Source organism: Vibrio sp. JPW-9-11-11, assembly GCF_013369335.1.
Taxonomy (GTDB): Bacteria; Pseudomonadota; Gammaproteobacteria; order Enterobacterales; family Vibrionaceae; genus Vibrio.
In genome coordinates, this window is the sequence record NZ_SZQJ01000007.1 from 57,672 (window position 1) to 173,014 (window position 115,343).

The following is a 115,343-nucleotide window of genomic DNA, read 5'->3' on the forward strand; positions in this document are numbered from 1 at the left end:
ACGCAGGGTTAAGCGCCATGGCTTGTTGTTCTAATAACCCGACTTCAACCTCGATGCCAGCGTCGCGCAACATTTGTATTCCGCGTCCTGCAACTTGCGGATTCGGGTCTTGCATCGCACAAATCACTTTGGCCACTTTGGCTTTAATCAAGCCTTCAGCGCACGGCGGAGTGCGACCATAATGGGAGCACGGCTCCAGTGTCACATAAGCGGTAGCACCCACAGACTGCTCTCCTGCCATACGCAATGCATGAACTTCAGCGTGAGGCTCACCAGCTCGATAATGAAAACCTTCACCGACGACTTCGCCATTTTGGGTAATCACGCAGCCGACATTCGGGTTAGGGGCGGTCGTATAGATACCGCGCTGCGCTAACTCGATCGCGCGCGACATCATTTGATAATCTGTAACGCTAAAAGTAGCCATAGACAGGTCCAATTAGTCTTCGAGCCTTGCAATCTCTTCGCCAAATTCACGGATATCTTCAAAACTGCGATAAACCGAGGCAAAGCGAATATAGGCGACTTTATCCAGCTCTTTAAGTTGATCCATCACTAAGTTGCCGATCATTTCGCTCGGCACTTCTCGCTCACCAGTCGCACGCAATTGTGATTTAATTAAACTGATCGCGACGTCAACCGCATCAGCACTCACCGGCCGTTTCTCTAGTGCTCTTTGCAGACCACCTACCATTTTATCTTCATTAAACGGTTCGCGATTACCGTTCGATTTTATGACTCGCGGCATGACCAACTCAGCGGTTTCGAATGTCGTAAAGCGTTCACTGCACGCAAGGCATTGACGACGACGACGCACCTGATGACCATCAGCGACTAAACGCGAATCAATGACTTTGGTGTCGTTCTCGGCACAAAAAGGACAATGCATATCACCTCCAAAATTATCCTCACAGTGTACCGGAATAACTAAAGCTAAGAAAAGCAAAAGGGGCCAGTTAGCCCCTTTTTCAATCGATGTTGCGCGAGAACTGTTAACTGCGCGGCAAGTAGTTTGCTTTGCCTACCCACTTATAGCTGGTCAACTCTTCCAAGCCCATAGGACCGCGTGCATGAAGCTTTTGAGTTGAAACGGCCACTTCTGCGCCTAAGCCAAACTGAGCACCGTCGGTAAAGCGGGTTGACGCGTTCACATACACCGCCGCTGAACCCACCGAATTAATAAACCGTTCTGAGTTTTCTAAGCTGTTGGTCATAATCGCATCAGAGTGGCTCGCGTTATGTACGCGCATGTGCTCAATGGCTTCATCAACGTCAGCAACCACTTTAACGCCTAGCGTATAGCTCAACCATTCTGTGTCAAAGTCACCTTCACCAGCATCACGCAGCTCTTTTGCTGTGCTAAGCAATGCTTTCGCTTTTGGTTCAGCAACCAATGTCACTTTATCCGCTAAACGTTCTGCCAGCATAGCCAAGAACTCTGCGGCTACTTTTTCATGAACTAATAACGTATCCAATGAGTTACATGCCGAGGGACGTTGTACTTTGGCATTTTCGACGACATCTAATGATTTATCTAGATTCGCACTTTCATCCACAAAGATATGGCTAATGCCAAACCCACCAATAATCACAGGGATAGTGCTGTTTTCTTTGCACATTTTATGCAGGCCAGCCCCACCACGTGGAATGATCATATCCACGTAGTCATCAAGCTTAAGGAGTTGTGAGACAAGCTCACGATCGGGCTTTTCAATGTACTGAACAGAGGCAGCAGGCAGACCCGCTTTCGCCAGCGCAGACTGAATCACTTTCACCAGTTCCATGTTAGAAAAGAATGTCTCTTTGCCACCACGAAGAATGCTTGCGTTACCTGTCTTTAAACAAAGAGCTGCGATGTCGATGGTAACATTGGGGCGAGCTTCATAAATCACGCCAACCACACCAAGCGGTACACGACGACGTGAAAGCGACATCCCATTTTCTAGTACTTTACTGTCGAGTTCGCTCCCCACAGGATCGTTAAGACTGATGACATTACGCACGTCGTTGGCAATACCAGTGAGGCGCTCTGAGTTTAACAACAGGCGATCAAGCAACGCCTCAGTTAAACCAGCTTCGCGCCCCTGTTCGATATCTTTCGCATTCGCCGCTAAGATAGCGTCAGCGTTTGCTTCAAGCTCGTCGGCAATAATCGCCAATGCTTGGTTTTTTTGTGCTGTTGATGCTGTTGCTAGTTGGAAAGCCGCTTCTTTAGCCGCTTTACCCATAGAAATGAGTTCCATACTTGTTGTCCTTATTCTTGGATTACGACCATGTCATCGCGGTGCAATACTTCATTGCCGTAGTCATAACCTAAAATTCCGATGATATCTTTACTATGTTTGCCGACAATCTTAGCCATGTCTTGGCTTGAGTAACTCGCGATACCACGGGCAACCAACTTGCCCTTGTTGTCGGTGACACGCACGACATCACCACGGGCAAACTCGCCACCGACGTGAATTAAGCCTTTGGCCAGTAAGCTGCTGCCCGTTCCGACAACCGCATTGACCGCGCCATCATCGATCATGATATCGCCCGAGGCGCTCGGCCCGGCGAGAATCCAACGCTTACGGTTTTCCAATGCCTCTTCACATGGCAAAAAGCGTGTACCTTGCGGGTTTTCACCCAGAGAATCGAACACCACATTCGGCGCGCTGCCCGCGGCAATGATCACTTCGATACCTGCGCGGCGAGCTATATCTGCTGCTTGAAGTTTAGTGGCCATGCCCCCGGTGCCCAAGGTGGTACCGCTACCTCCGGCAATTTTCCGTAGAGTATCGTCTATGGTTTTGACTTCTTTGATCAACTCAGCGTTAGGATCTTTGCGAGGGTCAGCGGTAAATAACCCTTTTTGGTCAGTCAGCAGTAACAACTTATCCGCGCCACATAAAATACCAACCAGAGCCGAAAGGTTGTCGTTGTCACCGACTTTAATTTCACTGGTCGCCACCGCATCGTTTTCATTCACAATCGGAATAATGTCGTTATCAACCAAGGCATTAATGGTATCGCGGGCATTGAGAAAACGCTCGCGATCCTCAAGGTCAGCGCGAGTAAGCAACATCTGGCCAATTTTCAAACCATAGATGGCAAACAGCGACTCCCAAGTTTGGATTAACTGGCTTTGTCCTACCGCAGCCAACAGTTGTTTACTCGCCATAGAGTTGGGCAGTGCGGGGTAGCCTAGGTGCTCGCGTCCAGCCGCGATTGCGCCAGACGAAACCATCACGACAGAGTGACCTTGCTTTTTCAGTTCAGCACACTGACGAACCAACTCAACCATATGAGCTCGGTCTAACGCCAAAGTGCCACCAGTCAGAACGCTGGTTCCTAGTTTAACGACCACGGTTTGAGACTGTGGTGCTTGTCCGCTTTCTTGATTCATTGCCTTTCTACTATGAAAAATAAAACAATTGTCTTAACCACTGATAACGCAATCAATGCGAAAGATTGATTAGACCTGATGTTGTAGCAATCAACCGTTAATTTAACAAGTAGAAAAGGCGCTAAAAAGCGCCTTTTTGGGTAATGACAGTGATAAGTGAGGAAAACTAGACGAATTCTACCGATTCTTTATGCATAACGACCGCTATCTCGAACTCCTTTTGCAAAGTGTCCACCAGTTTTTGATGAAACGCTTCTTGGGTTCGAGTGACATCGGCTAACGATTTCTTGGGGAGCGCTTTGCCTTGCCATTCACCAGTAATATCGTATAGCCCTGAGCGGTAACGCGCTTCGAATCCCTCTTTGCTGGCCACCAACTCAAGCCACCAGCCCCAAAACTCACGTTGTTCTGGGGATTTTTTATCATTAACACACACAGACAGACAATCGAACAGGTAATAGCCTTCGTTACTTTGAGACTCTCTTAGGTAGGGACCTATCGCTCTTAGGGTGGACAGCAAACGGTAATGAGTTGGATTCTTGATCTGCTCAGACATAATGAATCTCCATATTCATTTAGGGTCTGTTGGCCCTAGTTATTGTTATTACGCACCCAGGACTCGATAGTTTGGGTAGCACATAAAATAAGTGTTATCTAAATTAGGAGAAATGTCATCTAATTAGCTCGTCCTCCAACCACTTTATCGCTAAATCGAGGGATTGCTCATACCCTTGTGTAATTGTTTTGGCACTGATTTTCTTCGCTTTACCATAGTCACTAAACGTGGCAACCAGCTGATTATCACTCAATGGAGAGACTGGATCGTTTTCCAAACTCATAGCGAGAATCGGCACCCGTGTTTTACGGCCAGATAGAATCCCTTGAACCTTTAACGACCAAGCCATTAACTGCCCTGCAAGACTGTTGATATCGACCACAGTTTTACCCAAGCGAGAGGCGAGAACATCAAGGTACATCTTAGGCATCTGTTTGAGTTTTTCTGGCGACGAGAGCACGTCATGAATAGGCGCCCCTAAAGACACACACGCTTTGATCTTGTCCTGCTCCATAAAAGAGAGTCGCACCATAGCGTTGCCACCAAAACGAAAACCAATCAAGCCAACTTTATGGTGGTCAACCCAAGGGATGTTGTACAGCTCTTTCAATACAACCTGATGCAAAACGGACGTATCTTCCGTTAGGTTCCAGTGGGTATTGTGACCGATGGACGGCATATCAACGGTGAGCATGGCAATGTCTCGCTTCGCCAAATGATCTCGAAACAGGTTCCATAAATCGGTTTGCAAGCTATCCAGCCCCGCGGTAACGATCACAACAGGTTGTGGTTTATCGGTTTTGGTTAGGTGTAAGTGTGCAACAATCTGCTTGTTTTGATAGGGAATTTCGAGGCGTTTGATCGTGTACTGAGTCTTTTTAGCCGCCTCAGTGTAAGCCGTACTGGCCAGCACTTGCGCTTGAATGGCTAGGTTGTCATTTTTTAAATGCGGGTAGCCGGCGATACTAAAACAGAGTGAAGCATTAAACATCTCATCTGCGGCTTGCTCTCCTTTAAGATCTGCACTGCGCTTTTGATGTAACATGCCTAACTTGGTCCACTCATATGTCCAATTACCACTGTGGTAACCCATAACTGTGTCTAACCAGTCATCATGGGTGCGGGAGTGTTTCGAGGCCGCGACTTTTGCCAGTACAGACTCGATCTCGATCGGATCAAGCCCTTGCCAGGCCCATTGCAATCGACGCAAGTTGCGATACCACTTATAGCCATCTTGTTGCTGCTTTTGCTCTAAAAACGTTTGACTGGATGGCATATATTGAGTCAAAGCTGAGGTCTCTTTCGCTTGTTTGTGTTTGACAAACAGGGTTTCTGAGAGATTTTTACTGACTTCCTCGGGCATGAATTCGACCTACTTAATGGGTTTTGTAAATAGTAATAAAAAAAATGACCCAATAAAGGGTCATTTATCAAGAAATTGTCGCTATGAGCGAATTCGATTACTTTTGCTTGCGGTTAATCGGCTCAACGTATTGGATTGACATATCCCATGGCTGTTCAATCCAAGTCTCCTGAGCAATGTCAACCACATAATCATCGAGTAACTCAGCACCTGATGGCTTAGCACACACGGCGATGAGCTTTGCTTTCGGGTATAGTTCGCGTAGTTTACGTGCGGTGTCACCACTGTCTACTAAGTCTTCTACGATTAAATATCCTTCACCATCACCTTGTGGCGCTTTTAATACGCTCATATCACGTTGATGATCGTGGTCGTAGCTAGAAATACAAATGGTATCAACGTAACGAATGCCTAACTCACGAGCTAAGATCGCGCCTGGAACCAAACCACCACGGCTTACAGCCCAAATCCCTTTCCATTGCTCGGCTGGCATCTGCTTTTCAGCCAGTTCACGGCAGTATGAATGCATTTGGTCCCAAGTGATGATGAATTTTTTACTCATTGTAATAACCTAATAATTTTAAAAGTCTGCATCCCCAAACACGCCGATTAACAACCAGCGCCTGCCTTGCGCTATTGAGGGGAAAAGCTACGCAAACGATTATTTTAACGCAGCTACCGCTCAATACCAATGGTCAATACTATTGTTCGAAAAAAATCGCCATTGCCGTCACACGGCAATGGCGATTCTGAGAACCTAAGGTTGCAATTGACTTGGTGCTTAAGCAACTAAGTATTTGATGATAAATACAGCCGATAGAACCCATACGCTGATCGAGACATCGCGACCTTTACCGCTAAGCAGTTTAATCGCCGCGTAAGAGATAAAGCCAAGCGCGATGCCCTCTGCAATTGAATAAGTCAATGGCATCAATAGACAGGTCACCACCACTGGCGCAGCTTCTGTTAGGTCACGCCAATCGACACTGACCAAGCCAGACATCATCAAAATCGCGACATAGAACAAAGCGCCTGCCGTTGCGTACGCTGGAATCATGCCCGCAAGTGGCGAGAAGAATAGTGCCAATAGGAACAAAACCCCGACCACCACGGCAGTCAGGCCTGTTCGACCGCCTGCAGCAACACCCGCCGTCGACTCTACATATGAAGTCGTGCTCGATGTACCGAGGACGGCACCGACTGAGGTGGCTGTTGAGTCAGCCAATAGTGCCTTGCTAAGACGAGGTAACTTACCATCTTCTTTGATCAAATCCGCTTTAGTCGCGACCCCAACCAGGGTACCTGCTGTGTCAAACAGATCGACAAACAGGAAAGCAAACACCACTGAAATCATGCCGACTTCAAATACATCAGCGATGTTCATTTCCATTAAGGTTGGTGCAATACTTGGTGGTGTCGACATCACACCGCCCCACTGCACATCACCTACAACCAGACCCAATGCTGTAATAATCAAGATAGCGATCATGACCGCACCACGAACCCCACGGTAGACCAAACCAATGGTTAGGAAGAAACCAAGTGCTGCAAGCGCTGGCTGAAGGCCAGTGATGTGACCCAGTCCGACGAGGGTCGCTGGGTTATCGACGACAATACCAGAGTTTTGTAGGCCAATGAACGCCAAGAACAGACCGATACCAGCAGAGATACCGGTACGTAAAGACATTGGAATTGAGTTAATGATCCATTCACGAACCTTAAACACACTCAATGCCATGAAGATGACCCCAGAGACAAACACCGCTCCAAGAGCGACTTGCCATGTGTGTCCCATGCCCAAAACCACACCATAGGTAAAGAAGGCATTCAGCCCCATACCAGGTGCCAATGCGATTGGGTAATTGGCAACAAAGCCCATAATAAAACAGCCAATGGCCGCGGCTAAACAGGTAGCAACGAACACGGCGCCTTTATCCATCCCCGCATCAGCAAGCATCGCTGGATTGACAAAGATAATGTAAGCCATCGTCAGGAAAGTAGTCATACCTGCGATGATCTCAGTTTTTACGGTCGTACCGTGTTCACTGAGTTTGAACAGTTTTTCGAACATGATCGAATCCTAAAGGGTAAAAGTAAACGGTTGCGTAATCGATTGGCCCGAATTATAAAGTCATCAAATAGTAAATTCCAGATAGAATTATGACTCTAATCAATATTTCTATTTATAACTGAACAATTCAAACAAGAAGCAATGTGACGCCAGTCCATTTTTTGTTTGTATATCATTAACTAAAGAATGGCTAATACCTTTAATTCAAAAGGTGTTTTTTTATACTTTGTCTTAAACTTTCAGGATCGTGTTAGCTTAGATCCGACAGTTCAATAGGTGAATATACGCATAGGATTCAAGCTGGCGGGTTAAAGCGATAAAACAATAAAAGAAGTGAGGCTTTTTATCGATAGATAAAAAAACGCCACTCAAATTGAGTGGCGGTTGAATCATGTCAGCAATAAAAGCTGTAAAAAAATTCCAATAATAGGGGTGAACAAACTGTTCGAGAGTCAAGCTTGTGGTTAGTAACCGAAGCTTGTTGGGTAAGTAAAGCTACCGGTATAAACAGAGCTGTTTAGCCAGAACGCTGCACTTGGTAAACCTTTCATAACTATCACCTTCTAAATCAATTAAACACATTACAACTATTGATTTCTCGGTTCCCTGGAGGCGACAAATCGGACTCATCCTTTGAGCATTTTCTCTTCGCTTTGGAAGTTGGTTATTAATATACCCCAAGGAAAATTAATTACAACCCCAAGAGTGACAAAAGTCACAAAAAGTTTATAAATTGATTTAGATCATGCCTTTTGTGTAATTAAATTACAGAATCATCAACCAAAAACTTGGTTATATTACAAATTATACTCACCAAGGCACTTATTGGTGTCGAAGTGTGATTATTGGATATGTGACCATAACGATACAATTACTCACTCTAGCCACTACACCCTGAATGACGGTAGTGCTATTCTTTGGCTCTCTACTCAATAGGCCATTTCTAGTTATTTGTTCTGAACTAATTCGGTTCAAACACAATATGATCTGGCATTATTTCTTTTAAGGAGTCATCCGTGTCTGAATTCCATTCTGAAATCAGTAGCTTATCGCCAGCCCCTCTTTGGCAATTTTTTGATAAGATCTGCTCTATCCCGCATCCTTCCAAGCACGAAGAAGCTTTAGCTCAATACATAGTCACTTGGGCCACAGAACAAGGACTGGATGTACGCCGCGATCCTACCGGCAACGTATTCATCAAAAAGCCGGCGACGGCGGGAATGGAAAACAAGAAAGGAGTGGTTCTTCAAGCTCACATCGACATGGTGCCGCAAAAAAATGAAGATACCGCGCATGACTTTACCCAAGATCCCATTCAACCCTTCATTGATGGAGAATGGGTAACCGCCAAAGGCACAACCTTAGGCGCAGACAACGGCATTGGCATGGCCTCTTGCCTCGCCGTGCTAGCCTCGAATGAGATCAAACATGGCCCTCTTGAAGTACTGCTGACGATTGATGAAGAAGCGGGCATGACGGGGGCATTCGGCTTAGAAGCTGGCTGGTTAGAAGGGGAGATTCTTCTCAACACAGATTCAGAACAAGAAGGCGAAGTTTACATGGGTTGCGCTGGTGGTATCGACGGTGAAATGACGTTCGATATCAAGCGTGAAGAGATCCCGGCAGGTTATGTCACTCGTCAGTTGATTTTGAAAGGTTTGAAAGGCGGTCACTCTGGCTGTGATATTCATACTGGTCGTGGCAACGCCAACAAACTGTTAGCTCGATTCCTCGCAGGTCATGCGCAAGAACTCGACCTTCGTCTTATTGAGTTTCGTGGTGGAAGCCTACGCAATGCCATTCCTCGAGAAGCATTCGTTACGGTCGCCGTTCCAACAGAGAACCAAGCGAAACTTGCCCAACTGTTTGACTACTACACTAACCTGATAAAAACTGAACTTGGCAAAGTAGAAACCGATATTGTTTCTTTCAACGAAGCCGCCGACACAAAGGCCCAAGCGCTAATCGTTGCCGATCAACAGCGCTTTATCGCTGCGCTCAACGCGTGTCCAAATGGCGTGATTCGTATGAGCGATGACATCGAAGGTGTCGTTGAGACCTCTCTTAACGTTGGTGTGATCACAACTGACAATAACCAAATTCAAGTGCTGTGTCTGGTACGTTCGCTTATTGACTCTGGTCGCCAGCAAGTCGAAGGTATGCTGGCCTCCGTCGCTGAGCTTGCGGGTGCACAGATCGAGTTTTCTGGGGCTTACCCAGGTTGGAAACCCGATGCTGATTCTGAAATCATGGCGATCTTCCGTGATATGTATGAAGGGATCTACGGCCACAAACCAAATATCATGGTCATCCACGCAGGCCTTGAGTGTGGTCTATTTAAGGAGCCTTACCCGAACATGGATATGGTCTCTTTCGGCCCAACCATCAAGTTCCCTCATTCACCCGACGAAAAAGTAAAAATCGATACCGTCGCTCTTTTCTGGGAACAGATGGTGGCACTGCTGGAAGCCATTCCAGAAAAAGCGGCATAACCAGTCAGTTTTGACTTAGAAAATCTTATCAATAAAGCCAGCGCAACGTCGCTGGCTTTCTCTTTACTTATCTTCTTTTACGATAAATGTTGTTTGTCGTTACGGTGATTTATTTTCGTTGGTCAGCCCAACTCATCGCTGCTACATTCGCCGACCTTGAAGCACCTTAGGATAAACCACATTATCCTCTTCAAGACAAATTTGCGGTGTATTCCAATCGCTTAGTGTAAAGAGTGCTATAGTCTTTTAGTGCTTTGATGAACTTCCCTAACTGATGTTGTTACTGTGATGAAAGAAAAACTCATTGTTGGCTGGCGTGAAACCGTTAGCCTACCTGAACTTGGCATTCATAAAATTAATGCAAAGATAGATACTGGTGCGCGCACTTCATGTCTACACGCATTCCAAGTCGAGTCATTTAAAAAACAGGACGCCCTGTGGGTTCGCTTCTGGCTTCATCCGATGCAGAACAACACTGAGCAAGAAGTAGTTTGTGAGGCTCCGGTCATCGATGAGCGCATCGTACGCGATTCTGGCGGTCACGAAGAGTCTCGATATGTTATCAAGTCCTTGTTTTCCATTGGCGGTGAGAGTTGGCCCATCGAGCTAACCCTTACTAACCGTGAAAACATGGCGTTTCGCATGCTATTAGGTCGTACCGCCATGCATCATCGTATTGTTGTCGACCCTGTTGAATCTTTTTTAATCCCGTTCGAGGAAAAAAAATAATGAAAATTGGTATTCTGTCTCGTAACGCTAAACTCTACTCGACCCGACGCCTGATCGAAGCCGCTAAAGAGCGCGGACATGAAGTAAAAGTGATCGATGCGCTGCGTTGTTACATGAACATCAACTCTGATAAGCCACAGATCCACTTTAAAGGTGAAGAGCTGTCGGGCTTTGATGCCATTGTCCCTCGAATTGGTGCATCAGTCACTTTCTATGGTACCGCGGTCCTGCGTCAGTTTGAGATGATGGGTGTTTATCCGGTCAATGAATCTGTCGCGATTACTCGCTCTCGAGATAAGTTACGCTCCATGCAGCTACTATCGCGCAAAGGGGTTGGTATGCCAGTGACCGGTTTCGCCAGTAAACCTGACGATGTAAAAGACTTGCTGGATATGGTTGGTGGTGCACCGGTCGTGATCAAACTGCTTGAAGGCACACAAGGTATTGGGGTCGTGCTGGCAGAAACCCGTAAAGCGGCAGAAAGTGTTGTCGAGGCTTTTATGGGGCTTAAAGCCAACATTATGGTCCAAGAGTACATTAAAGAAGCGGGTGGCGCCGACATTCGCTGCTTCGTTATCGGTGATAAGGTTATCGCAGCCATGAAACGCCAAGGGGCTGAAGGTGAATTCCGTTCTAACTTGCACCGCGGCGGCAGCGCTTCACTGGTCAAAATTACACCGCAAGAGCGCCGTACAGCGGTCGACGCGGCAAAAATCATGGGGCTCAACGTGGCTGGAGTCGACCTACTTCGCTCCTCACGTGGTCCATTAGTGATGGAAGTAAACTCATCTCCAGGTCTGGAAGGTATTGAGGCCGCTACTGGTAAAGATATTGCTGGGATGATTGTCGAATTTATAGAGAAAAATGCGGCAAGCAAAAGGACTAAAACGCGTGGCAAAGGCTAAACAGAATAGCGCATTTGAGTTTCTCGGCGAGTCTATCTCGCCGGGAGAGAGAAAAGTCGTCGAGTTAGAAGCAGCGAAACTCTATACGCACTCCCCTCTTTCCATACCGGTTGAAATTATCAATGGTAAGCAAGCAGGCCCAGTACTTATGGTCAACGCCGCTATCCACGGAGACGAGCTCAACGGGGTGGAAGTTGTCCGTCAGTTAATCGACACGATAGATGTGAGCAAACTGAAAGGCACTTTAATTGCGGTGCCTATTGTCAACGTATTTGGCTTCATTCATAAGTCTCGCTATCTCCCTGACCGACGCGACCTCAATCGCTGTTTTCCAGGCAGTGATAAAGGGTCACTCGCTTCACGCATGGCGCATACCTTCTTTTCACAGGTTGCCCAGCGTTGTGACTACATTATCGATTTGCACACTGGTGCAATTCATCGCACGAATTTGCCACAAATTCGAGCCGACTTGAGCAACCCAGAAACGCTGCGTATCGCTCAAGCATTTGCAACGCCTGTGGTGATCGACTCGCCGTTAAGAGAAGGATCTTTACGCAGTGAAGCCGAAAGGCTCAACATTCCAGTTCTCACTTATGAGGCAGGAGAAGCGCTACGTTTTGAACCCATCTGCATCAACGCTGGCTACTTAGGCGTCAAGCGTGTCATGCAAGCGATCGGTATGCTACGAAAGAGTCGCAAACGCTTACCGACATCGGTCATCGCAAAATCAACCAGTTGGCTACGAGCCGAGAGTGATGGCATTTTGCGTACTGTGGTGACCTTAGGTGAAAAAGTGACGCGTGGACAGGTGCTGGCCTATATTAGCGCGCCTTTAGGTCATAGTGAAATCGAGCTCAAGGCTCGCAAAGGGGGAATTGTCATCGGCCAACAGACGTTGCCTTTGGTCAACGAGGGGGATGCCATTTTCCACCTCGCCTACTTTGAAGAAGACGATCAAGAAGTTGAGCAAGTGGTTGGTGAGTTCATTGACGAAGTCTCTGACGCTGACCTTGAACCACTCACCACGGGGCAGATTAACACCCCATCATAAGTTCAAGCCCGCATAATGCGGGCTTGATTGTTATACCAACCTTGATAAGTCGGTGAGTATTATCCAAATGACGCCCAAATAACCGTCGCGACGAGCACAGGGCAAACAAACTTCACGTACAGAGGCCAAACCTTTCCGAACCAGCCTTGTGAAAATTCAGGATAACCCTGTTGCAGCTCTTTAACTTTCGAGTGACGGCTCCACACCCAGCCTCCAAAGAGACAAAACAGTAAAGCGGCCAAAGGTTGCAGATATTGAGTGGCGACGGTGGCAACAAGACCAAACAGAGCGCCAAAGTTGTAAACAATAACCAAGCTCAACAAAGCAATAAGCCCGCCTAGCGCCCAACTGGTTACGCCACGCTGAGTACCCAATCTCTCACTCACCAGCGCCACCGGACACTCTAACATCGAAATCGATGAGGTGAGCGCCGCAATAGTTAACAATAGGAAAAAGACGATGGCGAACAGTTGTCCTAGCCAGCCTAAGCTATCAAACATCAGTGGTAATACGGTGAAGACTAATGTATCTGAACTGAGCAAAGAACCATCTTCGGCATAGATCTCAACCCCTTTCTGCATCGCGACAAACATCGCAGGCATCACCACTAAGCCTGCAATAAACGCCACGGCCGTATCCACTAGAGTGACATTCATCGCCATCTTAGGCAGGTTCTCTTTCTTGCTCAAATAAGAGCCATAAATCAACATAGAGCAACCGCCAATAGTGAGCGAGAAAAACCCCTGTCCCATCGCAGCAAGAATCAACTTACGATCCATCACTTTGCTAAAATCGGGAATTAGGTAGTGTTTGAGCCCCTCTAACGCGCCTTGCTGGGTCATAATGTAGATAAATAGTGCAGCGAAAAGCACAAACAGCGCGGGCATTAAGCGTGTCGACCACTTTTCAATCCCCTGCTTTACCCCACCCTGAACAATCAGAATAGTCAAAACATAAAAGGTGATGGTACCAAACAAATTTCGCTCAACACTAAACCCTTTGAACCAAGCGGTCAGCGTGCTCAACCCCATCAACTCAGTGATCGCGCCAAGCAAAAAACAGATTAACCAACCACCGACGATGCTGTAAAACGCCAGCACCGCACTCGGTACACTCAGGCCAATCCAACCTACGGCGGCACCAATATGTTTTCCGGTTGGATGCTTTGTTAGAGCACGCATACTATCTACTGGGTTCGCCTGTCCATGACGACCAATCGCCATTTCGACCACCAGCATAGGAAAAGCGACGACCAGAATCATCACCAGATAGACAAAAAGAAAGGCACCACCGCCATTGCTCGCGGCTTGAGTCGGAAATCCCCAAATATTACCTAAACCAACGGCCGCCCCAGCTGCCGCTAAAATAAAACCTAACCGCGAACCAAAATGTTCACGACTTTGCCCAATATCACCTTGTGCCATACCACTTAAACCGCACTTACAAACTAGTTGACTAGTACGTTAATATAAAACGCCATCGTTAGCAATGGAATTGAAACGTTCTATCAGCCTAATAGTAAATAAGCAAAATTATTGACCTGTAAACACTGACTGACACTATTGATAACACTCTACTTCAACACAGTTTCGTCCCAACTGCTTTGAGCGATAAAGCGCTTGATCGGCGACTCGCAATATGTCTTGTTGCTCGACCAGGGTTTCATTACGCATATCTGCCACCCCCACCGATACTGTGATGACACCACCAATTGGCGAGTAATGGTGCACAAGCTGCATCTGTTCAATCGCTTGCCTCAAACATTCGCCTTCTGCTTTAGCGTCTATTGGCGAGTCACAATTCAGCACCACACAAAACTCTTCCCCTCCAAAACGAGCCACACACTTCTCACATTCACTCGGGGCCTGTTTGAGCGCTTTGGCAACTTGACGTAAAACTTGATCGCCTTGCACATGACCATAATGGTCGTTAAAAGGCTTAAAATAATCCACATCGACTAAGATCACGCAAGCATAACCGTGATCCGCTTGATCTAATAAGTCTTGCCAGTACTTGTGTAAGCTACGACGGTTTCCTACCAAAGTCAGTGGGTCGTGCTCTGTCAACCATTCTAACTCTCTCTGATTGCTTTTCAGTTGGCTGATCACCGCATCGACTCGACAAACAAAATCACGCACTTCAAACGAAATAAAGTGCTGCTCAGTCGCCAGTGCAGCGCTTTCTTGTTCTGAGTTTTCCAACGCCTGACGTGCGCGTTTCAGAGGCTGAACCATCAGGTGTGCAACGGCCAAGTTAAACACGAACATAAACAGAGCAAAGGCAATAACAGCGGAGAGTTCACTCCAAGTAATAAAAGGGGGAATCTTTATCCTATGTTGGATAGTAATACAGACGGTCGGTTTGTTCTGAAAATCGAGCTTCTCCAGAATAGACACATTTTCTGGCGTCAATGAGGGCTGTACTCCGCCAACCGGCTTCGCTATCACGTCCACTTTTAATCCCGTCGCTTGGCGCAAACTGGTAATAACATCTGTCCCTATGGTTTTGATAAACATCATATAACCTTGGGTACAATCATAACCTTCACTATTGCAAACTCGACTGGTCGCCACCAATGCAGGGCGACCGTTGAGTACGATAAACGTAACGTATGGGGTAATAAAATCGGTCCGCGAACGCATACTATCCGCCAAAAGTGGACCAAACTGGTAGCGAATCTGATCGTAAGAGAGCGTCTTGCGTGTCACGTAGTCATATAACTCGCCCCATACCAAACTGACATTAGAGTCGAAAATGAACGCACCACTTAATTGATTAGACAAAAAGGTATGGGCGTTAAGGCTATCTTGCAGAAAGCGCTCATCTCGATTGCGAATAAAGTCACCGACATCATCCCAAGAAGCGTAGTCCATAAGTACACTGGCAAGCTCAGACTTTTCTAGATTAAGCACGGTTTTAACGCGTTGCACTTCTTCTTGTTGGTGGGCAATCGCACTGTCTACTTCGTTGTCATACACCCAGAAATAGCGAAAGAGTAGGTAGCATGCAACAAACACGCTGGCCATAAAAAGGGAAGCGACTATAGTCAGGTGTTTAAGAGAGAGATGAGGAATAGGCATCTAAACAAGGTGTGTGCGAATTGAGCGTGAATTAAACACAATCGCACAATCATTGTCTAGATGAAGAGCGCCATTGGCGCTCTTTGGTTACTAAAAACTCAGCAATGACTAGGCTTAAGCTCGCGTAATCTTAGATTGTAAAAATCTGATACTCTTGCAACTGAGGGATCTTTTGATGTAATTGTTGCTCTTGCTCTGCCATTTGATCTAACGAATCACAAAACTCAGCACTCTGTTTCTCGATCTGCTGAGAATGTTCAGTTAAACGCTGAGCGATACGCTCTTTGAGTTCACTCATTGAGTTGGCCATTTCAGTCAAGTTGAGACCACCTTCCAGCTTCATTTTTTCTGACATTGCATCAAACGCACTGGTAATAAACTCTTCGTTAAACAACGCTTTGGCCTTATCAAAATCTTCCGTCCAGACTTGGTTCAAGGAGCCAAAACTATCAGCGGGTAAAACCAGGTCGCCATTTTTATAGTAGCGAGCCTCTATCTCATCGTAAAAGTTCTGCATCGCTTGCTTTACACCGGCAAAAGCCTCTGGCGCGTCAAAACTTTGAGCGACATCGTCGACAATCTCGTTGGCCAATGCGAGGCCCTCACGCGCGATCTGTTTCGCACGTGGCAAATAATCGCTGAGGCTTTGGCGATAATCGGCAATAGCTTGTTGCTGGTCGGCACTTAACTCAATTCTCTCGCCATGAATCGTTAGGTTATTATTTTCATCAACCACCGCTGTTTCACCGCTAGTTTGATGAATTTCCAGACGTTCATCATTAAGGCGAATATCGTTTTTTAAATCAATATTGCACTGAGCGGCAAACACCTGACTCGACAATAGCAGGGGCAGTACAGCTAATCTTATCTTCATTATTCTATCCTTCGTATCTCCAACAACCATAACAAAGCCGTTAGTATCGATTGTCAGCAAATGGTTTCTATTTGGTAACAATGATTGCGCTCACCAATACGATAGCTGACTTCATCACCCACTTGCTTACCTTTCAACGCAGCGCCTAAAGGAGAGTCAAAAGTCACTAACATCACGAATGAGTCTGCAAATGGTATTTTTAATCCACCACAGCACGGTGCGATAAAAAACCAAAGAGGGTTATCATCCAAGTCAAGCAGTAACACCGCACACCCCAAACGGATGTATTCACTGGCCTCAACCAATGACAACTGTTTGAATTGCTCAATTTCTTGTTCACACTCTTGTACCCTCATCGCCTGACCATGAGCTAAATAGGACGCCTCAAGTGCTAAAGTGTCGTATTTATGCTCAGGAACCGTTTCATCATCCGTAGCAGATTCCATCGCGCGCTGAGCGGAACGCTGGGCAACAACCCGCTTTTGTTGTAAACAGGCCAAGATAGTTTGACGCAGTTCCGACTTATTCATACTAAAAACATATTCCAATACTACTGTTGCCTTTAGAATACCTTCACTAGCGAATAAAAACAGCACAAAGGTAGACGATGAACGACGCTTCCACCACTGATTTAATCAACGACACTCTTAACGCTCGCTTTGGATTTGAGCGTTTGCGTACAGGGCAGCGACCAGTCATTGAAGCCGTACTCGCTGGCCATTCTTGCGCCGCTATTTTTCCGACTGGTTCCGGAAAGTCATTGTGCTACCAACTCCCAGCACTTATGCTGCCTCACCTCACGCTAGTCATCTCGCCGCTGCTCGCCTTGATGAAAGATCAATTAGCTTTTCTTAAGCAGCACAACATCTGCGCAGCCTCTATCGATTCCAGTCAGAGCCGCGAAGAAATTCAAACAGTGATGGAACAAGCACGTAGCGGTGAGCTGAAAATACTCATGATCTCGGTCGAAAGACTCAAAAACGAGCGTTTTCGCCACTTCATCAAACAGATTCCCATCTCACTACTTGTGGTTGACGAAGCGCACTGTATCTCTGAATGGGGGCATAACTTTCGCCCCGACTATCTAAAACTCCCTCACTACCAAAAAGAGTTTGCTATTCCACAATGTTTGCTGCTCACTGCAACTGCTACCGACGCAGTCATCGAAGATATGCAAAGCAAGTTTGCCATTGACGCACAAGACGTCGTGACCACGGGGTTTTATCGCAACAACTTAGATTTAACCGTGATTCCTTGTGCTGATGAAGCGAAAAATGACCAGTTACTAACGATTCTCTCTGAGCATTCGAACCAATCCACCATCGTCTACGTGACCCTACAAAGTACCTCAGAGTCTGTCACTAAGTTGCTGTCCGACTCTGGGCTCAATTGCCGAGCCTATCATGCGGGACTCGATAATGAAGTACGCCAGCATATCCAGCAGCAATTTATGTCGGGGGAAATTTCTATCATCGTCGCCACTATCGCGTTTGGTATGGGAGTCGACAAGGCAGATATTCGCTGCGTTGTTCATTACGATATGCCGAAGTCGATAGAAAACTACGCCCAAGAGATAGGCCGCGCGGGCCGAGATGGCCAGCTTTCTCACTGCATTTTACTTGGCAACAAAAGTGGCATCTCTACATTGGAGAATTTCGTCTATGGTGATACGCCAGAGCGCGACGAGATCGAGGCTCTACTCAACCACGCCTTAAGCCAGGGCGAGAACTGGGAAGTCGTGATTTCTCGCTTATCCAATGACACCAATATTCGTCAACTGCCGTTAAAAACGTTATTGGTTTATATGGAAATGTTCGCACTCATAGCGAGTCAATACAGCTACTTCGCCGACTATCGCTTTAAGTTCATTCAAGACAAAACCTCTATCATCAGTCAGTTTGACCCACAGCGACAAGCATTTGTTCGCGCTCTGTTTGATTGCTCAACTCAAGCTAAAGTATGGTGCCAAGTTGATTTTGAGGCACTATGGCAACACTTTGCTGGAGAGCGGCAACGTGCCATCGCCGCACTTGATTACTTCCATCAAAAAGGCTGGATTGAGCTAGAAAGCAAACTGATGACCGAAGTCTATCGTGTTCATACTCTATCAGAGCCTGTAACCAACCTAACAGACAAATTGTGGCAGCTGTTTGCTGAAAAAGAGCGAAGTGATGTTGAGCGTATCCATAGCCTTTTAAGGTTGTTTGAGTCTCAATCTTGTTTGAGTCATGCTCTGGCCAGTTACTTTGGCGACACACAAGCCCCAACACAATGTGGCCATTGTAGTGTATGTCGCGGTCAGGGGGCACAATTACCAGACAGCCCGATTGTAAATGTTGATGATCAGCAGTTAGCACTGTGGATAGAGCAACTTAACCAACGCGCGGAACGCCCGCTGTCAAACACACTCAAAGCCAAGTTTCTCTGCGGTATTTCAACACCACGACTGAGTAAGCTAAAAGCGCGCAGCCTTGAGGGCTTTGCCAAGATGGAAAGCGTCCGGTTTACTCAAGTTATTGAGCGAATCACTGCCAATGAACGCCTCTAATTCTTAGGCCACTAGAAAAAACTGAGCTGCTTGGTGAGTTCTTCCGGCTTGAGCATCACGCTTAAGCCGAGCAAGCGAATTTCTCGCCCCTGCTGTCGTTTTAACACATCGCGGAGTAGTTGCTTAAAGTCATCCAGCTCGAGATAAGGGTGCGCATGTTCAATCGTGGTTAATTGAAAATCGGCAAACTTGACCTTAATCCCTTGTTTAATGATTGCTCTATCCGCTGAGAATTTCAGCAAACGACGCTCAAGTTCTGGGTAGAGTTTATTTTCAATGATCTGCCAACACTCCTCATAACTAGAAATATTGTGCGAAAACGTACGTTCGACGCCTACGGACTTTCGCTCTCTTTCCACTACGACTTCTCGGTTGTCTATGCCGTGACTCTTGTTCCATAGCGATACCCCTAGGCGGCCAAACTGCAACAATATACTGCGGTAGTCGCTGTTCTTGATATCAGCACAGAGGTAATAACCAGCTTGGTGAAGCTTCTCCAAACTGACTTTTCCGACCCCAGGAATACGCTCTAATGGCAGCTTATCCACTTCTTGCTGAACTTTATCTGGAGGAATCACATATTGCCCATTGGGCTTATTCATATCGGACGCGACTTTGGCCAAAAACTTCACCGGGGCAACCCCTGCCGAAGCAGTAAGATTTAACTCATTAAAAATATCACGCCGAATAGCGTCAGCAATCAAGGTGGCCGAGCCATGACATTGCAGGGAGTCTGTGACATCGAGGTAGGCTTCATCGAGCGATAGCGGTTCAATTAATTGGGTGTAACGGGCAAAAATCGCGCGAATTTGTGCAGAGACCTGTTTGTACACATCCATTCTTCCCGGTACCACGAGTAAGTGTGGACAGAGTTGCAAGGCTCTCGCGGTAGGCATCGCACTTCGGATACCGAACTTTCGAGCCTCATAGTTACAAGTACTCAATACCCCTCGCTGCTTCTCATGCCCACCAACCGCTAGCGGTCGGCCGCGATAGCTATGGTTATCGCGCATTTCGACGGCAGCATAGAAGCAATCCATATCGACATGAATGATTTTGCGAATCTTGTCACTCATAATAATGCGCCAAACCACTTTAACTGTATATAAAAACAGTATAACTAAATGCGAGCTAGGTGAAAACTCTCTTCGCAGCCCTACACCACGCAACACGACTGAATCAAAGTTAAATCTGAGATTCATTCACATTTATCACATTATTGTTTTACATATTCAACAAATTGATGGAAAACTATGCGCGCTATCTAGCATCAAATAACAATGTCAGCTCATAGGAAAAAATAATGACACTCAAGACTTCATCCGCTTTTATGATCGTTGCATCTGCGGCACTACTTTCTGCTTGCAGCACTCCCGTCAAAGACACAACACCTATTAACCCCACCACCGTGGTGAAAGCTAAGTACTCAATGTCGGGGCTCTATCTGCCCGACGGTCAAGGATCTCAAACCTCCTACACGCGCCCTTCCATGCGCCATATCCAGTCAGAATTCGAAGCGGATAGTTTCATGAGTAGTCTCGCTAACTTTAACCGTAGCGATGTGTACAGATTTGAGCGTAACCTTTTGTGGGAAATCGATCACGATTCAGAAACTTATCGTGAGTGTCCATTAGAGGGTTGTACGACGTTTAGTTTCACTGAGGAGTTTGAAGAAGAGGAAGAAGAGTCACCGTCATATGAGGAGATGAGTTGCTCGGTGGCACTAAAGAAAAACGAGTTTGAGGTTAAGCCTACAGGTAAAACACGCACCATTTCTGGCATGCAAACGAACGAGTACTCTGTCACTTGGCATGTCGTATTTGAAGATGACACGCAAAAAACCGATCAGAATTTGTTACGTTTTAGCGTTTGGACAGCTAAACCAGATTCAAACCTTAAACAAGCATGGAAAACTCACCAGCAAGCCACTGACAATTATCTTAACGCAGTGGGTGACAACCACCCTCTTGTAAGAATTTTGGGCCGAGATGGCTACAAAGCCATTAGCGCATTTGCTGGTGATATAGAAAGCACTGACCCTAATGCTATCAACCCAGTATTCGACAAACTCCAGGTCATCAAAGGCTATCCACTCAGTTTGAAAATGGAGTTTTTCCAACAATCTAACGCTTGTCAGGAAGAGAAAATAAAGGCGTCAACCGCAAAGCTAGACTTCAGCAATGGTGTCGATGGATTGACCGAATCAGCGACAGACTTAGTCGGCGATCTGTTTAGTAAAAAAGTGGACGAGAAAGTCCGTGAATGGCAAAAAGATGCGCTGATCCGCTACGTCTACGAAGTCACTTCAGTGAAAGAAGAAGGGGTTCGTGATAGCACATTTGAAGTGCCTGCAAACTACCGTTTGTCAGACCGCCAGTAAGCGGTATTAGCAAAGCGGCCATCGGCCGCTTTTCTGGTTATCGTCTTAACATCACATCCAACTGATCGACTAATTCTGACCAATCCGCATCTTCTTCAATGGCTTGTTTAAGAAAGGTCGCTTGTGCTGCGCTCCAAAAGCTCGCCTCGTGCAGCAATTCGGTATCTCGATGTTGACGATGATCTAGGACGAACTGTTTGATCTCAGCGTCGGTACTTCCCAACCCTAGTTGTTGAAACAGTTCCACCATAGTGTGTTGATGTAACTCCATAAAGCCTCTCTGTCTTGCGTGATATCCAGAGAGTATAGTCAAGGCTTCACGCGCTACCACTCGATGAGACTCCACGTTGTCTTCTATCATCATTGAACTATAAAAAACAACCCGGCCTAAGCCGGGTTGTTACATCAGGGTCTATGAACAAGATTATGCAATACGATCTTTTTCCCAAGCGGCGAGTTTCTCTGCGCGGGCCGCCTCACGCGCTTCTCGTTTTTTGCGCGCATCACAAGGTTCAGGACAGTTACACACCTTCTCAATGCCAACCGCTCCCAAACCACCACAACTGCCTTTAACGACTTTCTTTTGAAATATGTAGCCAACCGCCATAGCGGCAATGACTGCCATGAATACGGCAAAAGTAATAATAAATGTACTCATAATGGCATACCCATTCGTTGGTTATTATTTGATATACGGTTTATAAGCGTCAGAGGTCAGTTCGGTAAAACCAGTTTCGGCCTTAACAATCATCAGCACAGGTATATTGTGTTGATTCGCCACCTGCATGCCCTTCTCCTCGCCAAGAACCATTAAACCTGTGGCTAAACCATCAGCGGTCATCGATGATGGGTCTAACACGGTCACAGATACGACTTTATGTTCAATCGGTCTACCTGTTTCTGGATTGATAATATGCGAGTAACGAACACCATCGTGTTCAAAGTAATTACGATAATCGCCAGACGTCGCAACGGCCATATCGCCAGGTTCGATGATCTCTTGGATAGCACGCTCTTCCACCGATGGTTTTTCGATCGCGATACGCCAAGGCACGCCTTCACGATTTAGGCCTTTAACACGCATCTCACCGCCTACTTCAACCATATAGTTCATGACACCTTGAGATTGGATGTAATCGGCCACGACGTCAACTCCCCAACCTTTTGCGATCGTAGATAAGTCTACGTATAGGTTTGGAATGTCTTTTCTCAGTGTATTACCTGCTACTTCAAGGTGCTCGATACCTATGTTGGCACGACGTTCAGCCAGTTCTTCATCACTTGGCACGACGTCTGGTCGACCTTCAGGACCAAAGCCCCACAAGTTAACCAGAGGGCCAACAGTCACATCCAATGCGCCTAGTGTAAGACCGTTAAGGCGAATCGCCTCATTCACAACGTGAGCCGTTTGAGGAGAGACCGAAAAAGGTTCTAAAGATTGACTTTGATTGAAGCGACTCAGCTCTGAGTCTTTTCGATAGGTCGACATTTGGTCATTGACCTGCTCAAGCAAGCGATCAACTTCGGCTTGAATTTGTTCAGGGGCGGGAACGCCTTCCGCTACGATGTATTTAACATTGTAGCTAGTTCCCATTGTAGGACCAGTAAGATGAACTTGCTCCGCAGGCTGCTCACAACCGGCAAGAACTAAAAGAGAAGCGAAAGCAACAAGCCACTTTTTCACTTGTTTAACTCCTATGAAAATTGAAATGGATATAGAGAATAAGTTGAGTCGATATGAACCGATTTTCTATATCAATTGATATTCAAAAAAAAACAATGGCTGACCCGCAAGAGTCAGCCATAAATTTCAATCACTTAGATGGATTAACCACCGAAGTCATCTAGAAGGATGTTTTCATCCTCGACACCAAGATCTTTGAGCATGCCGATAACAGCAGCGTTCATCATCGGTGGACCACACATGTAGTACTCACAGTCTTCAGGCGCTTCATGATCCTTCAGATAGTTTTCGTACAATACGTTGTGGATGAAGCCTGTGTAACCATCCCAGTTATCTTCTGGCATAGGGTCAGACAGAGCACAGTGCCATACGAAGTTGTCGTTTTCAGCTTGTAGGCCGTCAAAGTCTTCAACGTAGAACATTTCGCGCTTAGAACGTGCACCGTACCAGAAAGACATCTTACGTGTAGACTTCAGACGCTTAAGTTGATCGAAGATATGTGAACGCATTGGCGCCATACCTGCACCACCACCAACGAAGACCATTTCGTTGTCAGTGTCTTTCGCGAAGAACTCACCAAATGGACCAGAGATCGTACACTTATCGCCCTCTTTAAGAGACCAAATGTATGAAGACATGATACCCGGTGGAACGTCTGGATTATTAGGCGGCGGCGTAGCAATACGCACGTTCAGCATAATAATACCTTCTTCTTCAGGGTAGTTGGCCATAGAGTAAGCGCGGATAGTCTCTTCGTTTACTTTTGACTCATAACGGAACAGGTTAAATTTGTCCCAGTCTTCGCGGTACTCTTCAGGTACATCGAAGTCAGCGTATTTCACATGGTGAGCTGGGGCTTCAATCTGGATGTAACCACCAGCACGGAAAGGTACTGACTCGCCATCAGGAATTTGTAGCTTAAGCTCTTTGATGAATGTCGCTTTGTTATCGTTAGAGATAACAGAACATTCCCACTTCTTAACGCCGAAGATCTCTTCAGGAAGTTCGATGTCCATGTCAGTTTTCATTGCAACTTGACATGCTAGACGCTCACCTTCACGCGCTTCACCTTTAGTAATATGGTCAAGCTCGGTTGGTAGGATATCACCACCACCTGATTTAACTTTTACGCGACACTGACCACAAGAGCCACCGCCACCACAAGCAGAAGATACGAATACGCCAGCACCAGCTAGAGCACTCAGAAGCTTACCGCCTGGTTGTGTAACGATCGCCAAATTCGGGTCATCGTTTACAGAAATTGTAATGTCACCTGTTGGTACAAGCTTAGACTTAGCGAAAAGAATCACTAGTACTAGCGCGAGTACGATCAGAGTAAACATCACTACACCAAGAATAATGTCCATTGACTATTCCTTAATTGTTGCGGTTTACCCGACTTACAGTTGAACACCAGAGAAAGACATAAAGCCCAACGCCATAAGACCTACAGTGATAAACGTGATACCAAGACCACGTAGACCAGGAGGTACGTCAGAGTACTTCATCTTCTCTCGGATACCTGCAAGAGCCACGATAGCGAGCATCCAGCCCACACCAGAACCGAAACCGTAAACAACAGATTCAGCAAAGTTGTAGTCACGTTGTACCATGAAAGATACACCACCGAAGATCGCACAGTTTACAGTGATCAGCGGTAGGAAGATGCCTAGCGCGTTGTACAGAGGTGGGAAGAAACGATCGAGAACCATCTCTAGGATCTGTACAAGGGCGGCGATTACACCGATAAAGGTGATGAAGTTTAGGAAGCTAAGATCGACACCTTCAACTAAAGCGTTTTCTCTTAAAACTAGATTGTAAACAAGGTTGTTTACTGGAACCGCGATAGTCAGCACGACTACAACCGCAACACCTAAACCAAAAGAGGTCTTAACTTTCTTAGATACCGCAAGAAACGTACACATACCCAAGAAGAAAGACAGGGCCATGTTTTCGATGAAAATCGATTTAACTAATAAGCTAATGTAATGTTCCATGACGTCCTTACTCCTTCGCTTCTACTTGTTCTGGTTTCAGAATACGGATTACCCAGATTAGGAAGCCGATTAGGAAGAATGCAGATGGTGCTAGCAGCATCAGGCCGTTTGGCTGGTACCAACCTCCATTGCTCACTAGAGGCAGTACTTCCAGACCAAATAGTTTGCCTGAGCCAAATAGCTCACGGAAGAAGCCTACAGTGATAAGAACGAAACCGTAACCTAGACCGTTACCGATACCGTCAATAAGAGAAGGTACTGGCGCAGACTTCATTGCGAATGCTTCAGCACGACCCATTACGATACAGTTGGTGATGATAAGACCTACGAATACCGATAGCTGCTTAGAGATATCGTACAGGTAAGCTTTTAGCACTTGGTCTACCACGATTACTAGCGAAGCGATGATCGCCATCTGAACGATGATACGTACGCTGTTAGGAATGTGGTTACGGATTAAAGATACCGAGAAGTTAGACAAAGCAGTTACAAATGTTACCGCTAGCGTCATAACAAACGCAGTCTCTAGCTTAGTGGTTACTGCAAGCGCAGAACAAACACCAAGAACTTGAAGCGCGATTGGGTTGTTGTCCAATACAGGCGCTAGAATGCTCTTTTTAACATTTTGTGCACTAGACATTAGTTCAGACCTCCGTCACGAACTTTTGCTAGGAATGGACCAAAGCCCATATCGCCTAACCAGAAGTCAAATGTGTGTTGAACACCGTTACTAGTTAGTGTCGCACCTGACAGGCCATCAACACCATGCTCAGAACCTTGCGGTGCGCCGCCTTTCACGACCTTAATCGCTGGCTGATGATCGTCATTGTACAATTTTTTGCCAATGAATTGATCGCGCCATGAAGGGTTCTCTACTTCACCACCAAGTCCAGGAGTTTCACCTTGCTCGTAGTAAGTAATAGCAGACACAGTGTTACCGTCAGTTTCAACGGCGACAAACGCATACATCATCGACCACAGTCCTTTACCGTGCACAGGCAAGATAACTTTTTGGACTTCATCTTGGTCTTTTACTAAGTACACCACTGCTGTATTCGCACGACGACGGATATCAGCGACGTCGTCTTCTGGTGTCAATGCGATTGAACGTTCTGCATCTTTTGATGCTTCACGCTGATCGTACGTAGATGCATTACCTTCAGTAAAATTACCTGTTTCAAGGTCTACCAGACGAGGTTCGATGTACTCAGCAAATAGCTCTGGTACTTTCTTACCATTAGCGTCAATGCCTGCAACTTCAACGATCTTTGATTGCTTATCTAGGACAGCGTTAGCTTTTTGCTTATCACGCAGACCTACAGCTGCTGTTGATACGATGATTGAACAAACAAGGCTCAACCCGATAACAACACCCAGCGTCTTTTTAATGCTGTCGTTATTACTTGCCATAGCGTGCTTGTCTCCGCTTGATGTTCTTCTCGATAACTAAGTGGTCGAACAGAGGTGCAAACAGGTTCGCGAATAGAATCGCCAGCATCATACCTTCTGGGTACGCTGGGTTAACTACACGGATCAGAACACACATTGCACCGATTAGCGCGCCGTACCACCACTTACCTTTGTTGGTAAATGAAGCGGATACAGGGTCTGTCGCCATAAAGAACATACCGAATGCAAAACCACCCAGAACTAGGTGCCAGTGCCATGGCATGTTGAACATTGGATTCGTATCAGAACCGATCACATTGAACAGCGTTGCCGTTGCGATCATACCGATCATGACACCGGCAATGATGCGCCATGACGCGATTCGCATGTAAACGATCATCGCTGCACCGATCATCAGTGCCAGAGTCGAAACTTCACCAATAGAGCCTGGGATGTTACCGATAAAGGCATCCATCCAAGTGATCGGAGCGCCAGTTACAGTGTTAACTAGAGCACCGTTACCACCTTGAGCCCATTGGCTTAGCGCCGTCGCACCAGAGAAACCGTCAGCGGCAGTCCACACTACGTCACCCGAGATTTGCGCTGGGTAAGCGAAGAAGAGAAATGCACGACCTGCTAGTGCTGGGTTTAGGAAGTTACGCCCCGTACCACCGAAGATTTCTTTCGCTACAACCACACCAAAGGTAATACCTAGTGCTGCTTGCCATAGAGGTAGAGTTGGTGGAACGATAAGTGCGAATAGGATAGAAGTTACAAAGAAACCTTCGTTAACTTCATGCTTGCGCACCATACAGAACAGCACTTCCCAGAAACCACCGACAATAAATACTGTGGCATAAATAGGTAGGAAGTAAGTTGCACCGAGCAGCATCTTGCTACCAACCCCTGCATCTGCGGCGATGGTACCGCCTAGCATTTCGGTTAGCCAGTAGTGCCAATTGCCTGCGACTACTGCTGCTAGTTGGTCACCAGCGTGCATGTGGGTCAGTGCAGCGATAGCTTGGCCACCCGCGTTGTACATACCCCAGAACATTGCTGGGAATACCGCGAACCAAACCATGATCATGATGCGTTTTAAGTCAACGCTATCACGAACGTGCGAGCTTTTCTTTGTAATTAGACCCGGCGTGTAGAAAACTGTTGCTACAGCTTCGTACAGAGCAAACCATTTCTCATGTTTACCGCCTGGTTCAAAGTGATGCTCGATGTCTTCAAGAAACTTTTTAAGAGCCATGAAAATTACCCTTCCTTCTCGATCTTATCTAGGCATTCACGAAGTAGCTCACCGTACTCGTACTTACCAGGACAAACAAAGGTACACAATGCTAAATCTTCTTCATCCAGCTCAAGTGCACCGAGCGCTTGAGCGCTATCGGTATCACCGGCACAGAGGTCACGAAGCAGCAGTGTCGGTTCCATATCTAATGGCAACACACGTTCGTAATTGCCAATTGGAACCATCGAACGGTCACTACCATTAGTGGTCGTTGTCATGTTGAACAACTGCCCTTTAAAGATATGACCAAGGAATGAGCGAGTGACAGAGAACTTATTCTTGCCAGGCATTGCCCAACCGAATAGCTCCTTCTCACGGCCTTCACGTAATACAGAAACCTGTACGTGGTAACGACCTAGGTAAGCGTGAGGACCAGTTGCATGAGTACCAGAGAGTACTGAACCAGAAATCACACGAACTTCACCTGGCATTAGTTCGCTATCTGTTACATCGTCAAGGCTAGCACCAAGCGTTGTACGGATAAGACGAGGGTTATTAACCACTGGGCCAGCCAATGAAATAACACGGTCAGTGTAAAGTTCACCAGTTAGGAACAACTTACCAAACGCAATCACGTCTTGGTAGTTGATGCTCCACGCCACATTTTCTGCATTGACTGGAGATAGAAAATGCATGTGGGTGCCAGCAAGACCTGCTGGGTGAGGGCCATCAAAAACGTGCTCTTCAACATTTGATTGAGAAGAACGAGGAAGACTGGTGCCAGACTTACATACGTAAACCTTGCCGTCAGTCAAAGTTGAAAGTAGGTCCAAACCAGCGACGAACGCTTCTTGCTGTTCATTGATGATCAACTCAGGCTGAGCCGCTAGTGGATTGGTATCCATAGCTGTAACGAAAATAGCCTTAGTAGAAGATTCGATTGCTGGAACCTTGCTGAACGGACGAGTACGTAAAGCGGTCCAAAGACCTGATTCAACTAACTGAGTTTTTACCGCTTCACGGTCTAAACCTGCTAGTTGACCAGCTTCGAACTTGTCGAACGTTACCTGCTCTTCACCTGCCACTTCAATCACAACAGATTGAAGGACACGCTTAGCGCCACGGTTAACTTCGATCACTTTACCAGCTGCGGGTGAAGTGAACTTAACACCCGGGTTCTTTTTATCTTCAAAAAGAACTTGAGCTTTTTTCACTTCATCGCCTACGCGAACATGCATGGTTGGACGCATGCCGACGTACTCTTCGCCAAGCAAGGCGACTTTTTTGATGGTCTTACCATCATTAATCACCTGGGTAGGAGTTCCTGCAATAGGAAGGTCCAAACCCTTCTTTATTGTAATCATACGCACTTGCACTACTTTTATCGGGAAAAAGATTCTTTAATTGCGTAACTTTTAGACACGACACTAGTGTCCGGTTTTGGCGCTGTTTAAAACACCAAAATCGCAACATCCTATTAAAAATCCCGCTACAGGAAGTCAGCGAGATTTATCAGGTGCGATAGTCTATCATCTTTTTTGATTTGGATGCCATGATGAATGACAGGATAAACCGTGATATTTCGAAGGAATTGCGTTCAAAAGGCTAAAGAATAGTCATAACTTTGAGCCACCGCACAAACAGAGATATTAGTGTAATTTCGTATTAAAACATCCATTCATACCCTGAAATATTTCGTTTTAAAATCAATCATTGTGTCAATTTGTTTCTAGCATGTTAATACCTACTCTAAGCAGGGACAAACAAAAGGGCAGTCACACTGCCCTAGAGAAACCACGTCTATTTTGTTCCACCTAAACACATTGGGCTGTCAGGGGCGGTGCCTTGCTGATCCTGCCACTCTTTAGGCGTATATGTGTGAATAGACAGTGCATGAATGTGGTTGGCGAGTTCGTCAGCAAGAGTTTGGTTAACCTGCCGGTGGCGTGCAATCAAACGCTGGTCTAAGAAGGCATCGCTGACGATAACGACTTTGAAATGGCTCTCTGAACCCGGTGGAACATTATGCATATAGCTCTCATTCACCACCTCTAAATGGGCTGGGTTAAAACTTTGCTGTAATTTATTTTCGATCTCTTGCTGCACCATTGTGCTTCCCCATTAGAGTCAACAACTTTGTGTTAAATAATAAACTCGATACCAGTAAAGCTAAAGGTTTTAGTTTTCACGACCTCACGCTTTTGCGACAATCTCACCATTATGGATCACACTGTGCCACAACGACATGAAAACTGAGTTAGCGCTGCACGAGCGCACTTTATCCCTTTATCGATATCCCAAGCGTCCCAACGAAACTCTTCAAGCATGGGATGCTGGCGATGAGTACCTTATCAATCACGTCGAGGCTATGCAGCTGAATCCTGGTCAGCACATCGTTATCCTCAATGACAACTTTGGCGCCTTAAGTAGTTGGTTTAGTCATCAACACCGTATCACTATGATGAGTGACTCATTCATCGCTCAGCGCGCGACCCGGGAAAACCTTCTGCTCAACCACTGTCCCGACATTACATTTGCGTCCACTATGGACCCGATCCCCTCTGATGCCGATTTGGTTTTAGTCCAACTCCCTAAAAGCAACCGCCACTTAGTGTGGCAGCTCAGTCAGCTGCGCAACACCTTGACTGATGCCGTACCCGTTATCGCTGTCAATAAAGCTAAAGAGATCCATAGTTCAACCCTAAAGCTGTTTGAGCAATACCTTGGGGAAACCAAAACATCTTTAGCGTGGAAAAAACACCGCCTAGTGTTCAGCCAAGCCAACAGTCAAACGCCTCGCTCGGCAAGCCGAGATACCTGCTGGTCGGTGGATGGTGAAAACATCAAGCTCAACAATTTACCCAATGTATATTCAGGGGAAAGTCTCGACCTTGGTGCGCGATTTATGTTGCAGCACCTTCCGCAAGATGAGCGCCTTAATCATGCACTCGATTTAGGCTGTGGTAATGGCGTATTGTCAATCAAGTTGGGACAACTCAACCCACAACTTGAGCTGACCTGCATCGACGAAAGCTTTATGGCTGTCGAATCGGCACAGCAAAACCTCAACATCAATCTGGGCAGCGAACGACGCTTTCGTTGTATCGCCAACAACTGCCTGGATGATATTAACGATATCGACGTTGACCTGATTGTGTGCAACCCTCCATTTCATCAGCAACACGCCATCACAGATCACATCGCTTGGCAGATGTTCTGTGATGCAAAGCAAATTCTCACCTCTGGTGGGCAATTATTAGTTATCGGCAATCGTCACCTCGGCTACGATGGAAAGTTAGCGCGATTGTTTGGCAAGTCGAAAGTAAAGGTCATTGCCTCGAACAAGAAATTTGTTATTTTACAAGCGACTAAATAGTCCACTATTATCTTTCTGAGCATTTATAGCTCTCAGAAATACCAAAAAAGGAAATTGCAATGAGAAAACTGGTTATAGCCGCTTCAATGGCACTACTCGCTGCTTGTTCAGCTCCTCAGCAAGAGCAAATCAACTTTATGCCAAAAGCTGTTCTGAGCAATAGCGATTTAGTTCAAGATGCAACCTTCACCCTGACCAGTAAAGATGTACGTTCGGCACAATATGTCGCACTTATTGATAGTGGTCGTTCAAACATCGAACCCATTCATTCTAAGCAAAATGTTCGTATTTCAATCGAAAACGCACTCCTTGAACAGTTCCAATCTCAAGGTTTCCGCAGCACGGTGAACAGCGTCAACTCACTCGAAGTAGAAGTGCAACAAGCGCTGGTTTCGGTCAAGCATTCAGTGATGGAAAACCAGATGGACGGCCAAGTAGTACTTGAAGTTACAGCAGAAACGCCGCAAGGAAAGTTGGTTAAAACTTACACGGGAACAGCCAAGCGTACTGGCGCTCTGAGCGCTTCAAATGATGAAATCGAAGACGTTCTCAACGACGTCATTAACCTAGTGATGCAAGAGATCGCCAATGACCGTGAGCTGCAAAACTACATGCAGGAGCGTTTCTAATGTGGAAAACCGCAGTCGCCTCATTGGCACTGGTCAGCAGCATGGCGCTGGCCGGGCCTAAAGTCGAGTTTGAAACAAGCTTGGGGCAGTTTACGGTGGAGCTCAATCAAGAAAAAGCTCCAGTGACCGTCGCCAACTTTATCAAATATGTTGAAGATGGCAGTTACGTCGGCTCGCAGTTCCACCGCGTGATCCCAGGCTTTATGGCCCAGGGAGGCGGCTTTGATCAAAACATGCAATCATTGCCGACTTATCCACCGATTAAGAACGAAGCCTCCAACGGGTTGAAAAACAGCAGTGCTACGATTGCCATGGCTAGAACCAACAACCCGAATTCCGCTACTCGTCAGTTCTTTGTCAACTTGGTAGATAATCACTTTCTTGACTATGACCAACGGCCACCAGGTTATGCCGTGTTTGGTAAAGTCACACAAGGTTTCGACGTCATTCAGAAGATGGGGCAACAACCGACGCATTCAGTTGGACGCTACCGCGATGTCCCTGTCAAACCAATTATCATCACCAAAGCAACGCTTCTTAAATAATCACTAAGGCTCAAGCTCTAATGCTAGAGCCTTATTTTTCTTGCTGACCTCAAACTGAACAAGGATTAGTGTATGTCTTCTGACTCCACTTCGATGACCTGGCTAGAGACGATTCGCAGTTATATGGATAGACGCCTTATGTGGGTGTTTATGCTCGGGTGTTCAAGTGGTTTTCCATGGGTACTGATCGGTTCCAACATGTCAGGCTGGTTGAAAGACGCTGGACTCACCCGCGCGGCCATTGGCTACTTTGGCAGCGTTTTCGCCGTCTATGCCATCAACTTTTTATGGGCGCCTCTCGTTGACCGCGTAAAACTGCCGCTACTCCATGCGCTACTTGGACAGCGCCGAAGTTGGATACTACTGTGCCAATCGGTTGTACTGGTCTGCACACTTTTCATTGCAGGTGTCGATCCGGCTACGAATCTGATGTTCACGTCCATGTTGGCACTGGGCATCGCAATCGCCTCCGCGACGCAAGATATCGCAATTGATGCCTACCGTATTGATACTTTTCCGAAATCCGAGTCATCTAAGCTGCCGCAAGCCTCAGCAATGGCGGTGATCGGTTGGTGGACTGGATACTCGGTCCCAGGCTACTTGGCATTCATCAATGCTGATGCGATTGGTTGGAATGGGGTCTACTATGGGATGGCGGCAATTGTCGGCGTACTGATGCTGTTCACTCTGTTAGTCGGAGAACCTAAGACCCAGCGCGATGCACTGCAAGATGCCGCTGAGCGTCGCCACACTCAAGTGGTGGGCAATCCAGCCATCGCTTGGTTGACGGTGACGGTTGTTGAGCCCTTTTTGGAATTTTTCAAGCGAAACGGATTTCGTGTTGCCCTGACCTTATTGCTGTTTGTGTTTTTGTTTAAAATTGGCGAAGCCTTCTTAGGTCGAATGTCGATCACTTTTTATAAGGAGATCGGCTTTTCCAACGAACAAATTGGCTACTACTCGAAACTGATTGGTTGGGGGTTAACGATACTCTTCACCCTCATCGGCAGTATGGTCAACGTAAAATTTGGTATTGTCCGAGGCTTAATGATCGGTGGTGTCGCGATGGCATCTAGCAATCTTATGTTTTCTTGGATTGCTACCGTCGGGCCCAATGAGCAACTCTTTCTTGCTACCTTAGTGGTGGATAACTTTACCTCCGCATTTTCAACGGTGGCCTTTGTTTCCTTCTTAACCGTGGTGACCGGACAGGCGTTCTCTGCCACCCAATATGCCCTACTCGCATCGCTGGGTAACTTCGGACGAACGACCTTAGCGTCATTCTCGGGTGAGTTGGTCGATTACCTCAATGACTGGTCGACTTTCTTTATCCTCACCGCGGTCATGGTCATCCCTAGCTTGATTATGCTTTACTCGCTACGCCATTACTTTGCCGATATGCTCGACAAAGCTCGGCAGCGGGATATCGACCAAGAACGGCAAGCCACATCTGCCGAATAAAAAGCAAAAGGCTTGGTGAAGAACCAAGCCTTTTTTCTCTCGGTATTAAGATATTAAAATATTATGGGTACATCCCTTTACCGAAAAGGTTAAACACACGCGCAACGCCCTGAGTAAATATCATCGGCTCGGTCAATACCGTCAAACATAGGCAGTCTTCGCCTTGTTTGGTCATGGGGCTGTGTTTCACTGAAGCGTCTTTAAGCAAGAAATCCCCCGCTTCGTAATGTCCTTCCTCGTCACTGAAACCGCCATGTAAGACCAATGTTGATTCCAAGCCTTTATGGGTATGTTGCGGTATCGACACATTTTCGGCGATATACATCAAGCTGACCCGCGCATCGCTGGAGATATCGACCGACGCACTGAAGACTTTGCCACCATAACTTCTCCATTCACCGACGCGATCACGAAACCGAGAAAGTGAAAGCGGCAGACGAAATGATTTGCCGTTCACCTCAATATAGGTGGGCTGTCGCTGAGGACGAAATGGCTCGTCGTTTTGTTCCAGCGATACGATTTGGTCGAACATCGCTTGCATGGTGTCTTGACTTTCCACCTCTGCCGCACACAATGCATCGCCGTGCTTTGCCTCTAGCAGTGCCACACTGCGCTGACACTGTGGGCAACCCTCAATGTGGGTGGCAACCGTAAAGGCACTGACATCATCCAGCGTACCCTGAGCGTAAGCTTGGAGAAGTTCGTCTTGTGGATGGTAGCTCATAATTTCTCTGCCTCTATGGTATTGCGTAATTTCTCAACCGCCAGCCGTAATCGCGACTTAACCGTTCCGAGCGGAATATCAAACATATCTGCGACCTGTTGATGGGGTAGTTCCTCCAGATAGACGGCTTTGACCACCTTGCGCTGAGCATCAGGTAGAATGTCCAGATACTTGACGATCTGTTGCTTGAGCATTTCTGTTTCTGGCGAGTAATGCTCGACCATGTCTGGCGGGCAGTAATCGTTGGGCCAGATATCTTCAGAATGGATGTGAGCTTCACGCCCTTTCTGCTTACGAAGCGTGTCAAAGCACAAGTTGCGTGCAATCGTGTATATCCAAGTCGATAATGAACTTTTCTCACCGTCAAACAGAGCGCTTTTTTGCCAAACCGTAGCCAAAGCATCTTGAACAATTTCCAACGCCACCTGCTCATTGCCCATATGGCGATAAGCAAACTGTTTTAATCGTGGCGAGAAATGAGTGAACACCAAAGCAAACGCCTGTTTGTCTTTCTGTTTCACTTTCTCCATACACGATGCCCAGTCTGCTTTCTTAAAAGCTTGGGTATCTATCTCAGCCATGTCGATATCCTTAATGAGAGCTCTCTGTCCAGTGTATACGATATAGTTCGCTCAGCGATCACTGCACATAACTATTATCTAGCGTACGTTTTAAAAACTCGATCGCGTCGTAGCAATCTGTCTGCTGTGCCAGAGTGTCGAACTGCTGGTTTGTGATTGGTAAAATCTCCAGCCAGCGCTGACTCACCCAACTGGCGTCATCGAAAAACCTCTGTTGGTATAGTTCGCCTAAGTCGGGAAACTGACGATAGATATCACCAAGGTGCTGACTAAGCGACTCCGATTGGTGGTCAAGATTGGCCACCTCCCAGTTAGGGAGCCACTCCACCCTCGCCAAACGCAAACCGTCGAACTCTACCCGTACTCGCTTAATTCGAAACTTCTTAAGCCCTGTGACAGAGATCCCCAACAAACCATCTTCTAGCGATTCAAAATCGGTTATTTTGGCGAGAGTGCCTACTGTAGAGAGCTCTTGTCCAGACGGAGCTAAAGAGCCATCGAACAAGCAAAGGCCAAACGTACCATCCCCCTTAAGCGCTTGAGAGACTAAGCGCTTATACCTAGGTTCAAAGATTCTCAAGCGCATTTTCCCCTCAGGTAACACCACAGAACTGAGTGGAAATAACATAATCTCAGGCATAAATAATGACTCCTAAACTTCCTGTTAACAGTTACGTTACCTACCTTTATTGGGATCATTAACCAAAGCTGTTGGTTATTCGATAAACACCAAAACAAAACCAATCGCTTGCGCAATCGCTACCTGTTTCATTTTTTGTGCAACAAAATGAAAGTTCCGTTTCAGATGATTTTTTTACCTGTTAATGAGATATAGATCACCTGTTTTAGTTTTTTTTACACCTGTTGCACATGGCTTTTGAGATTTTTATCGATAATATTCGCATCAACAAAGCGCAACGGAGAGTGCGCCAGAGACTATATGTCCAATCAATATTTAAGTTAACAAACATAGAGAGTTTCCATTATGCGTAAATCACTTCTAGCTCTAGGTGTTGTAGCAGCGATGTCTGCTCCTGCAATGGCTGCCGATTATTCTGACGGCGACATTCACAAAAACGACTACAAATGGCTTCAGTTCAACCTGATGGCTGCAGTTGATGAGAAAGGTCCTGGTGAAGAATCTACTCACGACTACTTAGAAATGGAATTTGGCGGTCGTTCAGGTATCTTTGACCTATACGGCTATGTTGATTACTTCAACATTACTGGCGACTCAAGCAGCGACAAATCTGGTTCAGACAAGCTATTCATGAAGTTTGCTCCTCGTATGTCTCTAGATGCTGTAACGGGTAAAGATCTCTCTTTCGGTCCAGTTCAAGAAGTTTACGTAGCTTCTGAAATGATCTTCTACGGCGGTTCTAGCGAAGGTCAATACAAAATCGGTCTAGGTTCTGATGTAAACGCACCATGGTTAGGCAAAATGGGCCTAAACCTATACGGCAACTACGACAATGGCCTGAAAGATTGGAACGGTTACCAGCTATCGACTAACTGGTTCAAACCATTCTACTTCTTCGAAAACGGCTCATTCATCTCTTACCAAGGTTACCTAGATTTCCAATTTGGTATGAAAGACGAGTACTCTCAGTCAAGCACTGGTACTGCAATGTTTAATGGTATCTACTGGCACTCTGACCGCTTTGCGGTTGGTTACGGTCTAAAACTGTTTAACGACGTTTACGGCTTCGAAGACGGCGCTGCTGTTCCTTGGAATCCAGCTCAAACTAACGACTCTTCAGGCGTAGCTCACTATTTCGCAGTCACTTACAAGTTCTAAGAGAACTCATAAGTAAAAGCATTCGAAATGGCACCTTAGGGTGCCATTTTTATTTGCTTTCTTTCTATATAGTTTTATCCTCTCTGCCAAACCCATCGATTTGCGAACAGATGAATATTGTAGTTCTCGGCCCCGGCGCTATTGGCTCTCTTTGGGCATCTCATTTGCACACTGCCGGACACTCGGTCTCAGTTTGGTCTCGACAAACCAGTCCAATGGTATCGATCCAATTAGAACAGAACCAACCGGTCAGCTTTGACAATAACTCCCACGACTGTCTTGATAAAGCAGACCTTATTTTAGTGACCCTCAAGGCTCCGCAAGTCGCATCAAGCCTTCAAACTCTGGTTGATAACATCTGCAGTGAAACCATGATTGTACTGATGCACAACGGCATGGGTACCGCTGAACAGGTTGTTAAGTTAATGCCGAACAATCCACTTATGGTCGCGACAACCACGCATGGTGCATTGAGAGAATCCGCCGTAAAGGTGTGCCATACAGGCCAGGGGATGACTGAGATAGGCGGATACAATGACGCGGGTAAACGCTGTTCATTTGTCGCAGAAGTGTTTCAGCACAGCTTGCCGCAAGTAAAGTGGAATCCGGATATTGTTAGCGCCTTGTGGAACAAGCTCGCCATTAACTGCGCAATCAACCCGCTTACAGCAATCCACCAAATACCAAATGGCGCTCTGACCCAAACCCAATATGCGGCCACCATTCAATCTGTGATCGACGAGGTAACGCAGGTGATGCATGCAGAAGGGGTTAACGCTAATAGCAGACAACTGGCGAACTCCGTTGCACAAGTCATTGAGGCAACGGCGAACAACTTATCGTCCATGAATCAGGACATTGCCCATCAGCGCCAAAGCGAGATAGACTTTATCACTGGGTACCTGATCGAACGCGCGCAAAGCCACGATATCGCAACCCCGGTCAATCGTACTCTCTATCAAACCGTCACAAACATCGAACAAGGTTGGAATCAATAATGACAAAGAAAGTCCTCGTCCCTATCGCGCCTGGTACAGAAGAGATGGAAGCCGTCACTATTATCGATATGATGGTCAGAGCTGGCTACCAAACCGTTGTCGCCAGTGCCGATTTCGATGGTCAGCTGACGATGAAAGCCTCTCGCGGAGTGACTCTGACTGCCGACTGTAAACTGGTTGATATTGCTGATGATGAGTTTGATGCCGTTATTCTGCCCGGTGGTATTCAGGGCTCTGAGACTTTCCGTGACAGCACTGTACTGGTCGAAATCGTTCGTCAGCAAATGTATGAAGGCAAACTCGTTGCTGCTATCTGTGCAGCGCCCGCTTTAGTGCTCGCTCATCACGGCCTTTACCCAGAAGCGCTAATGACTTGTCACCCAAGTTTTGAAAGCCATATCCCGGCAAAAAACTGGCGTGTTAAACGTGTGACTTATGACGTCAACCATAACCTGTTGACCAGCCAGGGACCGGGTACGGCTCTTGAATTTGCCATGGAAATTATTATCAATCTCTCTGGCAAAGCTCATGCGTGGACGGTAGCGGAGCCTATGGTGACTATTCCTACCCTGCAGTACCATAAACTCGGTGATGAATGATGTTTGATGCCCAGCATACCGCTGCCCAGTTTCCGGCACTGACACAGCAAGTCAACGGCCAGAGGTTGGTCTATCTAGATAGCGCGGCAACGACACAGAAGCCCCAATGTGTTATCGACGCCATTAGCCACTACTACGGTCAGCAAAATGCTAATGTTCACCGTGGTAGCCATAGCCTGACAGCGAAAGCCACCAGCGAGTTTGAACGCGCGCGCGAAACCGTGACGCAATTTATCGGCGCTCACTCTAGCAAAGAGATCATCTGGACACGCGGGGCAACAGAAGCACTTAACCTGATCGCACAGACCTATGCCCGAAACACCTTGCAGCCTGGCGATGAAATTTTGGTGAGTGAAATGGAACACCACGCCAATATTGTTCCCTGGCAAATTGTCGCGCAGCAGACGGGCGCGAAAGTGGTAAAAGTACCGATGAGCGAACAGTGCGAGTTTGATCTCTCTGCCTTTGAAAGCTTACTCACAGACAAGTGCAAAATCGTCGCTCTTGCGCATATCACCAATGTAACGGGCACTCGTCAGCCAATTGAACAAGTGATCACGCGCGCTCATCAAACTGGGGCGATTGTGATCGTCGATGGCGCACAAGGGATCGTCCATGAGCCTGTCGATGTGGCTAAGTTGGGGGCCGATTTCTACGTCTTCTCAGGTCACAAGATCTACGCACCAGCAGGCATTGGCGTGCTTTATGGCAAACAAGCACTGCTTGAAGCCATGCCGCCCTGGCATGGTGGCGGCAAAATGGTAGAGAAAGTCTCATTTGATGGCACTACCTTTAGTGAGCTTCCGGGAAAATTCGAAGCAGGGACTCCGAATGTCGCCGGGGCGATTGCCCTCTCGACGGCACTTCAATGGTATCAAGAGTTGGATCACCCAGCCCTCGAGGCGCACATTCACCGTTTGGTAGAGAAGGCTAAAGCAGGCTTAGAACAACTTGAAGACGTTCGTATCCTTGGGTATCAAGCAAACGCGTCGGTGCTCTCGTTTGTGATTGAAGGTGTTCACCATCAAGATATTGCCACGCTCCTCGATCAACAAGGTGTCGCGGTTAGGGCGGGCAACCACTGTGCGCATCCGTTAATGGATGCGCTCGGAGTGAAAGGGACGATTCGCGCTTCATTCGCCGCTTACAACACAATGGAAGATGTGCAAAGGTTAGTGGCCGCAGTCGAGAAAGCCGTGGATATGTTGTAGCGAATAACGAGAAGCGACAAATCAAACAGGGTTGCACTAAGTGTCAACCCTGTTTAATCTCAGTCATCCCCTAGAGGGATGGGCGACCGAGTGGGGTTCTCTTCAAGCAAGTAGCTATTTTTTTGCAGATTCCCTACTCACTCCTTCGTCGCTTTAAGAACTGACAACTTAACCGCATCTTGAAGGACGAAGTCCGGTCTCTATACTCGGTACGCAGCGCTCTCGCCTCTAATCGCTGTTACAGCTCGTCAAACGCTTCAATCGCTTCACTTAGCTTCTTGACGCCATGGATCTGCATACCCGCGATCCCGCCTTTGGGCATATTGGCGGCTGGCACAATCGCTTTCTTAAAACCGTGTTTAAACGCTTCGTTGAGACGCTCTTGGCCGCTGGGCACCGGACGAATTTCACCGGCTAAGCCCACCTCACCAAATACCACCACATCTTTTGGTAATGGCCGGTCTCTAAAACTCGATAACAAAGCCATCACCAGGGCTAAATCCGCACTGGTTTCGGTCACTTTGACTCCACCAACCACGTTGACGAAGACATCTTGATCGGCCATCTGTAAGCCACCATGCTTATGCAATACGGCCAGCAATAGCGAGAGGCGGTTTTGCTCAAGACCGACCGCAACGCGACGTGGGTTGGCGAGCTGAGAGTAATCAACCAACGCCTGAATCTCGACCAATAGAGGACGGGTCCCTTCCCAAACCACCATGACCGAACTACCCGATGTTTCCTCTTCGCCCCGAGAAAGGAAAATAGCCGACGGGTTGTTGACCTCTTTCAATCCCTGACCTGTCATCGCAAATACGCCAAGCTCATTCACTGCACCAAAACGGTTTTTATGGCTACGCAAAGTACGGAAACGACTATCAGTACCACCATCAAGCAGCACAGAACAGTCAATAATGTGTTCCAGAACTTTAGGCCCGGCTAGGGTGCCATCTTTGGTCACGTGGCCCACAATAAAGACCGCTACGTTGTTCTGTTTAGCATAACGCGTTAACGCCGTTGCAGACTCACGCACTTGAGCCACGCTCCCAGGAGAGGATTGGACGTCAGCAACATGCATTACTTGAATAGAGTCAATCACCATAATACGCGGTTGCTCTTTCTCAGCAATTTGGCAAATACGGTCAACATTGGTTTCTGACAACATTTTTAGATTGTCTTTTGGTAACCCCAACCGTGACGCTCGCATGGCGACCTGCTGCAGCGACTCTTCACCCGTAACGTAGAGCGTCGGCATCTGGGCGGCTAAGTAACACATGGTCTGCAGCAGCAAAGTCGATTTGCCCGCCCCAGGGTTACCACCAATCAAAATGGCGGCGCCCGGCACCACACCGCCGCCTAATACCCGATCAAGCTCTTTAAAACCGCTAGTAAAGCGTGGCACCTCTTGCAGATCGATATCTGACAATACTTGGACCTGCGTTTCGTTGGTCGTGCCCGCATAACCAGATAATCGTTCATTGCGCGCGACCGTTGGCGACGCAGCGAGACGCACTTCACTGATTGTGTTCCACGCCCCACAGGCGTTGCACTGCCCTTGCCAACGGGGGAAATCTGCACCGCAGTCATTACATACGTAGGCTCGTTTCGCTTTTGCCATGTCACCTCAGACTTATAAATTGTTTAATTGTGAGCCAAACTACACCTTAGTGCGTTTATGCCACTCTAGAGACTTGATTCGCAGTAACATATCATTAAAGATCTTTATATCAAGGTCGATATGCTGAGTAATGGACACTCTAACAAAAAATATGCAGCAAGCAGAAATACTCTCACTGGCCGAGCGGTTAATCCCCGCTTACCACGCACAAGATTTTGAGTTTCTCCTCGGTCAAATGACAGAGGGCGAACCACCGTCGGTTAAGATATTGGTTAAGATGGAACTCAACCGCATCATGGCGCCATGCACTAAACCAATCGACCTGCGTGGCCGCGTCAAAGGCGAGTGTCGCGAGTATGAACTAGACGGTATCAAGCATTGGTTAGATGATGTCGCCTTTAATGCTTATCACAAGAACACTCGCAAATTTGGCGGTTATACAGAAGGGGTTTGGGAAGCCCTGTGTAACACTCACAACAACTTCCGCGTTATGCAAAAACGTGGCAAACCACTCGGCTCTGAAGTTAACCCCAATAGCTCGGGTGGACTCGATGTCGAAGCGATCAATTTGGGCTATGACCTCAAGCGACGTGAAAACCGCCTCAAACTCTGTTCCCAAATCGAACTCCAACTCGCCAACGGCCAAGTCATTCATGGTGTTACGGTCGACCTCTCACCGTCAGGCGCTAAAATTAAAGTCCCGTCGTCATTTAACTATAAGTTAGGTGAAATCATTGAAGTCAAATTGGTCGAGCTTAAAAAAACCGTCGAGATAGACGGCATTCAAGACTCGATCCCTTATCGCATTGTTGGAATCGATGAATCTTATGAAAATGACGCGGTTAAATTTCTACGCTTGTTAAAGCTCGGTGCCAGCAATGTGATTGAGTTGGTCATTGCGCATGTATTAAACAACGATAACCAAAAAGCACGCCACGACAATCAGGATAAGATCATTCGCGCCCGTTCGAGGGGATTTGAACATACCTACCTCAAGCATACCTGTAACCTACCGGTTTTTTTTAGTGGTAACGAACTTAAACTAGCGTTGATGACAGAAAACAACTTGCCCATCTGGCAATACTGGCACGACGAACGTAACCAACAAGCCCTAAGTAGCCTATTTCATTCCCAGCGCATGGCGCAACTCACCGCTCCTGGCATGCGCGGTAGTAATAATGTGATCTACTCGTTCACTCACGAGCATAAAGATAAAACGCTATTTTTCTCGATGATGATGCCCGAGGCGACTCGAGAGCAGCGACAGCTGTTTTGGCATATCGGCGCCAAAAAAGAGAGTTGGAAGGCATTTCGCCTATCGGTGTTTGAGTTATCTGACGGGGAGCGCCAAGCATTGGCCGAGCACGCCAATGAGTTAAACCTCAAAACCGATAGCTTAACGCATTGCGGAATACTGCAAGAAATCGCAGACGTTTCTAGCCGCCAAGATTATCTTTTGACCGATAAACCGCGCTTGGCAAGCAGCGAGCTCAACCGCTTTCGTCACGCGCGCAACCCAGACAGCAACCCCGCCTGTATCTATTTTGATGCCCAGTCAAGACGTAAAGAACCCCGCTATCAGTTTAAATCGCCAGTGGATTTATTGCAGAGCAATGGCGTGGTATTAGAGGGGTTTAGTCTCGATATATCTAAACACGGTATTAGCCTCGCTCTCAACTCGCCGTGTTCTTTGAAAGCAGGAGAGAGTTGCACGCTCAATTTCAAAGAGCTCCAGCTCTACGACAAAAAGCTGCCGCTCAATGAAGTGCCCTATACGGTTGTACGAATTAGTCCTAGTGGTAAACAGCTACAACTGGCGATTGTCGAAGAGAGCCAGATCATGCGCACCATTGCATTCTTCGGCAAATTAATCGAACACAACCAAGATAAACTCATCGCCAAACAAGAGTTACTCCCTAGCAACGAACTACTAGAAGGGTTGCATGACATTTTGCTGGATAAAATGGTTAGCTCGCCGCTTTACGTCGAGAAAAAAGCGGGTGGCCTGAGGCCCAAAGCGATTGGAGTCAACTACCCACTCAAACCGTATCTCGCGATTCTAGCCAAGCTAGGCGATGAAAAAAGCTTCTCACTGGCCCCTATTTATAAAGGGCGAACCAACACTCTGCTTGCGCAGCCAATGAAACGCATCCAAGGAGCGGTTCCTCAATACCATGAGCTCTATTTAACCGCGGTCAAGTTTGGTACCCGTATACAATCAGTTGAAACCAAACTCAGTAGTGATTTTGAGAGCCTCAAAGAACGTCTGTTGTTCGTTAAAAAGGCACAAGCTATGGGTGAGTTTTACGCCATTCGTATCTGCAGCGCGCCCGTTTTTGACCCAATAACCGCACTGGTTCGAAAAGATCTTAACGAGTTAACTCAGATCAGCATGCATCAAGCACGTAGCCTCGAAAAAGAGATGATGAGTATCGTCGGATATGGAGAACTGACCGACATTACAGAAGAGGTATTAATACGTTTAGAGCTTACCCGGTAGCACTAAAGTAAAAGCGAGGCTTGCGCCTCGCTTTTTCATTATGCTTTGGGTTTGAGGCTGACTCGTTTCTGTTTGACTAACAGCGCAGACAAAATACAAATGATTCCGCCCAGCCCTGCATAGCGAACCGCACTTTGCGCCGCTTGCTCGACTTTAGGCTTGGCATGATACGCAATACCTAAGCCGGCTGCTTTCATCATCACCAAGTCATTCGCACCATCGCCCACGGCAATGGTATTGTGAGGTTCAATCTCAAACTGCTCAGCAAGCTGTACCAAAATATCCGCTTTGGCTTGTGCACAAACCACATCACCAATCACTTGACCGGTCAGTTTACCCTCTACGATCTCTAACTGATTTGATTGAGCATGATCTAAGCCGAGTAACTGTTGCAGATGATCAGAAAAGTAGGTAAAACCACCCGAGGCAATTGCCGTTTTCCAACCGAATAACTTGAGTGTAGCTATTAGCTCAGGTAAATCTGGCATGAGGGGCAAGGCATTTCGGACTTGCTGCAAAATAGACTCATCCGCCCCTGCTAACTGACTCACTCGCTGGCGCAAGCTTTGTTCGAAGTCGAGCTCGCCCTGCATTGCCCGCTCCGTGACTTCAGCCACCTCATCCCCTACACCTGCAAGCTTAGCAAGCTCATCGATACATTCGATTTGAATCGCGGTAGAGTCCATATCAAGCACAATGAGGCCCGGCTTTGAAAGCTCTGGAACATCATTCAAGGCCGAATAATCAAGTTCAAGCGCTTGGAGAATTTCTTCATGTTGCTCGGTGAGTTCACCCGCCATCAGCGCCACTTCATAGTCGCCGACTTTCCAAACATCCACGATGGCGTTGTAGCCACCCACATAAAAGTCGATATCTTCAAATTGGCTTGGGCAAAGGTAGCGGCCAAACACGACCCAGCCCGCGGCAGATTTATCGAATTGTGTGGCTAAACGTGTTTCTGGTAAGCGGTTATTTAGGGGAATGTGTTTGCGTATTGAAAGAGTCTTTAACGTGTCCATGTTGTGCATTTCCTATGAAATCTCTCAACACGTTAACCTATTGCAATTTATCTGCGCAAGTCTCAATATGCACTAAGGCATAATTAAACTCTCTATTAGGTGGGAAAATGGACTCATCGCTGTTTTCATTTCGTATCGCCATGAAGGTATTGGGCACGCTTTGCTTGGTGGCAATGGTCGCAACGATTGCAATCAATAGCGTCAAAATCACCAAAGGCAATGAAGAGATCCAAGCTAACCAGTTAGAAACCCTCACCGACATTCTGATTTCGCAAGCTTCCCTTTCAGCGAGTGATCTCATCGTGGCACAGGATCAAGAGCAGTTACTCAAGCTCGCCAATCAGTTAGCGCAAGATGGCTTAGTCGTCGATGCGACCATCTATGATGCCGAAGGGGTTAAACTGGCAGGCAGTGACAACGCCAAATCCGTACGCGAGATGCTCGGCTTAGACACGCCACTCCAAACCGCCCGTATTGGCAAGCAGCAGTTGGTCGAGCCTGTCGTTCGCGACAATGCCGTGATCGGTTTTGTTCGCGTAACGTTTGAAACAGGTAAACTCACCGCCTTCTCTGACCACTACTACCGGAAAAGTGACCGATATATGTATACCATGGTTGGGCTCAGTTTTATTGCTGGGGTGTTGATTGCGCTAATCTTCAGGCGTAAACCGACGCAGCGAAAAGGCGAGAACTTATTGCTCAAAGATGTATAGCGAGAGGCAAGATGATGTAAGGGTTGGCAAGTGCGCAACCCTTTTCTTTTCGAATCAATGAACGCTTATGGCCAATAAACTGGCCAACAACGCCACCGCAATGGTCTCTCAACGCTACGATGAAGGGTTGATAGTGTTACTCTTCATCGCCAAGCAAAACGGAATCGAGAGCGATGATCATCATATCGTTGAAGGTAGTTTGGCGCTCATCTGAGGTCGTTTGTTCACCCGTTTTAATGTGATCTGATACCGTACAGATGGTTAGCGCTTTGGCGCCGTACTCAGCACAAACGCCGTAAATGCCTGCAGCTTCCATTTCAACGCCAACAATACCGTATTTGTCCATCACCTCGAACATCTCTGGATCTGGCGTATAGAAAAGCTCTGCTGAGAACAAGTTGCCGACTTTCACTTCGATGCCTCGTGCTTTTGCGGCCTCTTCTGCTGCACGCACCATTTTGTAATCAGCGATGGCGGCAAAGTCATGACCTTTAAAGCGGATACGGTTCACTTTGGAGTCTGTACACGCGCCCATGCCAATCACAACGTCGCGCACTTTAATGTCTTCGCTAACGGCACCGCAGCTCCCCACACGGATGATCTTTTTCACGCCAAAATCTTTGATGAGCTCTGTGGCGTAAATGGAACATGATGGGATACCCATACCGTGGCCCATTACAGATACCTGACGGCCTTTGTAAGTCCCCGTGAAACCGTACATGTTACGTACGTCACATACCTGTACAACATCTTCTAGGAACGTTTCCGCAATGTATTTTGCACGTAGTGGGTCACCCGGCATTAAAACAACATCTGCGAATGCACCCATTTCTGCGTTGATATGTGGAGTTGCCATGATTTCTTTCCTTTTCTTAATCGGATAAAAGTGAGCGGTAAACAAAAGAATAGAGGGACATGCCCTCTATTCAACGTGTTCAATTCGGATTATAGGAAGTTTTTACCGTAATCCATTGGCGAGGTACCAAAATAGCTTGCTAGCGTTTGACCAATATCGGCAAAACTTTGGCGAAGACCCAGTGAGCCCGCGGGTACCTTATTGCCGTACACAATGACGGGGATATGTTCACGAGTATGGTCTGTACCAGGCCAAGTTGGGTCACAGCCATGGTCTGCAGTTAGGATAAGCACGTCATCCTCTTGCATCATCTCCATCACCTCATGGATACGGCCATCGAAGTACTCTAACGCAGCTGCGTAGCCCGCGACGTCACGACGGTGTCCATAAGCGGAATCGAAGTCTACAAAGTTGGTGAACACAATCGTGTTGTCACCCGCCTGTTCAATCGCCTCCTTGGTGGCTTCAAATAGCGCAGGAATTCCGGTCGCTTTAGTCTTCTTGGTAATACCACAACCAGCGTAGATATCAGAGATCTTGCCAATCGAGTGTACCTGTCCGCCTTTTTCATCGACAAGCTTCTGTAGCACTGTCGCTGAAGGTGGTTCAACCGAGAGATCGCGACGGTTACCGGTACGCTCAAACTGGCCTTTACCTGGACCAACAAATGGGCGTGCGATAACACGGCCGATATTGTAATCTTCTAGCTCTTCACGTGCGATTTGACATAGGTCTAGCAAGTTTTGTAGACCAAAGGTCTCTTCGTGACAAGCAATTTGGAATACCGAGTCTGCAGAGGTGTAGAAGATTGGCATTCCCGTCTTCATATGCTCTTCGCCTAAATCATCGAGGACTTGAGTACCCGACGCGTGGCAGTTACCGAGGAAACCATCAAGGCCAGCACGCTCTAGAATGCGGTCTGTCAGCTCTTTCGGGAAGCTGTTAGTTTTATCTGTGAAGTATCCCCAATCAAACAGTACCGGAACACCCGCAATCTCCCAGTGGCCAGACGGAGTATCTTTACCTGAAGAAAGCTCAGCAGCGTGACCGTATGCACCAATGATTTCAGCGTCGGCATCAAGGCCTGGAGCAAAACGGCCTGTAGACTCTTTGTGCGCCATCGCCAAACCCAGTTTAGAGAGGTTTGGCAGACGAAGTGGACCACTACGCTCTGCGTTATCGGCCAAGCCTTGGTCACACTGTTCGGCAATGTGACCTAAGGTATCAGAACCAACGTCACCAAACTTATCGGCATCCGCACTGGCGCCAATCCCAAATGAGTCTAGTACTAAAATAAATGCTCTTTTCATTGCTTTCTTCCTTTAACTGGCCGAGAACAAATGCTCAATCGACCAATTTAATTACCATTACTTAACTCAAAGCGGTTGAGCAAACAGCGAAGAATGCCGCCGCCCAACTGTATTGAGTACCCATCAGGTATGATGGGATTAAATATCTTCGGCGCGAATCTGACGATAAACCTCAGGAGTTGGTGTGTACTCACCACCTACGCTGATCGCCTTTTTAAGTGCATCTGCCGCTTCTTGCCACTGCTCTTCACTGCGAGCATGGATAACCGCCAGTGGCTTGTCATTAGACGCTTGCTCACCTAAGCGGATGAACTGATCAAAACCAACCGCATAGTCAATTGGGTCTGACGCGACACGGCGACCACCACCCATAGCAACGACAGCCATACCAATTGCTCGAGTATCCATCGCAGAAACAACGCCAGTTTCATCGGCATAAACCGGTTTAACGATTTCTGCTTTCTCAAGGTAGTTGTCGTAGTTTTCAACGAAGTCTGCTGGGCCACCGAGGCCTGCCACCATCTTACCGAAACACTCAGCGGCTTTACCATTGTCCAGAACTTCCATCAGCTTCGCACGCGCCTCTTCCGTACTGTCTGCCAGCTTACCCAGAACCAACATTTCCGCGCACGACGCAAGTGTCACTTCAAGAAGGCGAGGATTACGGTATTCACCAGTCAAGAACTGAACCGCTTCACGCACCTCAACCGCGTTACCCGCAGATGAAGCGAGAACTTGGTTCATATCGGTCAGAATGGCCGTAGTTTTCGTCCCCGCACCATTGGCAACGGCAACGATAGACTTAGCCAGCTCTTCAGACGCTTCGTAAGTTGGCATGAATGCGCCAGAGCCGACTTTTACATCCATAACCAGTGACTCAAGACCAGCAGCCAGTTTCTTTGACAGAATCGATGCGGTGATCAGTGAGATGTTATCGACTGTCGCTGTAATATCACGAGTTGCGTAAACACGCTTATCCGCAGGGGCAAGATCGCCAGTTTGACCAATAATGGCAACACCTGCGTCTTTAGTCACATCACCAAACACCTCATTGGTTGGGGTGATGTTGTAGCCTGGAATGGACTCCAGCTTGTCGAGTGTACCGCCCGTATGTCCAAGACCACGGCCAGAGATCATCGGCACAAAGCCACCGCATGCCGCGACCATAGGGCCAAGCATGAGTGAAGTGACGTCACCGACACCACCGGTTGAATGCTTATCCACGATTGGGCCGCCAAACTCTTTGTGGCTCCAGTCAATCACCATACCGGAATCACGCATAGCACACGTCAATGCAATACGTTCTGGCATGGTCATTTCATTGAAAAAGATCGCCATGGCAAAGGCTGCAATTTGACCTTCAGAGACAGTGTTATCAGCAACACCTTGGATAAAAAAGTTAATTTCTTCGGCTGTTAGGACTTCGCCGTCACGTTTTTTACGAATAATTTCTTGGGGTAAGTACATTAGATCCTCCCATGCTTTGAATAGCAAGGTTGTAAGGTAAAGAGGTAATGTGGAGCAGCGAATCACTGCCCCACCAAACAGACTTTTCTTTTATCTACTCTCAAACGAGAGAATTAGTATGCTGCTGGATCAGCAGTCTCGTCTGTCACTTCTAATGTATTGAGTAAGTTCGTCAGCAAGCTTGATGCGCCGAAACGGTAGTGACGAGCATCAACCCAGTTATCACCGAGAATTTCATCAGCCATTGCCAAGTACGCTTGCGCATCTTCAGCGGTGCGCACGCCACCCGCAGGTTTGAAACCAACTGTTTCTGCAACGCCCATATCGCGAATCACTTCTAGCATCATGCGCGCGTATTCTGGCGTGGCGTTTACTGGCACTTTACCCGTTGAAGTTTTGATGAAGTCAGCGCCTGCTTTGATACAAATTTCAGATGCTTTCTTGATTAGCGCTTCTTCTTTTAGCTCACCCGTTTCGATGATCACTTTAAGAAGAATGTCACCACATGCTTCTTTACATTGCTTAACAAGCTCGAAACCCACCTCTTCGTTACCGGCCATTAGCGCACGGTAAGGGAACACCACGTCGACTTCATCTGCGCCATAAGCCACAGCAGCTTTAGTTTCAGCAACAGCGATGTCGATGTCGTCGTTTCCGTGTGGGAAGTTAGTAACAGTCGCAATGCGAATGTCTGGTGTACCTTGCTCACGAAGTGTCTTCTTAGCAATAGGAATAAAGCGAGGGTAAATACAGATGGCAGCTGTGTTACCTACCGCTGATTTTGCGTCATGACATAGTGAAATAACTTTCGCGTCAGTGTCGTCATCATTCAGCGTAGTTAGGTCCATAAGTTTTAGTGCACGTAGTGCTGCTGCTTTTAAATCGCTCATTTCTATCTCCGATCAATATTCAAAAAAGTTACGGCTCTGAACCCATGTTCAGAACGGCAGTCATTTATGAACGGACTTGGTTCCTTGAAGACTCGGCATATACAGCGAAAATATGCCAATTGCTATCCCTGTCACCGCACAGTACCAGTTTGGTCTATGGCACAACAATCTGCGATTGCGGTGTCTAACGTATATGGACAAAAGCCCAAGCAACTCAACGTTGCAGCCAACGACAATAATACTCCTTGTATTCACTATCGCTAGCTAAAAAACTTTTCAATAATCCATTGATAAGTTATGCCACCTAAGTAAACGCCAACAATGCCCATAATGCCTGATAAAACGGGCGGGGCAGGGATTGGCAACTTAATGGCGGAAAACAGGACTCCAACGACAAAACCCGCAAGGGTGGCGAGGATAACTTCATTCATGAGTTTTACCCTACTTTCTATACTTATATACAGTATAGATATTTGTCGCAGAACTGTAGTGGCTCATAAAGCGCAAACGGTTTGTATCTCAAAAAAGATTCTGTTCAACGTTTGCGCGGATTCACCCATTGCAAACGCTATGTGTTTGGTTGTCTGAACCGAGTACAGACATTGTTTGAGTACTTAACTCAATCAAAGCCAAGTCATTCCCGTTTTCAAAATAATTAATGCGAGAGTAAGGCAACAAGGATTCGAATCACCGGGGGACTTAGCTCGCTAAGTGACTGGGGTGAGAAACCTAGGTTAACGCAGCTGTCGCGCTAAATACGCAGAAAACGAAAAAGCCCCGTAGCACACAACGTGTGACTACGGGGCTTTATAAAACGGCGTCTATATAATCTTTCGCTTAATCAATTAGAAAGATAGGAAGAAGCCAGCGATTGTCGCTGCCATTAGGTTAGATAGCGTACCCGCACAAACCGCTTTAACACCCATACGAGCGATGTCGTGACGACGGTTTGGAGCTAGACCACCTAGACCACCTAGTAGAATCGCGATAGAAGAAAGGTTCGCGAAACCACATAGAGCAAATGCGATGATAGCTTGAGTCTTCTCAGACATTACCGCACCTGTTGCTGGTACAACTTGTGCTGCATCACCAACGTAAGGTACGAAGTTTAAGTAGGCAACGAATTCGTTCACTACCAGTTTCTGACCAATGAATGAACCTGCAAACGTAGCTTCTTCCCATGGCACGCCAATTAGGAATGCTAGAGGCGAGAATAAGTAACCTAGGATTAGCTCTAGAGTGAGCTCTGGCATACCAATGAAACCACCAAGACCACCCAAGATACCGTTGATTAGCGCAATTAGGCCAACAAATGCAAGTAGCATTGCACCTACGTTTAGCGCTAGTTGTAGACCAACAGACGCACCGCCAGCAGCTGCGTCGATAACGTTAGCTGGCTTGTCGTCGCCGCCGTCGATATCTGCACCTAGATCTTCATTTGGAGTATCTGTTTCAGGCTTGATGATTTTAGCGAACAATAGACCACCTGGCGCGGCCATGAATGATGCTGCTACAAGGTACTCTAGAGGTACACCCATAGATGCGTAACCCGCTAGTACACCACCAGCAACAGACGCAAGACCACCACACATTACTGCAAATAGCTCAGACTGAGTCATTTTAGGAACAAACGGACGAACCACTAGAGGCGCTTCTGTTTGACCTACGAAAATGTTAGCTGCTGCAGACATTGACTCGGCACGTGAAGTGCCTAGTGCTTTTTGTAGACCGCCACCAAGAATCTTGATCACCCACTGCATCACACCGATGTAGTAAAGTACCGAAATTAGCGCAGAGAAGAAGATTAGCGTTGGTAGTACTTGGAAAGCAAAGATGAAACCGATACCGTCAACTGAGAAGTTAACTAGGCTGCCGAATAGGAAACCGGTACCGTCTTTACCGTAATCGATAACGTTCTGTACACCAGCTGAGAAACCAGCTAGAAGGTCGCGACCCCATGGTACGTAAAGAACGAAACCACCGATGATGAATTGGATAGCAAAAGCGCCACCCACGGTTCTTAGATTGATAGCTTTGCGGTTATCAGACAGTAGTAATGCAATTCCTAGCAATACTGCCATACCGACTAGGCTCATAAACAGGCTCATAGTTTATGACTTCCTTATATGTTGTTTGTTGGCGTGTTACAAAATGGAGCTCAAAAGCAGGCGCAATTATACTCATCCGTCCATTGATAAAGTAATGCCGTCCTCACAGTTTCTAATAAGATTCATCATGCGTTCACTCATTTACGTGAACAAGATCACCTTTAATGCGGTTAGTAATCATCAAATGAACAATTTCTTTAGGAATTATTCACAAATACCGAACGCCAGATTGCTATTTTTCCAAACGATTTCAGCAACCGTTTGCTTAGGCATCTGCTTTAGCTCTGCAAGAGTGGTCAATATTTCAACAATTCTCTTAGGGTGATTTGGGGTACCTTGATACCCATTGAGTGGCATGTCTGGAGCGTCTGTTTCCAGAACAAGGTTTTCGAGCGCCAACTGGGTAATAGCCTGGCGAGTTTTATTGGCCCTTGGGTACGTAATCACCCCTCCAACACCAATGTAAAAACCGCGTTCAACAAACTGCATGGCTTGCTGATAACTCCCGGAAAAACCATGCAACACACCACCATATTTAAACTGCTTGTGCTTAAGAATCTGCAGCAAACGGTGATGCGTCTTGCGGCTATGTAAGATCAGAGGCAGTTTAAACTCATTGGCAATATCGACCTGCTGAACGAATATCTGTTCTTGCCGCTCCATATCAACCTCTATCATGGCGTCTAAACCACACTCACCTACCGCAACACACAAACCGTCTTGCCGTTCTAATAGTAGACGTAATTCGGTAAAGCTGTGGGGATTTAGTTGCTCTAAAAACAGCGGATGCATCCCCAACGCATAATAAAGCCCGGGCGATTGCTGAGACAGGGAGCGAAGGTGCTGCCAATTTGACGGGCCTATTGCGGGCAAGACCATACGTTCTACCCCACATTGTCGAGCGCTCTCGACATGTTGCATCACATCCGCAGAGAAACAGTCGAAATCAAGATGACAATGGGTATCAAAAAGGCGCATCATCGCTGCGCCTTTTTACTGCTCTCGATTGTAAGGGAAGCAGGGTCACTTCGGTAGGGAACACAGCTTCGTTTATTTTCCGGCGTCAAACCTAAAGACAAACACCACTGATCATACTTCGCGATCCAGCCCTTAAACCAAGCGAACATGCCCTACTCCCTCGATTACTGCTCTTCGCGTTTAAAAACAAGCTCGGTCGGCGTCGACTCTTCTTCGACAAAGTAGTACCCAGCGGTATCAAACTTGGTCAAGTCAGCCACACTTTCAATCCGATTTTCGATAATGTAACGCGCCATCATGCCGCGAGCTTTCTTGGCATAAAAGCTGATAACTTTGTACTGACCGTTCTTACAGTCTTTGAATACGGGCGTAATCACTTGAGCATCCAGCGATTTGGGCTTAACGGCTTTAAAATACTCATTAGACGCTAAGTTAATCAGCACATTGTCACCTTGCGCAGCAATCGCTTGATTCAACTTATCAGTAATGATATTGCCCCAAAACTGATAGAGGTTGGTGCCTTTGTCATTGGCCAGTTTAGTGCCCATCTCTAGGCGATAAGGTTGTATTAGATCAAGAGGTTTAAGCAGCCCATACAAACCAGACAGCATACGCAAGTGGTCCTGCGCATAATCAAAATCAGCGTCGCTTAGAGACTCCGCATCCAAACCAGTATAGACATCGCCTTTAAATGCGAGGATCGCTTGGCGAGCATTGTCCGGTGTAAAGGTTTCACTCCACTCCTGAAAGCGCCCTACGTTGAGATCGGCGATTTTATCACTCACTTTCATTAAGCGAGCCACATCGGCTGGTGTGAGCTGACGGCATACATATATCAACTGCTTTGAGTACTCGATCAACTCAGGCTGAGTATGCTTTTCGGTAGCCAGTGGCGATTCATAATCTAAGGTTTTCGCTGGGGATACGACAACTAACATGACTTTACTCTATCTATTGGATTTATAACTTATAGGTTACAAAAAAAGCCGTGCAATGTCTGCACGGCTTTTTGAATCGTTGTAATAGCGAAAAACAATCAGTTCTTGTTGTTTTGATCCCAGATACCTTCTTCCAACTGAGATTTTAGCTCAGGGAAGTCATTGGAATCAAAGGTGGGGACTTTACCCTCATCAAGCTGACGGTTGTAGTCTTTAGCCAGTTTAATCACAATGCCAGACAATAGAAGAATCGCCACCAAGTTGACAATCGCCATCAATCCCATAGACACGTCAGCCAACGCCCATACCACAGGAAGAGAAGCAACCGCGCCAAACATGACCATACCGAGCACAATAACGCGGAACAAACTCAAACCAGCTTTGTGGTTATGCTCAAGGAAAATGAGGTTTGTTTCAGCGTAGGAGTAGTTGGCAATAATCGAGGTGAAAGCGAAGAAGAAGATCGCCACAGCAACAAAGATACCGCCCCAGTCACCCACTTGCGAACTTAGCGCCGCTTGCGTCAACTCAATACCAGTCACTTCACCATGAGGAACGTATTCGCCCGACATCAAAATAATCGCTACGGTGGCCGAACAGATAACAATGGTATCCATAAATACGCCTAGCATTTGTACGTAACCTTGCGACGCAGGGTGCGGCGGATAAGGTGTTGCCGATGCTGCTGCATTCGGCGCTGAACCCATACCCGCTTCATTCGAGAATAGGCCACGCTTAATGCCGTTGATCATCGCCTGTGCAATCGCATAACCTAAGCCACCGGCTGCAGCTTCTTGCAATCCGAACGCACTCTTAATGATGAGTGTCAGTATTGCGGGAAGTTTCTCAAGATTTGAGAACATGACAAAGAGCGCGAGAAGCAAGTAAGCCAGTGCCATGATTGGAACAATAAGTTCAGCCACTTTCGCAATGCGCTTAATACCACCGAAAATTACTACTGATGAAAGCAGCACTACCGCAATGCCAACGTAGGTTGAGTCCCAACCAAATGCATTATTCATCGCATTCGCGATTGAGTTCGCCTGTACTGCGTTGAATACCAGCCCAAATGCGATGATGAGAAAGACAGAGAAAAGCACGCCCATCCAGCGCATTCCAAGGCCTTTTTCCATGTAATAGGCAGGGCCACCACGGTAGTTACCATCATCATCTTTCGTTTTGTATAGCTGAGCCAAAGTACTCTCAGCGAACGATGTAGCCATACCCAGCATAGCGATGAGCCACATCCAGAAGATGGCACCAGGTCCACCTGCAGTTAACGCAACAGCCACACCGGCCATATTGCCTGTGCCTACACGTGCAGCAAGGCTGGTACAAAGCGCTTGAAAAGAAGAGATACCCGCGTTGTCTGCTTTACGGCTGTTCTTCAAAACGGAGAACATATGGCCAAAGTGACGGAACTGGATAAAGCCCAAACGGACCGTAAAGTAAATCCCAACACCAACTAGTAGATAAACAAGAATCGACCCCCAAAGTAGGTCATTCATTAAGTTAATTAAATCTGTCATAGCTTCCTCGTAGTGAGTGTTCGCTGACCTTTGCTTCCCAGCCATCCATCTAACTGCCCAACAAGTGTCAATCGTTCATGTCATGTTGGTATTGTGATGCTTGCAGTTTAGACCTGTGAAATTCGCTTCATGCTTCCATTTCACGTGCCAGCGTTTTTTGACGGGCGGATAATGCAGCGAAGAAGAGCAAAAATCAATATGCACTCGCATGCTTATTTTTGTTATTTTTCACTGAATACTCACCACCAATTAACACAAACCAGAACACCAAACCAACCACCCCACAACATTCAAACAATAAATCCACAACATTTGACATTAAAGGAAACATAACATCGCAAGATCTTACATTCGCGCTTGATACCTTAAGCCTCAAGGCACGGTGACGTACGGTAAAAGTAGCCATGCCCCATTCAATGCGAAAATGCATTACCCAATACAAAGCCAGATGCATATTAACTTAGTTACTCAACACACACTTAGGCTCTTAACAATTCATGTCGCCACATTTAATCGTTTTCCTTAAGCTAAACGGACAAATTAGCACCAGTCTTGAATCTGATATTTGTGAACCTTACGCACACTCTGCGTAAAAACTTCATTGAAACGTAACAAATGAGAAACGAATCAAGGTTACTTTTCTTCTACCTATGGTATTAAAAAAATGCCTTGTAAGAGGTATAAAAATCATAAAGAGGTAGCTTATGGAAGGCTTAAACTTTGAAGAAATTTTTGAACAGGACTTTCCTAAAGGAAGAGGAAATCGCTCAAAACCCGTCAAGCGTAAATGGCGTGAAATAGAGGCAATAAAAGACCGTCAGCGGTTACAAAAAGAGCTGATGGATATGGACATCGGCTTTAATGACTTAGATAAAGTAGAGTATTAAAAAAAGAGGCAGCGATGCCTCTTTTTTGTTGTCTTTTGTATATTAGTTGCACTCGTGCTCGGTTTGATGCACTCGCTGCGCAAGTTGTTGGTACTGCTCTGCAATGGTGCTACCAAACACAGGATCATCTTCACAAACACTCCACTGCTCTTCGACCGCCTGCCAATCTTTAACGGTAAACTTTTCAATCAAATGCGGGAAGATGTTTCGCTCTTCTGTTTCAAGGTGCTTCTTCTGAGCGTCAAGAAAAGACTGCAGCTGTTCGATAAACATGTCTTGAGGAATGACCGCATCTTGTAGAACCATGTCGACAATATCTAAAAAGGCATGGGTCTGCTCTGATAATGTCTTATGTTCTAACTCAAGATTGTCGATTTCATGATTATGACCATAGTGCTCAAGGTAGTACCGGTAAAGGATATCTTCTTTTGGGTGGTGTACCTTTTCTGCATGATTTGCTAAATAATCGACCAGCTCACGCAATACCCCATAATTTACCGGACGCTCACTTTTCAATAAGTTGAGTTTATGTCGCAGTAAAGCGAGTAACCGCACCATATAACCGTGCTCTCGGTGGATCCGTTCAATCATCATAGTGCTTCTCCTTAACACCCATTTTTTATCAGTGTATAAGAGAACGGCATGCTGCGCTTTGATATTGTTCGAAAAACCGACAAACTTCTTTACTGACAATTACACCGTTATCGGCAATCGCCATTCAATCGGTGTTTTCTGTTGTTCGAGCAAATACTGATTGGTCTTTGAAAAATGACCGCAACCAAAAAAGCCGCGATGCGCCGAAAGCGGTGAAGGGTGAGGCCCGGTTAATACATGGTGTTTGCTTCTATCAATAAAGCGCCCCTTTTTCTGCGCGTGCGCGCCCCATAAGAGGAACACGACCCCACTTAGCTGCTGGTTGATCGCTTCTATAACCTTATCAGTAAAAGTTTCCCAGCCAGTTTTCGCGTGCGAGTGAGCTTTGCCTTGTTCCACGGTTAAAACCGTATTGAGCAACAGTACGCCCTGCTCTGCCCAACTCTGCAAATACCCATGCTGAGGGATTTCAAATCCGGGGATATCTTGCGCTAACTCTTTATATATGTTGACCAACGAAGGGGGCGTTTTAACGCCAGGCAGAACTGAAAAGCACAAGCCGTGAGCTTGGCCGGGTCCGTGGTAAGGGTCTTGCCCGAGAATCACAACCTTAACGTCAGCAAATTCTGTCGTTTCAAACGCATTGAACACCTCTTTGGCGGGTGGAAAAACCACTTTACCGGCAGCCCGTTCAGCTTCGACGAATGTCAGTGTTTGCTGGAAATACTCTTGCTGCTTTTCAGCGTCAATCACATCGTGCCAAGTCAGTTGAGATTGCATCACGATTCCTTCTACCTATATAAATGCGGCTTGATTGTCGCAAAATAAGTAGAAGGAACAAAGAGAAGATTAGTGCTTCTGTGGCGTGCGGTGGTGGCCTTGTCCAGAAATGTGACGGTTTGGTGTAGGAAAACGCACCGGACGAACGGAAGCATAAGAATAAGAGAAAGGCATAATGGCACCCTCATAATATTGAACACAAACTATTCTATGAAAAATTAGTGCCAGTTTTTCTCCTTATGCTATTTCACTCGCCGCCTGACGATAAAACTCCCTCAACTGTGCGATCTCTTGCGGCCAAACGTCAGGGTTTATTGTTTCAAGAATCAATGGGATACCATCGAATCTGGCATCTTTAGCAATATACTCAAAACAGTCCCAGCCTATCTCCCCTTGACCTAACGAATGATGTCTATCCACTTTGCCGCCTAATGCGATCTTTGAATCATTAATGTGCATTGCCTTCAAATAGCGCATGCCAACGATACGATCGAACTCAGCAAAGGTGGCATCACATGCGGCAAAATTACCCAGATCGTAGCCAGCGGCAAAAGTGTGGCAAGTGTCGATACACACACCCACTCGCGATTTATCTTCGACCTGTTCAATGATTTCGGCCAGGTGTTCAAAGCGCCAACCTAAGTTAGTACCTTGCCCTGCGGTGTTCTCTATTACTGCAATCACTTCAGGAACCGCCTGATGCGCCAGATTAATAGACTCAGCGATTTTTGCCAGACACTCTTTTTCAGAGATCTTCTTTAAATGACTCCCAGGATGAAAATTGAGCAGGGTTAAGCCGAGCTGATGGCACCGCTCCATTTCATCAATAAACGCTGCACGCGATTTTTCGAGCTTCTCCTCTTCAGGCGCTCCTAAGTTAATTAGATAGGAGTCATGGGGCAGAATCTGTTCTGGGGTAAAGCCAAGCATTTTGCAGTTAGCCTTAAATGCCGAGATCGTTTTCTCTTCGAGAGGTTTAGCGGCCCACTGACGTTGATTTTTAGTGAATAGTGCAAAGGCATTAGCACCGATCTCACGCGCTCTCAATGGCGCTTGATCAACGCCGCCCGCAGCGGATACATGCGCACCAATAAACTTACTTCCATCGTTATTTTTTATCATTGTCATTTAATCACTTTACACTTTCAGAATGGCCACCAACTTACAGGCACTTAGTAGACCAAGTTCAATTTCCTAGCTAATTTTGTAGTAAATTTACAACAAATATAACTATTAAATATTTTTTATTTATTCAAAAATATTTAATAACGTTGTTTTTAAATGATTTATTGATTTAGAACAACAAAATAACCATCACAAAAATAGTGTTTTTGGTTGTTAATTGACATAAATCAATACTATTATAGAGGTTATTCGCTATATAATACGTAGCTCAACAAAATTCGAAAGTTAACACCAATTAACCACTAAGTGGACTAGGAGACAGTAATGATCCAAGGTATTCAAATCACAAAAGCAGCAAACGACGATCTACTTAACTCAATCTGGCTACTAGATAGCGAGAAGAACGAAGCACGTTGTGTTGCAGCGACTGCAGGTTTTGCAACAGACCAAGTTGTAGCGATCAACGAACTAGGCGAGTACGAAAGCCGTGAAGTCGCTATCGAGACTGCTCCTCGCATCGAAGGTGGTCAACACCTTAACGTTAACGTTCTTAAGCGCGAAACTCTAGAAGATGCGGTTGCAAACCCAGAGAAGTACCCTCAGCTAACTATCCGCGTTTCTGGCTACGCAGTTCGTTTCAACTCGCTAACAACTGAGCAGCAGCGCGACGTAATCGCTCGTACTTTCACTGAGTCTCTATAATTCTCAGTTAGTTATTTGAAAAAGGCGCTCACTGAGCGCCTTTTTTGTTTTAGCTCTACCCTATGTTATCGCGAGTAAGGTACATTAATCTCACTCCCCCCAAGACCGAGTCGATAACATGCTATTGGAAGGCATCGAAACCTTACTGGTTCTAAGTAAAGCCAAGACGATGAGCCGAACGGGCAGCTTACTCTATATAAGCCAATCAACGGTTAGCAAACGAATCGCTAATCTAGAGAATAAACTTGGCAAGAAGTTAATTGTGCCAGCTGGTCGAAATGTTCAGCTCACTCAGGATGCAATCAATCTAATTGACAGCATTGGCCCAGCTTTCAATGAGCTTCAGGGGTTGATTAATGAACAGCAAACGATGGCCGATCAAAGCCTGTTGCGATTGGACTGCTCTGAAACCTTAGTTGCAGGGTACCTCTCTGCGATTATCGGCCGCTATTTCCAGCAAGATCCGTACTTAACACTGACCACCAACCACACGCCAAGAATCGTGGAAAATGTCCAATCAGGTAAGGCGCATATCGGTGTTTGTGCTGGTCACATGCCCAAACAGAATCACTTGATGCAATTCCACCTACTGGATGAACCATTTTATATTGTGTTTGCCCACAAGCTTGAAGCGCTACCAAACACGATCATCACCAATGATCTCAATAACCCTGCCAATAGCTACCAGCTTGAGATCTTGGCCAGACTAAAGATCACTCCCGTCATGGAAATGGACTCCTACTCAGCGGCCGCTCAGCTAGCGATTGAAGGGATAGCGCCCGCATTGGTGCCAATTTCCGTTATCAAGGCGATGAAGATCGAACCTGTTCACTGCTCGCACTTTGAACAGATCACGCCTCTATACCGACCCATCCATATTTGCTGTCGAGCATCTTCTTATCAAAACCCCAGAATCAAATCAGTGATAACAACCATCGCTGATGCTGTTCCCAAAGCAGCTTCAGTGCCATTAACATAGACATAGTGATCACCAAAGGGCGAATCCATTTTTGCCCTTTCGTTACCACTACCTTAGCGCCCAGTTGAGCGCCAAGAAATCCACCTACCGCCATCACTAAGCCCAGCTCCCAAACAGGTAAACCAGCAAGCACAAAAAACAGCAGTGCGGCGATATTAGAAGTGAAGTTCAGCACCTTAGTACGAGCGGTTGCATCAACCAGAGAGAAATGACCTAAGGCGACAAAACAGACGGTGAAGATAGAGCCTGTCCCGGGGCCAAAAAAGCCGTCATAAAAGCCCACACCGCCGCCAACACTGAACGCAAAAATGGCTTCTGAGATCTTCGCTTCACCTGAGTGTTGCTTGGTTTTAGACATCAGCAGAAAGTAGAGCGAAATAGCGATCAGTAACATTGGGATCAGGCTCGTCAGCACACCCGCATCGATATACTGTACGGCCTCGGCACCAACCGCTGAACCAACAAAAGTACAGACAATGGCAAGACGCATCTGTTTAATACTGACGATACCGTTACGAACGAAATACCAACTGGCTGAAAAGCTACCAAATGAACTTTGTAGCTTATTGGTTGCAAGCGCCTGTGTTGGCGGCACGCCCACGGCTAAAAGCGCAGGTAGCGTTAACAATCCGCCGCCACCAGCCATCGCATCAATAAAGCCTGCAGCGGTGGCGACAAAGAAAAGAATCGTCAATATTTCAAGTGTGAGTTCCATTATCTATCAATTAGTTACCTATATCTGTCACTCAAAATATCACTAAGTTAATAATTCTTTTAGAGAAAGATTAGACTTTAACTCATTCCTATTTTTTATCAATAAAGAGACAAAAAAGCCCGCTCAAAAGAGCGGGCAATGAGGTTGTCATATAGGCTCCGTTGCGAGCCTACTGATTGTTATTACGCTTCGTTCTCTGCCACTTTCGCGTGCAGCTCTTGAACGGACGTGACCGACGTTTTCGCGTCAGCAGTGTGAGCCATACATACCGCAAATGCAGCGTTCAAGGTGGTTGTGTAGTTCACTTTCTCAGCCAGCGCACCACGACGTAGTACTTTTGAATCCTCAATCGCTTGACGACCAGCTGCCGTGTTTACGATGTAGGTGTACTCGTTGTTTTTGATACGGTCAAGAATGTGTGGACGACCTTCATGTACCTTGTTCACTAGACGTGGATTAATACCTGCTTCACCGAGAATCACCGCCGTACCGTGCGTTGCATCCAGTTGGTAACCAAGCTTAGTCAGCTTAGACGCTAGGTCTACAACACGCTGCTTATCGCCTTCACGAACAGACAGGAGTGCACGACCACCTTCAGGATAAACGGCACCACAACCTAATTCCGCTTTCGCATAAGCTTCTGCGAACGTTGCACCCACACCCATCACTTCACCCGTCGAGCGCATCTCTGGGCCTAACAGTGGGTCAACACCAGGGAACTTGTTAAATGGCAACACCACTTCTTTCACTGAGTAGTAAGGTGGGATGATCTCTTTAGTAAAGCCTTGCGATTCTAGCGATTGACCCGCCATCACACGTGCAGCGATTTTCGCTAGTGGTGCGCCCGTTGCTTTAGAGACGAATGGGACGGTACGAGCAGCACGCGGGTTTACTTCAATGAGATAGACCTTGCTATCTTTTACCGCGAACTGAGTGTTCATCAGGCCGCGAACACCCAATTCAAAAGCGAGCTTCTCTACTTGCTCACGCATCACATCTTGGATCTCTTGGCTTAGCGTGTAAGCCGGTAGAGAACATGCTGAGTCACCTGAGTGAACACCCGCTTGCTCGATGTGCTCCATGATACCGCCAATGACTACGCGCTCACCGTCACAAATCGCATCGATGTCTACTTCTACCGCATCATCGAGGAAGCTATCTAGAAGAACTGGAGACTCATTCGATACACTGACTGCTTCGTTGAAGTAGCGACGTAGGTCTTGCTCGTCGTAGACGATTTCCATCGCACGACCACCCAAAACGTAAGAAGGACGTACCACCAACGGGAAGCCAATTTCTTTCGATTTCTCAACCGCTTGTTCAAGCGTGGTTACCGTTGCGTTCTCTGGCTGTAGAAGACCTAGACGTTCAACAGCAACTTGGAAACGTTCACGGTCTTCTGCACGGTCAATCGCATCTGGGCTAGTACCGATAATTGGCACACCTGCCGCTTCTAGTGCGCGAGCCAGTTTCAGTGGCGTTTGACCACCGTATTGAACGATAACGCCTTTTGGCTTTTCAACACGTACGATTGAAAGTACGTCTTCAAGCGTGACTGGCTCAAAGTAAAGACGGTCTGACGTGTCGTAGTCGGTAGAAACTGTCTCTGGGTTACAGTTCACCATGATGGTCTCAAAGCCATCTTCACGTAGGGCGAGTGAAGCGTGGACACAACAGTAGTCGAATTCAATACCTTGACCGATACGGTTAGGACCACCGCCAAGAACCATGATTTTGTCTTTATCGGTTGGCTGCGCTTCACACTCTTCATCGTAAGATGAGTACATGTAAGCGGTATCAGAGGAAAACTCAGCTGCACAAGTATCGACGCGTTTGTAAACGGGGTGGATATCGAACTGGTCGCGCATTCGACGAATTTCACTTTCAGACACACCCAAGATTGTCGATAAGCGAGCATCAGAGAAGCCTTTACGTTTCATTTTGCGCAAAACGTCTTGAGTGAGACCGGCGAAACCACCTGCTTTCACTTCGTTTTCTAGATTAACCAGCTCTTCAATCTGAACTAGGAACCAACGGTCAATGGCCGTTAGGTTGAATACGCCTTCCACAGACATACCCGCGCGGAACGCATCTGCGATGTACCAAATACGCTCAGCACCCGCTTCTTTTAGCTCATGACGAATGGTTGTTAGTGCGTCTGGCGCATCCAGATCTACCATTTCATCAAAACCATTCACACCAACTTCTAGGCCGCGAAGTGCTTTTTGAAGAGATTCTTGTTGGTTACGACCGATAGCCATCACCTCACCAACTGACTTCATCTGAGTCGTTAGACGGTCGTTAGCGCCAGCAAATTTCTCGAAGTTAAAGCGAGGAATCTTGGTTACGACGTAGTCGATGGTTGGTTCAAATGATGCTGGAGTTGCACCACCTGTGATGTCGTTCTGTAGCTCATCAAGAGTGAAGCCAACGGCCAGTTTCGCGGCAATCTTAGCGATTGGGAAACCTGTCGCTTTCGAGGCTAAAGCCGAAGAGCGTGATACACGTGGGTTCATCTCGATGATAACCATACGGCCATCTTTCGGGTTAATACCAAACTGTACGTTTGAACCACCGGTCTCAACACCGATTTCGCGCAGTACCGCTAGCGATGCGTTACGCATCAGTTGGTACTCTTTGTCTGTTAGCGTTTGTGCTGGTGCAACCGTGATTGAGTCACCGGTATGGATGCCCATTGGGTCAAAGTTTTCGATAGAACAGACGATGATACAGTTGTCCGCTTTGTCACGAACCACTTCCATCTCATACTCTTTCCAGCCGATGAGTGATTCATCGATCAGAAGTTCGTTGGTTGGAGATAGATCCAGACCACGGCGACAGATCTCTTCGAACTCTTCTTTGTTATAAGCGATACCACCACCAGTACCACCCATAGTGAATGACGGACGGATGATACATGGGAAGCCAACCATATCGAGAACTTTGTAGGCTTCTTCCATGCTCTTCGCGGTATCAGCACGAGGACATTCAAGGCCGATAGACTTCATCGCTTTATCAAAACGAGAACGGTCTTCTGCTTTATCGATAGCGTCAGCGGTTGCACCAATCATTTCTACGCCGAACTCTGCAAGCACGCCGTGCTTCTCAAGATCTAGTGCACAGTTAAGCGCTGTCTGACCACCCATGGTTGGTAGTACCGCATCCGGACGCTCTTTTTCAATGATCTTACGAACCACTTCCCATTGAATCGGTTCGATGTAAGTGGCATCCGCCATGTCTGGGTCAGTCATGATGGTTGCTGGGTTTGAGTTCACAAGAATAACTCGGTAACCCTCTTCACGCAGTGCTTTACATGCTTGAGCACCAGAGTAGTCAAACTCACATGCCTGACCGATAACAATCGGGCCGGCACCTAGAATTAGAATACTTTTTAAGTCAGTACGTTTTGGCATTCTCTACTACTCCGAATTAAGCGATGTCTTGCATGTCTGAAATAGACTGTTTGATTAGTTCGATAAAGTGGTCAAATAGCGGTGCCGCATCGTGTGGACCAGGGCTCGCCTCTGGGTGACCTTGGAAGCTAAATGCTGGCTTATCTGTGCGGTGGATACCTTGTAGAGAGCCATCAAATAGTGATACGTGTGTGGCACGTAGGTTCTCAGGCAGTGTCGCTTCATCAGCAGCAAAACCGTGGTTCTGAGAAGTAATCATGACAACATTGCGATCCAAGTCTTTAACCGGGTGGTTTGCACCGTGGTGACCAAACTTCATCTTCACTGTTTGCGCGCCAGACGCTAGAGCTAGGATTTGATGCCCTAAACAGATACCAAAGATTGGCAGGCCTTTTTCTAGGAATACTTTTGTTGCTTCAATGGCGTAAGTACATGGTTCTGGGTCGCCTGGGCCGTTCGATAGGAATACACCATCTGGGTTAAGCGCCAATACTTCTTCTGCACTGGTTTGCGCAGGTACTACCGTTAAGCGGCAGCCTCGGTCAACAAGCATGCGCAGGATGTTGCGTTTCGCGCCGAAGTCGTAGGCAACGACGTGGTAGGGCAACTCGCTGTCGTCTTGCGCTTCAGGAAGTCCACCTGTAAGCGTCCACGAGCCTTGTTTCCATTGATACGCTTCTTTTGTTGTCACTTCTTTCGCCAGGTCCATACCTTTTAGGCCAGGGAACTCTTTCGCTTTAGCCAGAGCTAAAGTCTCATCTAAGTTGTTACCTGCAACGATACAACCGTTCTGTGCACCTTTTTCGCGCAAGATACGAGTTAGCTTGCGCGTATCGATATCTGCGATGCCGACGATATTTTGCGATTTGAGGTAATCAGAAAGAGATTGTTCACTGCGGAAGTTAGAAGCGATAAGAGGAAGGTCGCGAATCACAAGGCCTTGTGCGTGGATTGAAGAGGATTCTTCGTCTTCGGTATTGGTACCGGTATTGCCAATGTGGGGATAAGTAAGGGTAACGATCTGTTGGGAATAGGAAGGATCAGTGAGGATTTCTTGGTACCCCGTCATCGAGGTATTGAAAACGACTTCACCAACGGATGACCCATCTGCTCCAATGGAAACACCGTGGAACACTGTCCCATCTTCTAGGACTAACAGTGCTGATTTACTCAAGACAACCTCCAGAATAAAAATGCAAAAATAATAAATTTAACTGCAAACTTGCCTTCCTTAACGCAATAAAAACGCGAAATTAGGTATTTCAGACAAATTGGCGGTATTCTAATGATGCCTTTGACTTGTGTCAACAGAGCATGAAAAATAAATTTACTATTTAAAGAGCTTAAGGTTAAAAATGCCCCTAAACAGCCAAAAGAGTAACTTTACCTTAGTGTAACCAGCGTTTAGCTGGCTACTTTTAAAATTCAACGATAAATAGCTAACTCCAGATCACACTTTTTGTCAACCCATTTGCGCAATCGTTGCACTTAAGATGTTAAGCTTGTTTTTTGATGGCTTCGAGCAAAATTTACACCATAACCCCATAAAAAAGCAATCATCCATGCGTCTATTGGCGGTGCAAATAAAAGAATACCATCCTATAAAATAGCGGATTTATAAAAAACGCCGGGCAAGCCCAGCGCATAATTATTTAAATACCAGCTTTTTTCAGCTTAATTTCGGTGTTGAGGAATCTCACTATGGCTATAAATCGTTAAGACCAAGTACGTCAGTCATGGTGTAAAAGCCAGCCGTCTCTCCATTTAGCCAAACCGCTGCCTTCACCGCACCATTGGCAAACGTCATTCTATCGGTCGCCTTATGTGTGATCTCTACTCGTTCACCAATATCGGCAAACATGGCGGTGTGTTCACCAATAATGTCACCTGCGCGAATGGTGGCAAAACCTATCTCATCTTTAGTACGCTCACCTGTGATCCCTTCACGGGCATACACAGCGACATCACTAAGTTTATTGCCCATCGCTCCTGCGATGGCTTCACCCATACCAATTGCCGTTCCAGAAGGTGCATCAACTTTGAATCTGTGGTGTGCTTCTACAACCTCAATGTCACAATAGTCACCCATAACTTGCGCTGCTTTTTCTAACAGCTTAAATACTAAATTGACGCCGACAGAATAGTTTGGCGCCATCACAACAGGGATCTCTTGAGCAATCACTTCAATCTGTACACGTTCTTGATCAGAGAACCCTGTGGTACCAATCACAATCGCTTTTCCGTGTTGACGACATAGCTCAAGATTGGCAAGAGTGCTTACAGGGGCGGTAAAGTCAATAATGACATCAAACTGCTCGATCTCTTTGGCAAGATCATCGGTAACAACCACATCAAATCGGCCTTCACCACACAACTCACCTAGGTCTACTCCGACCAAGGACGATTCTGGGCGTTCTGAGCCTGCGGCCACTCGAGCGTGTTCATTATTATACGTTGCTTTAACCAAGTTACGGCCCATTCGACCTGCCGCACCTGCAATTGCAATTCTTACCATTGCATCTTTCTCCATTTTTGTCCCTGCGCTATCGCAGCCATTCCAAATTGTTCCAATAAACTATCAACATTCACCTAGGGTTACTAGACGTTAAGCAAACTCTTTTATCACTCGCTCGACAATCGCAACATTGGCTTCTGGAAATACGTAATCACTCAGTGCCGCGACGGCAACCCACTCACCTTGTTGACCTTCTTTGCCAAAGGGCTGTCCTTCAAACTGAGTGACGGTCATAAAGTCAAATTTTAAGGCTTTGTCTGAGTAATCAAATTCTAAGTGTTCAAACAGACGTTGCTCAGTAGTGGTGATACCAATTTCTTCTTCTAACTCACGAACCATCGCTTGTTCGATCGTTTCACCTTGCTCTACTTTCCCCCCAGGAAACTCCCAAAAGCCGCCTTTGTGTTTGTCATCGGGACGTTTAGTAATAAACACTTGGGATTTATCTTGGTTAAAGATAATAGCCGCAACAATATGGACTCTTTTCATCGGATTTCCTATTTACTTTCTCTTGCCATGCCCTGCATAGTGGCTGACTTATGTTTAGATAACCATTAGATACAAAAAGAGCCGCCTAAGCGACTCTTAATTAGTGTTATAAGTTTTGCATGAAACTAAGCTGTAACGCTATCAATGCTAGGCGATGGCACAGAGCTTACGCCAGTAAGTGAGCACCATCAACACAGCAGTTATGTGTTACAGCAACGATTCATCAAACCTTATGCGATTTTACCGTGACACTGCTTGTACTTCTTACCACTACCGCAAGGACAAGGTTCGTTACGGCCAACTTTACGCTCTTCACGAACCATCGGCTGATGTGCCCCCTCTGAAGATTCTTCACCATCGGCCAGTTGGTTTTCAGCACTAGCATGTTGAGCTTGTGCCCGACGCGCCGCTTCTTCCGCTTGCGCTCGACGTTGCTCTTCCATACGCTCCACTTCTTCTTGCTGCTGAACTCGTACTTTAGACAAAATCGTAATCACATCTGACTTGAGCGCTTCTAATAACCCTTCAAACAGTTCAAACGACTCTCGCTTGTACTCCTGTTTTGGGTTTTTCTGAGCATAGCCACGCAGATGGATGCCTTGACGAAGATGATCCATTGCGGCTAAGTGCTCTTTCCACAATGTATCGAGTGTTTGCAGCATCACAGACTTCTCGAAATTACGTAGCACTTGAGCACCTACCACTTCTTCTTTCTGTTTGTATACTGCCACAGCGGTATCGATGATCTTCTCGCGTAGTGCTTCTTCGTAGAGCTTATCATCTTCTTCAAGCCATTGTTTAACTGGCGCGTCGATATCAAAATCGTTTTTCAGACGTTCTTGCAGCCCTTCAATATCCCACATATCTTCTAATGATTGCGGTGGGATATATTCGTCAATAACGGCGGTCAAAACATCATGACGGTTGTGGTCGATCATCTCGCTGATATCTTCCACACTCATAAGCTCATCACGAAGTTCGTAAACCACTTTACGTTGATCGTTAGCCACGTCATCGTACTCGAGTAGCTGTTTACGGATATCGAAGTTACGACCTTCCACTTTACGTTGAGCTTTTTCAATTGAACGAGAGAGCATCTTGGATTCGATCGCTTCACCTTCATCCATACCGCTTTGGATAAGGCTCGCCATGCGATCTGAGGTGAAGATGCGCAATAGCGAGTCTTCCATTGATAGATAAAAACGTGAAGAGCCTGCATCACCCTGACGACCAGAACGGCCACGTAACTGGTTATCGATACGACGCGATTCATGTCGCTCAGTACCGATAATGTGCAGACCACCCGCTTCTAGCACTTGGTCATGGACAATCTTCCACTGCGCCTTGATCTCATCGATCTGCGCTTGAGTTGGGTTATCCAGCGCTTCAAGCTGTGCCTGCCAACTGCCGCCCAATACGATATCGGTACCGCGACCAGCCATGTTAGTCGCGATGGTCACCGCACCAGGCGTACCTGCCTGAGCAACAATTTCAGCTTCACGCTCATGGAACTTAGCATTCAGAACGTTGTGCTTAATTTTGGCTTTCTTGAGTGCATTGGATAACAGTTCTGATTTCTCAATCGAAACCGTACCCACCAACGTCGGTTGACCTTTAGCCACACGCTGTTTGATGTCTTCAATAATCGCGTTGAACTTTTCCGCTTCGGTTCGGTACACCATATCCGGCATATCGTCACGAATCATAGGTTTGTTGGTTGGGATAACCACGGTTTCCAAACCATAGATAGACTGGAACTCAAATGCTTCGGTATCTGCAGTACCTGTCATACCTGACAGCTTTTCATACAGACGGAAGTAGTTCTGGAAAGTAATAGACGCCAGCGTCTGGTTTTCATTCTGGATCTTAACGCCTTCTTTGGCTTCTACCGCTTGGTGTAAACCTTCAGACCAACGACGACCAGGCATCGTACGACCCGTATGTTCATCGACGATCACGACTTCGCCATCTTCATTAACGATGTAGTCGACGTTCTTCTCGAACAACACGTGCGCACGCAGTGCAGCATTGACGTGATGCAAAAGGCTAATGTTAGTAGGAGAGTATAAGGTATCGCCTTCTTCCATTAGGCCATTATTGATCATCAGCTCTTCGACAAATTCTTGTCCCGTCTCGGTCAGGTAAACCTGTTTTGACTTTTCATCAACGGTATAGTGGCCATCGCCGCGGTACTCTTCTGAATCTTCTTTGTCTTGCTGTTTGAGCTGGGGAATGAGCGTGTTGATACGCGTATAGAGGTCCGAGCTATCCTCTGCAGGACCGGAGATAATCAATGGGGTACGGGCTTCGTCAATCAGGATAGAGTCCACTTCGTCGACCACAGCGAAGAAACGCTCGCGTTGGACACGGTCTTCTGCGCGAAACGCCATGTTGTCGCGCAAGTAGTCGAAGCCAAACTCATTGTTGGTTCCGTATAAGATGTCTGCTTGGTAGGCGGCTTTCTTTTCATGCGGCGGCATGTTTGGTACGTTGATACCAACCGTCATGCCTAAAAATTCGAACAGGACGCGGTTGGTTTCTGCATCACGCTTCGCTAAGTAGTCGTTGACAGTGACAACATGCACTGCACCTTGTAATGCATTGAGGTATGCTGGCAAGGTCGCGGTCAAGGTTTTACCTTCACCAGTGCGCATCTCCGCGATCTGACCTGCGTTTAACACCATACCACCAATCAACTGAACGTCGAAATGGCGCATGCCGTAAACGCGCTTAGAGGCTTCACGTACAGTCGCGAAGGCTTCTGGTAGAAGTTTATCTAGAGTTTCACCCTGTTCTAAACGCTGACGGAATTCAACAGTTTTTGCTTTTAGCTCTTCATCGGAAAGTGCTTCAAACGTAGGTTCGTAATTATTAATCTCTTTTACAATTTTTCTCAGGCGGCGCAGTGTTCGGTCATTGCGACTGCCAATTACCTTTGTCAGTAGCTTAGTTATCATTTGCTATGAATCTCTCTTTATTCAGATCGGGCCCGATCTACTTTTAATGCCTTCAGTCTCTAACAGTTTTGAACTAAGAATACTGAGATAAATCACTTTACTCAGATATTGAGATGAGAATGATAGATTTCAAGGCTTGTATTGCTATAAGTGGCGCATAGTTTATGAAATTTTCCCTCGAACAACCAATAACATGACGATTTGTTTGAACCACTCTTAATTTTTGGCTGCTATCTGAGGTAACTTTATTCAACCTTTGCTCTATCTTCGATGCAAACCATTGACTAAAATAGCAAGGTTCACTGAAATTGAGGCATGTCATGAGAGATCACCGCCCCACGCTTGGCGATGAAATAATCGCCGATTCAAGATTGTCACAACTCCAGCAACACGCTCAAGAGATCTTAATGATCAACAAGGCACTTCGCACGATCCTTCCCAGAGGCACGGAACAACATTGCCGCGCGGCAAACCTTCGCGACAACCAACTGATCCTTGAAGTTGCCAGTGCCTCGATCAAAATGAAGATCGACTATGAACGACTCAACATTCTTAGCCAGTTAAGGGCGCAAGGTTTCGCTCGTTTGATTGCCGTCTCGGTACAGATCAACCCAGAACTTTATCGTGCAGAACAAGAACGGCAGCAAACGGCTAAACCGCGAGACCCTATCTCGGCCACCGCGGCGCAATATCTCGAGATGATCGCAACTGGCGCATCACCGAAAGTCAAAGCACGTTTAGAAAGCTTGGCGAAACTCGCCAAACGATAGCAACAAAAAAAGCCAGACAAGTGTCTGGCTTTTCAATCGTTTAATTTGGTTTTACGCAACAACCATATTAGGTTCAGCAAACGCCACTGGCGAGGTTTCTTCTTCTTCGAATGTAACCCACTCCCACGCTTCTTGATCTGCTAGAACAGAGCGTAGTAGTTGGTTGTTTAGGCCGTGTCCTGATTTGAACGCACGGAACTCACCGATAATAGGATGACCACACATGTAAAGGTCACCAATCGCATCTAAAGCCTTATGGGTCACAAACTCATTGTCGAAACGCAGGCCTTCTTCGTTGAGGATACGGTACTCATCGAGGACAATGGCACAATCGAAGCTGCCACCCAGACATAAGTTTTGCGACTGAAGATACTCAATATCGCGCATGAAACCAAAGGTGCGTGCGCGAGAGATCTCTTTAACGAAGCCCTGAGAAGAGAAGTCAAAACGCAAATGCTGTTCGTCAGATTCAATCGCCGGATGGTTGAACTCGATTTCAAAGTCCATACGGAAACCGTTAAAAGGCACAAACTCCGCCCATTTGTCACCGTCTTCAAAACGGACAGGTTTTTTGATGCGAATGAAACGTTTAGGTGCGTTTTGTTCTTCGATACCTGCTTGCTGCAGTAGGAAAACGAACGGACTCGCACTGCCATCCATAATTGGAATTTCTGGAGCGTCCACTTCGACAACGATATTGTCAATTCCCATGCCTGATAGTGCGGCATTTAAGTGCTCAACAGTAGAGATACGCACACCCGCGTCGTTGACCAGTGCGGTACACAGCATGGTATCGCGAACAGACTCAGGATCCGCAGGAAAATCAACTGGCGGATTGACATCAGTACGACGATAAATGATACCTGTGTTAGCAGCGGCTGGGCGAAGAGTCAGCGTGACTTTACGACCAGAGTGGAGACCCACACCAGTTGTTTTCACTATTTCTTTCAGAGTACGTTGTCTGATCATCTGCTTTGCCTCAGTAAAAGTGCTACATATCACGGTCAATAGGCGATATTGACCGTGCATGCTACCACAAAATTGAACAGTGTCAAATTGTAGCTATTTTAGTCAGCTTGACGACGCAAGAACGCAGGGATATCGAGATAACCGCTCTCTTTATCGGCTTTAGGTGCTGCACTTTGGCCGGCACCTGAGCTCGACGGTGTTGTCGTTGGCTGAGGAGTAACCTGAGGTTTCTCTTGCAAAGTTGATGCCGGCTTTTCTTCCACTTTATTGACACTCTGCTGAGCAGCGGTCGATTGTGGTTGAGCTTGTGGCTGGGCAACAGGAGCGACTTTCGCTTTGCCACCCGCAACTAGCGTGATGTCAGGTTTCTTCTCATTGCCAATCCCGGTGGCAACCACTGTTACGCGGATTTCATCAGCCATATCTGGGTCTAATGAAGTACCGATAACAACGGTAGCGTTGTCTGATGCAAAAGCTTTCACCGTATTACCTACAGTTTCAAACTCATCTAAACGCATGTCTAGACCTGCGGTGATGTTGACTAATACACCGCGTGCACCAGCAAGATCGATATCTTCTAGAAGTGGACTAGAAATAGCCATTTCTGCCGCTTCTTCAGCGCGATCTTCACCTTTAGCAACACCGCTACCCATCATGGCATGACCCATTTCCGACATCACTGTGCGGACATCCGCAAAGTCGACGTTGATCATGCCCGGACGAGTAATCAGTTCAGCAATACCTTGTACTGCATTCTTTAATACATCGTTCGCACTCGCAAAGGCTTCGAGTAGTGTAATACCACGACCAAGTACTTTGAGTAGCTTCTCGTTTGGAATCGTAATTAACGAATCTACGTGTTTTGAGAGCTCTTCAATACCCTGCTCAGCAAAAGCTAAACGCTTTTTACCTTCAAAGCTAAATGGTTTAGTTACTACAGCAACAGTCAAGATGTTCAGTTCTCTTGCTACTTCTGCAATCACTGGGGCTGCACCTGTACCAGTACCACCACCCATACCAGCTGCGATAAATACCATATCGGCACCACTCAGCTCTTCTTTAATGCGATCGCGATCTTCGAGAGCTGCGTCACGGCCAACTTGAGGGTTTGCACCTGCACCAAGTCCTTTAGTGATATCGCCACCAATCTGAATAACGCTATTCACGCTGGTTTTACGAAGTGCCTGCGCATCAGTATTAATACTAATGAACTCAACACCTTCGATGGATTCACGCACCATGTGTTCAACGGCGTTACCGCCACCGCCACCAACCCCAACGACTTTAATTACTGCATCGTCAGACATTTCCATCATCGGTTCAAACATGTGTTATCTCCGTTTTTCCTGCTGCTCAGGTTAAAACTCTTTTTGTATCCAATTACGCAAGCGATCAAACAAACTGGTCACAGAGCTACGAGCGGGCTCGTTATACTCAGTCTCATCATTTATTTGTGCATCCCTCGCATAATGAAGTAAACCAACTGCCGTAGAATGATACGGCTCTTTGACGTAATCGGTTAGGCCGCTTACCTCTAATGGCTTGCCGACTCTAACTTGGTTGCGGAATACACGCTCCGCACACTCTACCAATCCTTCAATTTGTGCCGCTCCACCTGTGAGCACCACACCTGCGGCGAGATGGTGTTTAATCCCCTCTTCACGCAGTTTTTCTTGCACGGTATCGATAGTTTGGTTAACCAGTCCCATAAGCTCAGTATAACGAGGCTCAATCACTTCAGACAAAGTTTGTCTTTGTAAACTGCGTGATGGGCGTCCGCCAACACTTGGAACGTTAACCGTATCATCTTTACTGACTAACTCACTCAGTGCGCAGCCATACTTCACTTTAATCTCTTCAGCGTCGCTCACTGGCGTGCCAAAAGCAAAAGCGATATCGCTGGTGACCGCATTCCCCGCATAGGAAAACACTTCTGTGTGACGCAGAGCGCCGCCGGTCCAAATAGAGACATCCATCGTACCAGCACCAATATCAACGACACAAACACCGAGTTCACGTTCGTCTTCAGTAATGACGGCGTTACTTGCCGCTAAACCGGAGTAAACGAGATGTTCAACTTTCAGCCCACAACGTTCTACCGCTTTGATGATATTTCTTGCCATATCATTATGACAAGAGATCAAGTGCACACTCACTTCCATGCGCACTCCTGATAAACCTAGCGGGTTTTTAATCCCTTCTTGGTAATCAATCGTAAATTCTTGAGGGATAACATGCAGAATGCGTTGCTCATCGCCAATCTTGATCGATTTGGCGGTATGAATCGCTCTATCCATGTCCTCTTGAGAAACCTCTTCATCTGAAATGGTTCCCATCCCCTTTTCGATACGGCTGGCGATATGTTTACCTGAAAGTGAAATAAACACATTGGTAATATCACATTCAGCCATCAATTCAGCTTGGTCGACTGCTCTTTGCACCGACTTTACGACGGACTCGAGGTCATTCACGCCGCCCTTATCCATCCCTCGGGAAGGGCTACTGCCTGCGCCAATTATATTGATTTGACCATCAGGCAATACTTCACCTACGAGAGCCGATACGGTTGCAGTGCCTATATCAAGACCAACAATAATGCTGTCATCAGCGGTCTTAGTCATCTGTATTCTCTTGTTCTAACTCTTGTTCAGGGAACCAACCAATGGCGGCACCCGTATCATACCTGAGGTCGATGTAGCTCACTTTTTGAGTGTCACTACCCAAATTCTTATAAAGAGAGACAAATCTTTCGATCCGCTCTTGTAACGACTCTTTACCTAGTTCAAGACGAATACCATTATCGAGAATGATCTGCCAAGCTCGGCGGTCGTTTAAAACCAAAGAGGTAATGGTCAAGTTCAACGTAGTAAACTTGGGGCTGATATCGCGCCAAACATCGAGCACCTCTTGGTTTGTATCAATAGGACCGTACAGTTTGACCCGTTCTTGCTCGAGTTTACCAATGTCACCATCAAATATTTGACCTTGGTCGTTAAGTAGTGCGTTGCCATTCCATATCGCCTGGGCTTGGTGTTCCGTTAAAAACACTTTAACGGTATCTGGCCACTGCTTGCGAATCGATGCATGAGAAACCCACGGGATTGACTCAGCAACCTGCTGCAACACATTGACATCTTGTGACATAAATGTGCCCACATGCCCCAGTTGCGCGAACGCTCGCTGGACATCGAGTGCAGACACATAATGTAACTCACCTTGCAGTACGATTTTCGAGAGAGGGAGACGCTGGTCATCCCACATCCAAGAGATTGTTGAATAGAGGAGAGAGCCAATTAACAACAAAACCACCAGTAAAAAGCCGCCTCCGGCGAGATGCTCTTTTACTCGTGGTGCAGAGGTCATGCGACGGCTTTCATTAAAAGCACTTTTAATCAAAGTCCATAGTCCTTGCTGTTCGCTCGCTTATTATCCCTATTCCGTCTCGTAAAAACAGAGGCAAAAGCACTTACTTTAACCTTCGGATTATACTGGCGTCACTCAAAGTATCAAACACTGAAAGTGATAAATCTCTACTTAAAATGCAATAAGTGACGCAAAGTGTTAAAAATCGCTGTTTAACTTACGCCTTTGCCATCTTATCGATATTTAACTCAAAAGCAGCGAGCTGTTTGGCCACTTTACCCACATCGCCAGCACCTTGAGTAAGCACTAAGTCACCATCTTGTAAAACATTGGCGAGCACAGCAGGTAGAGCTTGACTGTCAGGGACAAAAATAGGGTCAAGCTTACCGCGACAGCGAATCGTGCGGCACAAAGCGCGTCCATCGGCTCCGGCAATGGGCTTTTCTCCCGCGGCATAGACATCGAGCATGATCAGAACATCAACTTGCTCAAGGACGTTAGCAAAATCGTCATACAGATCGCGAGTACGGCTATAACGGTGAGGTTGAAAGATCATGACTAAACGTTTCTCTTGCCAACCATTGCGCGCCGCTTGAATCGTCACGTCAACTTCGGTTGGGTGATGACCATAATCATCGACCAGCATTGCGACGCCATTACCCGTATCAAACTCGCCCAAATGGTCAAAACGACGCCCCGTTCCCTGCGTGCCCGCCATCGCACGTAGGATAGCGTCATCGTCAACGTCATCCTCTGTCGCCACCGCAATCGCCGCCGAAGCGTTAAGAGCATTATGACGACCAGGAATATTTAGCGTGATATCAAGATCCGCTTTTCCCTGACGAATAACGGTAAACTTGCCTTGCTGCCCTTCCTGACGGTAGTTGTCAATTCGCACATCGGCATCGGATGAAAAACCATAAGTAATCACTTGGCGACTGATATTTGGAATCAACTCACGTACAACGGGGTCATCAACACAAACGATCGCCTGACCATAAAACGGCAAGTTATGCAGAAAGTCGATAAACGTCTGTTTCAGCGTTTCAAAGTCACCACCATAAGTGTCCATGTGGTCCGCTTCGATGTTAGTGACGATGCTTACCATCGGCTGAAGGTGTAAGAAAGAGGCATCACTCTCATCCGCTTCAGCAATCAAAATTCGGCTCGAACCTAAACGAGCATTGGTTCCAGCGCTCTTAACTAGACCACCATTCACAAAGGTAGGATCGAGACCCGCTTCTGAGTATATTTGTGTGACCAGCGCTGTGGTGGTGGTTTTACCATGAGTACCAGCAACCGCAATACCGTGGCGAAAACGCATCAGTTCTGCCAACATTTCTGCGCGGCGCACCACAGGCGTGCGGGCCGCTCGGGCTGCGATGACTTCTGGGTTTTCCTCATTGATGGCAGTAGAGACCACCACAACGCTCGCTTGGGCAACGTTTTCTGGTGCATGACCAATGTAAACCTTGGCGCCTTTCTCTGTTAGGCGTTGCGTAACGGGGTTTTCTGCAATATCTGACCCTGAAATCTGGTAGCCTTCATTGAGTAGCACTTCGGCAATGCCACTCATTCCTGCCCCGCCGATACCAATGAAGTGAATGCATTTTACCCGGCGCATTTCAGGTACTATCGCTCGAATCTGAGCTAAATCTTGTCTGTGTTGAACTGTCATAAATCTTCTCGTTACTGGGTCAGAGTAATAATCGCCTGAGCCACGACTTTGTCTGCATCTAGTTTCGCTGCCGAGCGCGCTCGTTCCGCCATGTCAATTAACATGCTACGGTCTAGAGCTTGAATCTCTGCTGTAAGTGTCTCCACGGTCAAATCGGCCTGTTCGATCATCTTAGCGCCACCACAGGCAACGAGATGATCAGCATTGAGCGCTTGCTGTCTATCTTTGTGCATAAACGGAATAAAGATCGCCCCCACGCCAGCCGCAGAGACTTCTGACACCGTCAATGCGCCTGAGCGGCAAACCAATAAATCGGCCCACTGATAAGCCTCTGCCACATCATCGATAAACTCGACGGTGTCAGCAGTGGCCACTTGATGCTGCGAATACGCATCTGCCACTTGCTGTTGGTTATTTTTTCCTGCTTGGTGGCGAACTTGATAACCCGCGCCAAGTTGGCCCATAACTTCAGGTAGAGTACGGTTTAGGATTTGCGCGCCTTGACTGCCGCCCATGACCAGAATTCGTATCTCCCCATCGCGCTGCGTCATTCGTTTCGCAGGGGATTCAATCGCTACCACGTCTTCACGCACCGGATTTCCAACCACTGGAGCATTTGGAAAAGCCCCGGGGAAAGCCTGAAACACTTTACGAGCAATTTTTGATAGCCATTGATTGGTTAGCCCAGCCACCGCATTTTGCTCATGCAGCACGACCGGAATTCCCAAAGTCCATGCAGCGACACCACCCGGGCCACTGACATAGCCGCCCATCCCTAGCACCGCATCAGGCTGCCAACGTTTTATATGCAATCTCGCTTGAAAGATCGCATTGATTATCTGCCATGGTGCTTTAATCAATCGACCAATACCTTGACCTCGTAGACCTTTAACCTGGATAAAATCGATATCGATACCGTGCTTGGGCACTAAATCGGCTTCCATTCGGTCTGCGGTGCCAAGCCAACGGATTTCCCACCCTTGTGACTGAAGTTGCTTGGCGACTGCAAGCCCAGGAAATACGTGACCGCCAGTTCCTCCGGCCATCACCATCAATCGTTTATTCTGTTTCATCTATCTGTTGCTTCTTTTCTGTGGTGTGGGTAAGGCGACACTCATGGTCGATACGGAGTAAAATGGACACCGCAACCGACATAACGATTAAACTCGAGCCGCCGTAACTGATCAGCGGTAACGTTAATCCTTTCGTCGGCACCATGCCTGCTGCGGCACCGACGTTGACGAGCGACTGGAACGCAAACCAAATACCAATCCCAAACGCCAAGTACCCGCCAAAAAGCTGACCACTATCAAATGCTTTACGGCCAATAAAAATCGCTTTGATCACCATACTGAATATCAACACCAGTACCAATATCACACCGATGTAGCCAAGCTCTTCTGCAAGTACAGCGAACACAAAATCGGTATGCGCCTCTGGTAAATACTCAAGTTTTTGAATCGAATTGCCTAAACCTTGGCCAAACCATTCACCACGACCAAACGCCATTAGTGACTGAGTTAGCTGATAGCCACTGCCAAAAGGGTCTTCCCACGGGTCCATGAACGACGTGACTCGACGCATTCGATAGGGCTCGATGTATATTAAGGTCGCCACAGCCACCAGCCCCACCACCATTAAGGCTAGGAACTGAGTGAGCTTAGCACCGGCAATGAACAGCATGCCAAATAGCGTCACCAACATCACGATCACGGTACCCAGGTCAGGCTGAAGCAGCAGCAGGCTCGCTAAAGTAGCAAACACAATAATCGGCTTAATGAAGCCGCCAAAGAAACTTGAACGGACTTCTTCACTCTTGCGCACTAAATAACCGGACATGAAAATAAACAGCGACAACTTGGCGACCTCAGCGGGTTGCAAATTGAACAAACCCAAGGGAATCCAACGCGACGCGCCATTGACTGACTTACCGGCAACCAACACAACAATCAGCAGTAAAATCGACAACAAGAGCAACCACGTACTGTACTCTAGCCAGCGTTTGAGCGGAATTTGTAGGATGACCACCGACGTCGAAATCGCCAACACTAAGAAAATGGCGTGGCGGAACATAAAGTGAAAGGGCTGGTCAGTAAGACGGGAGCTGATCGGAAACGACGCCGACGTTACCATAACCAGCCCCGTTAGCATCAAGCCAAGCGAAATCCACACCAGTTGACGATCATACAGTACCTCTGGAGACGCCGTGGCCATCCAGGTTTTAATACTGGTGAAAAACTTTCGAATCTGCATAGTTCCTTATGTCTTTCAGGCGTAGGTCTGAGCGAGCTGAGTAAACGCGTCTCCACGCGCCATGAAGTGATCAAACTGATCAAAACTCGCACAAGCAGGAGAAAGCAACACCATATCACCCGATTGCACTCTAGGAGCTAACCACTGAATGATTTCGTGCATCGTGTCAAATCGTCTTGCACTAGGGTGCAGTGTCATAAACTGCTCAGCATCTTGACCAAAACAGCACAACTGGACATCAAGAGGGGCGAGCACTGGCCCGAGTTGACTAAAGTCAGCTCCTTTACCGACACCACCAACCAACAGATAGAGCTTCCCCGCCAGTTCGAGCCCAGCCAATGCTGCCATGGTACTGGCCACGTTGGTCGCTTTGGAGTCATTAACCCATTTAACACCTTGATTATCTACAACAACTTGACACCTATGTGTCAGTCCGTTGTAAGATTTTAGTGCCGACAAGCCCTTGTCTATCTCAATCCCCGCTTCAGTCAGTAAAGCGACAACAACCAAAGCATTGGCCACATTGTGTCGCCCAACCAGAGACAACGCCTCGGTAGCACAAATCGGCTGTTGACCCTTGAACAGGTATTCAATTCCAGATTGACTTGCTAAGTGGTACTGACAGTGCTGGGTTAAGCTAAACTCAACCAGTTTTTTATCACCCTGTGGATAGGTCTGCTTATCATCGGCGTTAACGATACACGCCTGAGCGTGGTTGAAAATGCGTAGCTTAGCTTGGCGATAATCGTCCATGCCTTGGTAGCGATCCATATGATCTTCAGACAAGTTCAAAAACGCCGCAGCCACAGGCGTCAAAGATGATGTGGTCTCTAGCTGAAAGCTCGATAGTTCTAACACGTACAAGTCTGCGTCTTGAGTCAGCAAGTCGAGCGCTGGAACGCCAATATTGCCGCCGACCGCAACCTTAACTCCAGACGCTTTGGCCACCTGACCAGTCCAGTCGGTAACCGTACTCTTGCCGTTTGAACCAGTAATGGCGATCACTGGCTTGTCCACTTGCCAGGCAAAGAGCTCAATATCACCCACGACTGGAATCCCTGCTTGCAGTACTTGCTGAATCTGATCAGTGGCCAACGCAATACCGGGGTTGGCCACCACTAAATCAGCGTTGAGCAGCCAATCCATACGCCAACTGCCGCTATGCAGCTCTACATCTGTAGGTAATTGTTCGCGTCCTGGCGGCTCCGCACGCGTATCAATAACTTGTATCTGAATACGGTGGGGCAATTGAGCAATGTGCTTAACGACAGAGAGCCCGGTCATGCCGAGCCCTACTACCACTACTTTATCTATCCCTTGCCAGCGTGCTGTGGCCATAGTGACAAGATCCTTAACGTACTTTCAGTGTCGCTAGACCAACGAGGACTAGCACAATAGAGATAATCCAAAATCGCACGATCACGCGTGGCTCAGGCCAACCTTTCAGCTCATAATGATGATGGATTGGAGCCATGCGGAAAATGCGCTGACCACGTAACTTGTATGAGCCGACTTGCAAAATAACCGACAGGGTTTCCATTACAAAGACACCGCCCATGATAACCAGCACAAATTCTTGTCGTACCAACACGGCAATCGTTCCTAGCGCTCCCCCCAATGCCAACGAGCCAACATCGCCCATAAAGACTTGCGCTGGGTACGTGTTAAACCATAAGAAACCTAACCCCGCGCCGACAATCGCGGTACACACGACAACCAACTCTGAAGCTTGCGGTATATATGGAATATGCAGATAGTTAGCAAAATTAACGTTGCCCGTTGCCCAAGCGATGGCCGCAAAGCCCGCCGATACCAATACGGTCGGCATGATCGCTAACCCATCTAGGCCGTCAGTAAGGTTGACGGCGTTACTGGTTCCGACAATCACAAAATAGGTCAACACAATATAGAATAATCCGAGCTGTGGCATGACCTCTTTAAAGAACGGCACGACCAACTGAGTCGCAGCGGTATCTTGACCATGGACATAAAGAGCGAATGCGACAACCAGAGCGATGGCGGATTGCCAAAAGTACTTCCAGCGCGCAATAAGGCCATCGGTATTCTTGTGCACGACTTTGCGATAATCATCAACAAAACCGACCACACCGTACCCGGTCAACACTGCCAGTACCGCCCAAACGTATGGGTTAGTTAAATCAGTCCAGAGCAACACTGTGGTAATGATCGCCGCTAAAATCATAATCCCCCCCATAGTCGGGGTTCCACGTTTGCTAAAGTGAGATTCTGGCCCTTCATTACGAACCACTTGACCAATTTGCAACAACTGCAAACGACGAATCATAATTGGCCCCATCCACAACGAAATACCGAGCGCGGTCAACACACTGACAATGGCACGAAACGACAGGTATTCGAATAAGCGGAAGAATGAAAAATATGGCTGTAGCAGCTCTGCGAGCCAAATAATCATGGATACATCTCCTTGACAGCAGTCGCAACCTGACTCATCCCCGCACTGTTCGCCCCTTTGACCAACAGTGTTTGTGGTTGATGAGGATGCTGAGTGATCTGCTGTTTAATATAATCAATCATGCTTTGGTGACTCTCAAAATGAAGTCCACCGCACTCTTGGCTGATCGCTTTCGCATCGTCGCCATAAGTCAGCACATATTCAAATTTGAGTGGGGCAGCATGTTCTCCGACTTGACGGTGAAGTGCAAGACTTTCGTCGCCTAACTCGGCCATATTACCCAAAATTAACCAACGAACCCCCTCAAAGCCTGCTAAGAGATCAGCAGCCGCTTTCATAGCCGGAACACTGGCATTGTAGCTATCATCAATGAGCTTAAGCTGGTCAGTCAGGTTAATAAGCTCAACCCGTCCTTTCACTTTACTCAGCAGCGCCAACCCCGATTGCACCATCTCGAGCGTAGCGCCTAGTTCACGTGCCAACGCGGTGGCGGCAAGCGCATTGGCGACGTTGTGCTGACCTATGATACCCAGCTTAATCGACAACTCAGAGTCTGGAGTGACCAAGGTAAACTGGGCTTCACCGATCGCATTCAAGCTCACCTGCTTAGCAAAATAGTCAGCGCTTGGGTCGGTAACAGAAAAGGTTTTGACTTGTTTATCGGCTAACACTTCAGTCCAGTAGTCACCGCCATTGCTGTCGAGGTTAACAATCGCCACCGCCCCTGGTTGCAGCCCCTGGTAAATTTCACCTTTGGCTTGCTTAACTCCGTCGATAGAGCCAAATCCTTCGAGGTGCGCCGCTGCCACGTTATTAACCAACGCCACATCAGGCTTTACTAAACTGGTGGTGTAGGCAATCTCACCGATGTGGTTTGCCCCCATTTCAATTACGGCAAAATCATCTTCTGGCGTGGAACGCAGCAAAGTCAATGGTACACCGATGTCGTTATTGAAATTGCCCGCGGTAAACAGTACTTGGCCTTGTTGTGCCAAAATACTCGCGACCATTTCCTTGACGGTGGTTTTCCCTGCACTTCCCGTGATGCCAGCCGTCGGTGTTTGACACGTTTGATGCACAAGTGAGCCTAACTGGCCGAGCGCTAATTTGGTGTCAGCGACGAGTAACTGAGGAACGTCGGATTCAACCACTCGACTGACCAATAGTGCCCCCGCACCATTTTCAACCGCTTGCGCAGTAAAATCATGGGCGTCAAATCGCTCACCGACTAATGCGACAAACAGTGCACCTGGCTCGATCGCGCGAGTATCGGTTGAAACTGACTCAATCGTTTTATCCCCGCCGACCAGCTCAGCGTCAATGACTTCGGCTACCTGACTAAGCATCAATGGAATCATAAGGCTTGCTCCAACAGTTTTACTGCAGACTCTCGATCAGAGTAGTGAATGGTTTGATCGCCCACCACTTGATAGTCTTCGTGGCCTTTGCCCGCGAGCAAAATAATGTCTTGATCGCCGCTGTGGCGAAGCGCATGCTCAAGGGCGGCAAATCGATCATGCTCGACCACCGCGCGCTTGGGGTGTTGCATGCCCGCCAACATATCGTCAACGATCGTCTGTGGAGACTCACTACGAGGATTGTCGTCTGTGAGTACTTGGTAGTCGGCCAATTGCTCAGCAATTTTTGCCATCATTGGCCGCTTACCCGTATCTCTGTCACCACCACAACCAAATATCGCCCACAGTTTCCCCTGGCAATGAACACGTAACGCCATCAGCGCTTTTTCTAACGCGTCTGGAGTATGAGCATAATCGACGACCACTTTCGCTTTACCTGGAGCGGTAAACAACTCCATACGTCCTAACACTGGCTTCAGCTCGCTGGCGGTCTCTAATAAGCGCTGTTTATCAACACCTAACATAAGCAGTGTTGTCATCGCCAACAACACATTGCTGGCATTAAATTCACCAATCAGCGGCGCGGTCATTTCACCTTGACCGAAAAGACCATCAAACTCCACTGAAATACCAGCCTCAGAGTAGTGCACTCTCTTTGCCCACACCGCGCGGGGATGCTGGCTTGGCTGCAACGAGACAGCAACAGCGTTATCTAAGCGCTCGAGCCAATTGGCTCCCACAGGATCGTCACTATTAATCACAGCGTGATGACAGTGATGATCGCCAAACAGCATAAATTTGGCTTCAGCGTAGTCGTGCATGGTGCCATGATAATCAAGATGATCGCGACTCAGATTGGAAAAGACACCGACGGAAAACGGTAACGCTCTCACACGCCCTTGCACTAACCCATGTGATGAGACCTCTAGCGCCGTGTATTCTGCCCCTTGCTGTTGCAGTGAATAAAGGGTGTGTTGAATTTCTATCGCATTGCCAGTGGTGTTAACCGCAGGTTGCAGATCGGCCAAGAAGCCATTACCTGTTGTTCCCATCACCGCCGCTTTGTGGCCAGTGAGTTCTAGCCATTGAGCAATTAATTGAGAAATAGTGGTCTTACCGTTAGTCCCAGTAACACCAATCAAGCGATTATCTTGAAGAGGATATAGACGCCCCGCTAACTCAGACAGATGCAGTGATAACTGTTCCACGTAGATAACGGCGACATGTGCGTAATACTCGACGCTCGCGTGCGGATGATCGGGACAAGCCTCGGCAATCACGGCATTGGCACCTTTTTCAATCGCCGCCGGAATAAAGCGGCGACCATCGAGCGCGTGACCTCTTATCGCCACAAAAGTCTGACCTGGAGTGACCTTACGGCTATCAAGTTCAAGACCACTCACGATTGTTTGTGCTGCATCATCTGCAGCTAAATCCAGCCACGGAGAGAGCAAGGTCGATAACGTCATTTCCTTGGACATGGTTTACTCACTTAATCTTGTTTAAAACGGTTTTCATCAGGTGCGACATTCAGAATTTGCAGCGTACCTTTGAGGATTTCAGCAAATACAGGCCCGGCGACCGAACCACCGTAGTAGTTGTCACCTTGAGGCTCATTGACCACCACGACCATCGCAACCCGAGGATCACTGGCGGGAGCGACACCCGCCGTGTAAGCGAAATATTCATCCCCATAACCGCCCGCTATCGCCTTACGCGATGTCCCAGTTTTTGCTGCCACACGATAGCCAGGTACGGCGGCTTTCGTTGCGGTCCCTCCTGGTTGAGTGACGGTTTCGAGCATCGCTAACACTTTGCGCGCATTGTCGCGGTCAATAACCTGCTTTGAGAGGTCACGTTGATTGTTTTCGATAATATGAACGGGTTGATACTCACCCAAGTTACCTAATGTTGCGTAGGCGTGGGCAAGTTGCAGCGGCGTAATCGTCAATCCATAGCCAAACGCTAGGGTAGCAATTTCAAATTTTGACCAACGGCGTCGATTAGGAAAAATGCCCTGGGTTTCACCGATAAGGTTTAGCCCTGAAAGTTCACCAAACCCGACCGAACTATACATACCCAGCAGGGCTTCGAGAGGCATATCGAGCGCCAGCTTAGCCACACCGATATTACTCGATTTTTTCAGTATCGTGGTCAAATCGGCTTTACCGACTTTCGAGGTATCCCGCACGCGACTGCCGCCAATTTGCATAATCCCGTTACCAGTATCGATCACCGTACCATCATCCGCCACGCCATTTTCAAGCGCAGCCAAGACGACAAAGGGCTTGACTGTCGAACCCGGCTCAAACGCGTCGGTAATCACTCGGTTACGCATTTTCGCTGATTGCAGGTCTGAGCGGTTGTTGGGGTTATAAGAAGGTGCATTCACCATGGCTAATACCGCGCCAGTCTTCACATCGAGAACCACTACCGACCCCGATGTGGCCCGGTAGTCAGCGACCGCTTGTTTAATCGCACGATAGGCAATCGCTTGAACACGTTGATCTATGGTCAACTCAAGGGGCTTACCTTCTTCACGCTCCTCTAGCGAAATATTCTCTACCACCCGGCCATAACGGTCTTTACGAATAATGCGTTTACCCGCTTCTCCGGTGAGCCATTTGTCATAACTGCGCTCAACGCCCTCTAGACCATGACCGTCGATACCGGTCACACCCACCAAGTGAGCACTTACCTCGCCCGCTGGATAGTAGCGTCGAGACTCCGCTTTTAGGCCAACACCAGAGAGCTTCAACTCTCGAATATAGTTTGCCATCGCTGGGCTAACTTGCCGCTGCAAGTAGATAAATCGGCGATTCTTATTGCGATTGATTTTGTCGACTAGGACTTGGCGTTTCAAACCGAGAACATCCGCGAGTGCGTACCAACGGTTAATGTCTTGCAGGCCACCTTTTTTAAAAATGGTCGCCGGGTCTGCCCACACTGCTTCAACGGGCACACTGACAGCCAATGGCTCACCGTTGCGATCAGAGATAATTCCTCGAGCAGAGTGTAAGGTTTTAGCCCGAATCGAGCGCATATCACCTTGCTTGATCAAGTTATCGGGTTCAATGATTTGAATATACGCAATACGCCCTGCCAGCGCAGCAAAAGCGGCAAACACAAACACTAGCAATAGGTAAAAACGCCAACGGATCAACGTTGGACGCTCGGGTTGCTTTTTCGCTTCGACAGCGGTGACTTTTTTGCTCATGGCAGATTAATAATGACTTCTTTATCAGAATCAGGACGTTTCATTTCGAGCTCGCCTTTAGCAATATCTTGCACTCGACTGTGCTCTGCAAGCGCGGTTTCCTCTAACAGCAAGTTACGCCATTCGTTATCTAACCTCTCCCGCTCTACCAAGGCTTGATCTTTTTCGGTAACCGCTTGACGGGTATGGTGAGTGGTGAAAACGACGCCCATCGCACTGGCAAAAATCAGCACCAGCATGATCAAAGGCACACGACCGACCCCAAGCAGGTCGAGGGCGATCAGTTTGGCGAGATTAGGCTTGGCAGTGCTCATGGTATCTTAGAGTTTCTCTGCGATGCGAAGTACTGAGCTGCGAGAGCGGGCATTCTCCTCAACTTCTTGTTTTGAGGGTTTTATTGCTTTACCCACAGGCTTTAAATTGGCACTGCCAAGAGCGCTAATCTGCGCTTCGGTCATGGGAATACCATGAGGCACTTCCGGACCTTTGCTCTCTTTGCGAATAAAGCGTTTCACCATGCGGTCTTCTAGCGAATGGAAACTGATCACCGACAAACGCCCTTGCGGCGCGAGAACGCTCGCCGCGCCTTTTAAGGCCGTATCGATCTCTTCTAGCTCACTGTTGATATAAATGCGGAATGCTTGGAATGAACGCGTCGCTGGGTGTTTTTTCTCTTTAAAGCTCTTTGGCGCAGCCTCAGAGATCAACTTAGCGAGCTGACTCGTGCGTGTTAATGGTTCGTTTTCTTCATTATCACGATAGGCCACGATCGCTTTGGCAATACGACGCGCATGTTTATCTTCACCAAACTCACGGATCACCCAAGTGATGTCATCAAGGTCCGCTTCTAGTAGCCACTGCGAAACTGGAATGCCCGACGTTGGGTCCATACGCATATCAAGCGGGCCATCTTTCATGAAACTAAAGCCACGCTCCGCATCATCCAACTGTGGTGACGAGACACCAAGATCAAGTAACACACCATCGACTTTACCAACAAGACCGTAGTCAGCTGCATATTCAGCCATGCCCGAAAAGGGACCGTGAATAATGGTAAAACGAGGATCATCAATTTTACCCGCTTCAGCAATCGCTTGAGGATCGCGATCAATACTGTACAAGCGACCATTTTCACCTAGCTTAGAGAGAATCGTGCGGCTATGACCACCGCGACCGAACGTACCATCAATATAGATACCGTCTGGCTTAATGGCTAAACCATCGATGGATTCATTTAGAAGTACGGATATGTGTTTAAATGCTTCGGTCATAGTTATCTCATGTGGCTGTCGCATTGACGAGTTCAGATTCTCCAGTGTACTGATTTAGCGGCTTATCGCCACCACTAGCGAGTGAGAACACGTGATTTTGCGCTAAGTTTAATCTCAAGAAAATTAATTTGGTCAATAAAAAGCAAAAAACCCATCATAACCGATAACGTTACGATGGGTCTCGAATAGGTGGAGCCGACACATAAGCCGGGTTCTGTTCCGCTTGCGCGGCGGTAGCCATTCGTCTAGGCCAGCAATCACTCACTGGCTCGAGCAACCTACCCGCCTCCTTACGCGAGCAACGCAATGTGGAGGCCTATTTGGTCTTGCTTCAGGTGGAGTTTACCCTGCTACGAACTATTACTAGTCGTCCGGTGCGCTCTTACCGCACCCTTTCACCCTTACCTGTTCCCTTACGGGCCATCGGCGGTCTTCTCTCTGCTGCACTTGTCGTGGGCTTGCGCCCCCCAGGCGTTACCTGGCACCTTGCTCTATGAAGCCCGGACTTTCCTCCCCTTTGTCAGTCTCCCGAAGGACGTCAACGTCAGTTTCCGTAAGGACCTCAACGTCAGTCTCCCGAAGGACATCAACAAAGCAGCGACTACCCAGTCGACTCCGATGGCGGATTGTATAGAGTTAAGGGGGAAGTGTCTAGCGCGATCACAGAATTGCTGCAAAGCAAAGGTTGAATGGTGAAGGATTGTCCAAAATGCTGCGCATAGTTAGATAATTCGAACACTTTGCAATGGAAAGCAGACTTCCGTTTTCGCTTTTATTCCAGGTTTTCCAACCCCCACTTATACAGAGCATTCTTCTTCAAGTTGTAGATTTCAGCCGTCATAGCCGCCGCTTTCTTCAGCGGGAGTTCTTTGACTAAAATAGCCAGTGTGCGCTTTACTTCTTCAGGGATTGCGCCCTGTTCTGAAGATCGGTAACCGTGGATCAACAACGCCATTTCGCCGCGCTGTTGGTTTGAGTCTGACTTCACCCACTCCACCAACTCACCTAAAGGCAACCCTTGGATCGTTTCGAACGTTTTGGTCAGCTCGCGCGCCAGCACAACTTCTCTATCAGGGCCCAAAACTTCGAGCATATCGTCGAGTGAGTCCAGAATACGGTGTGGGGATTCATAGAAAATACAAGTACGTTCGGCTTTGGCGATCTCCAAAAACTTGTCTTTACGGCCCTTGCTCTTCGCTGGCAAAAAACCTTCAAAACTGAACCTATCCGATGGTAATCCAGACGCACTCAGGGCCGTAATAACCGCGCAAGCGCCAGGAAGTGGCACAACTTTAACGCCTGCCTGACGACATTGTGTAACTAGATGGTATCCTGGGTCACTGATCAGTGGGGTACCGGCATCAGAAACGAGTGCAATTGCGTGCCCCGCCAACAATTTATCGACTAACACTTGCGCTTTCTGCTGTTCATTATGATCATGGAGGGCGAAAGTTTTGGTTTGGATATTGAAGTGTGACAACAATTTACCGGTATGGCGGGTATCTTCTGCAGCGATCAGATCGACGTTGTTAAGCACCTCGATTGCTCGCTGAGTTATATCACCCAAGTTCCCAATGGGAGTGGGTACGATATAAAGAGTCGGAACCTCATTTGGTAAGGTTTTATTATCTGTCATTTGTTTACCATCACTTCAACGATTAATATAGACACAATTTTATACGGATTTGATAAGAACTCATGGCTAACAATAACCACAAGCGTCGCATTGTAACACGCTTACTGACTCCTGTAGCACTCGCTGTCACTCTGGCGGCCTGTTCTTCTGCACCTAAGACGCCACAAAGTGTTGATATTACCTTAGATCCTAACCAGCCGATTCAAACTTACTTGATGCGCGCTGACAGCAGCCAAGGAGCATTGCAAAACGACTGGCTAATTATGGCGCTGAAAGCGTCGATAGAGGCAGGGGATGGCTCTCAAGCGCAGCTACTGATCAAGCGCCTGGCTCGTCAATCATTGAGCGAAATGCAACAAGCTGAATGGCAACTAGCACGTGCCGAGCTGCTGGTCGCGCAAGAAGAGTACACACAAGCGCTCGAGTCCCTCAGTTTTAAACCAAACTGGCAACTCGCTGATGAACAGTGGCTAAGCTACCATCAAATACGTAGCTCTTTGTTTAATCAGCAGAATGACTTGTTCAATGTGGCACGTGAAACCTCTCTCGCTAGCCGTTATCAGGCAGAAGCTGACCAAGCGTTGGCTTCCGATCTCATTTGGAAAAACCTCAACCAATACCCAGCACTCGACTTACAGCAGTATCAAGCGCAAGAAACCAATCGTCGCTTTTACGCTTGGCTTGAACTCGCCGCCACCAGCAAAGAATTGGCCAGTAATCTGCCAGAGCTAAAAACGTCACTAGAAGAGTGGCTGGAAAGTAATCCAACTCATCCCGCAGCAGTTTACACCCCACAAGCGATCCTCGATATTCTCGCTTTGGAGATCACCAAACCCGTCAATACTGCGCTATTACTGCCATTAAGCGGCAAGTTTGCCAAACAAGCTAAACTGATTCGTGACGGGTTCATCGTAGAAATGATGAATGACCAGACGCGAAACCAAGATGCAACACTGACGGTCATCGACACCAATACCATTTCGATAGAAGAGCTAGAAGCCAAACTCGTCGAAAAGCAGATCGACTCAATTGTTGGGCCATTGCTTAAGGAAAACATTGAAAAGCTCCAAGCGGCGCAAACCAGCTTTAGCCAACCTCTCCCCACCCTTGCGCTCAACATTCCGGAAGACATTCAAGCCGGCAATAACACTTGCTATTTAGCGCTCTCTCCAGAGCAGGAAGTGGCCCAAGCGGCGAAACACCTCGCTAAGCAAGGCTATCAATATCCCTTGATTTTGGCGCCACAAGGTCGACTGGGCAGTCGAGTAGTCGAAGCTTTTGAACAAGAGTGGCAGAACTACAGTGATAACCAAGTTGCCGTCAACTTATTTGGGGATAAGCGTCAGTTACAACGAGACATCAACAAAGTGTTTGGCCTGCAAAGTAGCCAACAAAATATCGCCCAAATGGAAGCACTGCTTGATATTCCACTCGAGAGTCAACCACGCAGTCGCCGCGACATTGATGCGGTTTACATCGTTGCAAAAAGCTCAGAGCTGACCCTGATCAAACCTTTTATTGAAGTCGCGATCAACCCAGATACCTTGCCACCAAAACTGTACTCAAACTCTCGCAGCAACAGCGGTCGTCAGCAATATGAGGACCTCTCTGGGGTCATGTACAGCGATATCCCCTTGCTGATCCAGCTAAACGATGCACTGCAAGCGCAAATGGACAAACTGTGGCCAAAAGACTCCAACGCAGAGAAACGTCTCCAAGCACTCGGAATGGATGCGTACCGCTTAATGGAACACTTGCCGCAGATGAAAGTGGTCAATGGTTATAGCGTCGACGGTAATACAGGTATTCTCAGTATCGATCAAAACTGCATCGTCCAACGAGAGCTCAGTTGGGCCGAGCATAGTGCCGAATAACCACCGCGCTGAAGGCGCGCACTATGAAGCCGCAGCAGAAAAGCATCTTATCAGTTGCGGCTTGTCGCCAATTGAGCGAAACTTCACGGTCAAAGGTGGAGAAATAGACCTGATAATGCGCGATGGTCACACTATTGTGTTTGTCGAGGTTCGTTACCGACATAATCGGAGTTTCGGACACGCCGCCGAAACCGTTACCCGGAACAAAATCAATAAATTGATCAAGGCAGCCAACCTGTGGCTGCTCAAACAGGGACTGTCGGTTTATTCAACAGATTTTCGCTTCGATTTAGTGGCTATTCATCAGCAGGGCGACCAAGTCGAGTGGATAAAAAACGCAATTACTCAAGGATAATCGATGCTAGACAGCATTAAAGATAGTTTCACAGAAAGCATTCAAATTCAGATCGCAGCGGCAGAAGCCTTACCAGATGCGATCACACATGCCGCCCAAGCAATGGTCGCTAGCTTGCTCAACGGCAACAAAATTCTTTGCTGCGGCAACGGTGGTTCTTCTTCAAACGCACAACAGTTTGTCTCTTGTCTTCTTAACCGTTTTGAAACTGAACGCCCTAGCTTGCCAGGAATGGCACTCACCGCCGACAACACCACACTGACGGCTGTCGCCAATGACTACCATTATCAAGAAATCTTCTCCAAGCAAGTACGAGCTTTCGGTCAAGCAGGAGATATTCTTTTAGCGATTTCGACCAGTGGCAACAGTAAAAATATCATCAAAGCGATGGAAGCCGCCGTGACCCGCGACATGACAATCATTGCCTTAACTGGCAAAGACGGCGGTGAAATGGCCGGGCTGCTCGGAGAACACGATGTTGAAATTCGTATACCTTCTCACAGAACCGCAAGAATTCACGAGGTGCATATGGTGACGCTGCACTGCTTATGCGACCTTATCGACCAAGTCCTATTCCCTGCACACGAAGAGTAAGCCATGCAACGATGTAAGCTAATCGCTATATTCCTTGTCACCCTCACTTTAACGGGCTGTGCGGGATTGCTTGTGGCTGGAGCGGCAACCACAGCGAACATTGTTATTGATCCCCGCTCAACACAAGAGATTTGGAACGATAATAACATCGAATTCGAAGTCGCAGGTATCAGTAACAAAGCGCCGTTTCGTGGCAATGCACGTATCACAGCCAGTTCATACGACGGTACTGTGGTGTTGATGGGGCAAGCCAACAGTGAAAAACTAAAGCATAAGTTTGAGAATCAAGCACGCGATATCCAAGGTGTGAAGACGATTCATAACCAACTGCGTGTTAAAGCGCCACTGTCGGTCGGTGAAATCAGCCACGACAGCTGGATCACGACAAAAGTGAAATCAGCCTTGCTGGCCGATTCTGAACTCAGCGGCGTCAAAATTAAAGTGATCACCGAAGACAAAGAGGTATTTCTGCTCGGATATGTCTCTCAGCAACACGCGGATATGGCGACAGAGATTGCACGCAACATTTCTGGAGTCAAACAAGTCATACGTGCTTTTTACCAAGAGTAAGCATAAGCAGTAGGCAATAAAAAAGCAGCGATTAAACGCTGCTTTTTTTATTTTACAACCCGTAGGCTCGGACGCCCTTTCGGTCTAGATGATTCGTGTTCATCAGAGTCGATGTCGACATCTTCATTTTCAGTCGCGACAGTCAGCGGTAGTGACTCTTCACTCTCTTCGATCTCCGTCTCTAGATACTCTTCCGAGTAGGCTTCTTCTGGTTCAAACATAGTTCCTGCACCGTTTTCACGGGCATAAATGGCTTGAACGGCGTAGAGAGGGACAATTACAGAATGAGGACGCCCACTAAAGCGAGCGTTAAAGGTGATCGCTTCGTTGCCAAGCTCTAAATTACCCACAGCTCTTGGCGCGATATTCAAGATAATTTGCCCATCCTGGACAAACTCCAGGGGAACACGTACGCCTGGCATTTCTGCCGCTACAACAAGGTGAGGGGTTAAATCGTTATCCACCAGCCACTCATAAAACGCACGAAGCATATATGGGCGGCGTGGAGTCATATTTACAATATCCATCTTCTCGGCCGATTAACGAGCCAGACGCATTTCACGTTCTGCTTCAGTCAATGAAGCCAGGAATGAATCACGCTCAAACACACGGTTCATGTAAATTTTCAGCTCTTTCGAACCCGGGCCAACCAGTTCAATACCAAGTTGTGGTAAACGCCATAGTAACGGCGCTAAGTAGCAGTCAATCAAGCTAAACTCTTCGCTCATAAAGTACTCGTACTCGGCGAAAACTGGGCCTAGAGTCAACAGATCGTTACGCAGTTTATTGCGCGCGGCTTCTGCTTCTTCCGCATTGCCCTTAACTACTTTTTCAGCCAATGTGTACCAGTTTTTTTCGATACGGTAGATCATTAGACGACTATTACCACGTGCCACTGGGTAGACTGGCATCAATGGTGGATGAGGGAAACGCTCATCTAGGTATTCCATGATGATCTTTGAATCGTAAAGCGCTAGTTCACGGTCAACTAAAGTTGGCACGGTTTTGTATGGGTTAAGTTCAATCAATTCTGCCGGCAGATTTGCCTCATCGACAAGCTCAACTTCAACACTTACACCTTTCTCTGCTAGAACAATACGTACCTGATGGCTATACATATCAGATGCACTTGAGAATAGAGTCATCACAGAACGTTTATTGGCAGCTACAGCCATGGAGCCCTCCAGCACACTTACAAATATAAAAACAATGGAGGCTAAGCCTCCATTGTTAAGTTCAAAAATTGGGAATTAGCACGGTATATTAGCACAATTAGTGCACATCGCGCCAATACTCTTTCTTCAGCAGAACCACGACGATAGTGAAGATCACCAAGAAAGCCATCACCCACCAACCTAGGGCATGACGCTCTAGTTTCACGGGATCGCCAGAATATTCAAGGAAGTTAACCAGATCACGTACAGCGTTATCGTACTCTTCGCTGTTCAACTCACCCGTTCCATCGGTCTCTACCCCAACCACTTTCGTTACTTCTTCACCATCAATAACATGCGTTTCGTAGACAGGAGTAGGAATACCTTGTAGCTCTTCGAGCACATGTGGCATACCAACACTTGGGAAAACAATGTTGTTCACACCAAATGGACGACTCGGGTCTGAATAGAAAGAGCGTAAGTAGGTGTACAACCAATCCGTACCACGTACTCGCGCAACCAAAGTAAGATCAGGTGGTGGAGCGCCAAACCACTTAGCTGCGGATTCATCTGGAATAGCGTTTTCCATTAGATCGCCCACTTTCGCATTTGGGTCGAAAATCAGGTTCTCTTTCAGTAGGTCTGTCGGAATACCGATATCACGAGCCACACGCTCATAACGTTGGTATTGCGCGGAATGACAACCGAAACAGTAGTTCATGAACAACTTGGCACCATTTTGCAATGAGGCTTGGTCGGTCAAGTCGTTGTTTGCTTTATCAAGCGGTACGTTAGCACCCGCTGCCATCGCCAATGAAGGCAGCATTGCAAATAAAATTACAATCCATTTTTTCATTTGAATGTCACCCTTTCTGGTAGTGGCTTAGTCGCTTCGTTCTTACTGTAGAAGTACAGCAGCACGAAGAACATGAAGTAAGCTAAGCTGAAGATCTGAGCTAGCAGCGTGTAAGTTGGTGTTGCTGGAAGCGCACCAAGAATCCCTAACGCGATAAAGCTGATCGTGAACTGGATGATATTAAACAAATGGAACTTACTGCGGTAACGGTAAGAGCGCACACGACAACGGTCTAGCCAAGGCAGTACAAATAGCACCGCAATCGACGCGCCCATCGCGATAACACCTAATAACTTATCAGGAACCGCACGCAGAATCGCGTAGAACGGCGTGAAGTACCACACTGGAGCGATGTGCTCAGGTGTTTTGAGTGGGTTAGCCGCTTCAAAGTTAGGTGGCTCAAGGAAGTAACCGCCCATTTCTGGGTTAAAGAACAGCACGTAGCAGAACAGGAATAGGAAGCCAGCGACACCGACCATGTCCTTCACAGTCCCATACGGGTGGAAAGGAATTGAATCGATGATATCGTACTTCTTAGTGTAGTAGTCGTGGAACTTGAACTGAGTCTTGTAATCGTCGCCCATCGAACCTTTGGGTAGTTTGGTTTCGATACCGTCTGGGTTGTTTGAACCCACTTCGTGCAGTGCTAGGACATGAAGAACGATTAGCAGCAACAGAACGATAGGCAGCGCAATTACGTGCAGTGCGAAGAAACGGTTCAGCGTCGCACCAGAGATAACGTAGTCACCACGAATCCATAGTGTTAAATCATCACCGATAACTGGGATCGCACCGAATAGAGAGATAATTACCTGAGCCCCCCAGTAAGACATCTGCCCCCAAGGTAGCAGATAACCCATGAACGCTTCTGCCATCAACACAAGGAAGATAAGCATACCGAAGATCCACAGTAGCTCACGAGGCTTCTGGTATGAACCGTAGATGAGACCACGGAACATGTGCAGGTAAACCACGACGAAGAAGGCCGATGCGCCGGTGGAGTGCATGTAACGCAGTAACCAACCATACTCAACATCACGCATGATGTATTCGATAGAAGCAAACGCACCATCACCAGAAGGTACATAGTTCATTGTTAACCAAATCCCCGTTAGGATTTGGTTTACCAATACAAGCATCGCTAATGAGCCAAATAGATACCAGAAGTTAAAGTTCTTCGGCATCGGGTACTCAGAAAGGTGCTTCTTGTACGCATTCATTGCGGGTATGCGTTTTTCTACCCAATCAAGTAGAGCTTGCATTATGCCTCCCCTTCTTCGTCAATACCGACAAGAATTCTAGTATCGCTAAGATACATGTGCTTAGGAACAACTAGGTTTAATGGCGCAGGAACGCCTTGGAAAACACGTCCAGCCATATCGAACTTTGAGCCATGACATGGACAGAAGAAACCGGATTTCACACCCTGAACTTGTTCGCTAAAACTGTCAGGTAAATAAGTCGGTGAACAACCAAGGTGTGTACAGATACCAACAGCAACAAAATACTCTGGCTTAATTGAGCGATAAGCGTTCTGAGCATAAGTCGGTTGCTGTTCTTCACCTGAAGATGGATCACGTAACTGACCGTCAAGTTCTTTTAGCGTGTCAACTACTGACTGTGCACGACGAACCACCCATACAGGCTTACCTCGCCACTCGACACGTACCATTTGCCCTTCTTCAAGTTTACCGATGTCAACTTCAACAGGGGCACCCGCCGCTTTGGCTTTTTCACTTGGGTTCCAAGATTTGATAAAAGGAACGGCGACAGCAGCTGCCCCTAAACCACCCACAACAGCTGTTGTAGCAGTTAAGAAACGTCTGCGACCGTTATTTAAAGGCGCATTGCTCATCCAAACATTCTCCCATTTGCTCCTTGTGGATTGTTGTTATTCCGCTTAAAGAGCATGGCTAACAAAATACGAATTTAGTTGTATTTATTTGATGGCAAATGATAAATAAAACCCTACTTTTTGACAAGATAAAGCTACCTTTTTGTAACATTTGTGAGGGGAATCGCCTATGAGGTCACAAAAGCGGTATAACTGCGATAAAACAATCAGTAAGTACGGGTGAGATAGGATTTTTTTAGAAGTGAAAAACAAAAAAGCCTGGCAATATGCCAGGCTTTTGACGCCACATTCCAATACGAATATTGGAAGCGAATCTTTTCGAAAAAAGATTAACGCTTTGAGAACTGTGGACGACGACGTGCTTTACGTAGACCAACTTTCTTACGTTCAACGCAACGAGCGTCACGAGTAACGTAACCAGCTGCACGTAGAGTAGGACGTAGAGACTCATCGTATTCCATTAGAGCGCGAGTGATACCGTGACGGATAGCACCTGCTTGACCTGAAATACCGCCACCTTTAACAGTAACGTATAGGTCTAGTTTCTCAGTTAGTTCAACTAGCTCTAGAGGCTGTTTAACAACCATGCGAGAAGTTGGACGACCGAAGTACTCATCAAGGCTACGCTTGTTGATTACGATGTTGCCGCTGCCTGGTTTGATGAAAACACGTGCAGCTGAGCTTTTGCGACGGCCAGTGCCGTAGTATTGATTCTCTGCCATTTTCGAAATCCCCGATTAGATGTCTAGTACTTGTGGTTGTTGAGCAACATGGTTGTGCTCAGCGCCAGCGTAAACTTTTAGCTTACGGTACATAGCACGGCCTAGAGGACCACGTGGAAGCATACCTTTAACCGCTAGTTCAAGCGCCATTTCAGGCTTACGATCGATCAACTTTTCAAAAGTGATTGATTTTAGGCCGCCAGGGAACTCAGAGTGACGGTAGTACACTTTGTTTTTAGCTTTGTTGCCTGTTACAGCAACTTTCTCAGCATTGATAACGATGATGTAATCACCTGTGTCAACGTGAGGAGTGTATTCAGCTTTGTGTTTGCCACGTAGGCGAGATGCAATTTCACTTGCTAGACGGCCAAGAGTTTTACCTTCAGCGTCTACAACGTACCAGTCGCGTTTTACAGTTTCTGGTTTAGCAACGAAAGTTTTCATGCTAACAATAACCCGTTAATATTTAGATTTACACTTAAGGAGCTTTCGCTCCCACTGACTAAGAGTCCAGTCAACACCCCTTCGAGTGGTTGGCACTCTCGACCCGTTATGTCGAAATACCTTCGATAATCAAGGTCTGCAGTAACGGTGGGTCGCAGGATTATAGAGAAGTCAGTTGAAAAAATCACCTCTTTTTGGCAAAAAAATTCATTTTTTTTCAACCCGCAACCTAGATATTCTCGAGCTTAAGCCAAGTGTTCCTTGGCTAGGTATTCATGACTTTGCATTTCGATCAGTCGCGACTGACAACGCTTGAATTCAAACTCCAATTGACCACTACTATAAAGCGCCGACAAAGAAACCTCTGCAGAGATAATCAACTTAACATGTCGCTCGTAGAACTCATCGACCAATGCGATAAACCGTCTTGCAGCATCATCAATACTTCTGTCCATCTGTTTGACATCAGCCAAAAGCACAGTGTGATAAATTCGCGACATTTCGATGTAGTCGTTTTGACTACGTGCTGACTGGCATAACTGCTCAAAACTGGCGTGCAATACCCCATCCGAAGCTTGTATTACGTCAATTTGACGATGATTAATCTCCACTGTCTTTTGCACCTGTTTGTTGTCCGCCACTAACTGCTCATAGTAGTGGCGCAAATTTTTATTGGCTTGGTCATCCAGTGGAAAATGGTAGATTTCCGCCTGCTCTAATGTACGCAGCCGGTAGTCAATGCCACTGTCCACATTAAGCACGTGACAGTTGGCTTCAATCAAGTCAATCGCTGGCAAAAAACGTGCTCGTTGTAATCCGTTGCGGTACAGTTCCCTAGGCGGAATATTCGATGTGGCCACAAGTATCACGCCACGCTGGAACAGCGCTTGGAATAAAGTGCCCAAGATCATGGCATCGGTAATGTCAGAAACAAAAAACTCATCAAAACAGATGATATCGGCTTCGGCTTTAAATTTGTCCGCCACAATTTCCAGAGGATCATTCACCTCACCTAAAGCATTCAGTTCATCATGAACTCGGTACATAAAACGGTGAAAATGGACACGCATTTTCTTGTCGCTAGGCAGCGCAGTGAAGAAAGTGTCGACTAAGTAGGTCTTACCGCGTCCAACACCGCCCCAGAAATAGATACCTTTAGGGACTGGGACTTGTGGTTCATTTTTCCCAAACCATTTTCGCCACCCCGACGTTTTTTCGACGGGCGTCGCCATGTAATCGATTAACTCATGGTAAAGTCTATCTAGGGCTGAAACTGCTTGAAGTTGAGCCGCATCCTTTTGAAAACCGTGTTCTTTTATATCTTTTTGGTAGATTTCTAATGGCGTCATCGCTTCGTTACCTGATGAAGAAGACTGTTAAACTGCTATGTAGAGCACATGCATTTTGCTTTATTGGCTGAAGCACTCATAGTACCATGTCGATTGAACATGTGTAACTAACCAGTAAAAAACATGTTAAATAACAATGATAAGGAGCAATTATGCCTTGGATTTATGCCCTAGTAGGTATGCTTGTTGGTCTGGTACTTGGTGTCGCTATCTCTCGTCTCACCACGCCAAGCTACAAAAAACAAAAAAGCGTACAGAAAGATTTAGAGAGCGCGAAGTTTGAGTTAGAGCAACAGAAACAAGATCTGACCGATCACTTTGCACAGACGTCTGAGATGTTAGATTCATTAGGCAAAGAATACACCAAGCTATATCAACACATGGCTAAAACCTCTACTGAATTACTACCCAACATGCCTGATCAAGACAATCCGTTTGTAAAAAAAATCACTCAGCAAGAGAGTGATGATAATGTCGACATTAGCCACACTGTGGATATCCAGCCACTCAACGAAGCACCAAAAGATTACGCCTCAGGCTCGACAGGCTTGCTCAAAGAGCAACAAAAAGAGATTCTCGACTCTCAGGATGTGGTTTCAGCCAAGGCGTCATAATCACAATCTTAGTATGCTGAACTTTGCAAAGGTTTTTGAGTCATAACTCCTGATAACCGTCCCTTGAATTCTGATATTTCGTACAAATATTCGTCATATGGGATGTTAATTAATTAGGAGTCTCCGATGAAAAAACCTTTGCTCGCGTTAACAGTTCTCTCTCTTAGCTTAAGTTCAATCATCACCCCCATCCAAGCGACAGCAGCGCTGCCAGTTGCTGTAAATGGTGAACAGATGCCAAGCTTGGCACCTATGCTTGAAAGGGTCACCCCCGCCGTCGTCAGCATTTCTGTGGAAGGCACACAGGTATCTAGGCAACATATCCCTGAGCAGTTCCGCTTTTTCTTTGGTCCTGATTTTCCTACTGAGCAACTTCAAGAACGCCCATTCCGAGGGTTAGGCTCAGGGGTCATCATTGATGCAGACAATGGCCATATCGTCACCAACTATCACGTAATCAACGGCGCTGAAAAAATTCGTGTCAAATTGCATGATGGACGCGAGTACGACGCCGAACTTATCGGTGGGGATCAAATGTCTGATGTCGCGTTGCTCAAACTTGAGAAAGCCAAAGATCTGACTGAAGTAAAAATCGCCGATTCAGATCAATTGCGAGTGGGTGATTTCGCAGTCGCAATCGGTAACCCGTTTGGCCTTGGTCAAACGGTCACCTCAGGTATCGTCTCAGCGCTGGGCCGCAGCGGACTTAATATCGAAAACTTTGAAAACTTCATTCAAACGGATGCCGCGATCAACAGTGGTAACTCAGGCGGCGCATTGGTTAACCTTAACGGTGAGCTGATCGGTATCAATACTGCTATTCTGGGACCAAATGGCGGCAACGTCGGTATCGGTTTTGCCATTCCGTCTAACATGATGAACAATCTTACCGCGCAAATTTTGGAGTTTGGTGAAGTCAAACGCGGTATGCTTGGCGTGCAAGGCGGAGAGATCACTTCTGAGTTGGCAGAGGCACTTGGGTATGAATCGAGCAAAGGGGCGTTTGTTAGCCAAGTAGTCCCAGATAGCGCCGCTGATAAAGCAGGCTTAGAAGCCGGTGATGTCATCGTTTCCGTCAATGGTAAATCGATCAACTCCTTTAGCGAGCTGCGCGCTAAAGTCGCGACATTAGGTGCAGGAAAAGAGATCACATTGGGTATCGTTCGTGATGGAAAAGAGCGCGCTTATGATGTGGTACTTGGGGAGCAAATCAATGTCAAAACCACCGCAGATAAGCTACATCAAGGTTTATCGGGGGCTCAACTGACCAACACGAATGCTAGCGATAAAGTGCAAGGGGTTAAGGTCAGTGCGATTGAGGCAGGCTCCAAAGCCGAAGCGTACCAGCTACAAAAAGATGACATCATTATCGGCGTTAACCGTAAACGTGTGAAAAACTTGGCCGAGTTTAGAAAGGTGCTCGATAAACAACCAGGTGTGCTGGCACTCAACATTCAACGTGGTGACCGCAGCATTTACCTGGTCATTCGTTAACTTTTTCGCTCAATAAAACGCGATATCGCTTGTAAAGGGACAGCCTAGCACTCGGCTGTCCTTTTCTTCTTCACTTATCTAATGCTATTCTTCTCCAACTTATTCACTTTATTACCATTGATGAGGGAAGTATGCTGCAATTCCTATTGCGTTCTGTTGGCTTAGGCTTAGCAACAGCAGCCTTATTGTTAGTCACAGTCCCCTCTTTGCGCTCCAGCATTCTTCCAGAAGAGGTAGAACAAAGCAGCGTTGCAAGCTCTCCAATGCCAATCTCTTTTAATCACGCCGTGCGTAAAGCGGCCCCTGCTGTGGTCAATATCTATAGTCGCAAGTACACCGAAAACGACCGTTCAGAGCTTTCGATTCAAGGGCTAGGCTCTGGTGTTATTGCCAGTGAGAAAGGCTATATAATCACCAACTACCATGTCGTAGCTCAAGCCGATCAAGTGATCGTCGCGCTTCAAGATGGTCGCTTAGCCGCTGCTCAGTTGGTAGGCAAAGACCGCCGCACCGACATTGCAATACTGCGCATCGAAGGGGAAAACCTTCCGGTTATCCCACTTAATCCAGACTATCAACCTCAAGTGGGCGATGTGGTCCTAGCGATAGGTAACCCCTACAACCTTGGTCAAACCACTACCTTTGGCATTATTTCGGCAACAGGGCGTTCATCCATCAGTGCGGACGGCCACCAAGCGTTCATTCAAACCGATGCCGCGATCAATGAAGGGAACTCTGGGGGCGCTCTAGTCAATACTCGTGGGGAGTTGGTCGGCATCAACACCGCCTCATTCCAACAAGCGACTGAACTTGAAACTTACGGGATCTCTTTTGCCATTCCCTATTCACTCGCCAACAAAATCATGCAAAAGATCATTGCTGATGGGCGGGTTATTCGTGGCTATATCGGTATCGATGGCCAAGACATCAATTCGGTGACATCACGACTCCTAGGGAGTGAACATATAGGTGGGATTGTCGTGCTCGGTGTCGACCCGAATGGACCTGCTGCAGAAGCAGGCTTCGAGCCACAAGACATCATCCTTAAGATTGATGGCCAGAAGATCAATGGCCGCCAGAGTGTGATGGATTTAGTCACTGAACTCAGACCGGGGACAACCGTTGATGTCCTGGTTTTGCACAAAGGCAAAGAAAAAACGTTGCAAGTGACGATTGAAGAAGATACTCGCGAATAGAGACCTAATAAAAAACCCATGCTAGGCATGGGTTTTTTTATTACTCTTGGTGATTCGATTCGCTCATTGTCGACTCAACATCGATACGGGTCACGCGCTGTAAACCTCTTGGAAGCAAGCTACCACGTCGGCCTCGTTCACCACGGAAATTATCCAAATCAGACGCTTTTAGACCTAATTTACGTTTACCTGCATAAAGAGTCACCGCACTCCCTTGTGGCAAAGCGATTAAGTGCGAGACATACTCTTCACGCTCTTTCGCCTTGGCCGCTGGTATATTGATGATCTTATTCCCTTTACCTTTGCCTAACTGAGGCAGGTCTTTGATTGGGAACAATAGCATTCGTCCTTGATTGGTGATTGCCAGTATTTCATCGTGATCTAAGTCACCAACGGATTGCGGCGTGAGCACTTCAGAATTTTGTGGCAACGTGACCAAGGCTTTACCGCTACGGTTCTTCGATAGCAGATCACTGCCTTTACATACAAAGCCATATCCAGCATCGGATCCTACGAGCCATACTTGATTCTCTTCCCCCATGACCACATGGCGGATGCTAGTGCCCGCATTGATATTAAGCCGCCCTGTGATTGGCTCCCCTTGACTGCGCGCTGAAGGCAAGGAATGAGATTCAAGCGAATAGCTGCGTCCGTCACTGCCAAGGAATACCGCTTGTTGATTACTCTTACCACGGGCAGCGGCAAGGAACTGGTCTCCAGACTTGTAATTTAACCCTTCAGCATCTACCTCATGCCCTTTGGCATGACGAATCCAGCCTTTTTCGGATAAAACGACAGTGATAGGTTCACTTGGCACCAAGTCACGCTCGGTCAGAGCTTTAGCTTCAGCACGCTCAACCAAAGGCGAGCGGCGAGCGTCACCGTATTTCTCAGCGTCCGCTTTGATCTCTTTTTTCAACAATGTATTCAAACGTCGCTCAGAGCCGAGCAGTTGTTCGAGTTTTTCACGCTCTTTTTCTAGCTCTTCTTGCTCACCGCGAATCTTCATCTCTTCTAGTTTAGCGAGATGACGAAGTTTGGTATCTAGAATGGCGTCGGCTTGAATGTCAGTAATACCAAATCGTGCCATTAACACGGCTTTCGGGTCGTCTTCAGTACGAATAATTTCAATCACCTCATCGAGATTGAGGTAAGCGACTAATAGACCTTCTAAAATATGTAAGCGTGCCAAGACTTTATCGAGGCGATGTTGCAAGCGACGACGAACGGTTGCACGGCGGAACTCTATCCACTCCGCAAGCACCTGCACTAACCCTTTAACCTGAGGACGATTGTCTAGACCAATCATGTTCAGGTTAACTCGGTAATTCTTTTCTAGGTCAGTTGAAGCAAACAGATGATTCATCAACTGCTCGCAATCGACGCGATTCGAACGCGGAACCACGACAATTCGAGTTGGGTTTTCGTGATCGGATTCGTCGCGTAGATCGTCCACCATAGGCAGTTTTTTCGCCCGCATTTGGCTAGCGATCTGCTCAAGTAGTTTGGCGCCAGAAACCTGATGCGGCAGAGCAGTAATAACGATATCACTGCCCTCTTTGTGCCAGACCGCACGCATTTTGATGCTACCACGTCCGGTGCGGTAGATTTTCTCAAGATCCACCTTCGGTGAGATGATTTCCGCTTCAGTTGGGTAGTCCGGGCCTTGAACAAAGTTCATCACCTCAGCCAACTCAGCTTTCGGATTGTCGATTAAATGAATCGTCGCATCCGCCACTTCACGCACGTTATGAGGTGGAATGTCGGTGGCCATACCCACGGCGATCCCGGTCACACCATTGAGCAATATGTGTGGGAGCCGAGCAGGCAACATTTGCGGCTCTTTCATTGTGCCATCAAAGTTAGGTTGCCACTCTACCGTGCCTTGACCAAGTTCACCCAGCAACACTTCAGCAAACTTAGATAGTTTAGCTTCGGTATAACGCATCGCTGCGAACGATTTTGGGTCATCGGGCGCGCCCCAGTTACCTTGACCGTCGACTAAAGGGTAACGATAAGAGAACGGCTGTGCCATCAACACCATGGCTTCGTAACAAGCTGAATCGCCATGCGGATGGTACTTACCCAACACGTCACCGACGGTACGTGCTGACTTTTTGTATTTTGCGGCCGCCGAGAGCCCAAGCTCCGACATCGCATAGATAATGCGTCGCTGAACCGGTTTGAGACCATCGCCAATATAAGGCAATGCGCGGTCCATGATAACGTACATTGAGTAGTTGAGATAGGCGTCTTCTGTGAACTTGCGCATCGGCAATTGTTCAACGCCATCATAAGTAATTTCTGTCGACATTCGTTAAACCTCTGCCATATCGCCGTTGTTTTGTAACCAAGAACGACGGTCATCTGCACGCTTCTTACCTAACAACATATCCATCATTTCCATGGTGGCTTCATTGTCATCAATAGTGAGTTGAACTAGACGACGTGTGTTCGGATCCATGGTGGTTTCACGCAGCTGCAGTGGGTTCATCTCACCCAACCCTTTGAATCGCTGGACATTGATCTTGGTTTTCTTCTTCGACAAGCGCTCTAAAATGCCCTCTTTCTCATCATCATCTAAGGCGTAGAACACTTCTTTACCACAGTCGATACGGTACAGAGGCGGCATCGCTACGTAGATATGCCCAGCTTCAACCAGCGCTCGAAAGTGGCGAGTAAACAATGCACATAAGAGGGTGGCGATGTGAAGACCATCGGAGTCCGCATCGGCAAGGATACAAATTTTCCCGTAACGTAACCCTTCTAGGTTGTCGCTATCAGGGTCAATGCCTAGAGCAACGGAAATGTCGTGAACTTCTTGTGATGCGAGCACCTGGTCGGGTGACACTTCCCAAGTATTGAGAATTTTACCACGCAGTGGCATCACGGCTTGAAATTCACGATCACGTGCTTGCTTAGCACTGCCGCCCGCCGAGTCACCCTCGACGAAGAAAATCTCGGTTCGGCTTAAGTCTTGCTGCGAACAATCGGTTAATTTTCCGGGTAATGCCGGGCCCGACGCCACTTTCTTACGCACCACTTTTTTGCTGGCACGCATGCGGCGGTGAGCGTTGGCAATACACACTTCGGCTAACTGTTCAGCCAATTGTGGCTTCTCATTGAGCCATAAGCTGAACGCATCTTTAACCACACCAGAAACAAACGCCGCGGTTTGACGAGAAGAGAGGCGCTCCTTCGTTTGACCAGCGAACTGTGGGTCTTGCATTTTCACCGATAATACGTACGAACAGCGCTCAAAAACATCATCCCCGGTCAGTTTCACGCCACGGGGAAGCAAGTTGCGGAACTCACAGAATTCACGCATCGCATCCAATAATCCTTGGCGCAAGCCGTTAACATGGGTGCCGCCTTGTGCCGTCGGGATCAAGTTAACGTAACTTTCAGTGATCATCTCGCCGCCTTCAGGCTGCCAAATTACAGCCCAGTTAGCGGCTTCGGTTTCAGCAGAGAATTCACCGGTAAAAGGCTCTTCAGGCAGAACCATATAGCCTTTGACCCCTTCTGCTAAATAGTCTTTTAAGCCGTCTTCGTAGCGCCACTGGTGCTCGTTACCATTAACCTTATCGCTAAAGGTAATCTCAAGGCCCGGACAAAGCACGGCTTTCGCGCGTAAGTTGTTTACCAAACGCGTGACAGAGAAATTAGCAGAATCGAAGTAACTCTCATCAGGCCAGAAGTGTACGCTGGTACCTTTATTGCGACGACCACAAGTCCCGGTTACCGTAAGCTCTTCAACTTTATTACCGTTTTCAAAGGCCATTTCATATACTTGGCCATCACGGCGAACCGTCACTTCAACACGCTTAGATAGAGCATTTACAACGGAGATCCCCACCCCGTGGAGACCACCGGAAAACTGATAGTTTTTGTTGGAGAACTTACCACCTGCGTGAAGCTTACAGAAAATCAGTTCCACACCCGAGATTTTCTCTTCTGGGTGAATATCAACAGGCATACCACGACCATCATCGATCACTTCAAGTGACTGGTCGGCATGCAGAATTACTTGAACTTTGGAAGCGTGGCCGGCAAGCGCTTCATCGACACTGTTATCGATGACCTCTTGGCCCAAATGGTTCGGGCGCGCTGTATCCGTATACATCCCAGGGCGGCGACGTACTGGCTCCAAACCATTAAGAACCTCAATGGCTCCTGCATTATATTGTTCAGTCATAATACGGAATATCGTTATAGAGAATAAAAAGAATAACTTGGTGGGCGATTTATAAGGCGTTCGCTCTCAATCAGCTATCAGGTGTGTTCAGTACACCAGGCAGCGAAAAACAATCGCATCAAATCCACACAAGTACTGGTGAGACATAGTCTGGAACAGACCTAATTATGTCAAGAGAGAGCGTCAAGTAACAAGCAAATTTATGACTCTTCCCTCAATGAGGGTCAAAGCTCAAGGAAGTCGATGATTTGGGCCGGATAGCGTTCGAAGTCAACAAAACTATGATCGCCCCCCTGCTCTACCGTTTGTTTTGCACCAGAAAAGTGACTCACTGCTTGACGATAATCGAGCACTTCGTCGTTGGTTTGTTGCAATAGCCAGAAGTCTTGTGGACGCTTCAGTTGGGGAGTATCAAGTGCTTTGAGCTCGTCGATATGCTGATTTTCTAGAAAATAGCGTTCATGCGTATAGGGGTTTTGCTGTTCACCCAAAAAATCCACCAGCAACTCATATGGCTTCACGGCAGGGTTAACCACCACCGCCTTAAAACCGAATTGGCCATTTAGCCACATCGAAAGATAACCACCAAGTGAGCTTCCAACTAAGCCAATACGATAATCTTCTTTATGTTGCTTGACGATATCCAGTAGATGCTGAGCGGCTTGCTCGGGAAAACAAGGCAGTTGAGGGACCACAACTTTTATATCAGGTCGATGGCTCGCGCAATAATCGCGCATTAGACTCGCTTTCACGGAGAGTGGCGAGCTATTGAAACCATGGATATAGAGCAATAAAGAGGGGCGCATACGATATCCTTTTGCGTGTTAGCCTCTGTGTTTAATAGCCAGCAGAGGTAAAGTCAGGCTGAAAGCTGCCCGGGGCCAGTCGCTTAACTTCAGTGGTCAGGCTTCCATCTGGGAAAAGCGCTAACTCTCTCCAACCCGGAGATAACGTGTCGAGGGCAAAGTCGTCGCTGTTTGGCTTAAACTGTACACAAGTGGAAGGCGTAGCCATCACGCGAACACCTTGGTGTAGCACGTTCATATCTTGGTGGACATGACCGCACAGTACGGCTTTCACATTACTGTGCTTTTCAAGTAGTTGCCAAAAATACTCCGCGTCTTTTAAGGTATGCTGGTCCAACCAACGACTACCAACTAACAGCGGATGGTGGTGGAGTAACACCAACGCATGGCGCTGTGGGTATTGAGAAAGTTTGTCTTCCAGCAACTGCAGCTGTTGATCACTCAGGCGTCCATGAGGTACACCGACCACTTGCGAGTCGAGCAAGATCATTTGCCAATGCTCCCCCAGCAACACATGCGACACTTGTTCAATCTGCTGAGATGGAAGGACCGATGCCATACTCGGCTTAAAATCGTGATTGCCCGGCAACCAATAACAGGTCTTCTTAAGTGGCTCAATCCCAGTCGCGAAACGTTGATAAGACTCCGCGCTATGATCTTGTGAAATATCACCAGTCGATAGGATGGCATCAAACGAGTTTCCTTGTTCGATAATCGCTGAAACGACCGCATTAAAGCTATCCAGTGTCTTGACGCTGAGTAGGCTCCCATCGGCGGGCTCAAACAAGTGAGTATCTGTGATTTGGACCAGCTTAATCGTGCTGCTGTCTGCTGAACTTGACGCTACTTTCAAAACATAAACCTAAATATTCAATGGAGTGCGACTGATACCCTGTCGCAAACAAAACGAAAGCCAATCGCCCAAAAAGCGATTCAGTTGTACTTTCTCATCTTGCTGCAGCATTTTGTCATTGGGATAATTATACCGAGCATGGATACGTTTCAGGTGCTCACAGCCACTAACTTCTGCTACGCGAGCATCGTGGTAGAGCCTGACAGACATCGTAGGCAATGGAAATACGGGAACGTCATCACTTTGACAAATATCGACCAAAGTTGTGTACTTTGTGACTTCTACCACTTGAATCTGATAGGTCATCTGCGCGGCTTGATAGCAGCGTACATCACCCACGTTCGGTTGGCTGGGCAACAGAGCGTTGAGCTTAGCGTAATTGGTCTCATATGTACGCATCAAATCTGATAAATCAACATGATACGGTCTTTTTTCTGCTACTTGTGCCATTGTTTCTTCAATCGTTGATGATTCAGCTCCAACCACTGCAGTGCAATGATTGATGCGCCGTTTTCAAACTTCCCGTCGACGACCCATTGATACGCTTGCTGACGAGAAATTACATGCACGCGAATATCCTCTCCTTCATAGTCTAAACCATGAACGCCATGTGCAGTACTCGCATCGACTTGTCCGACATAAACATCCAACAATTCTGAACAGCCACCTGATGAGGGATAATACGAGGTCACTTTCTCAATCGCGCCAATATCAATCCCCGCTTCTTCTACAGCTTCGCGGCGAACAACCTGCTCGGCATCTTCAGCTCGATCTATGATGCCCGCAACAATTTCCAGTTGCCAAGGGTGTTGATGCTCTAGTGCGCCCACTCGAATTTGTTCGATGATCACAACGTTGTCGGTCACTGGATCATAAGGTAGCAATGCCGCAGCGTGGCCTCGTTCGAACATCTCACGTTCAATAATTTCGCTCCACCCTCCAGCAAACAGCTTATGTTTGAAGCGATACTTAACCATGGAGAAAAAACCTTGAAAGAGTATTTCTTTTGAGATTATTTCCACATCTTGTGCAGTAAACTGTCGATGTTGCTTGTCAGACTGTTGCATTTGGCACCTCACTGAGTGAATCTTATAGTTTACTCAGACAGATACTTAACTTCCAAGGACATGGCTCAACTTTTTGTACAATTTTTGTAGAATATTTTAAATTGACGAATTAAATATATTGCACAAGTGGATAGTTAAGTGTAAAACTTTGCAAAGTTTTTGAACGAGTTGCCATCAATTAAGTTAAACTCTTGAAGACTAAACTTTTTCATAATTTGGTAGGAATAGGACCTATGAAGAAACTGCTTCCACTCGTTATTAGTGCAGCCCTAGGCAGTATCAGCACCAGTGCTGTAGCTGACACATTAGCGGAAATCTACAATCAAGCGAAAGAAAACGACCCGACACTACTGAGCGCCGCTGCACAGCGTGATGCCGCCTTTGAAGCAGTGAACTCTAGCCGCTCAACCTTGTTACCTCAAATCAATCTGACCGCAGGTTACAACTTAACTCGTGGTGACACTGATCTTGATGCCGGCTCAACCGTTGATAATGACAAGAACGCGCTGTCAGGTGGCATCAGTTTTTCTCAAGAGCTTTACCAACGCTCAAGCTGGCTAACGTTGGATATATCTGAAAAGAGTGCTCGCCAAGCAGACGCGTCTTACGCCGCTGTGCAACAGGCTCTAATTTTACGCGTCGCAACCGCCTACTTCGACGTACTGCGCGCCCAAGATAACTTAGAGTTTGTTCAAGCAGAGAAAGCCGCGGTTGGTCGTCAGCTAGAGCAAACCAAACAACGTTTTGAGGTAGGTTTGTCAGCCATTACCGACGTGCACGACGCGCAAGCTCAATACGATGCGGTTCTTGCCGATGAAGTGTTAGCGCAAAACAGCTTAGTCAACAGCTACGAAGGGTTGCGTGAAATTACTGGTCAACAACACGACAATCTTGATGTGTTAGATACCCAACGTTTCTCTGCAAGTAAAACCCAAGCTGCAATTAATGAGCTACTTGAAGAAGCGCAACAGAAAAACTTAAGCCTGTTGTCAGCACGCATCGCTCAAGATGTGGCAAAAGATGGCATTTCACTGGCCAGCTCCGGGCATCTACCCTCGTTAAGCTTGGATGGTGGATACAACTATAGTGATATTGCACATAGCGCCACGACTGACGGCACAACCAACAATTTCAACATTGGTATAAACCTTAATGTGCCGCTTTACACGGGTGGTAACATTACCTCGCAAACCAAGCAGGCTGAGTTTAACTATGTCGCGGCGAGCCAAGATCTTGAAGCCTCGTACCGCAATGTGGTCAAAGACGTTCGCGCCTTTAACAACAACATTAGTGCTTCAATCGGCGCACTACGTGCTTATGAACAGACCGTTGTCTCGGCGCGATCAGCACTCGAAGCCACTGAAGCGGGCTTTGATGTGGGCACCCGAACAATTGTTGACGTTCTAGACTCCACTCGTCGTCTCTACGATGCCAACAAAAACTTATCAAACGCACGTTACGACTATATTCTCAGCGTTCTGCAGTTGCGTCAGGCAGTCGGCACCTTGAGCGAACAAGATATTCTCGATATTAACGCAGGCTTAAAAAAAGCGAGTTAATGTTCGGGGGATAAAACAAAAGGCTTGCTCCTCTGAGCAAGCCTTTTTGCTTTTTGTTCGTCGGTTAATAAACTTTGTCGATTGACACTTGCTTATTAACCAACCAAGTCGACTGCTGTTGGTCGTTGAGCTGAACGGCAACATCGATTGGACGCTCAGGATCGACAGGCACTTGCCACTCAAATACCACTTCCCACTGAGTCGGACTGTGAGTGCGTAACTCCAGAGCATCACCTTCTACCAGCCACTCCTGATCGCTTTGCTGCAACGAGATTGAATCAACCCGAGTACTTGGGTCCAAGGCCTGCTCGGATTCCAGCAGTACAGAGCCGTGTAATATTGTTTCTTGTTCAACCCCCACCGATGGCATCATATCCATCCACATTGAGCTTTTCATTGTAACCACTGTATCGGCGAACTGCGCTTGTTGATCTTGTTGCCAGTCAATCGCGGGGCAGCTGCACCCAACCAGTAAGCTGCTCGCCAAACAGATCAATGCTAACTGTTTCATTGTATCACCTTAGCCGTCGGCTCTTTGCTTGAGCCACTGTTTAAGAATTTGGATATCATTGTCATATTCATTCTTGATCTCTTCAACCCAATCATCGATGTTTTCCCACCAAGCTGGCAAGTCTGGAGATTGGGCCTTTTGCGCGACACTTTGGATGCGCTTGAGTCCGATGGAGCCGGCTGCACCTTTTATCTTATGTGCTTCAGATACAATCCCCTCTTGGTGCTTGGCCACCATATTGGAGTCGAGCACTTGCAGATACTCCGGCATCATGTCTTCAAACATGGTAATGCTGTCTACAACCGGTTGTGGCCCAACAATTCCCACATAAGACTCCAGCATATCCAAGTCAAGCAAACGCGTATAAATCTCATTGCCATCATCGGTCTCGGGGTCACACACTGTTTTTTGTGGCGCAGCCTGCTCAGGTACGCCTTGACTGAACTTCGCTAGCACTTCTTGGACCGCGGTGACCGATAACGGTTTACTGATCGCGTCATCCATCCCTTTGTCGAGATACTCCCGCTTGTTCTTCAACACGTTTGCTGTCAGTGCAACTAAAGGCGGTAAATTCGAGTATGTGCGCCTAAAATAGTCGGCAACATCAAAACCGGTCATGTCCGGTAACTGGATATCTAAGAACACCAGATCGTAAATCTCTGGATCGAACATTTCCATTGCTTCGCTGCCTGTCATCGCTACCGACACTTCATGGCCCATACTTTCGAGTAGTGACCGAGCTACCGTGATATTGAGTTCAATATCTTCAACCATAAAAATGTTCAGCTCTTGGTTAGCGTGCATGTCGACAGTTTGCATTGCTGGTAGGTCGGCAATAGGAACACGAATGCTAACGGTAAAAGTGCTGCCAAAGCCCTCTTCACTGGAGACGGAAATATCACCATCCATCATATTGATCAGTTGCTTAGAGACCGCCAAACCAATTCCAGTCCCCACGGCATGCAAGTTATCTTTATCTGATTTCACCTGATAATACATCGCAAAGATCTTATCGAGCTCCGCCTCTGGAATCCCAACCCCGCTGTCTTCTACCTCCATCACTATGTGGGCGTAACCCTGCTCCACCTCAGCGCTAACCGTCATTACCACACCGCCTTCTTTAGTAAACTTCATCGCATTACTGATCAAGTTCCATAACACTTGACGCAGGCGTGTCGCATCGACTTCGATTGCATTAGGAAGCTCACTTAGGCGCTCCAAGTCAAAACGGAGCCCTTTTTGAGAAGCCATCAAAGCGGAGATACTTTCCATTTCGGCGACAAACTCTTCAAAGTTAAGAGGCGCTGGATAGAGTTCGAGTTTACGTCGATCAAACTTATCCATATCAATGATATCGTTAAAGATATTACCTAACGTGATCGCGCTGACGTTAATGGTCTGCATATGGTTGCGCTGCTCAGGGCTCAGCGGAGTATCGAGTAACATTCGGCTTAAACCGACAATACCGTTCAACGGTGTTCTTAACTCATGACTAATGGTCGAAATAAAGGTGGTTTTGTCGCGACTGGCTTTCTCCAGCGACTCCTCATGGCGTTTACGCTCGGTGATGTCGCGACCAAATCCGACTAGACCCAAATGGCGGCCATCCTTGCTGTAAAAAGGCACTTTACGCAGTTCAAAATAATTACGTCTGCCGTCGGGGTATTCCAGCCACTGCTCGTAGGTGATAGCCTGATTATCGGCAAAGACTTTCTGGTCAGTATCCACGATTTGTTGGGCGACTTCTTTGCTGTACACATCCCAAGGGGTAAGACCGACCAGTTGACTCTCTTTTTTGCCTGTCAGCTCTTCCATGGCACGGTTGCAACCAGAGAAAACCCCATCCGCGTTGCGGTAATAGATTAGATCGGGAGAAGCATCGATAAAAGAGCGCAGTAGCGCGGTTCGTTCGGCTAACTCAACCTGAGTTTTTTCACGTTGAAACACCTCGTTTTCGAGGTCTTTCATTGCTTCTTCACGGGCTTCTTCAGCCTTAATTCTCTCTTCGATCTCTTGATTAAGCTTAGCGATATTTTGCTGCAGCTTATGATTGAGCTCCTGGTCTCGTGAGCGCATATCTTTCAGTTTAGAGACAAGCTTAGACAAGCGTTGACGCGACTCTTCCAGTTGATCGACAACCACAGACAAAAAGTAGACCGCCCAAGGAGTAATCAACAGACCAAAAAAGACCGAGCGGACAATATCGATATCATCCACATGCCCACTAAGAACCAGCGTGATCCCCACTTGCACCACAACAGCCAGCGCCACCAACGCCAAAGCAAGCAGTATCGAAAAACGTAAAATGCCTAACTTAACAAGCAGATCAACATAATATTGGGCGAGATTTTTTATCGGCTTCATTAATAGCTCCGCACGGAAACAGTGTTAAAATCTTACCTTTTTTCCTAAGTGACAGCTAAAAAAACCTAGACTAACAATCGGTTAATTTTCTGATGTGTGATGCACACAGGTTTGGTTTCGTCCGTTCGCCTTTGCTTGGTACAAGGCACTGTCGGCCAAAGCGACGATGGTTTCACTGCTATCTAACGGCTGGGGCGTTAAGGATACCAAACCGATGCTAATGGTTACTTGGGTTGCGACATCAGACGCTTGATGCTCTAGCGATAGCTCGGCAATGCCGTGGTGAATACGCTCAGCCACACTCAATGCACCGGCAGTGGTCGTGTTGGGAAGGATAAAAGCAAACTCTTCACCGCCATAGCGGGCGACACAGTCACTCGATCGGGTAAGCACTTGCTTGAATACGCTGGCGACTTTAATGAGCGCTTCATCACCGCGCTGGTGACCATAGAAGTCATTATAATGTTTGAAGTAATCGATATCACATAACATGACCGTCATCGGCTGCTTTTCACGAATATGCAGATACCAGAGCATGTCTAACTGCTCGTTAAAACGACGGCGATTCGCGATTTGGGTTAGGCCATCAATAAAACTCAATCGCTCTAGTTCTTGGTTGGCTTCTTCAAGTTTCTTCTCAACCAGATAGCGCTCTGATACATCACGCGCCATGATTAAGACACCATTCGTTCCCGACGCAGGATCGCGAAACGGCGACTTCACCACATCATACCAAATGTACTCACCATCTCGGCCCATCACTTGGTCGATGTAACGCAACGACTTACCTTCATACAGCACCTTGTTATCGGTATCAGACAATCGTTGATAATCTTTATTGGCTATCACATCCTGTAAGCGCTTACCGATCAAGTCATCGACATGGTCGATTCCCAGCGCTTCAACAAACGGTTGGTTACACGCTTGGTAAACCATGTTCTCATTAAAAATACCGATAGAGTCCGGACTCGACTCTAGAATGTTCTGCAGTATGGTATCGCGCTGAGCGAGCGCCACTTCTGTATCTCTGCGCTTTTCCATCTCATCACGTAAACTCTTTTGCATGTTGTGCCAATCGGTCACATCATGACTGATACCCAATGTGCCTATGGTCTCCCCTTCGGGAGAAATTAAAACACTTTGATAGCTTTCAAGCAGGCAACTTCGGCCATCGGGTGTAATGGTCCAGCGTCGACTACTCGCGCGCCCTT

The 115,343-nt window shown here is 47.2% G+C and carries 107 protein-coding genes and 1 other RNA gene (2 of these 108 cut by a window edge); 28 read left to right on the forward strand and 80 right to left on the reverse strand.

Annotated elements, in window-relative coordinates; translation table 11 throughout:
- From ribD to FCU94_RS10540, 8 genes are all read right to left on the reverse strand, one after another.
- Window positions 1-427 carry the start of a bifunctional diaminohydroxyphosphoribosylaminopyrimidine deaminase/5-amino-6-(5-phosphoribosylamino)uracil reductase RibD gene (gene ribD, locus FCU94_RS10505; RefSeq protein ID WP_176288499.1) on the reverse strand. Its footprint begins 677 nt before the window's first position, so the window shows 427 of its 1,104 coding nt (coding positions 1-427); its start codon is at window positions 425-427; the stop codon falls past the left edge of the window.
- Between the two features lie 12 nt (window positions 428-439).
- Window positions 440-889, reverse strand: a complete 450-nt coding sequence (gene nrdR / locus FCU94_RS10510) for a transcriptional regulator NrdR (protein WP_176288500.1) — start codon at window positions 887-889, stop codon at window positions 440-442.
- Between the two features lie 103 nt (window positions 890-992).
- A complete protein-coding gene (locus tag FCU94_RS10515) occupies window positions 993-2,243 on the reverse strand; it encodes a glutamate-5-semialdehyde dehydrogenase (RefSeq protein WP_176288501.1) in 1,251 nt (416 codons plus the stop codon).
- An 11-nt stretch (window positions 2,244-2,254) separates the two neighbouring features.
- Window positions 2,255-3,388, reverse strand: coding sequence for a glutamate 5-kinase (proB, locus tag FCU94_RS10520; protein ID WP_176288502.1), 1,134 nt, complete (start codon window positions 3,386-3,388; stop codon window positions 2,255-2,257).
- Window positions 3,389-3,554: 166 nt separating this feature from the next.
- Window positions 3,555-3,944, reverse strand: coding sequence for a sigma factor-binding protein Crl (crl, locus tag FCU94_RS10525; RefSeq protein WP_176288503.1), 390 nt, complete (start codon window positions 3,942-3,944; stop codon window positions 3,555-3,557).
- 115 nt (window positions 3,945-4,059) lie between these two features.
- Window positions 4,060-5,307 carry an esterase FrsA gene (gene frsA, locus FCU94_RS10530; protein WP_176288504.1) on the reverse strand — a complete coding sequence of 416 codons (1,248 nt, stop codon included), beginning with the start codon at window positions 5,305-5,307 and terminating at the stop codon, window positions 4,060-4,062.
- 97 nt (window positions 5,308-5,404) lie between these two features.
- Window positions 5,405-5,869 carry an oxytetracycline resistance phosphoribosyltransferase domain-containing protein Tet(34) gene (gene tet(34) / locus FCU94_RS10535; RefSeq protein ID WP_176288505.1) on the reverse strand — a complete coding sequence of 155 codons (465 nt, stop codon included), beginning with the start codon at window positions 5,867-5,869 and terminating at the stop codon, window positions 5,405-5,407.
- 219 nt (window positions 5,870-6,088) lie between these two features.
- Window positions 6,089-7,378 (reverse strand): NCS2 family permease, encoded by a 1,290-nt coding sequence (locus FCU94_RS10540; RefSeq protein ID WP_176288506.1) that lies wholly within the window; start codon window positions 7,376-7,378, stop codon window positions 6,089-6,091.
- A 1,016-nt stretch (window positions 7,379-8,394) separates the two neighbouring features.
- Between FCU94_RS10540 and FCU94_RS10545 the strand changes: the two genes are divergently transcribed.
- The 4 genes from FCU94_RS10545 to FCU94_RS10560 all read left to right on the forward strand — a co-directional run bounded on the left by FCU94_RS10545 (window position 8,395) and on the right by FCU94_RS10560 (window position 12,555).
- A complete protein-coding gene (locus FCU94_RS10545) occupies window positions 8,395-9,870 on the forward strand; it encodes an aminoacyl-histidine dipeptidase (RefSeq protein WP_176288507.1) in 1,476 nt (491 codons plus the stop codon).
- 288 nt (window positions 9,871-10,158) lie between these two features.
- Window positions 10,159-10,599, forward strand: a complete 441-nt coding sequence (locus FCU94_RS10550; RefSeq protein ID WP_176288508.1) for an ATP-dependent zinc protease family protein — start codon at window positions 10,159-10,161, stop codon at window positions 10,597-10,599.
- Complete coding sequence (rimK, locus tag FCU94_RS10555) at window positions 10,599-11,504, forward strand: 30S ribosomal protein S6--L-glutamate ligase (protein WP_176288509.1); 906 nt, start codon at window positions 10,599-10,601, stop codon at window positions 11,502-11,504. Before FCU94_RS10550 ends, rimK begins: the two co-directional genes overlap by 1 nt.
- Window positions 11,464-12,555 (forward strand): succinylglutamate desuccinylase/aspartoacylase family protein, encoded by a 1,092-nt coding sequence (locus FCU94_RS10560; RefSeq protein ID WP_176288510.1) that lies wholly within the window; start codon window positions 11,464-11,466, stop codon window positions 12,553-12,555. The genes rimK and FCU94_RS10560 overlap by 41 nt, the downstream gene beginning before the upstream one ends.
- A gap of 59 nt (window positions 12,556-12,614) precedes the next feature.
- Here the strand turns inward: FCU94_RS10560 and FCU94_RS10565 are convergent, their stop codons facing one another.
- The 4 genes from FCU94_RS10565 to FCU94_RS10580 form a co-directional block, all read right to left on the reverse strand.
- Window positions 12,615-13,979 (reverse strand): sodium-dependent transporter, encoded by a 1,365-nt coding sequence (locus tag FCU94_RS10565; protein WP_176288511.1) that lies wholly within the window; start codon window positions 13,977-13,979, stop codon window positions 12,615-12,617.
- Between the two features lie 135 nt (window positions 13,980-14,114).
- Entirely contained in the window at window positions 14,115-15,581 is a 1,467-nt protein-coding gene (locus FCU94_RS10570; protein WP_255199257.1) for a sensor domain-containing diguanylate cyclase, read from the reverse strand.
- A 184-nt stretch (window positions 15,582-15,765) separates the two neighbouring features.
- Complete coding sequence (locus FCU94_RS10575; protein WP_176288513.1) at window positions 15,766-16,509, reverse strand: YggN family protein; 744 nt, start codon at window positions 16,507-16,509, stop codon at window positions 15,766-15,768.
- Between the two features lie 53 nt (window positions 16,510-16,562).
- On the reverse strand, window positions 16,563-17,039 hold the full coding sequence (locus FCU94_RS10580) for a GreA/GreB family elongation factor (RefSeq protein ID WP_176288514.1): 477 nt from the start codon (window positions 17,037-17,039) through the stop codon (window positions 16,563-16,565).
- A 77-nt stretch (window positions 17,040-17,116) separates the two neighbouring features.
- Here FCU94_RS10580 and FCU94_RS10585 point away from each other — a divergent pair, with 77 nt between their 5' ends.
- Window positions 17,117-19,057 carry a RecQ family ATP-dependent DNA helicase gene (locus FCU94_RS10585; RefSeq protein WP_176288515.1) on the forward strand — a complete coding sequence of 647 codons (1,941 nt, stop codon included), beginning with the start codon at window positions 17,117-17,119 and terminating at the stop codon, window positions 19,055-19,057.
- A gap of 11 nt (window positions 19,058-19,068) precedes the next feature.
- On the opposite strand, the gene dinB is transcribed toward FCU94_RS10585, so the two are convergent.
- Window positions 19,069-20,133, reverse strand: a complete 1,065-nt coding sequence (gene dinB, locus FCU94_RS10590) for a DNA polymerase IV (protein WP_176288516.1) — start codon at window positions 20,131-20,133, stop codon at window positions 19,069-19,071.
- Window positions 20,134-20,360: 227 nt separating this feature from the next.
- On the opposite strand from dinB, the gene FCU94_RS10595 reads away from it, so the two are divergent.
- Window positions 20,361-21,437: a hypothetical protein gene (locus FCU94_RS10595; RefSeq protein WP_176288517.1), complete on the forward strand. Its 1,077-nt coding sequence runs from the start codon at window positions 20,361-20,363 to the stop codon at window positions 21,435-21,437.
- Between the two features lie 37 nt (window positions 21,438-21,474).
- On the opposite strand, the gene FCU94_RS10600 is transcribed toward FCU94_RS10595, so the two are convergent.
- The 10 genes from FCU94_RS10600 to bolA all read right to left on the reverse strand — a co-directional run bounded on the left by FCU94_RS10600 (window position 21,475) and on the right by bolA (window position 29,853).
- Window positions 21,475-21,708: a DUF2789 family protein gene (locus tag FCU94_RS10600; RefSeq protein ID WP_176288518.1), complete on the reverse strand. Its 234-nt coding sequence runs from the start codon at window positions 21,706-21,708 to the stop codon at window positions 21,475-21,477.
- A gap of 153 nt (window positions 21,709-21,861) precedes the next feature.
- The gene (gene nqrM, locus FCU94_RS10605; RefSeq protein ID WP_176288519.1) at window positions 21,862-22,095 is read right to left on the reverse strand and encodes a (Na+)-NQR maturation NqrM; all 234 of its coding nucleotides are present in this window, start codon (window positions 22,093-22,095) and stop codon (window positions 21,862-21,864) included.
- A 24-nt stretch (window positions 22,096-22,119) separates the two neighbouring features.
- A complete protein-coding gene (locus tag FCU94_RS10610) occupies window positions 22,120-23,121 on the reverse strand; it encodes an FAD:protein FMN transferase (RefSeq protein ID WP_176288520.1) in 1,002 nt (333 codons plus the stop codon).
- Window positions 23,122-23,264: 143 nt separating this feature from the next.
- Window positions 23,265-24,488: an NADH:ubiquinone reductase (Na(+)-transporting) subunit F gene (gene nqrF / locus FCU94_RS10615; protein ID WP_176288521.1), complete on the reverse strand. Its 1,224-nt coding sequence runs from the start codon at window positions 24,486-24,488 to the stop codon at window positions 23,265-23,267.
- Window positions 24,489-24,521: 33 nt separating this feature from the next.
- Window positions 24,522-25,118 carry an NADH:ubiquinone reductase (Na(+)-transporting) subunit E gene (nqrE, locus tag FCU94_RS10620; RefSeq protein ID WP_014232790.1) on the reverse strand — a complete coding sequence of 199 codons (597 nt, stop codon included), beginning with the start codon at window positions 25,116-25,118 and terminating at the stop codon, window positions 24,522-24,524.
- Between the two features lie 7 nt (window positions 25,119-25,125).
- Window positions 25,126-25,758: an NADH:ubiquinone reductase (Na(+)-transporting) subunit D gene (locus FCU94_RS10625; protein ID WP_005380269.1), complete on the reverse strand. Its 633-nt coding sequence runs from the start codon at window positions 25,756-25,758 to the stop codon at window positions 25,126-25,128.
- Entirely contained in the window at window positions 25,758-26,528 is a 771-nt protein-coding gene (locus FCU94_RS10630) for a Na(+)-translocating NADH-quinone reductase subunit C (protein ID WP_176288522.1), read from the reverse strand. Before FCU94_RS10630 ends, FCU94_RS10625 begins: the two co-directional genes overlap by 1 nt.
- Complete coding sequence (locus FCU94_RS10635) at window positions 26,518-27,762, reverse strand: NADH:ubiquinone reductase (Na(+)-transporting) subunit B (RefSeq protein WP_176288523.1); 1,245 nt, start codon at window positions 27,760-27,762, stop codon at window positions 26,518-26,520. The genes FCU94_RS10630 and FCU94_RS10635 overlap by 11 nt, the downstream gene beginning before the upstream one ends.
- A gap of 5 nt (window positions 27,763-27,767) precedes the next feature.
- Window positions 27,768-29,108, reverse strand: a complete 1,341-nt coding sequence (locus FCU94_RS10640) for a Na(+)-translocating NADH-quinone reductase subunit A (RefSeq protein WP_176288524.1) — start codon at window positions 29,106-29,108, stop codon at window positions 27,768-27,770.
- Window positions 29,109-29,544: 436 nt separating this feature from the next.
- A complete protein-coding gene (gene bolA, locus FCU94_RS10645; RefSeq protein ID WP_176288525.1) occupies window positions 29,545-29,853 on the reverse strand; it encodes a transcriptional regulator BolA in 309 nt (102 codons plus the stop codon).
- A 136-nt stretch (window positions 29,854-29,989) separates the two neighbouring features.
- Between bolA and FCU94_RS10650 the strand changes: the two genes are divergently transcribed.
- The 4 genes from FCU94_RS10650 to FCU94_RS10665 all read left to right on the forward strand — a co-directional run bounded on the left by FCU94_RS10650 (window position 29,990) and on the right by FCU94_RS10665 (window position 33,755).
- Window positions 29,990-31,120 carry a methyltransferase gene (locus tag FCU94_RS10650; protein WP_176288526.1) on the forward strand — a complete coding sequence of 377 codons (1,131 nt, stop codon included), beginning with the start codon at window positions 29,990-29,992 and terminating at the stop codon, window positions 31,118-31,120.
- Window positions 31,121-31,179: 59 nt separating this feature from the next.
- Window positions 31,180-31,749 (forward strand): YajG family lipoprotein, encoded by a 570-nt coding sequence (locus FCU94_RS10655; RefSeq protein ID WP_176288527.1) that lies wholly within the window; start codon window positions 31,180-31,182, stop codon window positions 31,747-31,749.
- Window positions 31,749-32,294 carry a peptidylprolyl isomerase gene (locus tag FCU94_RS10660; RefSeq protein WP_176288528.1) on the forward strand — a complete coding sequence of 182 codons (546 nt, stop codon included), beginning with the start codon at window positions 31,749-31,751 and terminating at the stop codon, window positions 32,292-32,294. The genes FCU94_RS10655 and FCU94_RS10660 overlap by 1 nt, the downstream gene beginning before the upstream one ends.
- Before the next feature lie 72 nt (window positions 32,295-32,366).
- Window positions 32,367-33,755 carry an AmpG family muropeptide MFS transporter gene (locus FCU94_RS10665; RefSeq protein WP_176288529.1) on the forward strand — a complete coding sequence of 463 codons (1,389 nt, stop codon included), beginning with the start codon at window positions 32,367-32,369 and terminating at the stop codon, window positions 33,753-33,755.
- Window positions 33,756-33,816: 61 nt separating this feature from the next.
- On the opposite strand, the gene FCU94_RS10670 is transcribed toward FCU94_RS10665, so the two are convergent.
- Genes FCU94_RS10670 through FCU94_RS10680 form a run of 3 tightly spaced genes read right to left on the reverse strand, consistent with a single transcriptional unit; the run spans window position 33,817 to window position 35,700 of the window.
- Complete coding sequence (locus FCU94_RS10670) at window positions 33,817-34,479, reverse strand: ChrR family anti-sigma-E factor (RefSeq protein ID WP_176288530.1); 663 nt, start codon at window positions 34,477-34,479, stop codon at window positions 33,817-33,819.
- On the reverse strand, window positions 34,476-35,060 hold the full coding sequence (locus tag FCU94_RS10675; protein ID WP_176288531.1) for a sigma-70 family RNA polymerase sigma factor: 585 nt from the start codon (window positions 35,058-35,060) through the stop codon (window positions 34,476-34,478). The genes FCU94_RS10670 and FCU94_RS10675 overlap by 4 nt, the downstream gene beginning before the upstream one ends.
- A 58-nt stretch (window positions 35,061-35,118) precedes the next feature.
- Window positions 35,119-35,700, reverse strand: a complete 582-nt coding sequence (locus tag FCU94_RS10680; protein ID WP_176288532.1) for an LON peptidase substrate-binding domain-containing protein — start codon at window positions 35,698-35,700, stop codon at window positions 35,119-35,121.
- Between the two features lie 345 nt (window positions 35,701-36,045).
- Between FCU94_RS10680 and FCU94_RS10685 the strand changes: the two genes are divergently transcribed.
- From FCU94_RS10685 to csdA, 4 genes are all read left to right on the forward strand, one after another.
- Window positions 36,046-36,858, forward strand: coding sequence for a nucleoside-specific channel-forming Tsx family protein (locus FCU94_RS10685; RefSeq protein ID WP_176288533.1), 813 nt, complete (start codon window positions 36,046-36,048; stop codon window positions 36,856-36,858).
- Between the two features lie 110 nt (window positions 36,859-36,968).
- A complete protein-coding gene (panE, locus tag FCU94_RS10690; RefSeq protein ID WP_176288534.1) occupies window positions 36,969-37,856 on the forward strand; it encodes a 2-dehydropantoate 2-reductase in 888 nt (295 codons plus the stop codon).
- Entirely contained in the window at window positions 37,856-38,455 is a 600-nt protein-coding gene (locus FCU94_RS10695; protein WP_176288535.1) for a DJ-1 family glyoxalase III, read from the forward strand. The genes panE and FCU94_RS10695 overlap by 1 nt, the downstream gene beginning before the upstream one ends.
- Window positions 38,455-39,666 carry a cysteine desulfurase CsdA gene (csdA, locus tag FCU94_RS10700; RefSeq protein ID WP_176288676.1) on the forward strand — a complete coding sequence of 404 codons (1,212 nt, stop codon included), beginning with the start codon at window positions 38,455-38,457 and terminating at the stop codon, window positions 39,664-39,666. Before FCU94_RS10695 ends, csdA begins: the two co-directional genes overlap by 1 nt.
- Window positions 39,667-39,904: 238 nt before the next feature.
- Here csdA and radA read toward each other — a convergent pair whose 3' ends face one another.
- Entirely contained in the window at window positions 39,905-41,284 is a 1,380-nt protein-coding gene (gene radA / locus FCU94_RS10705) for a DNA repair protein RadA (RefSeq protein ID WP_176288536.1), read from the reverse strand.
- Between the two features lie 151 nt (window positions 41,285-41,435).
- Between radA and FCU94_RS10710 the strand changes: the two genes are divergently transcribed.
- Window positions 41,436-43,784, forward strand: coding sequence for a PilZ domain-containing protein (locus FCU94_RS10710; RefSeq protein WP_176288677.1), 2,349 nt, complete (start codon window positions 41,436-41,438; stop codon window positions 43,782-43,784).
- Window positions 43,785-43,822: 38 nt separating this feature from the next.
- Here FCU94_RS10710 and serB read toward each other — a convergent pair whose 3' ends face one another.
- Window positions 43,823-44,803, reverse strand: coding sequence for a phosphoserine phosphatase (serB, locus tag FCU94_RS10715; protein WP_176288537.1), 981 nt, complete (start codon window positions 44,801-44,803; stop codon window positions 43,823-43,825).
- 107 nt (window positions 44,804-44,910) lie between these two features.
- Between serB and FCU94_RS10720 the strand changes: the two genes are divergently transcribed.
- Window positions 44,911-45,516 carry a YtjB family periplasmic protein gene (locus FCU94_RS10720; protein ID WP_176288538.1) on the forward strand — a complete coding sequence of 202 codons (606 nt, stop codon included), beginning with the start codon at window positions 44,911-44,913 and terminating at the stop codon, window positions 45,514-45,516.
- 136 nt (window positions 45,517-45,652) lie between these two features.
- Here FCU94_RS10720 and deoD read toward each other — a convergent pair whose 3' ends face one another.
- The 10 genes from deoD to FCU94_RS10770 form a co-directional block, all read right to left on the reverse strand.
- Window positions 45,653-46,372, reverse strand: coding sequence for a purine-nucleoside phosphorylase (deoD, locus tag FCU94_RS10725; protein ID WP_176288539.1), 720 nt, complete (start codon window positions 46,370-46,372; stop codon window positions 45,653-45,655).
- A gap of 89 nt (window positions 46,373-46,461) precedes the next feature.
- The gene (locus tag FCU94_RS10730) at window positions 46,462-47,682 is read right to left on the reverse strand and encodes a phosphopentomutase (protein WP_176288540.1); all 1,221 of its coding nucleotides are present in this window, start codon (window positions 47,680-47,682) and stop codon (window positions 46,462-46,464) included.
- 138 nt (window positions 47,683-47,820) lie between these two features.
- On the reverse strand, window positions 47,821-49,149 hold the full coding sequence (deoA, locus tag FCU94_RS10735; RefSeq protein WP_176288541.1) for a thymidine phosphorylase: 1,329 nt from the start codon (window positions 49,147-49,149) through the stop codon (window positions 47,821-47,823).
- Between the two features lie 113 nt (window positions 49,150-49,262).
- The gene (gene deoC, locus FCU94_RS10740; RefSeq protein ID WP_176288542.1) at window positions 49,263-50,039 is read right to left on the reverse strand and encodes a deoxyribose-phosphate aldolase; all 777 of its coding nucleotides are present in this window, start codon (window positions 50,037-50,039) and stop codon (window positions 49,263-49,265) included.
- Between the two features lie 260 nt (window positions 50,040-50,299).
- Window positions 50,300-50,470 (reverse strand): XapX domain-containing protein, encoded by a 171-nt coding sequence (locus FCU94_RS10745; RefSeq protein WP_176288543.1) that lies wholly within the window; start codon window positions 50,468-50,470, stop codon window positions 50,300-50,302.
- 414 nt (window positions 50,471-50,884) lie between these two features.
- Window positions 50,885-52,147 carry a NupC/NupG family nucleoside CNT transporter gene (locus tag FCU94_RS10750; RefSeq protein ID WP_176288544.1) on the reverse strand — a complete coding sequence of 421 codons (1,263 nt, stop codon included), beginning with the start codon at window positions 52,145-52,147 and terminating at the stop codon, window positions 50,885-50,887.
- Between the two features lie 204 nt (window positions 52,148-52,351).
- A complete protein-coding gene (locus FCU94_RS10755; RefSeq protein ID WP_176288678.1) occupies window positions 52,352-53,125 on the reverse strand; it encodes a TatD family hydrolase in 774 nt (257 codons plus the stop codon).
- Window positions 53,125-53,274, reverse strand: a complete 150-nt coding sequence (locus tag FCU94_RS10760) for a DUF5363 family protein (protein WP_176288545.1) — start codon at window positions 53,272-53,274, stop codon at window positions 53,125-53,127. The genes FCU94_RS10755 and FCU94_RS10760 overlap by 1 nt, the downstream gene beginning before the upstream one ends.
- Before the next feature lie 15 nt (window positions 53,275-53,289).
- Entirely contained in the window at window positions 53,290-54,063 is a 774-nt protein-coding gene (yaaA, locus tag FCU94_RS10765; RefSeq protein ID WP_176288546.1) for a peroxide stress protein YaaA, read from the reverse strand.
- A 98-nt stretch (window positions 54,064-54,161) separates the two neighbouring features.
- Window positions 54,162-55,592, reverse strand: a complete 1,431-nt coding sequence (locus FCU94_RS10770) for an alanine/glycine:cation symporter family protein (protein ID WP_176288547.1) — start codon at window positions 55,590-55,592, stop codon at window positions 54,162-54,164.
- A 704-nt stretch (window positions 55,593-56,296) separates the two neighbouring features.
- On the opposite strand from FCU94_RS10770, the gene FCU94_RS10775 reads away from it, so the two are divergent.
- A complete protein-coding gene (locus FCU94_RS10775) occupies window positions 56,297-56,479 on the forward strand; it encodes a DUF3545 family protein (protein ID WP_176288548.1) in 183 nt (60 codons plus the stop codon).
- 42 nt (window positions 56,480-56,521) lie between these two features.
- On the opposite strand, the gene FCU94_RS10780 is transcribed toward FCU94_RS10775, so the two are convergent.
- The 3 genes from FCU94_RS10780 to nfo all read right to left on the reverse strand — a co-directional run bounded on the left by FCU94_RS10780 (window position 56,522) and on the right by nfo (window position 58,981).
- On the reverse strand, window positions 56,522-57,073 hold the full coding sequence (locus FCU94_RS10780; protein ID WP_176288549.1) for a hemerythrin domain-containing protein: 552 nt from the start codon (window positions 57,071-57,073) through the stop codon (window positions 56,522-56,524).
- 99 nt (window positions 57,074-57,172) lie between these two features.
- Window positions 57,173-57,853, reverse strand: coding sequence for a uracil-DNA glycosylase (gene ung / locus FCU94_RS10785; protein WP_176288550.1), 681 nt, complete (start codon window positions 57,851-57,853; stop codon window positions 57,173-57,175).
- 237 nt (window positions 57,854-58,090) lie between these two features.
- Window positions 58,091-58,981 (reverse strand): deoxyribonuclease IV, encoded by an 891-nt coding sequence (gene nfo, locus FCU94_RS10790; RefSeq protein ID WP_176288551.1) that lies wholly within the window; start codon window positions 58,979-58,981, stop codon window positions 58,091-58,093.
- Between the two features lie 321 nt (window positions 58,982-59,302).
- Between nfo and grcA the strand changes: the two genes are divergently transcribed.
- Together grcA and FCU94_RS10800 are read left to right on the forward strand one after the other, a co-directional pair.
- Complete coding sequence (grcA, locus tag FCU94_RS10795; protein ID WP_176288552.1) at window positions 59,303-59,680, forward strand: autonomous glycyl radical cofactor GrcA; 378 nt, start codon at window positions 59,303-59,305, stop codon at window positions 59,678-59,680.
- 118 nt (window positions 59,681-59,798) lie between these two features.
- Entirely contained in the window at window positions 59,799-60,659 is an 861-nt protein-coding gene (locus FCU94_RS10800; RefSeq protein ID WP_176288553.1) for a LysR family transcriptional regulator, read from the forward strand.
- On the opposite strand, the gene FCU94_RS10805 is transcribed toward FCU94_RS10800, so the two are convergent.
- The 6 genes from FCU94_RS10805 to secA form a co-directional block, all read right to left on the reverse strand.
- Window positions 60,595-61,374 (reverse strand): TSUP family transporter, encoded by a 780-nt coding sequence (locus tag FCU94_RS10805; protein WP_176288554.1) that lies wholly within the window; start codon window positions 61,372-61,374, stop codon window positions 60,595-60,597. The genes FCU94_RS10800 and FCU94_RS10805 overlap by 65 nt on opposite strands.
- 182 nt (window positions 61,375-61,556) lie before the next feature.
- Window positions 61,557-64,787: a carbamoyl-phosphate synthase large subunit gene (gene carB, locus FCU94_RS10810; protein WP_176288555.1), complete on the reverse strand. Its 3,231-nt coding sequence runs from the start codon at window positions 64,785-64,787 to the stop codon at window positions 61,557-61,559.
- A gap of 16 nt (window positions 64,788-64,803) precedes the next feature.
- Window positions 64,804-65,961 carry a glutamine-hydrolyzing carbamoyl-phosphate synthase small subunit gene (gene carA, locus FCU94_RS10815; RefSeq protein ID WP_176288556.1) on the reverse strand — a complete coding sequence of 386 codons (1,158 nt, stop codon included), beginning with the start codon at window positions 65,959-65,961 and terminating at the stop codon, window positions 64,804-64,806.
- Between the two features lie 531 nt (window positions 65,962-66,492).
- A complete protein-coding gene (gene dapB / locus FCU94_RS10820; RefSeq protein ID WP_176288557.1) occupies window positions 66,493-67,317 on the reverse strand; it encodes a 4-hydroxy-tetrahydrodipicolinate reductase in 825 nt (274 codons plus the stop codon).
- A 75-nt stretch (window positions 67,318-67,392) separates the two neighbouring features.
- Window positions 67,393-67,791, reverse strand: coding sequence for an 8-oxo-dGTP diphosphatase MutT (gene mutT, locus FCU94_RS10825; protein WP_176288558.1), 399 nt, complete (start codon window positions 67,789-67,791; stop codon window positions 67,393-67,395).
- 230 nt (window positions 67,792-68,021) lie between these two features.
- Window positions 68,022-70,748 (reverse strand): preprotein translocase subunit SecA, encoded by a 2,727-nt coding sequence (secA, locus tag FCU94_RS10830; RefSeq protein ID WP_176288559.1) that lies wholly within the window; start codon window positions 70,746-70,748, stop codon window positions 68,022-68,024.
- 320 nt (window positions 70,749-71,068) lie between these two features.
- Between secA and FCU94_RS10835 the strand changes: the two genes are divergently transcribed.
- Window positions 71,069-71,518 carry a DUF721 domain-containing protein gene (locus FCU94_RS10835; protein ID WP_176288560.1) on the forward strand — a complete coding sequence of 150 codons (450 nt, stop codon included), beginning with the start codon at window positions 71,069-71,071 and terminating at the stop codon, window positions 71,516-71,518.
- A gap of 51 nt (window positions 71,519-71,569) precedes the next feature.
- Here the strand turns inward: FCU94_RS10835 and lpxC are convergent, their stop codons facing one another.
- From lpxC to rsmI, 16 genes are all read right to left on the reverse strand, one after another.
- Window positions 71,570-72,487, reverse strand: a complete 918-nt coding sequence (gene lpxC, locus FCU94_RS10840; protein WP_176288561.1) for a UDP-3-O-acyl-N-acetylglucosamine deacetylase — start codon at window positions 72,485-72,487, stop codon at window positions 71,570-71,572.
- A 98-nt stretch (window positions 72,488-72,585) separates the two neighbouring features.
- Window positions 72,586-73,815 carry a cell division protein FtsZ gene (gene ftsZ, locus FCU94_RS10845; protein WP_176288562.1) on the reverse strand — a complete coding sequence of 410 codons (1,230 nt, stop codon included), beginning with the start codon at window positions 73,813-73,815 and terminating at the stop codon, window positions 72,586-72,588.
- A gap of 30 nt (window positions 73,816-73,845) precedes the next feature.
- The gene (ftsA, locus tag FCU94_RS10850) at window positions 73,846-75,108 is read right to left on the reverse strand and encodes a cell division protein FtsA (RefSeq protein WP_176288563.1); all 1,263 of its coding nucleotides are present in this window, start codon (window positions 75,106-75,108) and stop codon (window positions 73,846-73,848) included.
- On the reverse strand, window positions 75,101-75,883 hold the full coding sequence (locus FCU94_RS10855) for a cell division protein FtsQ/DivIB (protein WP_176288564.1): 783 nt from the start codon (window positions 75,881-75,883) through the stop codon (window positions 75,101-75,103). Before FCU94_RS10855 ends, ftsA begins: the two co-directional genes overlap by 8 nt.
- Window positions 75,884-76,067: 184 nt before the next feature.
- Window positions 76,068-77,528 carry a UDP-N-acetylmuramate--L-alanine ligase gene (gene murC / locus FCU94_RS10860; protein WP_176288565.1) on the reverse strand — a complete coding sequence of 487 codons (1,461 nt, stop codon included), beginning with the start codon at window positions 77,526-77,528 and terminating at the stop codon, window positions 76,068-76,070.
- An 11-nt stretch (window positions 77,529-77,539) separates the two neighbouring features.
- The gene (gene murG, locus FCU94_RS10865) at window positions 77,540-78,601 is read right to left on the reverse strand and encodes an undecaprenyldiphospho-muramoylpentapeptide beta-N-acetylglucosaminyltransferase (protein WP_176288566.1); all 1,062 of its coding nucleotides are present in this window, start codon (window positions 78,599-78,601) and stop codon (window positions 77,540-77,542) included.
- Window positions 78,588-79,781, reverse strand: a complete 1,194-nt coding sequence (gene ftsW / locus FCU94_RS10870; RefSeq protein ID WP_176288567.1) for a cell division protein FtsW — start codon at window positions 79,779-79,781, stop codon at window positions 78,588-78,590. The genes murG and ftsW overlap by 14 nt, the downstream gene beginning before the upstream one ends.
- Before the next feature lie 15 nt (window positions 79,782-79,796).
- Entirely contained in the window at window positions 79,797-81,119 is a 1,323-nt protein-coding gene (gene murD, locus FCU94_RS10875) for a UDP-N-acetylmuramoyl-L-alanine--D-glutamate ligase (RefSeq protein ID WP_176288568.1), read from the reverse strand.
- Window positions 81,120-81,132: 13 nt separating this feature from the next.
- A complete protein-coding gene (mraY, locus tag FCU94_RS10880) occupies window positions 81,133-82,215 on the reverse strand; it encodes a phospho-N-acetylmuramoyl-pentapeptide-transferase (RefSeq protein WP_176288569.1) in 1,083 nt (360 codons plus the stop codon).
- Entirely contained in the window at window positions 82,212-83,573 is a 1,362-nt protein-coding gene (locus FCU94_RS10885; RefSeq protein ID WP_176288570.1) for a UDP-N-acetylmuramoyl-tripeptide--D-alanyl-D-alanine ligase, read from the reverse strand. Before FCU94_RS10885 ends, mraY begins: the two co-directional genes overlap by 4 nt.
- Window positions 83,570-85,054, reverse strand: a complete 1,485-nt coding sequence (gene murE / locus FCU94_RS10890; protein ID WP_176288571.1) for a UDP-N-acetylmuramoyl-L-alanyl-D-glutamate--2,6-diaminopimelate ligase — start codon at window positions 85,052-85,054, stop codon at window positions 83,570-83,572. The genes FCU94_RS10885 and murE overlap by 4 nt, the downstream gene beginning before the upstream one ends.
- A gap of 11 nt (window positions 85,055-85,065) precedes the next feature.
- On the reverse strand, window positions 85,066-86,790 hold the full coding sequence (locus FCU94_RS10895) for a penicillin-binding transpeptidase domain-containing protein (RefSeq protein ID WP_176288572.1): 1,725 nt from the start codon (window positions 86,788-86,790) through the stop codon (window positions 85,066-85,068).
- On the reverse strand, window positions 86,787-87,104 hold the full coding sequence (ftsL, locus tag FCU94_RS10900) for a cell division protein FtsL (RefSeq protein WP_176288573.1): 318 nt from the start codon (window positions 87,102-87,104) through the stop codon (window positions 86,787-86,789). Before ftsL ends, FCU94_RS10895 begins: the two co-directional genes overlap by 4 nt.
- Window positions 87,105-87,110: 6 nt before the next feature.
- Entirely contained in the window at window positions 87,111-88,061 is a 951-nt protein-coding gene (gene rsmH / locus FCU94_RS10905; protein WP_176288574.1) for a 16S rRNA (cytosine(1402)-N(4))-methyltransferase RsmH, read from the reverse strand.
- A 187-nt stretch (window positions 88,062-88,248) separates the two neighbouring features.
- Window positions 88,249-88,678: RNase P RNA component class A (gene rnpB, locus FCU94_RS10910), an RNA gene on the reverse strand.
- A 155-nt stretch (window positions 88,679-88,833) separates the two neighbouring features.
- Complete coding sequence (rsmI, locus tag FCU94_RS10915; RefSeq protein WP_176288575.1) at window positions 88,834-89,697, reverse strand: 16S rRNA (cytidine(1402)-2'-O)-methyltransferase; 864 nt, start codon at window positions 89,695-89,697, stop codon at window positions 88,834-88,836.
- Window positions 89,698-89,759: 62 nt separating this feature from the next.
- On the opposite strand from rsmI, the gene FCU94_RS10920 reads away from it, so the two are divergent.
- Genes FCU94_RS10920 through FCU94_RS10935 form a run of 4 tightly spaced genes read left to right on the forward strand, consistent with a single transcriptional unit; the run spans window position 89,760 to window position 93,090 of the window.
- On the forward strand, window positions 89,760-91,571 hold the full coding sequence (locus FCU94_RS10920; protein WP_176288576.1) for a penicillin-binding protein activator: 1,812 nt from the start codon (window positions 89,760-89,762) through the stop codon (window positions 91,569-91,571).
- Window positions 91,561-91,926, forward strand: a complete 366-nt coding sequence (locus FCU94_RS10925; RefSeq protein WP_441351741.1) for a YraN family protein — start codon at window positions 91,561-91,563, stop codon at window positions 91,924-91,926. The genes FCU94_RS10920 and FCU94_RS10925 overlap by 11 nt, the downstream gene beginning before the upstream one ends.
- A 3-nt stretch (window positions 91,927-91,929) precedes the next feature.
- Window positions 91,930-92,520 carry a phosphoheptose isomerase gene (locus tag FCU94_RS10930; protein WP_176288577.1) on the forward strand — a complete coding sequence of 197 codons (591 nt, stop codon included), beginning with the start codon at window positions 91,930-91,932 and terminating at the stop codon, window positions 92,518-92,520.
- A 3-nt stretch (window positions 92,521-92,523) separates the two neighbouring features.
- Window positions 92,524-93,090 carry a BON domain-containing protein gene (locus FCU94_RS10935; RefSeq protein ID WP_176288578.1) on the forward strand — a complete coding sequence of 189 codons (567 nt, stop codon included), beginning with the start codon at window positions 92,524-92,526 and terminating at the stop codon, window positions 93,088-93,090.
- Window positions 93,091-93,137: 47 nt separating this feature from the next.
- On the opposite strand, the gene sspB is transcribed toward FCU94_RS10935, so the two are convergent.
- The 8 genes from sspB to zapE all read right to left on the reverse strand — a co-directional run bounded on the left by sspB (window position 93,138) and on the right by zapE (window position 99,470).
- Window positions 93,138-93,617 carry a ClpXP protease specificity-enhancing factor gene (sspB, locus tag FCU94_RS10940; RefSeq protein WP_176288579.1) on the reverse strand — a complete coding sequence of 160 codons (480 nt, stop codon included), beginning with the start codon at window positions 93,615-93,617 and terminating at the stop codon, window positions 93,138-93,140.
- Window positions 93,618-93,629: 12 nt separating this feature from the next.
- Window positions 93,630-94,265: a stringent starvation protein SspA gene (gene sspA / locus FCU94_RS10945; protein WP_176288580.1), complete on the reverse strand. Its 636-nt coding sequence runs from the start codon at window positions 94,263-94,265 to the stop codon at window positions 93,630-93,632.
- A 97-nt stretch (window positions 94,266-94,362) separates the two neighbouring features.
- The gene (locus FCU94_RS10950) at window positions 94,363-95,100 is read right to left on the reverse strand and encodes a cytochrome c1 (protein WP_176288581.1); all 738 of its coding nucleotides are present in this window, start codon (window positions 95,098-95,100) and stop codon (window positions 94,363-94,365) included.
- Entirely contained in the window at window positions 95,097-96,362 is a 1,266-nt protein-coding gene (locus tag FCU94_RS10955; RefSeq protein WP_176288582.1) for a cytochrome b, read from the reverse strand. Before FCU94_RS10955 ends, FCU94_RS10950 begins: the two co-directional genes overlap by 4 nt.
- Window positions 96,362-96,955, reverse strand: coding sequence for a ubiquinol-cytochrome c reductase iron-sulfur subunit (petA, locus tag FCU94_RS10960; protein WP_176288583.1), 594 nt, complete (start codon window positions 96,953-96,955; stop codon window positions 96,362-96,364). Before petA ends, FCU94_RS10955 begins: the two co-directional genes overlap by 1 nt.
- Window positions 96,956-97,284: 329 nt before the next feature.
- A complete protein-coding gene (gene rpsI, locus FCU94_RS10965) occupies window positions 97,285-97,677 on the reverse strand; it encodes a 30S ribosomal protein S9 (RefSeq protein ID WP_005436094.1) in 393 nt (130 codons plus the stop codon).
- A gap of 15 nt (window positions 97,678-97,692) precedes the next feature.
- Complete coding sequence (rplM, locus tag FCU94_RS10970) at window positions 97,693-98,121, reverse strand: 50S ribosomal protein L13 (protein WP_005372872.1); 429 nt, start codon at window positions 98,119-98,121, stop codon at window positions 97,693-97,695.
- A 245-nt stretch (window positions 98,122-98,366) separates the two neighbouring features.
- The gene (zapE, locus tag FCU94_RS10975; RefSeq protein ID WP_176288584.1) at window positions 98,367-99,470 is read right to left on the reverse strand and encodes a cell division protein ZapE; all 1,104 of its coding nucleotides are present in this window, start codon (window positions 99,468-99,470) and stop codon (window positions 98,367-98,369) included.
- A gap of 152 nt (window positions 99,471-99,622) precedes the next feature.
- Between zapE and zapG the strand changes: the two genes are divergently transcribed.
- The 3 genes from zapG to degS all read left to right on the forward strand — a co-directional run bounded on the left by zapG (window position 99,623) and on the right by degS (window position 102,774).
- A complete protein-coding gene (gene zapG, locus FCU94_RS10980; RefSeq protein ID WP_176288585.1) occupies window positions 99,623-100,084 on the forward strand; it encodes a Z-ring associated protein ZapG in 462 nt (153 codons plus the stop codon).
- Window positions 100,085-100,210: 126 nt separating this feature from the next.
- The gene (locus FCU94_RS10985) at window positions 100,211-101,578 is read left to right on the forward strand and encodes a DegQ family serine endoprotease (RefSeq protein WP_176288586.1); all 1,368 of its coding nucleotides are present in this window, start codon (window positions 100,211-100,213) and stop codon (window positions 101,576-101,578) included.
- A 131-nt stretch (window positions 101,579-101,709) separates the two neighbouring features.
- Entirely contained in the window at window positions 101,710-102,774 is a 1,065-nt protein-coding gene (gene degS, locus FCU94_RS10990) for an outer membrane-stress sensor serine endopeptidase DegS (protein WP_176288587.1), read from the forward strand.
- A 40-nt stretch (window positions 102,775-102,814) separates the two neighbouring features.
- Here degS and parC read toward each other — a convergent pair whose 3' ends face one another.
- The 6 genes from parC to nudF form a co-directional block, all read right to left on the reverse strand.
- Complete coding sequence (parC, locus tag FCU94_RS10995; RefSeq protein WP_176288588.1) at window positions 102,815-105,088, reverse strand: DNA topoisomerase IV subunit A; 2,274 nt, start codon at window positions 105,086-105,088, stop codon at window positions 102,815-102,817.
- 3 nt (window positions 105,089-105,091) lie between these two features.
- The gene (gene parE / locus FCU94_RS11000) at window positions 105,092-106,972 is read right to left on the reverse strand and encodes a DNA topoisomerase IV subunit B (protein WP_176288589.1); all 1,881 of its coding nucleotides are present in this window, start codon (window positions 106,970-106,972) and stop codon (window positions 105,092-105,094) included.
- 224 nt (window positions 106,973-107,196) lie between these two features.
- On the reverse strand, window positions 107,197-107,778 hold the full coding sequence (yqiA, locus tag FCU94_RS11005) for an esterase YqiA (RefSeq protein ID WP_176288590.1): 582 nt from the start codon (window positions 107,776-107,778) through the stop codon (window positions 107,197-107,199).
- Window positions 107,779-107,809: 31 nt separating this feature from the next.
- Window positions 107,810-108,631 carry a 3',5'-cyclic-AMP phosphodiesterase gene (cpdA, locus tag FCU94_RS11010; protein ID WP_176288591.1) on the reverse strand — a complete coding sequence of 274 codons (822 nt, stop codon included), beginning with the start codon at window positions 108,629-108,631 and terminating at the stop codon, window positions 107,810-107,812.
- A 9-nt stretch (window positions 108,632-108,640) separates the two neighbouring features.
- Window positions 108,641-109,081 carry a DUF1249 family protein gene (locus tag FCU94_RS11015; protein WP_176288592.1) on the reverse strand — a complete coding sequence of 147 codons (441 nt, stop codon included), beginning with the start codon at window positions 109,079-109,081 and terminating at the stop codon, window positions 108,641-108,643.
- Window positions 109,069-109,698, reverse strand: a complete 630-nt coding sequence (gene nudF, locus FCU94_RS11020; protein WP_176288593.1) for an ADP-ribose diphosphatase — start codon at window positions 109,696-109,698, stop codon at window positions 109,069-109,071. The genes FCU94_RS11015 and nudF overlap by 13 nt, the downstream gene beginning before the upstream one ends.
- A 233-nt stretch (window positions 109,699-109,931) precedes the next feature.
- Here nudF and tolC point away from each other — a divergent pair, with 233 nt between their 5' ends.
- Window positions 109,932-111,257 carry an outer membrane channel protein TolC gene (tolC, locus tag FCU94_RS11025; RefSeq protein WP_176288594.1) on the forward strand — a complete coding sequence of 442 codons (1,326 nt, stop codon included), beginning with the start codon at window positions 109,932-109,934 and terminating at the stop codon, window positions 111,255-111,257.
- Window positions 111,258-111,321: 64 nt separating this feature from the next.
- Here tolC and FCU94_RS11030 read toward each other — a convergent pair whose 3' ends face one another.
- The 3 genes from FCU94_RS11030 to FCU94_RS11040 form a co-directional block, all read right to left on the reverse strand.
- Window positions 111,322-111,768 carry a hypothetical protein gene (locus tag FCU94_RS11030; RefSeq protein WP_176288595.1) on the reverse strand — a complete coding sequence of 149 codons (447 nt, stop codon included), beginning with the start codon at window positions 111,766-111,768 and terminating at the stop codon, window positions 111,322-111,324.
- Between the two features lie 9 nt (window positions 111,769-111,777).
- Window positions 111,778-114,132 (reverse strand): aerobic respiration two-component sensor histidine kinase ArcB, encoded by a 2,355-nt coding sequence (gene arcB, locus FCU94_RS11035; protein ID WP_176288596.1) that lies wholly within the window; start codon window positions 114,130-114,132, stop codon window positions 111,778-111,780.
- 81 nt (window positions 114,133-114,213) lie between these two features.
- Window positions 114,214-115,343, reverse strand: the 3' portion of a protein-coding gene (locus FCU94_RS11040; RefSeq protein ID WP_176288597.1) for a GGDEF domain-containing protein. It continues 619 nt past the right edge of the window; only the last 1,130 of its 1,749 coding nucleotides appear in the window; its start codon lies beyond the right edge, outside the window; the stop codon is at window positions 114,214-114,216.

Excerpts from the sequence above, each read along its gene's own strand:
- FCU94_RS10560 (WP_176288510.1), top strand. The coding sequence starts at position 11,464 with ATGCGGCAAGCAAAAGGACTAAAACGCGTGGCAAAGGCTAAACAGAAT.
- FCU94_RS10565 (WP_176288511.1), bottom strand. The coding sequence starts at position 13,979 with ATGGCACAAGGTGATATTGGGCAAAGTCGTGAACATTTTGGTTCGCGG.
- ftsL (WP_176288573.1), bottom strand. The coding sequence starts at position 87,104 with ATGAGCACTGCCAAGCCTAATCTCGCCAAACTGATCGCCCTCGACCTG.
- nudF (WP_176288593.1), bottom strand. The coding sequence starts at position 109,698 with ATGCAACAGTCTGACAAGCAACATCGACAGTTTACTGCACAAGATGTG.
- FCU94_RS11030 (WP_176288595.1), bottom strand. The coding sequence starts at position 111,768 with ATGAAACAGTTAGCATTGATCTGTTTGGCGAGCAGCTTACTGGTTGGG.
- tolC (WP_176288594.1), top strand. The coding sequence starts at position 109,932 with ATGAAGAAACTGCTTCCACTCGTTATTAGTGCAGCCCTAGGCAGTATC.
- ung (WP_176288550.1), bottom strand. The coding sequence starts at position 57,853 with ATGCAATCTCAACTGACTTGGCACGATGTGATTGACGCTGAAAAGCAG.
- rimK (WP_176288509.1), top strand. The coding sequence starts at position 10,599 with ATGAAAATTGGTATTCTGTCTCGTAACGCTAAACTCTACTCGACCCGA.
- FCU94_RS10675 (WP_176288531.1), bottom strand. The coding sequence starts at position 35,060 with ATGGCTGAGATAGATACCCAAGCTTTTAAGAAAGCAGACTGGGCATCG.
- serB (WP_176288537.1), bottom strand. The coding sequence starts at position 44,803 with ATGGACACGTTAAAGACTCTTTCAATACGCAAACACATTCCCCTAAAT.
- nqrM (WP_176288519.1), bottom strand. The coding sequence starts at position 22,095 with ATGAGTACATTTATTATTACTTTTGCCGTATTCATGGCAGTCATTGCC.
- murC (WP_176288565.1), bottom strand. The coding sequence starts at position 77,528 with ATGACAGTTCAACACAGACAAGATTTAGCTCAGATTCGAGCGATAGTA.
- FCU94_RS10660 (WP_176288528.1), top strand. The coding sequence starts at position 31,749 with ATGTGGAAAACCGCAGTCGCCTCATTGGCACTGGTCAGCAGCATGGCG.
- rplM (WP_005372872.1), bottom strand. The coding sequence starts at position 98,121 with ATGAAAACTTTCGTTGCTAAACCAGAAACTGTAAAACGCGACTGGTAC.
- FCU94_RS10885 (WP_176288570.1), bottom strand. The coding sequence starts at position 83,573 with ATGATTCCATTGATGCTTAGTCAGGTAGCCGAAGTCATTGACGCTGAG.
- FCU94_RS10750 (WP_176288544.1), bottom strand. The coding sequence starts at position 52,147 with ATGAGCCTGTTTATGAGCCTAGTCGGTATGGCAGTATTGCTAGGAATT.
- frsA (WP_176288504.1), bottom strand. The coding sequence starts at position 5,307 with ATGCCCGAGGAAGTCAGTAAAAATCTCTCAGAAACCCTGTTTGTCAAA.
- ftsA (WP_176288563.1), bottom strand. The coding sequence starts at position 75,108 with ATGACTAAGACCGCTGATGACAGCATTATTGTTGGTCTTGATATAGGC.
- FCU94_RS10780 (WP_176288549.1), bottom strand. The coding sequence starts at position 57,073 with ATGATGATTGAACGGATCCACCGAGAGCACGGTTATATGGTGCGGTTA.
- parE (WP_176288589.1), bottom strand. The coding sequence starts at position 106,972 with ATGACTGAACAATATAATGCAGGAGCCATTGAGGTTCTTAATGGTTTG.
- FCU94_RS10835 (WP_176288560.1), top strand. The coding sequence starts at position 71,069 with ATGAGAGATCACCGCCCCACGCTTGGCGATGAAATAATCGCCGATTCA.
- nqrF (WP_176288521.1), bottom strand. The coding sequence starts at position 24,488 with ATGGACATTATTCTTGGTGTAGTGATGTTTACTCTGATCGTACTCGCG.
- rsmH (WP_176288574.1), bottom strand. The coding sequence starts at position 88,061 with ATGACCGAAGCATTTAAACACATATCCGTACTTCTAAATGAATCCATC.
- yqiA (WP_176288590.1), bottom strand. The coding sequence starts at position 107,778 with ATGCGCCCCTCTTTATTGCTCTATATCCATGGTTTCAATAGCTCGCCA.
- FCU94_RS10695 (WP_176288535.1), top strand. The coding sequence starts at position 37,856 with ATGACAAAGAAAGTCCTCGTCCCTATCGCGCCTGGTACAGAAGAGATG.
- FCU94_RS10955 (WP_176288582.1), bottom strand. The coding sequence starts at position 96,362 with ATGCAAGCTCTACTTGATTGGGTAGAAAAACGCATACCCGCAATGAAT.
- FCU94_RS10680 (WP_176288532.1), bottom strand. The coding sequence starts at position 35,700 with ATGCCTGAGATTATGTTATTTCCACTCAGTTCTGTGGTGTTACCTGAG.
- FCU94_RS10655 (WP_176288527.1), top strand. The coding sequence starts at position 31,180 with ATGAGAAAACTGGTTATAGCCGCTTCAATGGCACTACTCGCTGCTTGT.
- FCU94_RS10595 (WP_176288517.1), top strand. The coding sequence starts at position 20,361 with ATGACACTCAAGACTTCATCCGCTTTTATGATCGTTGCATCTGCGGCA.
- FCU94_RS10600 (WP_176288518.1), bottom strand. The coding sequence starts at position 21,708 with ATGGAGTTACATCAACACACTATGGTGGAACTGTTTCAACAACTAGGG.
- FCU94_RS10515 (WP_176288501.1), bottom strand. The coding sequence starts at position 2,243 with ATGGAACTCATTTCTATGGGTAAAGCGGCTAAAGAAGCGGCTTTCCAA.
- FCU94_RS10685 (WP_176288533.1), top strand. The coding sequence starts at position 36,046 with ATGCGTAAATCACTTCTAGCTCTAGGTGTTGTAGCAGCGATGTCTGCT.
- bolA (WP_176288525.1), bottom strand. The coding sequence starts at position 29,853 with ATGGTGCAGCAAGAGATCGAAAATAAATTACAGCAAAGTTTTAACCCA.
- murG (WP_176288566.1), bottom strand. The coding sequence starts at position 78,601 with ATGAAACAGAATAAACGATTGATGGTGATGGCCGGAGGAACTGGCGGT.
- radA (WP_176288536.1), bottom strand. The coding sequence starts at position 41,284 with ATGGCAAAAGCGAAACGAGCCTACGTATGTAATGACTGCGGTGCAGAT.
- degS (WP_176288587.1), top strand. The coding sequence starts at position 101,710 with ATGCTGCAATTCCTATTGCGTTCTGTTGGCTTAGGCTTAGCAACAGCA.
- FCU94_RS10710 (WP_176288677.1), top strand. The coding sequence starts at position 41,436 with ATGCAGCAAGCAGAAATACTCTCACTGGCCGAGCGGTTAATCCCCGCT.
- FCU94_RS10805 (WP_176288554.1), bottom strand. The coding sequence starts at position 61,374 with ATGGAACTCACACTTGAAATATTGACGATTCTTTTCTTTGTCGCCACC.
- mutT (WP_176288558.1), bottom strand. The coding sequence starts at position 67,791 with ATGAAAAGAGTCCATATTGTTGCGGCTATTATCTTTAACCAAGATAAA.
- nfo (WP_176288551.1), bottom strand. The coding sequence starts at position 58,981 with ATGACAATGATAAAAAATAACGATGGAAGTAAGTTTATTGGTGCGCAT.
- FCU94_RS10540 (WP_176288506.1), bottom strand. The coding sequence starts at position 7,378 with ATGTTCGAAAAACTGTTCAAACTCAGTGAACACGGTACGACCGTAAAA.
- zapE (WP_176288584.1), bottom strand. The coding sequence starts at position 99,470 with ATGACGCCATTAGAAATCTACCAAAAAGATATAAAAGAACACGGTTTT.
- FCU94_RS10930 (WP_176288577.1), top strand. The coding sequence starts at position 91,930 with ATGCTAGACAGCATTAAAGATAGTTTCACAGAAAGCATTCAAATTCAG.
- yaaA (WP_176288546.1), bottom strand. The coding sequence starts at position 54,063 with ATGTTAGTTGTCGTATCCCCAGCGAAAACCTTAGATTATGAATCGCCA.
- FCU94_RS10635 (WP_176288523.1), bottom strand. The coding sequence starts at position 27,762 with ATGGCTCTTAAAAAGTTTCTTGAAGACATCGAGCATCACTTTGAACCA.
- zapG (WP_176288585.1), top strand. The coding sequence starts at position 99,623 with ATGCCTTGGATTTATGCCCTAGTAGGTATGCTTGTTGGTCTGGTACTT.
- FCU94_RS10575 (WP_176288513.1), bottom strand. The coding sequence starts at position 16,509 with ATGAAGATAAGATTAGCTGTACTGCCCCTGCTATTGTCGAGTCAGGTG.
- parC (WP_176288588.1), bottom strand. The coding sequence starts at position 105,088 with ATGTCGACAGAAATTACTTATGATGGCGTTGAACAATTGCCGATGCGC.
- crl (WP_176288503.1), bottom strand. The coding sequence starts at position 3,944 with ATGTCTGAGCAGATCAAGAATCCAACTCATTACCGTTTGCTGTCCACC.
- sspA (WP_176288580.1), bottom strand. The coding sequence starts at position 94,265 with ATGGCTGTAGCTGCCAATAAACGTTCTGTGATGACTCTATTCTCAAGT.
- FCU94_RS10550 (WP_176288508.1), top strand. The coding sequence starts at position 10,159 with ATGAAAGAAAAACTCATTGTTGGCTGGCGTGAAACCGTTAGCCTACCT.
- ftsW (WP_176288567.1), bottom strand. The coding sequence starts at position 79,781 with ATGCAGATTCGAAAGTTTTTCACCAGTATTAAAACCTGGATGGCCACG.
- carB (WP_176288555.1), bottom strand. The coding sequence starts at position 64,787 with ATGCCAAAACGTACTGACTTAAAAAGTATTCTAATTCTAGGTGCCGGC.
- arcB (WP_176288596.1), bottom strand. The coding sequence starts at position 114,132 with ATGAAGCCGATAAAAAATCTCGCCCAATATTATGTTGATCTGCTTGTT.
- grcA (WP_176288552.1), top strand. The coding sequence starts at position 59,303 with ATGATCCAAGGTATTCAAATCACAAAAGCAGCAAACGACGATCTACTT.
- FCU94_RS10760 (WP_176288545.1), bottom strand. The coding sequence starts at position 53,274 with ATGTTCGCTTGGTTTAAGGGCTGGATCGCGAAGTATGATCAGTGGTGT.
- FCU94_RS10920 (WP_176288576.1), top strand. The coding sequence starts at position 89,760 with ATGGCTAACAATAACCACAAGCGTCGCATTGTAACACGCTTACTGACT.
- FCU94_RS10895 (WP_176288572.1), bottom strand. The coding sequence starts at position 86,790 with ATGAGCAAAAAAGTCACCGCTGTCGAAGCGAAAAAGCAACCCGAGCGT.
- mraY (WP_176288569.1), bottom strand. The coding sequence starts at position 82,215 with ATGATTATTTGGCTCGCAGAGCTGCTACAGCCATATTTTTCATTCTTC.
- FCU94_RS10800 (WP_176288553.1), top strand. The coding sequence starts at position 59,799 with ATGCTATTGGAAGGCATCGAAACCTTACTGGTTCTAAGTAAAGCCAAG.
- rpsI (WP_005436094.1), bottom strand. The coding sequence starts at position 97,677 with ATGGCAGAGAATCAATACTACGGCACTGGCCGTCGCAAAAGCTCAGCT.
- nrdR (WP_176288500.1), bottom strand. The coding sequence starts at position 889 with ATGCATTGTCCTTTTTGTGCCGAGAACGACACCAAAGTCATTGATTCG.
- FCU94_RS10730 (WP_176288540.1), bottom strand. The coding sequence starts at position 47,682 with ATGAAAAGAGCATTTATTTTAGTACTAGACTCATTTGGGATTGGCGCC.
- FCU94_RS10770 (WP_176288547.1), bottom strand. The coding sequence starts at position 55,592 with ATGACAGATTTAATTAACTTAATGAATGACCTACTTTGGGGGTCGATT.
- FCU94_RS10950 (WP_176288581.1), bottom strand. The coding sequence starts at position 95,100 with ATGAAAAAATGGATTGTAATTTTATTTGCAATGCTGCCTTCATTGGCG.
- deoC (WP_176288542.1), bottom strand. The coding sequence starts at position 50,039 with ATGAGCGATTTAAAAGCAGCAGCACTACGTGCACTAAAACTTATGGAC.
- lpxC (WP_176288561.1), bottom strand. The coding sequence starts at position 72,487 with ATGATCAGACAACGTACTCTGAAAGAAATAGTGAAAACAACTGGTGTG.
- deoA (WP_176288541.1), bottom strand. The coding sequence starts at position 49,149 with ATGTACTTACCCCAAGAAATTATTCGTAAAAAACGTGACGGCGAAGTC.
- FCU94_RS10665 (WP_176288529.1), top strand. The coding sequence starts at position 32,367 with ATGTCTTCTGACTCCACTTCGATGACCTGGCTAGAGACGATTCGCAGT.
- FCU94_RS10985 (WP_176288586.1), top strand. The coding sequence starts at position 100,211 with ATGAAAAAACCTTTGCTCGCGTTAACAGTTCTCTCTCTTAGCTTAAGT.
- deoD (WP_176288539.1), bottom strand. The coding sequence starts at position 46,372 with ATGGCAACTCCACATATCAACGCAGAAATGGGTGCATTCGCAGATGTT.
- FCU94_RS10630 (WP_176288522.1), bottom strand. The coding sequence starts at position 26,528 with ATGGCAAGTAATAACGACAGCATTAAAAAGACGCTGGGTGTTGTTATC.
- FCU94_RS11015 (WP_176288592.1), bottom strand. The coding sequence starts at position 109,081 with ATGGCACAAGTAGCAGAAAAAAGACCGTATCATGTTGATTTATCAGAT.
- FCU94_RS10650 (WP_176288526.1), top strand. The coding sequence starts at position 29,990 with ATGAAAACTGAGTTAGCGCTGCACGAGCGCACTTTATCCCTTTATCGA.
- FCU94_RS10580 (WP_176288514.1), bottom strand. The coding sequence starts at position 17,039 with ATGAATAAGTCGGAACTGCGTCAAACTATCTTGGCCTGTTTACAACAA.
- dapB (WP_176288557.1), bottom strand. The coding sequence starts at position 67,317 with ATGGAGAAAGATGCAATGGTAAGAATTGCAATTGCAGGTGCGGCAGGT.
- FCU94_RS10935 (WP_176288578.1), top strand. The coding sequence starts at position 92,524 with ATGCAACGATGTAAGCTAATCGCTATATTCCTTGTCACCCTCACTTTA.
- csdA (WP_176288676.1), top strand. The coding sequence starts at position 38,455 with ATGTTTGATGCCCAGCATACCGCTGCCCAGTTTCCGGCACTGACACAG.
- FCU94_RS10755 (WP_176288678.1), bottom strand. The coding sequence starts at position 53,125 with ATGCGCCTTTTTGATACCCATTGTCATCTTGATTTCGACTGTTTCTCT.
- nqrE (WP_014232790.1), bottom strand. The coding sequence starts at position 25,118 with ATGGAACATTACATTAGCTTATTAGTTAAATCGATTTTCATCGAAAAC.
- FCU94_RS10775 (WP_176288548.1), top strand. The coding sequence starts at position 56,297 with ATGGAAGGCTTAAACTTTGAAGAAATTTTTGAACAGGACTTTCCTAAA.
- FCU94_RS10745 (WP_176288543.1), bottom strand. The coding sequence starts at position 50,470 with ATGAATGAAGTTATCCTCGCCACCCTTGCGGGTTTTGTCGTTGGAGTC.
- murD (WP_176288568.1), bottom strand. The coding sequence starts at position 81,119 with ATGGCCACAGCACGCTGGCAAGGGATAGATAAAGTAGTGGTAGTAGGG.
- proB (WP_176288502.1), bottom strand. The coding sequence starts at position 3,388 with ATGAATCAAGAAAGCGGACAAGCACCACAGTCTCAAACCGTGGTCGTT.
- rsmI (WP_176288575.1), bottom strand. The coding sequence starts at position 89,697 with ATGACAGATAATAAAACCTTACCAAATGAGGTTCCGACTCTTTATATC.
- FCU94_RS10585 (WP_176288515.1), top strand. The coding sequence starts at position 17,117 with ATGAACGACGCTTCCACCACTGATTTAATCAACGACACTCTTAACGCT.
- dinB (WP_176288516.1), bottom strand. The coding sequence starts at position 20,133 with ATGAGTGACAAGATTCGCAAAATCATTCATGTCGATATGGATTGCTTC.
- FCU94_RS10570 (WP_255199257.1), bottom strand. The coding sequence starts at position 15,581 with ATGGCCAGCGTGTTTGTTGCATGCTACCTACTCTTTCGCTATTTCTGG.
- petA (WP_176288583.1), bottom strand. The coding sequence starts at position 96,955 with ATGAGCAATGCGCCTTTAAATAACGGTCGCAGACGTTTCTTAACTGCT.
- ftsZ (WP_176288562.1), bottom strand. The coding sequence starts at position 73,815 with ATGTTTGAACCGATGATGGAAATGTCTGACGATGCAGTAATTAAAGTC.
- FCU94_RS10720 (WP_176288538.1), top strand. The coding sequence starts at position 44,911 with ATGGACTCATCGCTGTTTTCATTTCGTATCGCCATGAAGGTATTGGGC.
- murE (WP_176288571.1), bottom strand. The coding sequence starts at position 85,054 with ATGTCCAAGGAAATGACGTTATCGACCTTGCTCTCTCCGTGGCTGGAT.
- panE (WP_176288534.1), top strand. The coding sequence starts at position 36,969 with ATGAATATTGTAGTTCTCGGCCCCGGCGCTATTGGCTCTCTTTGGGCA.
- secA (WP_176288559.1), bottom strand. The coding sequence starts at position 70,748 with ATGATAACTAAGCTACTGACAAAGGTAATTGGCAGTCGCAATGACCGA.
- FCU94_RS10670 (WP_176288530.1), bottom strand. The coding sequence starts at position 34,479 with ATGAGCTACCATCCACAAGACGAACTTCTCCAAGCTTACGCTCAGGGT.
- FCU94_RS10625 (WP_005380269.1), bottom strand. The coding sequence starts at position 25,758 with ATGTCTAGTGCACAAAATGTTAAAAAGAGCATTCTAGCGCCTGTATTG.
- FCU94_RS10640 (WP_176288524.1), bottom strand. The coding sequence starts at position 29,108 with ATGATTACAATAAAGAAGGGTTTGGACCTTCCTATTGCAGGAACTCCT.
- sspB (WP_176288579.1), bottom strand. The coding sequence starts at position 93,617 with ATGGATATTGTAAATATGACTCCACGCCGCCCATATATGCTTCGTGCG.